Here is a 104,988-nt window from a genome sequence, read left to right as displayed (position 1 = left end):
TCCGCCCTGAGCTGGTTCGCCCACCCGGCTCCGGCGGATACGCCGCGGCCAAGGCTGCGGAGTGGAACATGACGAACGCGGTCCGTCTGGAACTCGCCCCGAAGGGTGTCACGGTGCAGGGGCTCCACCTCGGTGCCGCCGACACCGACATCATGGCCGGCTACGACGGCCCCATGGTCGACCCTGCGGACGTCGCACGGGCGAGCCTCGACGGCGTCGCGGCCGGCGCTTCCGAGGTCGTCGTCGACGACTGGAGCGCGATGGTCAAGGCGTCGCTCGCCCACGACCCTGACGCGTTCTACGCCCAGTTCGCCTGAGCATGGAGCCTGGGCGCTGTGCAGGAGACGTGCACGGTGCAGAATGGAGGAAGCCCCCGAGCAGTTACGGTCTGCTCGGGGGCTTCCTCGTGCCGGCGCGGGTTACCGCGCGGCCGCGACGAGGTCGGCGATGCGCTGTCCTCGGGCGTTCGCCTCGGCGACGAGCGTCGTGATCTGGTCCTGGGTCAGGCCGGTGACCTGGCCGTACGCCTTCGTGTTGGCGGCGATGGAGAACCCCTGCCCGCCGCTGGTGGACGTGTACATCGTGCCGAACGTCTCGGTGACGAGCGCGATGGTGCCGCCTGGCACGCTGATGATCTTGGGCATGTCTGACTCCTTGAGTGGTTGGACGGGGTCCTCGCCGTTCAGGCGAGCGTTGATGAACGGATACGGATCGGTGGTGACGCCGATGTCGGCGTTGTTCCAGGTGCCGTCCGCGGTGAAGGTGATGGTGAGGTGCAGATGGAGCCATCGCGCGTTGGGCTCCGGACCTCGAGCATCTCGTCGCGGAACTCGGCGTCACGGAGCGCTTGGCGCGGGCATTCGTCGCGCAGCACGCGGATCTGTCCCAGCACGCCGACCTCGCGTAGCGGCGCGCGCATACTGGGACCATGACCGACGAAGCCGCACCGGACCCGACGCCTGCGGCGGCCGTGGACGACGACGTCCTGGAGTCGACGATGCTCGACCTGCTGGGGCAGCGGGCCGCGACGTCGTCCATCTGTCCGTCCGACGTGGCCCGAGCCGTCGGCGGGGACGACTGGCGAGCGCTGATGGACGACACCCGCCGGGTCGCCTGGCGCTTGGTCGACGAGGGCCGGGTGCGGATCACGCAGGGCGACGAGGCGGTCGACCGCGCGACGGTCCGCGGACCCATCCGGATCCGATGGGCCAAGGACGCCGACGCCGAGTCGTGCGCTCCCCGTCGTCCTGAGACCGGAGGAGCTCGGTCCGACGCCGGTTAGGCTGGAGACATGACCATCGCCCTCATCCGTCACGGACAGACCGCTTGGAACTTCGAACGACGGCTGCAGGGCACGACGGACATCCCCCTGAACGACACCGGGCGGGAGCAGGCGGCCACGGTCGCCCCTCGGCTCACCGGCACCTGGGACGTCGTCGTCAGCTCCCCACTCGGGCGCGCACGCGAGACCGCGCAGATCATCGCGGATGCGCTGGGTCTCGAGCTCGGCCCCACCTACCCGGACGTGGTCGAGCGCCACTACGGCGACGCCGAGGGCGCGACGGCGCAGATGGTCCTCGAGAACTGGCCCGACCACCAGTACCCGAACCTCGAGACCGAGGAGTCGGTCATCGAGCGCGGACTCCGCGGCATCGACGCCATCGCACGCGACTTCCCCGGGCAGAACGTCCTCGTCGTGAGCCACGGCACGCTCATCCGACTCACCCTCAGCCACCTCTCCGGCACGACGGTCCCACCGCTGGAGAACTGCTCCGTGTCGGTCATCGAGGCGACGGACTCCGGCTGGTCACTCCTGGACGCCGGTACCGCTCGCACGACGCCCTCGCTCGAGACGGCGCTGTCCGGCTCCAGCGCGCAGTGAGCGGAAGCGACCCGACCGGCCGTCCGGTCCGCTCCCCGTCGGGCATCGCCTGGCTCATCGGCATCGGACTGACCGCCGGATTCCTCTCCGGGCTGTTCGGGGTCGGCGGCGGCATCCTCATCGTCCCCGCCGTCGTCTTCCTCCTCGGCTTCGGCCAGCGGCTCGCCGCGGGGACGTCGCTCGCGGCGATCGTCCCGACCTCGCTCGTCGGCGTCGTGTCGTACGCGGTGAACGGCACCGTCGACTGGGTGGCGGCGATCCTCCTGGCGATCGGCGCGATCGGCGGCGCACAACTCGGCAGCTACCTCCTCTCCAAGCTCCCCAAGAGGGCGCTCCAGTGGGGCTTCATCGGCTTCCTGCTCGTCGTGGTGGTCTCGCTGTTCCTGATCGTCCCGTCCCGCACGGCGGAGATCGATCTGCACGTCGGCTCGATCATCGGCCTCATCGTGCTCGGCTTCCTGACCGGCGTCCTGTCGGGGCTGCTCGGCATCGGCGGCGGGGTCGTCGTCGTGCCGATGCTCATCCTCCTGTTCGGCGCGAGCGACCTCATCGCCAAGGGCACCTCGCTGCTCATGATGGTGCCGACCGCGATCTCCGGCACCATCGGCAACGTCCGGCGAGGCAACGTCGACCTCACGGCCGCAGCCATCATCGGCATCGCCGCGTGCACGACCACCGCCCTCGGCGCCATCGTCGCGTCGGTCGTCCCGCCGTTCGTCGGCAACCTGCTCTTCGCGGCGTTCCTCGTGGTCATCGCCATCCGCATGGTGTTCCAGGCGCTCAAGCGTTCCTGACCGACCGCCTCCGTGCCCGGCTTCCCGGCCGGGGCAGCGGGTAGGCTGGAGGGCGTGTCAGTGAACCCAGAGCTCGCCGGTCGGGTCTTCCCGCCCGTCGCCCCGTACCTGGTCGGACGCGAGAAGATCCGCGAGTTCTCGCGGGCCGTCTTCGCGACGAACCCGATCAACCTCGACCCGGCGGCGGCCCGCGCCGCAGGATACGCCGACGTCGTGGCGCCGCCCACCTTCGCCGTCGTCGTCCAGGAGCACACGCTCCAGCAACTGCTCGCCGCACCCGACGCGGGTATCGACTTCAGCCGGGTGGTCCACGGCGACCAGCGCTTCGTGCACCACCGTCCGATCGTCGCCGGCGACGAGCTCACCGCGCAGCTGACCGTCACCGCGGTGAAGTCCCTGGGCGGCCACTCGATGGTGACGTGCGACTCGGTCATGACCGATGCCGCCGGTGAGCCGGTGGTCACCGCGACCTCGACGCTCGTGGTGCGAGGAGACGAAGGATGAGTGACGTGCAGCAGACCCCGACCATGCCGGCCGTCGGAGACGTCGTCGCGGAGCGGACCGTCCACCTGACGCGCGACGCCCTCGTGCGGTACGCCGGGGCCTCCGGAGACTTCAACCCCATCCACTACCGCGACGACGTCGCCGCGTCCGTCGGGCTGCCGGGTGTGCTCGCCCACGGCATGCTGACGATGGGGATCGCGGCTCAGCCGGTCGTCGACTGGATCGGCGACCCCGGACGGGTGCTCGAGTACCAGGTGCGGTTCACTCGACCGGTCGTCGTCGACCCCGAGACCGGCGCCGACCTCCAGATCCTCGCCAAGGCGGGCAAGGTCGACGAGGAAGCGCGTACCGCGCGCGTCGACCTCACCGTCACCTACGCCGAGCAGACGGTGCTCGGCAAGGCGCAGCTCGTCATCAGCTTCGCCTGACCCGGAGGACCATGAACGACGCCATCCGTCTGAGCGAGCTCACCACCCTCGGGGTCGGTGGGCCGGCCGCGGGCTTCGTGGAGTGCGCGAGCGAGGCCGAGCTGATCGAGGCCGTGCTCGACGTCTGGAACACCGATGAGCCGTGGCTGTTGCTCGGCGGCGGATCGAACCTGCTGATCGGCGACGAGCCCCTCGACGCGACCGTCATCCGGGCGGCGAACCGCGGCATCGAACGCCTCGACGCTCCGTCCGGTCGGGTCCGCCTGCGGGTGCAGGCCGGTGAGGACTGGGACGCGCTCGTCGCCTTCACCGTGGAGCACGGCTGGGCGGGCGTCGAGGCGCTCTCCGGCATCCCGGGATCCTGCGGCGCCGCGCCCGTGCAGAACATCGGCGCCTACGGGCAGGAGATCGTGTCGTCGCTCGTCGCCGTCGACCTGCTCGACGAGGAGTCGCAGGCCGTCGAGCGAGTTCCGGCCGCGGAGCTCGGGCTCGGCTACCGGACGTCGGTCCTGAAGCGCCACGGTGGCGGAGAGCCTGAGCGTTCCGGCGTGGTCGTGGCGATCATCATCGACCTCGACGACGTCGGTGTCGACGGCCTGGCCGCACCGATCGCCTACCAGCAGCTCGCCTTCGCGCTCGGCGTGGAGGTCGGCGAGCAGGTCCGTCTGGCCCAGGTGCGCACGACGGTCCTGGCGCTCCGCGCGTCGAAGGGCATGGTGCTCGATCCCGACGACCCCGACACCGCCAGCGCCGGATCGTTCTTCACGAACCCGATCGTGTCCGAGCACGTCGCCCGGTCGCTGCCGGGCGACGCCCCGTGGTGGCCGGTGGACCCACCGGCCGACGACGACACCGAGTACGTCTTCCCGCTCGGGGAGGTCGTCAACCCGCCGCGTCCGGCCCCCGTGGAACGCCTGGCGAAGCTCTCGGCTGCCTGGCTGATCGAGCGCGCGGGTGTCCGTCGCGGGTTCGCGCTCCCTGGATCGCACGCTGCGGTCTCCACGAAGCACACCCTCGCACTCACGAACCGCGGGGGAGCGACCGCCACCGAGATCGCCGAGCTCGCCCGCTTCGTGCAGGCACGCGTCCACGCCGAGTTCGGCGTCCTCCTGCAGCCCGAGCCCGTGGTGGTCGGCGTTACGATCTGACGCTGATGCGAGGCCCGCTCGCCCGGAGACGAGCGAGCGGGCCTCGGGTCAGGACGCGAAGAGGCGCTGGAGACGCTGGACGCCCTCGAGGAGCTGGTCGTCGCCGAGCGCGTAGCTGAAGCGCAGGTAGCCGGACGGCCCGAACGCCTCGCCGGGCACGGCCGCGACCTCGGCTTGTTCCAGCATGAGGTCGGCCAACTCGAGCGAGGTCGTCGGGGTGACCCCGCCGAAGGTCCGCCCGAGCAACGCCGAGACGTCGGGGTACACGTAGAACGCACCCTGCGGGGTCGGGGTCTGGAAGCCGTCGATCTTGTTCAGTTCGCCGACGATGAGCTTGCGGCGGCGGTCGAAGGCCTCGCGCATCGTCTCGGCGGCGTCCTGCGGGCCGGTCAGTGCCGCGATCGCCGCACGCTGCGCGATGTTGTTCACGTTGCCGGAGAGGTGCGACTGGAGGTTGCCGAGCGCCTTGATCGCGTCCGACGGTCCGACGGTCCACCCGACGCGCCAGCCCGTCATCGCGTAGGTCTTGGCGACGCCGTTGACGAGGAGCGTCTGCTCGGCGAGCTCGGGGACCGCCTCGACGATGGAGATCGCCTTCACCGCCTCGCCGCTGTCGCCGGCCGAGTAGGTGAGGTTCTGGTAGATCTCGTCGGAGATCACCCAGATGCCGTGCTCGAGCGCCCACTCACCGATCGCCTTCGTCTGCTCGGGGGAGTAGACGGAGCCGGTCGGGTTCGACGGCGAGACGAAGAGGAGGACCTTGGTGCGCGGGGTACGAGCCGCCTCGAGCTGCTCGACCGTGACCTGGTAGTTCTGCGAGGCGTCGGCGAAGACCTCGACCGCGACACCGTCGGCGAGCGCGATGGCCTCGGGGTAGGTGGTCCAGAACGGCGTCGGCACGATGACCTCGTCGCCCGGGTTCAGCAGGACCTGGAACGCCTCGTACACCGACTGCTTGCCGCCGTTGGTGACGATGACCCGGCTCGGGTCGACCTCGAGACCGGAGTCGCGGAGCGTCTTCTCCGCGATGGCGGCGCGGAGGTCCGGCAAGCCGGCCGCCGGGGTGTACCGGTGCGCCTTCGGGTCACGGGCTGCGACGAGCGCCGCCTCGACGATGTGCTCGGGTGTCGGGAAGTCCGGCTCGCCCGCCGCGTAGGAGATCACGGGCCGGCCTTGCGCCTGCAGCGCCTTCGCCTTGGCGTCCACCTTCAGCGTGGCGGACTCGGCGATCGCTGAGATCTTCGTGGACAGGCGGGGCGTGGGAGTCGATTCAGGCACGACTCCGAGCGTACCCAACCCGGTGTCGCCTGGACAGTATGTGTCGCGGGCGCGCGGGGATCACACGGATCGGATGCGGTCGACGGCCGCAGCGGCCCAGGCGACGCCGATGCCGATCGCGCCCGACATGATCAGGAGGAGATCTTCGCGGACGACACCCGACCACCCGGTGTAGCTCAGCCGTTCGGCCAGTCGTGGGAGGACCGCGAACACCAGGAGGAGGACGAGCGTCGGCCAGGAACGTCCGCGGACGATCAGCCATGCGGCCGCGCCGGCGAGTCCACCGAGGGTGACCGCGAACGACGCGTACATCAGGAACGGCGGCGTCGAGATGGTCGCCGTCGCGGATCCCACGACGTGGAACGCGAGACAGGCCACGACGACCGCGGCCGCGATCAGCCGACGGCCGATCGACACCGGGGCGAGTGACACCCCGCCGAGGAGGACGGCGCCGGCGACGACGAACTCGAGGACGACGTTCCCGATCACCTCCGTGTCGCTGGCCGGCTGCAGCCACATGACGTTCAGGGGTGCGCGCATGACGAGGTAGGCACCGAGGACGATCGCGACGAGCGAGGCGCCGTGACGACTCGCGGCGTTCCATCGCGGCATCGCATGCGTCTCCGGCGACGTGATTCCGGCCGACGATTCGCGGATAGGCGTCGCTTCCTGCACGTTCTGGGTCATACGACCGACTCTACGGCGTCCCGTGCGGGCCGGACAAGGGCGACGGAACCGCCGTGCGCCGGTCCACAACTCCTGCTCCAGCACCGATGGCCTCGACCGCCGCGCCTGGAGGGCGCGCGGGCCGGAGCTGACGGTCGATGGTGAGCAGGAGTTGTGGACGCCGCGCGCCTACGCGGGGTCGACGAGGTACCTCGTGTACGCCGGGACGGTGAGGAAGGTCGGGAACTCGTCGCGCAGTGCCACCTCGCGGAACAGCTCGGCGGCATCGTCGAAGCGGTCGTCCGCGGCGCGGGGGAGCGAGGCGAGGAGCTCGTCGAGGAGGCCTTCGACCCGCTCACGGGTGATCGGACGGCCGTCGTCGGTCGCGACGTCCTGGTGGATCCACTGCCAGACCTGCGATCGACTGATCTCCGCCGTCGCCGCGTCCTCCATCAGTCCGTCGATGGCCGCGGCGCCGATCCCGCGGAGCCAGGAGTCGAGGTAGCGGACGGCGATCGACACGTTGTCGCGGAGACCGACGTCCGTGACCGCGCGACCGATGCGGACGTCGAGGAGCTGCGACGGTGTCACCGACACGTCCTCACGCAGACGGTCGAGCTGATTCGGGCGATCGCCGAGGACCGCGTCGAACTCGGCCCTGGCGGTCTCGATGAGGTCCGGGTGCGCCACCCAGGTCCCGTCGAAGCCGTCGCCGGCCTCACGACGTTTGTCGGCCGAGACCTTCTCGATCGCGCGCGCCGTCGCCTCCGGATCGCGCCGGTTCGGGATGAACGCGGACATCCCGCCGATCGCGTGCGCACCGCGGCGGTGGCACGTCTGCACGAGGAGTTCCGTGTAGGCCCGCATGAACGGCACCGTCATCGTCACCTCGCTGCGGTCGGGCAGGACGAACCGGGCACCGCGCCCCCGGTAGTTCTTGATGATCGAGAAGATGTAGTCCCACCGACCGGCGTTGAGACCGGCGCAGTGGTCGCGGAGCGCGTACAGGATCTCGTCCATCTCGAACGCCGCCGGCAGCGTCTCGATGAGCACGGTGGCGCGGATCGTCCCATGGTCGAGACGCAGACGCTCCTCGGTGAACGTGAAGACGTCGTCCCAGAGCTGCGCCTCCTCGCTCGACTCCAACTTCGGGAGGTAGAAGTACGGCCCGCGGCCGGCGCCGATGAGCGCTCGGGCGTTGTGGAAGACGTAGAGGCCGTAGTCGACGAGGCTCCCGGAGGCCGCCATGGCCGCCCCGGAGCGGTCGATGAACCGCAGGTGCTTCTCCACGAGGTGCCAGCCGCGCGGGCGCATGACGATCGTCGGCGTCTCCGTCGCGGTGACGCGGTACACTTTCCCAGCCTCGTTCGTGAACGCCAGCTCGCCGCGGACGGCGTCGCGCAGCGAGAGCTGACCACCGATGACGTTGGCCCACGTCGGGCTCGTCGCGTCCTCCTGGTCGGCGAGCCAGACGTTCGCGCCGGAGTTGAGGGCGTTGATCGTCATCTTCGGATCGGTGGGGCCGGTGATCTCGACCCGGCGGTCCTCGAGACCGGGCCCGGCACCGGCGACGCGCCAGGAGCGGTCCTCCCGGATCGCCGCGGTGTCATCGCGGAACCGCGGGTCGCGGCCGTTCCCGATCTCGAAGCGTCGGCGCATGCGCTCGGCGAGGCGGTCGTGCCGCGCACCCGCGAACCGCTGGTGCAGGTCCGCGAGGAAGGCGAGGGCGTCGGGGGTGAGGATCTCCTCGTACCGGTCACCGAGACGACCGACGACCTCGACGGCGGGGCCCGTGCGCTGCGTGGGCACCGGCGCGGTGGTGGGTGTGGACGGGGAAGCGAGCATGGTGTTCATGGGGTGACTCCGTTTCGGATGGTCGTGCGTCGGATGGGCCCTTCGAGCGGTCCCTGGGCTTGTCGAAGGGCGGGGCTGGGATGGATCAGTGGAACTGCTGTTCCTCGGTCGAGCCGGCGAGGGCGAGGGTGGCGCTGCCGGGGTTGAGGGCGGTCGCGACCAGGTCGAAGTAGCCGGTACCGACTTCCCGCTGGTGCCTGGTGGCGGTGTAGCCGCTGGACTCTGCGGCGAACTCGGCCTCCTGGAGGTCGACGTACGCGCTCATCGCCCGCTCCCGGTAGTCGCTCGCCAGAGTGAACATCGAGTGGTTCAACGCGTGGAAGCCGGCGAGGGTGATGAACTGGAACGCGTACCCCATGGCGGCGAGCTCACGCTGGAAGGACGCGATCTGCGCATCGTCGAGGTGCGACTTCCAGTTGAACGACGGTGAACAGTTGTAGGCGAGCAGCTTGCCCGGGAACCGCTCGTGGACGGCCTCGGCGAACCGTCGGGCGAGGTCGAGGTCGGGTTCCGCCGACTCGACCCAGAGCAGGTCGGCGTACTCCGCGTAGGCGAGTCCTCGCGCGAGCACCGGACCGATGCCGTTCTCCACCTCGTAGAAGCCCTCCGGGGTCCGGTTCCCGTTCAGGAACGGGAGGTCGCGCTCGTCGATGTCGCTCGTGAGGAGCGTGGCGGCCAGTGCATCGGTGCGGGCGATGACGATGGTCGGGACACCGGCGACGTCCGCCGCCAGCCGGGCCGCATTGAGCGTCCGGATGTGCTGGCCCGTCGGCACCAGCACCTTGCCGCCCATGTGGCCGCACTTCTTCTCACTGGCGAGCTGGTCCTCCCAGTGGACGCCTGCGGCGCCCGCCTGGATCATGCCGGCCATGAGTTCGTAGGCGTTGAGCGGTCCACCGAAGCCGGCCTCGGCGTCGGCGACGATCGGCGCGAGCCAGTCGATCGCCTCGCGTCCCGGGTCCTCCCCGTCGGCCCGCTCGGCGAAGTCGATCTGCTCGGCCCGGAGCAGCGCGTTGTTGATCCGCCGGACGACCGCCGGAACCGAGTTCGCCGGGTAGAGGCTCTGATCCGGGTAGGTCTGTCCGGAGAGGTTCGCGTCGGCGGCGACCTGCCAGCCGGAGAGGTAGATCGCCTGCAGGCCGGCCCGGACCTGCTGCACGGCCTGGTTGCCGGTCAGCGCGCCGAGGGCAGGCACCCACTCCTCGGTGTGGAGGAGGTTCCACAGTCGCTCCGCCCCTCGGCGGGCGAGTGTCGGTTCCTCCCGGACACCGCCGCGCAGGCGGACGACGTCCTCGGCGGTGTAGTCGCGCCGGACCCCGTCCCAGCGCGGGTCGGTGTCCCACTCGCGCTGCAGTTCCTCGGCCGTCTGCGTCGGGTCGCCGGCGCGGAGGGGCGTGCGGTGGTCGGTCGGTCGGGTGGCTTCGTTGCTCACGATGACTCCTGTGGTGTCGAGGTCGGTGGGGCGGGTCGTGCTGTGGGAACGATCCTGCGCTCGCCGCAACCCCGACGGACGTCATCCGTGGACAGAAGAACGGCCGACCTTCTGTTTGCCGGAACAACCGGCGCGTGTGAGCATGATCACCATGACCAGCACCGCCGCTGCTCCACCCGCCTCCGCCACCCCTGGTGACGGACCTGCTCCGCACGCGGACGCCCTCGTCCTCGGTCGCCGGATCCGCGATGCCCGGTCTCGCGCAGGCCTCACGCTCGACGAGCTCGCGCAGGCGATCGACCGAGCACCGTCCCAGGCATCGGCGATCGAGAACGGGCATCGGGAGCCGAGCCTGTCGATGCTCCGCGTCATCGCCGCCGCCCTCGGCACCACCGTCGACGACCTGCTCCGTGACGAACCGCCGAGCGACCGGGCCGCGCTCGAGATCGCCGTCGAGCGTGCTCAGCGGGGCCCTGTCTTCTCCGCCCTCGGGATCGCGCCCATCCGGGTCTCGAAAGGCACCGCGGACGAGACGTTGCGCACTGTGCTGGCGCTGCACGACGAGGTCGCCCGCCTGCATCGGGAGCGCGCGGCGACACCCGAGGAGGCACGCCGGGCCAACGCGGTCCTCCGGGCGGACATGCGGGCGGCCGACAACCATTTCCCCGAGCTCGAGGCCGTCGCGAAAGGGCTGCTCGACGCCGTCGGCTACACCGGAGGGCCGGTTTCGCATCAGACGGTCGCGGAGATGGCGCAGCACCTCGGGTTCTCGCTCCACTACGTCGGCGACCTGCCGCACTCGACGCGCTCGGTCACCGACCGGCGCAACGGTCGGATCTACCTGCCGACCGAACCCTCGATGTCCCGTGACTCGCGATCACCCATCCTCCAGGCGTTCGCCAGTCACCTGTGCGGACACGAGGAGCCGGGAAACTACGCGGACTTTCTGCGGCAGCGCGTCGAGACCAATTACCTGACGGCGGCCATACTCCTGCCCGAGCGCGACGCCGTGCGCGTCCTCGGTGAGGCGAAACAGCTCCGGCGCATCTCGATGGAGGACCTGCGCGACGCGTTCGCGGTGTCGTACGAGACCGCCGCGCATCGCTTCACGAACCTCGCGACGAGGCATCTCGGACTCCCGGTGCACTTCATGAAGGTGCACGAGTCGGGGACGATCATCAAGGCGTACGAGAACGACGGGGTCACGTTCCCGTCCGACGTCCTCGGAGCGGTGGAGGGCTCGCTCGTCTGCCGCAATTGGACGGCCAGGACCGTCTTCGACGTCGAGGACCGTTTCAGTCCCTGGTATCAGTACACCGACATGGACACCGGCACCTTCTGGTGCACCTCGCGGATCGAGAAGGCCAAGGAGGGCGAGTACTCGGTCAGCGTCGGCGTCCCGTTCGCGCACGTGAAGTGGTTCCGTGGACGCGAGACGCCGCACCGGTCCACCTCGAGCTGCCCCGACGAGCGATGCTGTCGTCGGGCGTCACCGGCGCTCGCCGACCGGTGGGAGGGGAAAGCCTGGCCGGCGGCGCGGACGCCGACGAGTCTGCTGGCGGCGCTGCCGACCGGATCCTTCCCGGGGGTCGACTCCGTCGAGGTGTACGAGTTCCTCGAGTCGCACGCGCCACGGGCGGACTGAGGTGAGGCACCTCGTCGCCCGAGGTGGTGTCGAGCGACGAGGTGCCTCACCTGAGCGTGATCAGCTCGCGAGGCGCGGGTAGTCGGTGTAGCCCTCGGCGCCCGGGCCGTAGAAGGTGGCCGGGTTCGGCGTGTTCTCCTCGTGCTCGCCCGCCCAGCGCTCGACGAGGTCGGGGTTCGCGATGGCGAGACGCCCGACGGCGACGGCGTCGGCGTGCGCGTGCTCGACGAGGGCGATCGCCTCGTCGCGCGTCGTGACGGTGCCGAAGCCGCTGTTGACGACGAGCTTGCCGCCGAAGTGACCGCGCAGGTCCTGGACGAGCGCACCGGCCGGGTCCTCGTGGAGGATGCTGAGGTAGGCGAGGCCGAGCGGTGCCAGGGCGTCGAGCAGGGCCTCGTAGGTCGCGCGGACGTCGGCCTCGTCGGTCTCCGCCGTGTCACCGGCACCGTTCATCGGGGAGATGCGGATGCCGACGCGCGCTGCACCGACCGCCTCCGCGACCGCGCTGACGACCTCGGCGACGTACGACGCGCGGGCCGCCGGGCTGCCTCCGGCGCGGTCGTCGCGCACGTTGGAGACGGGGGAGAGGAACTGGTGCAGCAGGTAGCCGTTCGCGGCGTGGAGCTCCACGCCGTCGAGCCCTGCCTCGATCGCGTTGCGAGCCGCCTGGACGAACTCCTCGCGGACCGTGTCGAGCTCCTCGGTGGTCAGCGCGTGCGGGACGGGGTACGGCTGGGCGCCCGCGGGCGTCCGGACCTCGCCGGCGATGGCGATCGCGCTCGGCGCGACGATGCGGTCGGTGCCCGTGATGTCGGTGTGCGAGACGCGGCCACCGTTCATGAGCTGCATGACGATGAGCCCGCCTGCGCCGTGCACGGCCTCCGAGACGCCCCGCCAGCCCTCGATCTGCTCGGGGGTGACGATGCCGGGCTGGCCCGGGTAGGAGCGCGACTCGGCGCTCGGGTAGGTGCCCTCCGTGATGATGAGCCCGAGTCCCGCGCGCTGGCTGTAGTGCTCGGCGACGAGGTCGCCGGGGACGCCGTCGGCTCCGGACCGCATGCGGGTGAGCGGGGCCATGACGACGCGGTTGGCGAGTTCGAGGTCGCCGAGTCGGACGGGGGCGAAGAGATCCATACGGGTGATGCCTTTCGTGGGGGTGCGGCACGCGGACGACGCGGCCTCCGGACGCAACCCGCCGGTGACCGTCGATATTCCGATGATGCTTCTGGACCTTGTGCATCTGGAATACTTCTTGCTAGGCTCACCGTGTGGTCGTCGGGCTCTGTCCCCGCAGCTCGCGACGAGCACGACCCGGTGTCGACGAATCCGAGGGGGAGGCGTCGGCACCGGGATCCCTGCCAGGATACGAAGATGTCCGCCCCCAGATTCGGCCTCGTCTCCGATCTCCGTCGCCCGGAGTCCGGCGAACGCGCCGAGCGCGTCACCTTCGTCGAGTTGTTCTTCGACCTCGTCTTCGTCTTCGCGCTCACCCAGCTGAGCAAGCTCATCGCCGACGACCAGAGCGTCACCGCCGCGCTCGAGTCGATCGTCCTCATCCTGGCGCTCTGGTGGTCGTGGGTGTCCACGAGCTGGGTGACGAACTGGCTCGACCCGGAACGGCTCGCGGTGCGACTCGCGCTCATCGGCTTCGGCCTGTTGGCGTTCGTCGCGGCGGTGTCGGTGTCGGCGTCGTTCACCGATCGCGCGCTGGCGTTCGCCGTCGCCTACGTCGTGCTCCAGCTCGTCCGGACGCTGTTCATGGTCGTGGCGACCTGGCGGCACGACCGGGACGTGGCCCTGAGTTTCGCACGCGTCCTCGTCTGGACCGCGTTCGCCGCCGTCTTCTGGATCGCCGGCGCGCTGGTGCCGGCCGACTGGCAGCTGGCGTTCTGGATCTGCGCCGTCGCCGTCGAGTACGGCGGCGGGGCCCTCGGATTCCGACTGCCGGGGGTGCGGCGCTCGGAGGTCGAGAGCTGGGAGCTCTCCGGTGCGCACCTCTCCGAGCGGGCGTCGCTCTTCATCATCATCGCGATCGGTGAGTCCCTGCTCGTCACCGGGTTCGCGTTCGTCGAGCTCGAGACGTCGGTCGACGCCGTCGTCGGGATGCTGAGCGCCTTCGTCTCCGCGGTCGCGCTGTGGTGGCTGTACTTCCACCGCACGGAGGCGGCGGGACGCCGTGCGGTCGAGGCCGCCGAGGAGGAGGCCGGCCGCGCCGACGGTGACGAGGGTCGTTCCGGACGACGCGGGCCGGGACGCCTCGGACGCATCGCGCGCGATGGATACAGCTACGCCCACGTCGTGGTCGTCGCCGGGATCGTGCTCGTCTCGGTGGGGGACAAGGAGATCCTCGACCGACCCGCCGATGCCGTCGAACTCGCCGGGGGCGTCGTCATCCTCGGCGGCCCGGTCCTCTACCTGCTCGGGCTGTCGCTGTTCCGGTTCGTCGTCGACCGCGCCGTACCCCTCGCGCCGGTCATCGGCCTCGCGATGCTCGCGGGCTGCGCGGTCGCCGCGTTCCTCCTGCCGCAGCTCGGGGAACTCGTCCTCGGGTGTCTCTGCACCGGCGTGCTCGTCCTCGCCGCGATCGCCGACACGGTCCTCCCGGACCGGCGGGTCACTGCGGAGCGTCGCCAGGCGTGATCTGGGCGCCCTCGCGGTTCGGCCCCGTGTCGTAGCGGGCACCACCCCGGTCACTCGGCTGCGCCGCGAGCCAGATGAAGAAGAACCACCCGAAGATCGGGACCAGGTTGATGAGCTGCCACCAGCCGCTGTGGTCCGTGTCGTGCATCCGGCGTGCGTTCAGCGACAGCCCCGGGATGATCGTCGCGAGACCCCAGATCCCGGACAGGATGCTCTGGACGCCCCAGGCGGGGCCTTCGGTGATTTGACCCTCCCAGAAACCGGCCGTCACCCCGGTCGCGACGTCGGCACCGCGTCCGATCACGAGGAGCGCGGTGACGATGACGGCGTGGACGACCACCCACCACCAGAACTCGCTCCGGCTGGCCCGCCCGGTGAAGATCGGATACCGCTTCCAGAAGCGGAGGAACGCCTGGATCGGGCCGGCTCCCGGGAGCGGGCTGTCGTCCGCGAAGCGGGGCGGGATCCGGCGATCGTCCTCGCGGTTCGTCGCCGCCGCACTCGCGGTCACTGCGTGTTCGTCTGCGCTGCTCATCGGTCCCCCCGGGTCGAGTCGTCGTGCGTCCGAAGGAGCAACCCTACGCGAGCAAGCGCTCCGAGTGCAGGAGGAGGGATCCCTCGCCGGCGAGACCTGACGCTGGTTTTACAGCCGGGCGACCGTGCCGTACACTGGATGGAGGTAGTTGAAATCTGCCATGATTTTCTGCGCCTGTTTTCACCCGTGTGGTGAGGCAACGCTCAGGAGGTCAGGGTAGCTTCGACCCCTCCGGTGCGTCAGCACTGAAGGGCGGTGGCTCAATTGGTAGAGCAGCGGTCTCCAAAACCGCAGGTTGCAGGTTCAAGTCCTGTCCGCCCTGCGAGTCGGTGCGTATGCACCGGCACACGAAAGGTGTAACGAGTGGCCCCGAAGAGTACCGACACGCCCGGCGAGGACGTCGTCGTCAAGGCGAAGGCGGACCGTGCCGAACGGCGCGGCTTCTTCTCGGGCATCGTCCTGTTCCTGAAGCAGGTCTTCGCGGAACTCAAGAAGGTCGTCACGCCGACGCGGAAGGAACTCCTCAGCTACACGGCTGTGGTGCTCATCTTCGTCTGCATCATGATGGCGCTCGTCTACGGCATCGACTTCGTCTTCGCCTGGGTCGTCACGCTGGTGTTCGGTACCGCGAGCTAGTTCCGCTCAGGTTCCGGTGCTCCGGCCCGGTACCCGGGTTCCACAATCACAGACGGCGACGCAGTCGTCACGCGCCAGGATCCGGCGCCGCGGTCGGGGATCACCCACGATCCGCACAACAGAAACGGAATGGAAATCAGTGTCTGAGCGAAACTCGAACGACGTCGACTGGGCAACCGCTGCCGAGCAGTCCTCGGAGGACGACGAGGCCCAGGAGGGCAACGTGCTCTCGGCCGACGAGCACTCCGTCGACCCCGCTGAGCACAACGCCGTCCACGTCGAGGAGACCGGCGACACCGAGGTCGACCTCGACGCCGTGCTCGACGCGATGGCAGAGGCCGTCGACCCCGAGGCCGACGCCGTCGTCGACGACGCCCTCGAGCTCGACGAGGCCGCCGAGGTCGAAGCCGCAGCAGAGGCCATCGCCGAAGAAGAGGCAGACCCCACCGACGCCGAGCCCGCCGAGGAGTCCGAGGAGGACCCCTACGACGCGTTCCGCAAGGAACTCCGCTTCCTGCCCGGCAAGTGGTACGTCATCCACTCCTACGCCGGTTTCGAGCGCAAGGTGAAGGCCAACATCGAGCAGCGCAAGTCGACGCTCGAGGTCGCGGACTACATCTACCAGGTCGAGGTCCCCATGGAAGACGTGGTCGAGATCAAGAACGGCCAGCGCAAGATGGTCACCCGCGTCCGCATCCCCGGCTACGTGCTCGTCCGCATGGACCTCAACGAGGACAGCTGGTCGGTCGTCCGCCACACGCCTGGCGTGACCGGCTTCGTCGGCAACGCGCACAACCCCACGCCGCTCCGCTTCGAAGAGTCCTTCAACATGTTGAAGTCGCTCGTCGAGGTCAAGGAGACCGCACCCGTCAAGGGCTCCGGCACCAAGGGCAGCGCCACGCAGCAGCGTGTCATCCCCGCCGAGGTCGACTTCGAGATCGGCGAGACCATCACGATCAAGGAAGGCTCGTTCGCGGGTCTCCCCGGCTCCATCAGCGAGATCAAGCCCGAGAGTGGCAAGCTCACGGTGCTCGTCTCCCTCTTCGAGCGCGAGACGCCGGTCGAGCTCAGCTTCGACCAGGTCACCAAGCTCTAAGCCACACGGCTCCACAGTCCACCGCCGCCCGACGGGCGCGCGGGAGAGCGCACATCATCCGATGGCGCTCGAACCCCAGAAGAAGGAAGAAACATGGCACCGAAGAAGAAGGTCACGGGTCTCATCAAGCTGCAGATCCAGGCCGGCGCCGCAAACCCTGCTCCCCCCATCGGCCCCGCCCTTGGTCAGCACGGCGTCAACATCATGGAGTTCTGCAAGGCGTACAACGCGGCCACCGAGTCGCAGCGCGGCAACGTCATCCCCGTCGAGATCACCGTCTACGAGGACCGTTCGTTCACCTTCATCCTGAAGACCCCGCCCGCAGCGGAGCTCATCAAGAAGGCCGCCGGCGTCGCCAAGGGCTCCGGTACCCCGCACACCGTCAAGGTCGCGAAGCTCACCAAGGAGCAGGTCCGTCAGATCGCCGAGCAGAAGGCTCCCGACCTGAACTCGAACGACATCGACGCAGCCGCGAAGATCATCGCCGGCACCGCCCGCTCCATGGGCATCACGGTCGAGGGCTAACCCTCTCGACCCGCTTCGGGGACGCCACCAGGCGGAACCGCGCACGTCTCACTTTTTCACTCGTGGCAGCGCCGGCCAGGCGCAGATGACCACATTTCTCATAGGAGAACGCACATGGCACAGAAGTCGAAGGCCTACCGGGCCGCAGCCGAGAAGATCGAGGCTGACAAGTACTACACCCCGAACGAGGCCGTCGCCCTCGCCAAGGAGACCGGTTCCGCCAAGTTCAACAGCACCGTCGAGGTCGCCCTCAAGCTCGGTGTCGACCCGCGCAAGGCTGACCAGATGGTCCGCGGCACGGTTATCCTCCCGCACGGCACGGGCAAGACCGCCCGCGTCATCGTCTTCGCGACGGGCCCGGCAGCAGAAGCCGCGATCGCGGCCGGTGCTGACGAGGTCGGCGGCGACGAGCTCATCGCGAAGGTCGCCGAGGGCTACACCTCGTTCGACTCCGCGGTCTCCACGCCGGAGCTCATGGGCAAGGTCGGTCGTCTCGGTAAGGTCCTCGGTCCCCGTGGCCTCATGCCGAACCCCAAGACCGGCACCGTGACGCCGGACGTGGCCAAGGCCGTGTCCGACATCAAGGGCGGCAAGATCGAGTTCCGCGTCGACAAGCACTCCAACGTGCACTTCGTCGTCGGCAAGGCCTCGTTCGACGCTTCGCAGCTCGAGGAGAACATCAACGCCGCGCTCGAGGAGATCCTCCGCCTCAAGCCGTCCTCCTCGAAGGGCCGTTACATCCAGAAGGGCGCCGTGTCGACCACGTTCGGCCCCGGCATCCCGCTGGACGTCAACTCCATCTAGTCTCACCAGCATGAAGGCCCGGTCGCATCACGCGACCGGGCCTTCGTCGTCCGACGGGGTGGCGTCGTACGATGCAGGGATGGTCTCCACCCGCACCGCCACGGCCGATGACGCCGCCACCCTCGCCACGCTCGCCGCAGCGACCTTCGCCCTCGCCTGCCCGCCCGGCACCGCGCAGGAGCACATCGACGCGTTCATCGCCGAGCACTTCACCTTCGACCGGTTCACCGGCTACCTGGCCGATCCCGGACGCGCGCTCCGGCTCCTCGTCGACGACGATGACGGCACGGCCATCGGCTACACGATGCTCGTCTTCAGTGATCCGATGGACCCCGACGTGCTCGCTGCGGTCACGCACCGCCCGACGGCGGAACTCAGCAAGCTGTACGTGCTCCCCGCGAGCCACGGTGCCGGCGGAGCGCGCACGCTCATGGAGGCGACCCTCGACGACGCCCGGTCCCGAGGGGTGACGTCGGTGTGGCTCGGGGTGAACCAGCAGAACGCCAGGGCGATCCGGTTCTACGACAAGAGCGGGTTCACGGTCGTGGGGACGAAGACGTTCCTCGTCGGACCCGAACGGCACGACGACTTCGTCATGGAGCAGGTCTTCGGGGGCGCACTTCGACAGGCTCAGTGACCGGGGTGGGGCGGGGTCCTGTCGCTGGTCCCTGAGCGCCCCCAACCGGTCCCTGAGCTGGTCGAAGGGCGGCAACCTAGCCGTCGGCGACCTTGAGGACGATCTTGCCGCGTGAGTGTCCGCCCTCGAGGAGCACGTGGGCCTGCCGGACGGCGTCCAGGTCGAACACCTGGTCGACGAACACCCGGACGTCCCCGGACTCCAGCAGCCTGCTGATGGTGTCGAGCGTGGCACCGTCGGGTGCCACGGTGAACCGCGTCGCGCGGACGCCCGCGGCCCGGGCCTCCTCCTCGAGTGTCGGCCAGGAGCCGGTCGGCGCGTTGATGATGAGCCCGCCGGGGCGGAGGACCCGCAGGGAACGCGACCCCGTGTCCTCCACGGTGTTGCCCACGAGGTCGATCACGACGTCGACCTGGTCGACGACGTCCTCGAACCGGTGCAACTCGTGGTCGACCGCCTGATGAGCGCCGAGTTCGCGCAGCCAACCGACGTTCCGACCGGAGCCGGTGGCGATCACCCGCGCGCCGAAGTAGGTGGCGAACTGCACGGCGAAGTGCCCGACACCGCCGCTCCCGGCGTGGACGAGGATGCGTTGCCCCTCGTGCGCCTTCGCGACGTCGACGACCATGCCCCACGCGGTCAGTGCGGCGAGGGGGACCCCGGCTGCCTCGACGTGCGACAGGGTCGTCGGCTTCCGCGTCAGGCTCAGGGAGGACACCGTGACGTACTCGGCGTAGCTGCCGCCCGTCCGCGGGAAACTCGTCATGCCGTAGACCTCGTCGCCGGGCAGGAGGCCGGCCGCAGCGAAGGGCGATTCGACCACGATGCCGCTGAAGTCGTACCCGAGGACGGCCGGCATCGTCGTGATGGCGGAGGAGACGCCCCGGCCCGCGCGGGTCTTGGCGTCGACCGGGTTCACGCCGGCCGCGACGACCTTCACGAGGAACTCCGCCATGACCGGACGCGGTGTCGGTACGGTCTCCATCCGGAGGACCTCAGGGCTGCCGACGGCGTCGATCACCGCGGCTCGCATGGTCTCCGGTGCCGGCTTCACCGCGTCCGCGGTTGTCGCCAGAGACCAGGAGTGTCCGACTCCTTGACGCATCGAGTACTCCTTCGTCGTTCATCCCCCGAAAGCTCCACCCGGCGGAGGTCGGCTCGGCGACGAGTCTCGCTCCGGTGCGTGGTCCGGCTCTGTTCTCATCAAAGCCGTCGAATGAGTCGGCGCTGTTACGGGGGTGTCAATTGGCTGGAAACGATTCCCTCTCTTCGGGGGACACGGCTGCCCGGCTGTCACCCGATCCTCGGGCGCGTGCTTCCGATACAGTGGCGCAATGCGCGCACTGTTCGGAGTCATCAGGATCATCGCGGGTGGTGTGATCATCGCCGCCATCGTCGGCCAGTTCGTCTACACCCTGTCCTTCGGTGATGCGCCCGACGACTTCTTCGTCAACTTCTTCAGCTACTTCACGATCCTGTCGAACGCGCTGAGTGCGATCGTCCTGTTGGTCGGCGCCGGGTACTGCTTCCGGCTGCGACGCGATCCGGCCTGGTACAACCTCGTCCTCGGCTGCGTCGTGACCTACATGGCGACCACCGGCGTCGTCTACAATCTGCTGCTCCGCGGCATCGCCCTCGACCAGGGGCACACCCTCGGCTGGTCGAACGAGGTGCTGCACCTCATCGCACCGATCTACCTGGTGCTCGTCTGGATCGTCACGCCCGGCAAGTCCCGCCTGGAATGGCGTCAGGTGTGGGCGATCATCGCGTTCCCGCTCGTCTGGACCATCTACACGATGATCCGCGGATCGATCGTCGGCTGGTACCCGTACCCGTTCCTCAACCCGGCTCAGCCCGGCGGCTGGGGAGCCGTCGTCGTCTACATGATCGCCATCGCCGGGTTCATCGGTCTGATGGGCTGTGCCGTCATCGCGTTGAGCCGGACCAGGCTCATCCGCGGATGACGGGAGCCACATCGGACCAGCGGGTCCCTCGCCCCTCGGCGGTCCGCCGCCGCCGGTCCATCGCCCTCGCGTTCGCGATCATCGGTGGCGTGCTCGTCGTGGTCGCCACGGTCATGATCTGGGCCGCGCGTCTCAGTCTCGGGAAGAACAGCTACGTGAGCGGCCTCGGCGCCACCGGCGAGGTGACGGCTCCGGTCTTCAACGCGGCACTGCTCATGGTCGCGATCGGTGGTCTCAGCATCGCCGGTGCGCTGCAGCGAGTCCTCCCGGCCCGCGAGCCCGGTCAGCGCCGCACGAGGGTCGGACTGCTGCTCGTCCCCTGGCTGCTCGTCGGACTGTCGAGCCTGTGCTTCCTCGTGGCGTCCCGGGTGACCTGTACCTACGAGTGCCCGATCCCGTCGAACCCGCTGTTCACGCTCCAGGACGCGGTGCACATCTCCTTCGCGGTGCTGGGCTTCGCGCTCGCCTGCCTGGCGATGATCCGGTCCGCCCTCGGATCGCGGTTGCGCGCCGTCCGGCGGCTGTCCTGGTTCGCGGGGTCAGCCGTCGCGGTGATCGCGGGGCTCGGCGGCCTCCTCTCGCTCGCCGAGGTGGGGCAGCAGGTCGGGAGCTGGTTGGAGTTCGCGGCGATGACGATCGCCCTGTTCTGGCTCGTCGGATACGGCCTGGCGGAGGTGCTCGCCGTCGGGAGGGCGGACGACGTTGGACGTCCTGGTTCCGCCGCGGAGGACGTGCGTCAGGTCGATGCGGCGTCGAGCGCCCGAGGCTGAGTCATCGCGTCGATCGCGGGTGCGGACAGGGCGTCGCGCAGCACCATGATCGCCGCTCCCAAGACCCCGGCCTCCTCGCCGGCCGTCGAGGTGACGATGCCGAGGTGCCCGGTGGCGAGCGGCATCGATCGACGGTAGACCACTTCGCGGACGCCGGTGAGGAGATGTTCGCCGGCACGCGTCATCGTCCCACCGAGCACGATCACCGAGGGGTTCAGGAGGTTCACCACGACACTGAGCACCTCACCGATCTCCCGGCCGGCCTGCCGGGTGGTCTCGATGGCCGTCCGGTCGCCCGCGCGGATGAGCGCTGCGACGTCGCGACTGCTCATGGCGTCGATCCCGTGGGCGCGGAGCTCGGTGGCGATCGCCGGCCCGCTCGCGATGGCCTCGAGGTCGCGGTCGTCGTCGGCTGCGCGCGGGGAGTCCCGTCCGACGGGGACCTGCACATGCCCGATGTCGCCGGCCGCACCGAGTGCGCCGCGCTGCAGTTCGCCACCCGCGATGATGCCGGCACCGATCCCCGTGGACACCTTCACGTAGACGAGGTCGTCGGTGTCCGGCCAGGAGATCGCGTGCTCCCCGAGGGCGAGGACGTTGACGTCGTTGTCGACGAGGACCGGGACGTCGAGGGTTTGGCGGATGTAGGCGGGGACGTCGAAGCGGTCCCAGCCCGGCATGATCGGCGGGTTGGTCGGCCGTCCGGTGGAGTGCTCGACCGGTCCCGGCAGGCCGATCCCGATCCCGATGACCGGGGGAGCGACCGGCTGGGGTGTGGCCCACGTCTGCGGAGCGGCCAGCAGGGCCGACGCCGCTTCGACCACCCAGTCGAGGACGGGCTCGGGTCCTGCGGCGATCTGCAACTCCGCGCGGCTCGTCGCGAGGATCGCTCCGGCCAGGTCGGTGACGGCCACCGTCCCGTGCGTCGCCCCCAGGTCGACGGCGACGACGACGCGCGCGAGCGGGTTGAACGCGATCCGTGCGGGCGGGCGGCCGCCCGAGGACGCTGCTTCTCCCGCGGGGCGGAGGAGGTCCGCTGCAACGAGGGCGTCGATGCGGAGGGAGACGGTGGAGCGGGCCAGACCGGTCAGGGCGCACAACTCGGACTTCGTGCGCGCCTCACCGCCGCGGAAGAGTTGGAAGAGGTCGCCGGCGCCCGGTGCTCCGGGGGAGGGGCGCAGCGGCTCGGTCATGGCCACAGTCAACCACCTCGGTCGACTTCTGTCGACTTGTCGTCAGAAGTCGAGGCTCACCAGGGGTTCCCGGAGCGGCCGAGCGCCGGGCGCGGGCTCCGGGAGGACCGGGCGCCGGGCGGCCGGATTGGTGCGGTGGTACAGCTCGTCGATGAGCGCGTTCGCGAGGCCGACCAGCTTCGCGATCTCGGCGTCGTCGCGCTCGACCCACCGACAGAGCGGTTCGTCGTCGACGGGGACGAAGTCCTTGTGCTCCTCCCAGACCACGAGCGTCCGCTCCGCGCCGATCACGTACTGCTGCCACCACACCTGACGCAGGTAGTTGCGGGGGATCGAGCGCCAGGACTTCGTCGTGGTCTTGATCTCCGCGAGCACGACGGCCCCGCGCTCCGTCACGGCGATGCCGTCGGGGGTGGCGAGGTGACGGTGTTCGACCTCGGCCCGGAACAGCGCCGACGAGGGGTTGATCCCGTGCGTCGCGGCGACCCACCGGGCGATCTCGGGCTCGCGGGCGCGCCCGTGGTCGGTGAAGGCGTTGCCCGAGAAGCCCGTCCCGCCCAGCTTCGCGTCGGCCGCCCGCTGGATCGAGGCCGGGGTCGAGAGGGTGGCGACGTCGGTCGCGGTGATCCCGCGCGAACGAGCCCGCAGCCACGAGATGCGGTCGCTGGAGTCAGCGACGATCCGGGAGAGCAGAGCTGAGTTCACCTCTCCATTGTCCCCCACGCTTCCGACTCCTGCGGTATTCGTCACCGGGGGAGTGGCGACCGGCGGGAGACTTTTGTTTGACCACCGACAGAAGTGTGGTTAGCCTGGATCTCGCAGCAGCGGCTGCCTGACACCATCATCATTGAGGAGCATCGTGTCGACTTCCCAACTCTCTGTCCAGCTCTACTCGGTACGGGAGCCGCTCACCGCGGATCGTGCCGCAGCGCTGCAGCGCCTGACCGAGATCGGCTTCCGTCAGGCCGAGCCGTTCGGCTTCGGTCCCGGCGTCAGCCTGCAGGACATCCACGATGCCGGCCTCGCCACCCCGAGCGCGCACGGCAAGGTCATCGCCGAGGGCATCGACCTGTCGGCGGCCTTCGGCGCCGCTGCTGAGCAGGGTGTTCAGGTCCTCATCGATCCCGCCATCGCCGAAGAGCGTTTCGCCACGGCAGAGACGGTCGCGTCGATCGCCGACGAGCTGAACGCCGCGGCGGCGGTCGCCGCCGGTCACGGGGTCCAGGTGGGATACCACAACCACTGGTGGGAGCTCGAGGGCGACGTCGCGGGCACCAGCCCGCTCGAGCACCTCGCCGCACTCACCGACCCGGCCGTCGTGTTCGAGGTCGACACCTACTGGGTCGAGGTCGGTGGACGCCGCGCGGTCGACGTCCTCGGCGCGATCGGTGATCGCGTGCGCTTCATCCACGTCAAGGACGGCGACGCCTCCCGCGACACGCTGAAGCAGCTGCCCGCGGGTGCCGGGGCCGTCCCGGTGCTCGACATCCTCGCCGCGGCACCGCAGGCCCTGCGCGTCGTCGAGTTCGACGCGTTCGACGGCGACATCTTCCAGGGGCTCGAGCAGAGCTTCACCTACCTCACCACGAACGGAGTCCAGGCATGAGCAACAGCACCGGAACGGTCGGTGTCGGCCTCATCGGCGCCGGCGTCATCAGCGACCAGTACCTCGGCAACCTGGTGACCTTCCCCGACCTCGACGTCCGGTTCGTCGCGGACCTCGACCTCGAGCGGGCGAAGACGCAGGCCGAGAAGTACGGGGTGCCCGGCCACGGCTCGGTCGCCGAACTCCTGGCCGACCCCGAGATCGAGATCGTCGTCAACCTGACCATCCCGAAGGTCCACGTCGAGGTCGCCATGCAGATCCTCGACGCAGGCAAGCACGTGTGGAGCGAGAAGCCCTTCGCGCTCGACCGTGAGAGCGGGCAGGCCCTGCTGGCCGCCGCGAAGGAGAAGGGGCTCCGCGTCGCCACGGCACCGGACACCTTCCTCGGCGCCGGCATCCAGTCCGCCCGCCGACTCGTCGAGGCCGGTGGCATCGGCCAGCCCCTCACCGCGCTGACCCTCATGCAGAGCCCCGGCCCGGAGTCGTGGCACCCGAACCCCGACTTCCTGTTCCAGGACGGCGCCGGTCCGCTCTTCGACATCGGCCCGTACTACATCACGGCGCTCGTGCAGCTGTTCGGGCCGATCGCCCGCGTCACCGCTCTCGCCTCACAGGCCTTCCCGCAGCGGACGATCGGATCCGGCCCGCGCGCGGGTGAGTCGTTCGACGTGACGGTGCCGACGCACGTGAGCGCCCTCTTCGAGTTCGAGAGCGGCCAGCTCGCGCAGAGCGTCTTCAGCTTCGACTCCAAGCTCGGTCGCACGCAGTTCGAGGTCGCCGGCTCGACCGGCACGCTCGTCGTCCCCGACCCGAACACCTTCGAGGGTGACCTGCTCGTCTACGGCGGTGGCGAGGAACCCGAGTCGATCCCGTCGACCGGTCCGACGCAGGGCCGCGGAACCGGTGTGGTCGAGCTCGCGCAGGCGATCCGCGCCGGTCGTCCCGAGCGTGCCTCCGGTGAGCTCGCCTACCACGTGCTCGACGTCATGGTCTCGACGGCCGAGTCGGGCCTGAGCCGCACCTCGGTCGACGTCGTCAGCACCGTGGAGCTCGCTCCCGCGCTCCCCGAGTCGTGGACGCCGGCGGACGGCACCTTCGGAGCATGACCGTGGCCGGTCCCGGTATCGCGGTGGTGGGCGGTGGCTTCATGGCCACCGTCCACAGCCGGGCGGCCCGCGCGGCGGGTGCCCGGCTGGTCGGTGTCGTCGCCTCGACGCCCGAACGCTCGCGGGAGGTCGCCGTGAACCTCGGGTTCGAGCGCGGGTACGGCTCGCTCGACGAGCTGCTGGCCGACCCGTCGGTCGACGTGGTGCACGTGTGCACGCCGAACGCGCTCCACGCCGAGCAGGCACTCGCGGCCATCGCGGCCGGCAAGCACGTGGTCTGTGAGAAACCCCTCGCGACCGACGCCGCGACCGCCGAGCGTCTCGTCACCGCCGCAGCCGAGGCCGGTGTCGTCGGCACGGTGCCGTTCGTCTACCGCTTCCACCCGCTCGTCCGGGAGGCCCGCGCGCGTGTCGCCGCGGGCGACCTCGGGACCCTGCTCACGATCAGCGGGTCGTACCTCCAGGACTGGTTGCTCGCGCAGGCCGACGACAACTGGCGGGTCGACGCGGCGGCCGGGGGCCGTTCGCGCGCCTTCGCCGACATCGGTTCCCACCTCGTCGACCTCCTGGAGTTCATCACCGGCGCGCACATCACCGAGCTGAGTTCGACGGTCCGCACCTTCTTCGCCGAACGCGCGAACACCCCGGAGGTCACGACCGAGGACGCGGCCGCGGTCGTCATCCGGCTCGAGGGCGGCGCCATCGGCACGCTGCTCGTCTCGCAGGTCGCGCCCGGTCGGAAGAACCGACTGCACCTCGAGGTCGCCGGGACGGAACTCAGCATCGGTTTCGACCAGGAAGCGCCGGAGACGCTCTGGCTCGGCCGTCGGTCGGGGACGCAGGTGCTGCCTCGCGACGCCGACCAGTTGCACCCGGACGCCGCACGCCTGTCCATCGTCCCCTCGGGGCACCCGATGGGTTACCAGGACGCCTTCAACGCCTTCGTGGCCGACAGTTACGCGGCGATGGCCGGACAGTCGCCGGACGGTCTGCCCGTCTTCGCGGACGGACTCCGAACCGCGCGCATCACCGAGGCCGTCCTGGACGCGGCCGACACCGGTCGCTGGGAAGCGATCGCCACCTCCACCGACGACGAGCAGAGGATCACCGCATGACCGACACCACCGACAAGCAGTACGCGAGCCGCCTCCCGGTGACCCTGTTCACCGGACAGTGGGCGGATCTCCCCTTCGAGGAGGTCGCCCGCCTCGCCGCCTCCTGGGGCTATGACGGCCTCGAGATCGCGGCCTCGGGCGACCACCTCGACCTCAAGCGCGCGGATGAGGACGACGCCTACCTGCAGTCCCGCCTCGACATCCTCGACCGGCACGGCCTCGAGGTCTTCGCGATCTCGAACCACCTCACCGGCCAGGCCGTGTGCGACGACCCGATCGACTTCCGCCATCAGGCGATCGTCCGCGACTACACCTGGGGCGACGGCGACGCGGAGGGGGTGCGTCAGCGCGCGGCCGAGGACATGAAGCGCTCCGCGCGGGTCGCCCGCAAGCTGGGCGTCGACACGGTCGTCGGCTTCACCGGGTCGAAGATCTGGCAGTACTCCGCGATGTTCCCGCCGGTACCGGCCTCCGTCATCGACGCCGGGTACGAGGACTTCGCCACCCGCTGGAACCCGATCCTCGACGTCTTCGACGCCGAAGGGGTCCGCTTCGCCCACGAGGTGCACCCGTCCGAGATCGCCTACGACTACTGGACGAGTGTCCGCACCCTCGAGGCGATCGACCACCGCCCGGCGTTCGGTTTCAACTGGGACCCGTCGCACATGATGTGGCAGGGCGTCGACCCGGTGGGGTTCATCGTCGAGTTCGCGAACCGGATCTACCACGTCGACTGTAAGGACACCCGGATCCGGCCGGCCACCGGTCATGCCGGCATCGTCGGCTCGCACCTGCCATGGGGCGACCCGCGACGCGGCTGGGACTTCGTGTCGACCGGTCACGGCGACGTGCCGTGGGAGGACGCCTTCCGTGCCCTCTCGAGCATCGGCTACGCCGGGCCGATCTCCATCGAGTGGGAGGACGCCGGCATGGACCGCCTGCACGGAGCCGAGGAGGCCGTCGGGTACATCCGGAACCTGCTCTGGAAGTTGCCCGAGCAGTCCTTCGACGCGGCGTTCAGCACCCAGTAGCCCCGGTCCCTGAACCGCTTCTCCGGTCCCTGAGCCTGTCGAAGGGCTACAACGCCTTCGCCGCCGCCACGAGCACCTGGTTGAGCGTGGGTGCCCCGGTCGCGCGGAACACCTCGGTGCCGTCGTCGGCCGTGATGATGACCGTCGGGGTGGAACGGATGCCGTCGGCCTCCGCCTCCGCCGGACGGAAGGCGACGTCGCGCTCCTCGACGACGGCTCCGGCCACGAGTGCCGGGACCTCGGCCAGGACTGCGCGAGCCTGCATGCAGGGGGCGCAGAACGCTGAGGTGTACAGGGTGAGCTTCACATCTCGTCCAACGCGAGCCGACGGTCCGCCATTCCGCCGCGACCGCCGGTTCCTGGGTGAGTTGTCAATCGCCCACCCATTCCTCGTCGGATGGACCAGGATGGCGTCATGAGAATCGCAGTGACGGGAGGCTCGGGCAAGCTCGGGCGAACAGTGGTCGGCCATCTTCGGGAACACGGTCACCTGGTGATCAACCTCGACCAGGCGGGAGAGCGCGGTGACGGCTTCGTCCGCATCGACCTGCGTGACGCGGGCCAGGTGTTCGACGCCCTCACCGGTGTCGACGAGCAGGCGCCGGACGGGTTCGACGCGGTCGTCCACCTGAGCGCCATCCCTGCGCCGGGGCTCTCGACGAACACCGCGACCTTCCAGAACAACATCCTCAGCACCTACAACGTGTTCAACGCCGCCATCAAGGCCGGCATCACGAACATCGTCACGGCGTCGAGCGAGACCGTGCTGGGGCTGCCGTTCGACACCCCGCCCCCCTACATCCCCGTCGACGAGGCCTACGCCGCCCGACCCGAGTCGACCTACTCGCTGTCGAAGCACCTCGAGGAGCAGCTGGCGATCGAGCTCACGCGGTGGCACCCCGAGCTCAAGATCATCGCCCTCCGCTTCTCCAACGTGATGGACGAGGCCGACTACGCGGCGTTCCCGTCGTTCGACGCCGACGCCACCCTCCGCAAGTGGAACCTCTGGGGCTACATCGACGGCCGCGACGGCGCCCAGGCCGTGCGACTCGCGCTCGAGCACCAGGCCACGGGGTTCGACCGGTTCATCATCGCGGCTGCCGACACGGTCATGTCGCGCGACAACGTCGAGCTCGTCGCAGAGGTCTTCCCGGACGTCCCCGTCACCGGCGACATCGCCGGCAACGGCACCCTGCTCTCGATCGACCACGCCCGCCAGGTCCTCGGGTACGACCCGAAGCACACCTGGCGCTGACCCGTTCTCAGGAGTTCCTCGGCGCGTCGCTCGCTCGCGAGCCCGGCGCTCCGGCGGACTCCTGAGAAAGGGACTTCAGAGGGCGCCGTTGAGCTTCGCGAGGAGTTCGGCGAGCCGCCGCACCTCGGCCTCGTCCCAGGACGACAGCTGCTGGTAGAGCATCGCCTGGTCGTTGGCCCGTGTCGACTCCATCCGGCGCTCGCCCTCGGCGGTCGCGACGACGAGGCTCGCACGGCCGTCCTCGGGGTCCGGCGTCCTCGTGACGAGGCCGAGCGTCTCCAGTTGGTGGATGAGGCGACTCACCGCGCTCTTGTCGGTCGCGAGCATCTCGGCCAGGGCACCGGCGCGGATCGCTCCGGAGCGCGAGACCATGCTGAGCAACTTGTAGCCGGCCGGCTGGAGTCCGGGGGAGATCCGCTCGGCCCGGTCGCGGATACCGTTGCGGATGCGGTTGACGAGGAGCGCGAACTGCTCCTCCACGGCACCGATCGCGAGGTCGTGCGCGGTGCCGGCCGCTGCGTCGTCGGCAGCGGCCGGCCCGGCCTGGGCGTCGTGATCGATGGACATCGTTCGCATTGTACGGACTAGCGGCCGTGGCGGGGGCTGTGTGCCTCGGTCTCCGTGCCGCCGTCGGTGTCGGCGGTCTCGTCCCGTCCTCGCTCGAGTCGGGTGTCCGCCTCGCCACCGATCATGGCCTCGGCCACGTCGAGCGCACCGGTCGCGAACGACTGGGTCGACGTGGACCCGGTGGCCGTCGCGACGGACCCGGTGGCCGCGCCGACGAGGGCGGGCTCCCCGGAACGCTGCTCGGCCATGCGCTGCACGGCGTTCTTCGACCCGAGCTTCTTGTTCGGCAGGAAGATCACGGCGATGATCGTCAGGATCGCGAGTGGTGCGGCGACGAGGAAGATGTCGGCCACCGCGTCACCGTAGACCGATTCGATGATGGTCCGCACCGACTCGGGCAGCGTGCCCACCTTCGGGATCGTGCCGCTCGAGAGCGTCTCGGCGATCTTGGCGCCGGGTGCCCCGAGGGCGACGATGGCCGCCTGCAGGTCGGCCTGGCGGTCGGCCAGCATGTCGGTGACCTTCGTCGCGAGCACGGAGCCCATGACCGAGACGCCGATCGTGCCGCCGAGGCTGCGGAAGAACGCGACACCCGCGCTCGCCGTACCCAGCTGCTGCGGCAGGACGTCGTTCTGGACCACGAGCACGAGGTTCTGCATCACCATGCCGACGCCGGCGCCCAGGATGAACATGAACACCGAGACGAGCAGGTAGTTCGTGTCGTAGTGGATCGTGCTCATGAGGAACAGGCCGACGGTGAGGAGGATCGAGCCGACGATGAGGTACGGCTTCCAGTGGCCGAAGCGCGAGATGAACTGCCCGACCACGATGGAGGCGATCAGGAGGCCGCCGATCATCGGGAGCGTCAGCAGGCCCGACTCCGTCGGCGTCGCTCCACGCGCCAGCTGCATGTACTGGCTGAGGAACACCGAGGTGCCGAACATCGCCACACCCACCGAGATGCTCGCGACGACCGCGAGGGTGAAGGTGCGGTTCTTGAACAGCGACATCGGGATGATCGGCTCGTCGACCTTGATCTCGACGATGACCGCCGCGGCGAGCAGGAGGACGGAGATGCCCACCATGACGAGCGTCGTGAAGCTCGCCCACTCGAACTGCGTCCCGGCCAGGGTGACCCAGATGAGCAGCAGCGAGACGCCGCCGGCGATGAGGGCGGCGCCCAGGTAGTCGATCTTGACCTTGCCGACGTTCCGCTTCGGGAGGTGGAGCGTGCGCTGCAGGAGGAAGATCGCGGCGATCGCGAAGGGGACGCCGACGAAGAAGTTCCAGCGCCAGCCGAGCGAGTCGGTGAGGAGGCCGCCGAAGAGCGGGCCGCCGACCGTGCCGACCGCCATGACCGCACCGAAGAGGCCCATGTACCGGCCACGCTCACGCGGGCTGATGATGTCGGCCATGATGATCTGGCTGAGCGCCGTGAGACCACCGGCGCCGAGGCCCTGCAGGACGCGGAAGCCGATGAGCGTGCCGGTGTCCTGCGAGAAGCCCGCGAGCGCCGAGCCGAGGACGAAGATCCCGAGCGCCAGCTGGATGAGCAGCTTGCGGTTGAAGAGGTCGGCGAACTTGCCCCAGATGGGCGTCGAGACGGTGGTGGCGAGGAGGGTGGCCGTGACGACCCAGGTGAAGGCCGTCTGGTCGCCGTTCAGGTCGGCGATGATCCGGGGGAGGGAGGTCGAGACGACGGTGCCGGCGAGGATCGACACGAACATGCCGAGGAGGAGGCCGGAGAGGGCCTCGAGCACCTGGCGATGCGTCATGCCGTTGTCCGCGCGAGCGGGCGTGGCGGGTGTTGAGGTGGTGTGTGACATGGGCTCCGCGATCGTGATGACGTCAGCTAGTTGATATGCGTCAACTATATGAGAAGTAGTTGATCAGTGTCAACCAATCACGGTGACGGCGTATTCCCGTGGCAATTCGACAGGCTCAGGGACCGGGGCGGGGGTGGCTCAGGGACCGGGGTGGGCGGCTCGGGGAGCGGATGGGAGCCGCTCCCCGAGCCTGCCGAGGCGCCGGTCAGCGCCGAGTCGTGACGTCCTTGAGCTTCCCGTTCGCGATGTGCAGACGACGCTCGGCGCGCTTGGCGACCGCGGTGTCGTGCGTCACCACCACGACGGTGAGCCCGCGGTCCCGCCACAGGCCCTCGAGGAGGTCCATGATCTCGTCGCGGGTCTCCTCGTCGAGGTTGCCGGTCGGTTCGTCGGCGAGCAGCACCTCAGGCTCCTTGACGAGCGCACGGGCGATCGCGACCCGCTGCTGCTGCCCACCGGACAGCTCGGCGGGGAGGTGTGAACCCCGCTCGGCGAGTCCGACGGACGCGAGCGCCGCGCGAGCCCTGGTCTCGCGTTCGGCCCGCGGGGTGCCGATCGGGACCAGGGCCATCTCGACGTTCTCCTGTGCTGTGAGCGTCGGGATGAGGTTGAATCCTTGGAACACGAAGCCGATCTCCGTGGCGCGGATCCTGCCGAGCTTCGTCTCGCTGAGCGTCGAGAGGTCGTCGCCGGCGAGGGAGATGCTGCCGGCGGTCGGTCGGTCCAGTGCGCCGAGCATCTGGAGGAGCGTCGACTTGCCGCCGCCGGTCGGGCCCTGGATGGCGACGAGCTGTCCATCGGGGATCTCGAGGTCGACGCCGTCGAGCGCCGTGACGGAGCGCTTCGCCTGGCGGTACTGCTTGGTGAGGCCGGTGATCGTGTACATGGGGTCCTTCGTTCTGCTGGTCGGAGTGAGAAGTCGGACCGCCGGGTGGTCGCGGGGGAGACGGCCACCCGGCGGCGTCTGGTGCGTCGCCTAGGCGACGGAGCGGAGTGCCTCGGCCGGGCGCAGTCGTGAGGCGCGCCACCCGCCGATCGCACCGGCGAGCAGCCCGCCGAGGATGGCGATCCCGACGGCGATGACGATAATCCACGCGGTCACGGGAGCCTGGAGGACGATGTCGGTGGTGGTCGCGGCCGCAGCGCCCGGGGCACCGCCGAACCCACCGGCCGCTCCCGCCGCCGCATCCGACGGCATGCCCGCGGCACCGCCGGGGCCGCCGAGTCCGCCGCCGGCGGAGGTCGTCGCAGCTGCACTGAGGGTCGGAGCGACGAGGTTCACCACGAGGATGCCGATGAGGCCGACCGCGACACCGACGGCGCCGCCGATGAGCGACTGGACGACGGACTCACCCGCGACCTGGCCGACGATGCGCCGGTCGCTCCAGCCGATCGCCTTGAGCGTGCCGAACTCGCGGGTCCGGCGCGTGACGCCGGAGATCGTGAAGAGGATCGCGATGAGGAACGCGGCGGCGAGCACGATGAGCGACAGCCAGGTGCCGAGGTTCGACACCAGCGTCGACGCCGAGGCGAGCGAGCCGGACACGGTGGACGCGAGGTCCTCCTGGGTGCTCACGGTCGCGTCGGGCAGTGCCGCCTCGATGTCCGTCTGCACCTGCGTGATGTCGGTCGACGAGGCGGCCTGCACGTACACGTCGCTGACCTGGCCGTCGAGCCCGGCGAGGGACTGCGCGACGTCGAGGGGGATGTAGACGTTCGATGCGGTCGTCGAATCGGCCCCGGAGGCGGTCACCGTGCCGACCACGCTGAACGTGGTGCCCGCGATGTCGATCGTGTCGCCGGTGGCGATCCCCGCCTCGGTGGCGTAGGAGGCGTCGAGGACGGCGACGTCCGTGCCCGCGTCGTCGGCTGCGAGCGAGCGACCGTCGCTGAGGGTGACGGCCGAGAGCGGACCCACGGCGTCGCCCGAGGGGTCGAGACCGAGGACCGTGAAGGAGTCGACGCCGAAGGAACTCCCGCCTGCGCCGTCCGGACCACCCTGCGGCGGGGTCGCGCCGCTCGCGTCACCGCCCGGGACGCCTGCCGCCCCGTCGGATCCCTGTGCCTGCGAGAAGTCGGGCAGCTCGCCCGTGAAGGTCGTGTTCGTGAGCGACAGGGTGGCTGCGGCGGCCTCGACGTTGGCGACGTCGGTGACCGTGCCGAGGGACGTCGCGTCGAAGGTCGACGTGCCACGCGCGGCTTCCAACCGCGACTGGTTGACGGTCGTCGTCCCGTCACTCGTCGACCCGTCGCCCGAGCCGAAGTCGAAGTTCTGGCCGGGGCCGCCGCCGTCCGTCGGCGCCTCGGCCGCCTGACTCACCGTGATGTCCGTTCCGACCCCGTAGACGGATTCCAGCACCGACGCCTGCGCCGTCTTCACGCCGGCGGCGACCGAGTTGACGATGATCACGAGGGCGATGGCGAGCGCCATCCCGATGGCGATGATGATGGTCTGTTTGCGGCGACCGACGAGTTCCCGCCGGAGATAGGTTCCGAACATGTCTGCGTTTCCTTCTGCTCTGGTGCACGTGCCGGCGTCCCCGTTGCGCGACGCCGACGATCCGCACGTCGCGGATGACTTGGACCGGACGCTACGGAGGCTCACTTGGCCTGCGCCTCGGTGACGCTATGAATCGGCCCAGGCCGCTGCGGGCGCTCCGGCGGCTCGGGGAGGGCACAGCATCCGTCTGGCCGGTTCATAGACAGCTCATAGGGCGGAGGCGAATACTGAACGCGTGAACATCCCGACCCAGGCGCCCGGTGCCGCGCGAAGCGCACTCAAACGGGCCGACGGCACCGCCGTCCGTGTGCTCGTCGTCGACGACGAGGCGACGCTCACGGACCTCCTGCAGATGGCCCTGCGCTACGAGGGCTGGGAGATCCGGACCGCCGCCGACGGCCGTGAAGCCCTCACGATCGCCCGCGACTTCCGACCGGACGCCATCGTGCTCGACATCATGCTGCCCGACCTGGACGGACTGCAGGTGCTGAACCGCCTGCGGACCTCGGGGAGCGACGTCCCCGTCCTGTTCCTCACCGCCAAGGACTCGCTCGACGATCGCATCGCCGGCCTCACCGCCGGCGGCGACGACTACGTGACGAAGCCCTTCAGTCTCGAAGAGGTCGTCGCGCGGCTGCGCGGGCTCATCCGCCGGTCGACCCTGCTGGCCGCCGACGAGTCCGGCCCGGACATCGTGGTCGGCGACCTCGTGCTCAACGAGGACAGCCACGAGGTGACGCGCGACGGCGAACCCATCGAGCTCACCGCGACCGAGTTCGAGCTGCTGCGGTTCCTCATGCGGAACCCGCGCCGGGTGCTGAGCAAGGCCCAGATCCTCGACCGGGTGTGGAGCTACGACTTCGGCGGTCGTGCGAGCGTCGTCGAGATCTACATCTCCTATCTCCGCAAGAAGATCGACGCCGGGCGCGAGCCCATGATCCACACCGTGCGCGGTGCCGGCTACATGTTGAAGATCCCGACGGTCGGTTCGTGACCACGAGACCTCCCGTCACCGACCCGACAGCGACGACCGTCGACTCCACCCGCCGCAAACGCGCTCCGTGGACGCTCCGTCGACGCCTCATGGTCGTCGTCGTCGGCCTCCTCGCCCTCGGCAGCGCCATCGTCGGCGTCGCGAGCGCGGTCGCGGTGAGCGGCCTCCTCACCGAGGGCGTCGACAACCAGCTCACGAAGGCCGCCGAGCGGATCGTCGACTACGGCCGCAACGGCCAGCTCCCCGCACCGGAATCCCTGCCGGACTCCGGCATCCCGGACGGCTACGGCGGTGGTTCGGGCACGCGTGAGCCGCCCGCCTTCATCGGCGCTCCGGGCCTCGGGCCCGGCGCACTCGGGGCGATCGTCGTCGACGGCACCATCGTCAACGCCGGATACCTCAGCGCCGACGGCAGCACGGTCCCGTGCACCGAGAGCCAGGACGCCATGATCCTCACGGTGTCGGCCGGTGACCGACCGTCGACCATCAACCTCGGGGAGCACCTCGGCGACTACCGCGTCGTCGCCGTCACCGACGCGAGCGGCGCGACGAGGATCATCGGGCTTCCGCTCGCCGAGGTCGCGTCGACGGTCATGCAGCTCGTCACCCTCATCGCGATCATGAGCGTCGTGGTCCTGCTGCTCGCCGGACTGGCGGCGTTCGCGATCGTGCGGTACTCGCTCCGCCCGCTCGACCGCGTCGTCGCGACGGCCGCGGTCGTCGCCGAGCTTCCCCTCGACCGCGGTGAGGTGGCGCTCGCCGTCCGGGTACCGGAGTCGGACACCGACCCGCGCACCGAGGTCGGACGCGTCGGATCGGCGATCAACCGCATGCTCGGGCACGTCTCGTCCGCACTGAACGCCCGGCAGGCGAGCGAGAACAAGGTGCGCCGGTTCGTCTCGGACGCGAGCCACGAGCTCCGGACCCCGCTGGCTTCCATCGCCGGATACTCGGAACTCGCCGCGCGGAAGTCGGACGCGCTGCCGGAGGACGTCACCCACTCCCTCGGCCGGATCCGCTCCGAGGCCGGTCGCATGACCACGATCGTCGAGGACCTGCTGCTGCTGGCGCGGTTGGACGAGGGACGCGAACTCGCGAAGCGCCCCGTCGACCTCACCGAACTCGTCATCCACACCGTCGGCGACGCCCATGTCGCCGGGCCGGACCACGTGTTCGAACTGGACTTCCCCGAGGAGCCCGTCCTCGTCACGGGAGACGCGTCCCGGCTGCAACAGGTGATCGTCAACCTGCTGGCGAACGCGCGGACCCACACGCCCGCCGGGACGACCGTGCGGACGGGGCTGGCGGTCGCGAGCGGTCCTGCGGGCGAGATCGCCGTGCTGACCGTGTCGGACGACGGTCCCGGCATCGACCCTGCGCTGCAACCCAACCTCTTCGAGCGCTTCGTCCGCGGTGACGACTCCCGCTCACGCGCCACGGGGAGCACCGGCCTCGGGCTCGCGATCGTGCACGCCGTCGTGACCGCGCACCACGGCACCGTACGATGCGAGAGCGCACCAGGACGGACGGTGTTCCGCGTCGAGCTACCCGCCGTCGCCACCCCGGACGTCCTCGTCCCGTCGGCGGAGTGATCCGTGCGGCCGGGTAGCGTGGTCCCCATGTGGGTGAAGGTGTGCGGTCTGTCCGAGGCGTCCGACGTCGCTGCGGCGGTGGACGCCGGAGTCGACGCGATCGGCTTCGTGTTCGCGCCGGGGTCGCCCCGGACCGTCGAGCCCGAACGGGTCGCCTCGCTGCTCGCCGACGTCCCAGAGTCGGTGCTGACGGTCGGCGTCTTCCGGCGCCAGTCGGTCGAGGAGGTCTCACGGATCGCCGGTGCTGCGGGGGTGCAGGCCGTCCAGCTCCACGGCGACGAACCACCCGAGGCGTTCCACGAGCTGCAGGCCATGGGGTGGCGGACGCTCCGGGCGACCTCGGCGGTGCGCTACGCCTCCGAGAACGCCGCCGAGCGCGCCGCCTACGCCGAAGAGCTGCTGCTGCTCGACGCACCGGACCCGGGAGCCGGGAAGACCTTCGACACGATCGCCCTGGTGGCGAACCCACCCACCCGCACCTGGATCCTCGCCGGAGGGCTCACGCCGGAGAACGTCCAGGGCCTCGTCGCCGAGCTCCGCCCCTGGGGGGTCGACGTGTCCAGCGGGGTCGAGTCCTCGCGCGGGGTGAAATCACCGGAGCTCATCCGGTCGTTCGTGCACGCCGCCCGCACCGCCCGGGCGGTCTGAGCGTCAGCGGGACACCCGCTGGTCCGCGGTGTGACCCGCACGCTACATTCGTCGGATGAGGCGGTCGGCCGACCGCGACGACGACAAGGAGCGCCACCACCGTGTTCGACACCATCCTGCTCGCCGCGGACGACAACGGTCGGGCCGCCATCGAGTTCATGAACGCCCCCGCCAACGTCTTCGGCGGCATCATCGGCTACGCCCTGTTCGTCGCCTCCGTGTGGGGCATGTTCGAGAAGTCGGGCCGCTCCGGCTGGACCGCGATCATCCCGATCTACAACTGGTACGTCGTCGTCAAACTCGCCGGCTTCACGGGCGCGGCGACCATCCTCTACTTCATCCCGCTCGTGAACATCGTGTTCGGCTGGATCGTCGGTTGGCACATCGGCAAGCAGTTCGACAAGGGCACGGTGTTCCGGATCTTCGGGCTCATCCTGTTCCAGCTGATCGGCTTCTTCATCCTCAGCTACGGCTCGGACCGCTACCTGGGCAAGCAGGTCGACCGCGCCTAGCCGGCGGTCACCGGGGCCTGACGCTCACCGCGACGGCCAGGTCCACGGGGGCGTCGACAGCAGGCCCTGATCCTCGACGGTCGTCTCGCCGAGTCGCTTCACCAGCCGGTGCTCGTGCACCTCGCCGGCTTCGAGCATGGCCGCGATGAGTGGGCGGGCGTGGGACACGACCACGAGTTGCGTGTCGGCGCTCGCCGCGGTGATGAGCCGAGCGAGCTGCGGGAGGAGGTCGCCGTGCAGGCTCGTCTCCGGCTCGTTCAGCACCATGAGCTCGGGCGGGCGAGGGGTCAGGAGTGCCGCGACGAGCAACAGGTAGCGGAGCGTGCCGTCGGACAGCTCGCCGGCCGAGAGCGGACGGAGCATGCCGGGCTGTTCGAGCTCCAGCCGGAACACCCCGTCGTCGGCACGCACACGCAGCACGCTGCCGGGGAACGCGTCGTCGACGGCGGCGTCGAGGCGGTCCCGGGCGCCGGACTCGATGATCGTCTCTACCGCGGCGGCGAGGTCGGCACCGTCGTGTCCGAGCACGGGCGTCCGCGTGCCGACCTGCGGCGCACGTGCCGGGGCCTCGCGGTCGGTCCGGAACTGGTCGTAGAACCGCCAGCCGCGCACCTGGCCGCGCACGCGGAGGACCTCGGGCGTCGCGTCGGCGTCCGAGAACTCGGTGAGGATGCTCTCCGAGGTGCCGAGCGTTCGACCGATCGGACGCCACGACCCGTCGCGGACCCGGACCGCCGGACCGTGCCGGTCGACGAGCAGGCTGCTCGGTTTGGCCAGTGCGCCGGCGAAGATCTGCTCCCGCTTGATCTCGGGGTCGCGGCCGAACAGGGTCGTGGACGGCTGCGGGATCCCGAGGTCGATGAGATACCCCAGCGTGTCGGTCGCGAACCCGAGTCGCAGGCTGATCGGCCCCGAGCGGCGCGTGCCCTGGACCGGGACGGAGCCGTCGACCATGGCGTGACTCACGTGTTCGGGGCCGGCCCAGAGCGTCGAGGAGAGCCCGCCGTCGCGGGCGAGTGATCCGACGACATCGCCGTCGCCCGCACTCGCGAGGAGCCGGAGTGCCCGGTAGAGGTTGGACTTGCCGGTGCCGTTCGCGCCGGTCACGACGTCGAGGCCGTGCAGCGGCAGCACGGTGTCTCGGATGGACCGGTAGCCGGAGATGGCGAGCGTCTGGATCATGGCTCCATGGTGCCGGTCGCCTCGGACATCCGGGCGGGCGGTCGTGAGCGCCCGGAGCACGCCTGTCGGAGCGGGGTCGGGGGTGTGTTATGGTTGTGGAAACCAAAGACCGCCGGTCACTGTCGCGTGCAAACGAGACAGTCGAAGGTTCTCATGACGAGACGTCCAGCGCAGGTGTATGAAGATCTGATCGAGGCTCGCCTCTCCCCAGCTCCGTGCGCTTGCGCCGGAGCTTTTTTCATGCCCGAATCCTTCACCGGTCCGGCGGTTGGTGTGTGCGGCCTCCGCTGCATGCATTCAAGATTCGAAAAGGAGTGGCCATGGCGAACAAGGAAGCCTCGGTTGCCGAACTCACGGAGAAGTTCCAGAGCTCGACCGCCGTTCTGCTGACCGAGTACCGCGGCCTCACTGTTGCTCAGCTCAAGACCCTGCGCAAGAGCATCAGTGCGGACGCAACCTACGCCGTGGTGAAGAACACGCTGACCAAGATCGCGGCGAACAACGCCGGCATCTCGTCGTTCGACGACGAGCTCGCCGGTCCGTCCGCGATCGCATTCGTGCACGGTGACCCGGTCACCGTCGCGAAGGCTCTTCGTGACTTCGCCAAGGCAAACCCTCTCCTCGTGGTCAAGGGCGGTTACTTCGACGGTAACCCGCTGACCGCTGACGAGGTGCGCAAGCTCGCCGACCTCGAGTCCCGTGAAGTGCTGCTGGCGAAGCTCGCCGGCGCCGTCAAGGCCTCGCTGTTCGGAGCTGCCTACCTCTTCAACGCACCGCTCTCGAAGGCCGTTCGCACGGTCGAGGCGCTGCGCGAGAAGCAGGAGTCCGCGGCCGAGTAATTCGGTTCCGCGAACCATCAACCCCGTACCTGTGCGCCGCGTGATGCGGTTGCAGGGCATGAAACAAGGAGAACAATCATGGCAAAGCTGTCAAACGAAGAACTGATCAACGCGTTCAAGGAGCTCACGCTCATCGAGCTCAGCGAGTTCGTCAAGCTGTTCGAGGAGACCTTCGAGGTCACCGCTGCTGCTCCCGTCGCCGTTGCCGGCCCGGCTGCTGCCGGCGGCGCTGCTGCTGAAGAGGTCGAGGAGAAGTCCGACTTCGACGTCATCCTCGAGGCTGCTGGCGACAAGAAGATCCAGGTCATCAAGACGGTCCGCGAGCTCACCTCGCTCGGCCTCGGCGAGGCCAAGGCTCTCGTCGACGGCGCTCCGGCTGCCGTCCTCGAAGGCGCCAACAAGGAAGCCGCTGACAAGGCGAAGGAAGCCCTCGAGGCTGCCGGCGCCACCGTCACGCTCAAGTAGTCGGTCCCCTGCGGGGGACAACCACTGGGCTGGCGACCGACTCCGGTCGGTCGCCGCTGACGATCGCGGATCTTCCTGAGACGAGTGCTGTGTGCACTCGGCAGAGACATCCGTGATCGGAGGGCATCGCCCCCGATTCGTTCGGGAGCGGTGCCCTCCGTCGGTTAACCGGGGGGCCTGCGATTCGTCGCGCCCCTCCATGCACGCGGATGCTCTGCACCCCGTCGACGACGTTCGTCGACGGTTCACGCAGGCATCCGCGTCGTCGTTCCGCTCCCGGTGAGTGGGGGCTGTCGGTGCGGTGCCCGAATCGGGAGAACCCACCACCATGAACACCCATGCACGCTGGCGTGCAACCATCACCTGGATCCGAGCCCAGCTCGCATCCGCTTTCACCGAGTCGGAACGGGCGAGCGACGCCCACCCGCCCGATCCACGGGTCAGCCAGTCCTTCACCACCTGGATGCGCTGACCCGACCTGCCCCCCGGCCCCAACTCAGGAGTGTCTCGGCGTGCCGCGCCACCGAGGCCCGCCACGCCGACGAACTCCTGCGTTGGGGACGGGTCGGGTGGATGTGTATAGCCAAGCTATGTATACTGATCACATCATGACCGAGAACCGTACGCATTCACCCCTGCACACCATCCTCGGCGACCTCATCACGGCATCGCACCGGCTCACCCGCCTTGCCGCCCAGGCCACCGGATCCTCCGAATCGCCCGCCGTCTGGCGCACGCTCTCCGTGCTCACCACGGTCGGCCCCGTCCGGGTCGGCGAACTGGCCCGCCAGAGCCGGGTGTCCCAACCCACGATGACCAAGCTCGTGCAGAGCCTCGACGAGCGCGACTGGATCAAGCGGATCGCCGACGTCGACGACCACCGCGCGTGGCTCATCGCCATCGCCCCCAAGGGGACGGCCGCCCTCCTCGCCTGGCGCGACGAGCTCACCGACGCCCTGGAGCCGGCTTTCACCGACCTCGAGGACGACGACCTCGCCGCGATCGCCAGGACCGTCGAGATCATCCAGGCCCGCGTGGCCGTCGAGGTCGCCTCGGAGCTGACGGCATGAGCGCCGAAACCAGCGCACACACGTCCTCCGTGCCCACCCCCGCAGCGTCGAGCCACGGCCACGCCGCAGGCCACAGTGCCGGCCTCGGCGGCATCCTGCACCAGCCGAAGGCCGTCTGGGCGGTCGCTTTCGCGAGCGTCATCGCCTTCATGGGCATCGGCCTCGTCGACCCGATCCTGCCCGCGATCGCCGAAGACCTCCAGGCGACGCCGACCCAGGCCGAGATGCTCTTCACGAGCTACCTGCTCGTCACCGGCGTGGCGATGCTGTTCACGAGCTGGCTGTCGAGCCGGATCGGTGCCAAGCGCACGCTCCTCATCGGACTCGCGCTCGTCGTCCTGTTCGCGCTCCTCGCGGGCCTCTCCGACTCCGTCGGTGCCGTCATCGGCTTCCGGGCCGGCTGGGGCCTCGGCAACGCGCTCTTCATCTCGACGGCACTCGCCACCATCGTCGGAGCCGCAGCGGGCGGACGCGCCAACGCGATCATCCTGTACGAGGCCGCCCTCGGACTCGGCATCGCGATCGGTCCGCTGCTCGGGGGTCTCCTCGGCGGCATCGGCTGGAAGTGGCCGTTCTTCGGCACCGCGACGCTCATGGCCGTCGGGTTCATCGCGATCGTCACCCTGCTGAAGACCGAGGGCCCGAAGCCCGCGCCGCTCAAGCTGTCCGCACCGTTCAGGGCGCTGGCGATCCCGTCGCTGGGCATCCTCGCGGCAGCCGCACTGTTCTACAACATCGGCTTCTTCACGCTCCTCGCATACTCGCCGTTCCCGCTCGGCCTCGATGCGATGGGTCTCGGGTTCACCTTCTTCGGGTGGGGTGTCGCGCTGGCGATCACGAGCGTGTTCGTCGCACCGCTGCTCACGGCCCGGATGCGTCGCACCTCCGTGATCAAGCTCGTCCTGCCGTTGCTGGCACTCGACCTCGTCGCGGCCGGACTCCTCGTGCAGTCCACCGTCGGCCTCATCGTCTGCATCGTCGTCGGTGGGCTGCTGCTCGGCGTCATGAACACGGTGCTGACCGAGGCGGTCATGGAGGCGACGGACCTGCCGAGCAACGTCGCATCCTCGGCCTACTCGTCGGTCCGGTTCCTCGGTGGGGCCATCGCGCCACCGGCCGCCGCGGAGATCGCGAAGCTCATCTCGCCCGCCGCGCCCTACTATGTGGCCGCCGGCTCGCTCATCGTCGCGGTCCTCATCGTGGTCCTCGGACGCAAGCACCTCGCCCGGGTCGACGGCCCGGTGGAGAGTGAGCTCGACGAGGCCATCGCGATCACCGCAGCCGACGCGAGCTGATCCGACCGATCACCGCGCCCCACCGACGCGAGCGCGACCCTCCGGGGGCCCGCGCTCACGTCGGTGGGGCGCGCTCGTGCCAGCGCACCGCGCTGGGACCGCAGCCGGGTCGTCTAGTCCGCGGGCTCGGGGCGCGTCGTGGTCTGTCGGATCACCAGGCGGGTCGGCCAGCGCACCTCGGAGACCGTTGTGCCCGGGTCCGCGGAGTCCGGAGCCTGCGCGCGCTGCTCGTCCTCCAGGTCCTGGAGGAGGATCTCGACGGCATGCCGTCCCTGCGCGCGGGGCTCCTGCTCGAAGGTGGTGAGCGCGAACATCTCCGCGTAGGAGTGCCCGTCGATCCCGATGACCGACAGCTCCGCCGGAACGGTGATCCCGAGGCGACGTGCCGCGATGATGATGCCGATCGCCACCTCGTCCGTCGAGGCGAACACCGCCGTCGGCCGGATCCTCGCGTCCCGCAGCAACTGCGCCGCGGCCTCGTACCCGCCCGGTAACGAATGGACGGCGGGCAGGACGTGCACGGCTGAGGTGAGTCCGGCATCCTCCATCGCCGCGAGGTAGCCGGCCAGGCGCCTCCCGTGCACGGTGTCCGTCTGCAGTTCCGCGTCGTGCCCGGTGATGTGGGCGATGCGCGTGTGCCCGAGGGTGATGAGATGTTCCGTCGCCTCACGGCCGAGTGCCTGGTCGTCGATGTTGATGGAGTGACCGCCACGGATGTTGCCGCCGATCGACACCAGTGGACGGGGATTGGCGAGCAGTCGCGCGATCTCGTCCTGCGAGGCCTCGATCCCGATCGAGATCATGCCGTCGAAGCGCTTGTTTGTCAGGTAGGCGTCGAAGATGCGATCGCGCTCCGGGGAGTCGGGCGGCAGATGGTGGAGCGTCAGGTCGTAGCCCCGCGCACGGAGGGCGCCCTCGGCGCCTTCCAGGACCTCCCCGAAGTACCAGCGGTTGAGGAACGAGGTGAGGACGCCGATGGCCAGCGTGCGTCCGGTGGACAGACTCGCGGCGATGGGCGAGGCGACGTACCCGATCGTGGCCGCGGCCTGCACGACCCGTTCCCGGGTCTCGGCCGACACGTATCCGCGCCCGGTGAGCGCTCGCGAGGCCGTCGCTTTCGAGACGCCGGCGAGGGCCGCGACATCGCTGATGGCACCACTCATGCCGACTCCCTCCGTTGGGTAGCACCACCATAGCGAATCTGGAACAGACCTGGAACTGCCGACTGGAACTGATCCATAACAACTGGAGCACGAATGGTCCGCCCGGCCTCGTGATTTCGGTGGGAGCGCTCTCACTGTCTATTTCGTTATGTTCTCGTGCTTGCATCCTGTCGCCGGGTGAAGTACTTTGGCGCATGGAAACGGTTCCGCATCCGGACCGATTCCGCACCAGTGCATCATCGGAACGGCTCGACCCTGGAGACGTTCGAACCTGCAGCACTCAATGAGGAGGACACAGATGAGTTTCATTCGGACCCGCCGGACGGCCCTGCCGCTGGCCGTCCTGGCCGTCGCGGGCGTCGCGCTCACCGCTTGTTCAGGCGGATCGGGCAGCAGCGGCGGTGGCGACGACGACAAGACCGTCACCATCTACGGGACGATCGCCGACACCGAGGCGAAGCTGCTCGAGGAGAGCTGGGCCGACTTCGAGAAGGAGAGCGGCATCACGATCAAGTACGAGTCCTCCAAGGAGTTCGAGTCGCAGATCGGTATCCGCGCCCAGGGTGGTAACCCGCCCGACCTCGCGATCTTCCCGCAGCCCGGCCTCCTGGCCGACCTCGCCAAGCGCGACTACCTGAAGCCCGCGCCCGACAGCGTCAAGGCGAACATCGAGAAGTACTGGTCGAAGGACTGGGCCGCCTACGGCACCGTCAACGACACCGTCTACGGCGCTCCGCTCATGGCGAGCGTCAAGGGCCTCGTCTGGTACCAGCCGGCCAAGTTCAAGGAGTGGGGCGTCGAGGTCCCGAAGACCTGGGACGAGCTGCTCACGCTGACCAAGACCATCCAGGAGAAGACGGGTTCCGCACCGTGGTGCGCCGGCTTCGGCTCCGGCGACGCCTCGGGCTGGCCCGGCACCGACTGGATCGAAGACCTCGTCCTGCGCCAGCAGGGCCCGGACGTCTACGACGACTGGGTGGCCAACAAGGTCAAGTTCACCGACCCGAAGATCAAGGAAGCGTTCGACTCGGTCGGCGAGATCCTCAAGAACCCGGAGTACGTGAACGCGAGCTTCGGCGACGTGTCCTCGATCAACTCGACCGAGTTCGGTGACGTCGCTCCGGCGCTCGCCTCCGGCGCCTGCGCCCTCCACCACCAGGCATCGTTCTTCTCCGGCTTCCTCGAGGACGCCGGCGCGACCGTCGCCCCCGACGGTGACGTGTGGGCCTTCGTGACCCCCGGCATCAAGGAGGGCGAGACCGCTGTCACCGGTGGTGGCGAGATCGTCGGCGCGTTCAGCGACGATGAGAGCACCGTCAAGGTCCAGGAGTACCTCTCGAGCCCTGAGTGGGCGAACAAGCGGGTCAAGCTCGGCGGCGTCATCTCCGCCAACAACGGCCTCGACCCGGCGAACGCCTCGACCCCGATCCTCAGCCAGGCGATCGAGATCCTGCAGGACGAGAAGACCACGTTCCGCTTCGACGCCTCCGACCTGATGCCCGGTGCCGTCGGCGCCGGAACCTTCTGGAAGGGCCTCGTGAACTGGATCAACGGCGACGAGACCGACCAGGTCCTCAAGGACATCGAAGCCGGCTGGCCCTCCAGCGAGTAATCGATATCCGGAACTGCTGCTCGTGAGCGGGAGCGCCGGAGGGTGATCACCACCCTCCGGCGCTTCCGCCTCGGCAGTGGAACCCCCTAGGGTTCACTCAGGGTCCAACGCCGTACTCGAAAGGCCAGCTATGTCAGGTTTCCTCAACTGGTTGGGCGGACTGCCTCCGCTCGCCCAGATCCCGATCGTCGTCATCGCCTTCGGTGCGGTGGTGGCCCTCCTCCTCTTCTTCGTGGACATCGCGCCACGCAAGGGCACCCTGTACACGGTCATCCGTCTGGCGTTCTGCGTCCTGGTGCCCGTCGTCGTCGTCCTCTTCTTCGGCTCGTTCCTCTGGGCCGCGGCCGTCGCCGCCGTCCTTGGCGGCGTGCTCTTCCTCCTCGACTACCGCTCGAAGAAGGGCGTCGGGTACCTCGTCCAGCTCGTCGGCTTCCTCGCACCGGCGTTCCTGCTGCTGCTGATCGGCCTGATCCTGCCGTCGATCAACACGACGATCGCCGCATTCATGTCGGCGTCCGGCAAGAACTTCGTGGGCCTGAACAACTTCATCTGGCTGTTCACGCAGCCGAGCGCCATTCGTACCGTCATCAACACGATCATCTGGGTGCTGCTCGTCCCGGCGTTGTCGACGGCCTTCGGACTCGCTTACGCCGTGTTCATCGACAAGTCCCGCGGTGAGAAGTACTTCAAGATCCTCGTCTTCATGCCGATGGCGATCTCCTTCGTCGGTGCGTCGATCATCTGGCGCTTCATCTACGCCTACCGCGAGGCCGACGCGACCCAGATCGGTCTGCTCAACCAGATCGTCGTGTGGTTCGGCGGCACTCCGGTGCAGTGGCTGCAGAACGAGCCGTGGAACACGCTGTTCCTCATCGTCGTGCTCATCTGGGTCCAGACCGGTTTCGCGATGGTCGTCCTGTCCGCCGCGATCAAGGGTGTCCCCACCGAGCAGATCGAGGCCGCCGAGCTCGACGGCACCAACGCCTGGCAGCGCTTCATCAACGTCATCGTCCCCGGCATCCGCTCCTCGCTCGTCGTGGTCGTCACGACGATCTCGATCGCCTCGCTGAAGGTCTTCGACATCGTCCGCACGATGACCGCCGGCAACAACGGCACCTCGGTCATCGCGAACGAGATGTACACCCAGTTCAAGAACTTCGAGAACGGCCGGAGTGCGGCGTTCGCCGTGGTCCTGTTCGTCCTCGTGCTGCCGATCGTCATCTACAACGCACGGCAGATCAAGAAGCAGAGGGAGATCCGATGAGTGCTGTGCAGCCGATCGAACTACCGATCGACGAATCCACCAAGGAACAGCTCGCCCAGGGGGAACGCGGCATCGAGGCCGCGAGCCGCCGGACGAAGAAGCGGCTCACCAGCCGCGGGGCGACCATCGCGGCCGTCATCATCGCGGTGCTGTGGACGGTCCCGACCTTCGGTCTGTTCGTCTCCTCGTTCCGACCTGAGCAGCAGGTGAAGACCACCGGTTGGTGGACGATCTTCTCCGACTTCCAGGTCACCATCGACAACTACGTGCAGGTGCTGCAGGCCGGCAACTCGACGCTCAACCTCGCGGGCTCGTGGGTCAATTCGATCGCCATCGCGGTCCCGGCGACCCTGATCCCGCTGGTGGTGGCGAGCCTCGCGGCGTACGCGTTCGCGTGGATCGACTTCCGCGGCAAGAACTTCCTGTTCATCCTCGTATTCGCGCTGCAGGTGGTGCCGATCCAGATGGCGCTCGTGCCACTGCTGTCGACCTTCTCCCGCGGCCTGAACATCTTCGGCCTGCAGGTCGGCGAGGGACTGGACGCGAGCGGCACCTTCGCCCAGGTGTGGATCGCGCACACCATGTTCGCGCTGCCGCTGGCGATCTTCCTGCTGCACAACTTCGTCGCGGAGATCCCCGCCGAGGTCATCGAAGCGGCACGCGTGGACGGTGCCGGTCACGGTCAGATCTTCTTCCGGATCGTGCTGCCGCTGACCATGCCCGCCATCGCGTCGTTCGCGATCTTCCAGTTCCTGTGGGTGTGGAACGACCTTCTGGTCGCGCTCATCTTCGCGGACGGCGAGGTCGCGCCGATCACGAAGCTGCTGGCGGAGATCACGGGTACGCGAGGCAACGAGTGGCACCTGCTCACGGCCGGCGCGTTCATCTCGATCCTCGTCCCGCTCGTGGTGTTCTTCGCCCTGCAGCGCTACTTCGTCCGCGGGCTCCTGGCCGGTTCGACGAAGGGCTGACCCGACACGCGGTTCGATCCTCCGATCGACAGCGTCGTCGGTGCGCGAACGCCCCGGGAGCTCATGCTCCCGGGGCGTCCGTGCGTCTGCGGGTCGTTCGTTCTCCTGGTCCCGATGATCCTTTCTCAGGAGAGTTGCGGTGCGTCGTGCCGGAATCCGCCCGGCGCGCCGGGGGAGTCCTGCGAAAGGGACGAAGCTGAATTCTGGTCGACGAGTGACCGGGGTGGGCCTTTCTCAGGAGAGTTGCGGTGCGTCGTGCCGGGGTACGCCCGGCGCGCCGAAGGATTCCTGAGGAAGGGACGAGTTCAGGCTGGCAGGTGCGGGGGTGATCGGATCCGCTCAGCGGTGCCTTGGACGGCCCTGCGCGAGCGCTGCCCGGACCGCTCCGATGACTGCGTACCAGTCGTCCATCACCATGCGATACGTGAAACGGAGAGAGCGATAGCCGAGGATCGCCAACTGGGCGTCGCGCCAGCGATCCTGTTCATGGGCGTCCGGGGTGTCGTGGAACGCACGTCCATCCCACTCCACCACCAACCAATCGTCGATCAGCTCGTCGACGCGTCCGACACCGGGGATGTCGACCTGGTGTCGACCGACGATTCCAGCGCGTTCGAGCCGGATGCGACCGATGCTCTCGAGGAAACTCTCGCATCCCGACTCCAACCGAGGGAGTCTGCGCCTGCGCGCTTGCGGGAGTTCGTCCAGCCACGCGCGGAGCGCCCGCCCGCGGTGGGGTTCTCGGTGCAGGACGGAGTCCAAGATCGCGCCGGCGACGTCAGGGTGCTGGCAGGTGACGATCTGACGAACGGCCGACTCACGGCTCACCACGAGAAGCGGCGCGATCGAGCCGCCCCGAGGGACCACCGGTTGATCGTCGTCCCAGTGCAGGACCGTGTCGTCCCGATCCTGCGCGGGCGGATGACATCGGCGGTCGCTCACATCGCGGAGGCGTCCCGCGTTCGACGGGACGGCGACGTGTAGGCGCTGGTCTTCCGGTGTGGCCCAGCCGAACCAGGCGGCCGCCGAGATGCACGCGAGTCTCCCGCCGACCCGAACGGCTTGGACGATCTCCGGGGGTGCACCGGGGTCCGCGTACCAGCCTCGTTTCACCCTGATCAGCTCGGCCATCTCGACCGCGAGTCGGAGCGACCGTTTGGAATGACCGCGAGCCCGAAGCTGGTGCACCGTGGCGATACCGTACGCCGGGCGGAAGGCGTCGGTTCCTCCTGTCATTGGTCGATCGTCCACCCGGTCTCGCCGGACCGCCGAGTCACGCTGCTCATCTGGGGATGATCCGCCCCGCAGTGGACCTGGGGAGCGGTGACCCTATCTCAGGACAGTTGCGGCGGGTCGGGGAGCGGGCGAGGCGCCGCGCCGGCGGACTCCTGAGAAAGGACACTGAGCGGGAAGCCGACGCGGGACGGGGACAGGGGCGGGGAGGACGGTGGGCGGGGATAGGGTGGCGGGATGAGCATGCACGGCGGACGGGGCGGGCCACGCGGCGGTGCACCCGGGGGCGGCGGACCCCGCGCGGGCAGTCGCGTCAGCGGTGGCGACACGGCGGCGCAGAAGGCGCTCAACGCCGAGGCGCCGAAGATCCCGAACCTCGGCAAGCGCATCGTCGCGCTGTTCGTGCCCTTCCGCGCCAAGATCATCCTCACGATGGTGCTCGTCGTCATCGGTGCCGCCCTCGCGGTGCTCCCACCGCTGCTCGTCAAGCAGGCGTTCGACGTCGGCCTGTTCCCGACCGACGGTGGCAGCCCGAACCTCGTCGCCCTCGCGGAGATCGTCGGCGCGATGGTGGCGCTGTTCATCATCGCGGCGCTGCTCGGCGTCTGGCAGACCTACCTCACGGCGACCGTCGGCAACAGCGTCATGGGCGCCCTGCGCATCAAGCTGTTCTCGCAATTGCAGGCGATGGAGCTGAGCTTCTTCACCCGCACCAAGACGGGCATCATCCAGTCGCGCCTCCAGAACGACGTCGGTGGCGTCGCGAACGTCCTCACCAACACCGTCTCGAGCGTGCTCGGCAACACCGTGACGGTCATCTCCGCGCTCGTCGCCATGCTCATCCTCAACTGGCAGCTGACGATCGTCGCCCTCATCCTCATGCCGATCCTCGTGATCGCGCAGCGCCGCGTCGGTCAGGTCCGGGCGCGGATCGCCACGAAGACGCAGGAGTCGTTGTCGGAGATGACCGCGATCACGCAGGAGGCCCTGAGCGTCTCCGGCGTGCTCCTCGCGAAGAGCTTCAACCGCCAGGACACCGAGGTCGAGCGCTACAGCGCCGAGAACCGCACCCAGATCCGCCTCCAGGTCAGCCAGGCGATGAGCGGACAGTGGTTCTTCGCGATGGTGAACATCTTCCTGTCGTCGATCCCCGCGATCGTCTACCTCGTGGCCGGCTGGCTCATCACCGGTGGGGCCGCGGACGTCACCGCCGGCTCGATCGTCGCCTTCACCACCATCCAGGCCCGCCTGCTGTTCCCGCTCATGGGCGTCATGCGGGTCGCCCTCGACCTGCAGACCTCCGGAGCCCTCTTCGCGCGGATCTTCGAGTACTTGGACCTCAAGCCCGCGATCGCCGACCGCCCCGGGGCCGCACCGCTCCCGAGCGTCGCACCGCAGATCCGCTTCGACGACGTCACCTTCCGCTACGCCGACGCCCAGGACGACTCGACCCCCACCCTCGACGGGGTCTCCTTCACGATCGAACCCGGACAGTTCGCCGCGTTCGTCGGACCCTCGGGAGCGGGCAAGACGACCATCTCCTACCTCATCCCGCGCTTCCAAGAGGTGTCGGACGGCCGGGTCATGGTGGCGGGCGCCGACGTCCGCGACGTCACCCAGGAGTCCCTCGTCTCCCGCATCGGCATCGTCAGCCAGGAGACCTACCTCTTCCACGCGACGATCGCCGAGAACCTCCGCTACGCGAAGCCCGACGCGACCCTCGACGAGCTCGAGGCCGCCTGCCGCGCCGCGAACATCCACGAGACGATCGCTCGGTTCGAGGACGGCTACGACACGCTCGTCGGGGAACGCGGCTACCGCTTGTCCGGCGGTGAGAAGCAGCGCATCGCCATCGCGCGCGTGCTGCTGAAGGACCCGGAGGTGCTCATCCTCGACGAGGCGACGAGCGCCCTCGACACGATCTCCGAACGGGTCGTCCAGGTCGCCCTCGACGACGCGACCCGCGGACGCACGACGGTATCGATCGCGCACCGCCTGTCGACCGTCGTGCACGCCGACGTCATCTTCGTGCTCGATCGCGGGCGCATCGTGGAGCGTGGCACCCACCAGGAGCTGCTCGCCGCCGGCGGCGTGTACGCGACGCTCTACGCGCAGCAGGCCGTCACCGCCTGAGTCGAGACGGCAGGCGCTGCGACGTCTCGTCTGGACACGTCGCAGCGCGCACGGCAGTCCGGCCCGGCAATGTCCGGCCAGCGAAGAACCGCCGTCCGGCCATTGTGGGCGCGTGACACGTGTGGCTAGAGTGAGCGCCATCGTGACCCCCGAAGGAGGGGGACGCCCGCGCACCGCCGGATCGAGTAGGGGACTCGTCGATGACCGCAGCTGTGAACGCACCATCCGGACCCCCGTCAGGTGACGGCACTCCGCCCGTGGACGCCTCCACGACGGGTCCTCCGATCCCTCCAGCGCCGTCCTCGGTCGCGCGGTCCCGGAGGCTCGGGCGTCGTCGCTTCGGCCGCCCCGGCTTCAGCATCCAGTCGAAACTCCTGGTGATGCTGCTGCTGGTCAGCGTGGGGGCGTCGGTGGTGACCGGCATCGTCGGATACCTCTCCGGCAGTGAATCCCTCCGACAGGCGTCGTTCGAGCGACTGACCGAGTTGCGCGAGTCGCGTGCCCGCGAGATCACCAACTACTACCGCCAGACGGCGGACTCGCTCGTCGTCTACACCCGTGGCACGACCGTCGTCGATGCGATGAACCGGTACCACGACGCGTTCCAGGAGCTCGAGGAGCAGCCGGTCGAGCCGGCGCGAGCTGCGGAGGTCGACCGTTTCTACACGGACACCTTCGTCCCCGCGCTCAACGAACGGACCGGCGACACGGCGGATCCAGAGGCGTTCATCCCGACGAACCCGGCCCAGACCTACCTGCAGTCGGTCTACACGCCCACCGATCTCGACTACGACCAGGCGATCACGGTCGACGACGCCGGTGACGGGAGCACGTGGTCGGCCGTCAACGCGACCTACAACGACTACTTCCGCGAGATCATCAACCGGTTCGGCTACGAGGACGCCCTTCTCATCGACGACGAGGGTGACGTCGTCTACAGCGCGTTCAAGGGACCGGACCTCGGGACCAACGTGCTGACGGGCCCGTACCAGGGCGGCGTCCTCGGCGACGGGTTCACGAAGGCCCTGCGGTCCAACGCGGTCGACTACACGGGCATCACCGACTTCGAGCGGTATCAGCCCTCGCTCAACGTCCCCACGCAGTGGATCTTCTCGCCGGTCGGGCAGGATGGCCGCATCGACGGCGTCCTGGCGCTGCAGGTGCCGATCGAGCAGATCAACTCGATCATGACGAGCGGCGGGGAATGGAAGCAGGACGGCCTGGGCGAGACCGGCGAGACCTACCTCGCCGGACCCGATCAGCTGATGCGTTCGACGTCCCGACTGCTCATCGAGGACCCGAAGGCGTATCTCAAGCAGTCCGTCGCGGCCGGCACGCCACCGCAGGACGCGCAGCGCGCGGTCGACGTCAAGGGCACGATCGAGATCCAGCCGACCCGCACCCAGTCCGTGGAGCGGGCGCTCGCCGGGGAGACCGGCACCCTCATCGGTCGTGGTTACCTCGGTGGGGAGAACCTGACGGCGTACACACCACTCGACATCGACGGGCTCCAGTGGGTGCTCGTCGCGCGGATCGAGGCGTCGGAGGCCTTCGCTCCGGTCACCGACTTCACGCGCAACCTCATCATCTCCGTGCTGGCGATCGTGGTCGTCGTGTCGTTGCTCTCGCTGTTACTGGCGCAGGTGTTCGCACGCCCGGTGCGGTCCCTCGTCGGCGCGGTGCGGCGCGTGGCCGCCGGTGACTACAGCGTCGAGGTACCGGGCAACAGGCGTGACGAGTTCGGCGACCTGGGCGCGGCCTTCAACGACATGAGTCGCAGCCTCCGGGTGAAGCAGGAACTCATCGACGAGCAGCGCGCCGAGAACGAGAAGCTCCTGCTGACGCTCATGCCGGCCACGGTGGCGAAACGCTACAAGGAGGGCGAGGAGACCATCTCCGAGGTCCACCAGGACGTGTCGGTCATCTTCGCGGACCTCGTCGGGTTCGACGACCTCACCCGAGGCCTCGACCCGGAGCGCGAGCTTTCGATGCTCAACGCCCTCGTCCGCAGCTTCGACGAGGCCGCGGAGCGACTCGGGATCGAGCAGGTACGGACGCTGCGGGAGGGCTACCTCGCGAGCTGTGGCCTCATCGTGCCCCGCGTCGACAACGTCCGCAGGACCCTCGACTTCGCGCTGGAGATGCGCACGATCGTCGAACGCTTCAACGCCCAGCACCAGGCCGAACTGACGCTCCGGATCGGCGTGGACACGGGTGTCGTGACGAGTGGCCTCGTCGGTCGCACGAGTCTCGCCTACGACATGTGGGGTGACGCGGTCAGCCTCGCCAACCAGGTCCAGTCGGTCTCCGGTCGGGCCGGGATCTTCGTCAGCCAGCGGGTGCGCGACCGCATGCAGGACACCGTCACCTTCGAGGCCGCCGGCACCGTGGAGACGCGCGGGGGTCCGCAGGCCGTCTGGCAGGTCGTGGCAGGGACGACGTCATGACGCAGGTGTGGCAGGAGGCGTGGTTCCCGTGGGCCATCGCGCTCGCGGTCGGTGTCCCGGTCCTCCTCATCGTCCTCACCGAGGTGCTGGGCGCACTGACCCGGCGCGGGAACGCCGCGGCCAAGCCGGTACGCCTCATGCGGAACTACGTCGTGCCGGTCGGCGCGGTGTTCGCGCTCCTGGTGTTCGCTTCGCTGCGGGCGGACGACCTCATCTGGGTCCGGATCGTCGGAACGGTCCTCGGTTTCCTCGTGATCCTGCTCATCCTGTCGGCGTTCAACGTGGCGCTGTTCGCCAACGCGGAGGAGGGCTCGTGGCGTGACCGCATCCCGTCGATCTTCGTGGACCTCGCTCGGCTCGCGCTGATCCTCATCGGACTCGCCATCCTGTTCTCGTGGGTGTGGGGCGCCGACATCGGCGGCCTGGTCACCGCGCTCGGCGTCACCTCGATCGTGATCGGCCTCGCCCTCCAGAACGCGGTCGGCGGGGTCATCTCCGGACTGCTGCTGCTGTTCGAACAGCCCTTCAAACTGGGGGACTGGTTGGACACCGGGAATGTCCGTGGTCGCGTGGTCGAGGTCAATTGGCGTGCGGTGCACCTCGACACCGGCAACGGTATCCAGATCGTGCCGAACTCGTCGCTCGCCGGGTCGTCGTTCACGAACCTGAGTCAGCCCGTCGGTGCCTACACCGCGAGCGTCGAAGTGACCTTCTCCACCGACGACCCGCCGGACGACGTGCTCCGGCTGCTCCGCGAGGTCGGCTCTGGCCTTCCGATGCTCGAGCCGGGGGACGTGGTGTCCGCGTCCTACCTCGGTGCCGCGCGGTTCGCCGTCACCCTCCCCGTGTCCGGGCCCTCCACCGCCGACGCCGCCGTCGCCCTGTTCCGCGCCTGGCTCTGGTACGCCGCGCGGCGCCGCGGTCTCGCGCTCGACGGGGACAGCACCGACCCCATTGCGACGCCGGAGCGCTTGCGGAGTGCCATCGCCGCACTGGCCCCCACGCTCCACGCGCGTGAGGAGGACTACGACGACCTCGCCCGGACGTGCACGCTCGAACGGTACGGGCCGGGGGAGACCATCCAGCAGGCGGGAACCATCCCCGGAGCGATGCGGTTCCTCGTCGAGGGCGGCGTCCATCTCGCCGTGCCGACGACGGACGGGCTCATCACCTTCCAACGACTCGGCGTCGGCGACTTCATCGGCCAGACGGCGCTGACGAGGGAGGTCGCCATGGCCGCCGCGATCGCCGACGGCACGACCCTGGTCCTGCGGATGCCGCTGTCCACCATCGACCAGCTCGTGCGGAGCAAGCCCCGCCTGGCCCAGGAGATCGGCGCCTCCATCGACAACAAGCATCGGCAGGCGCAGGCGGCGCTCGCCGAGGCGGGGATCGTCCGCGGTACGATCGGCCGGTAGCCAGCAGCCGTCCCCAGCCGAGCGAGGAACCGATGCCGAACCCCGATGGACCGTCCGGGTCGCGGCCGTCTCCCGCCGGCGAGTCCGTGACGGAGCGGATCCGCACGGCGATCTACGACGGGACGCTCGCCTCGGGCGAGCTGCTCATCGAGGCGGAACTCCGGGAGTGGCTCGACGCTCCGAGCGAGGAGATCGCCGCAGCACTCCGGGAACTCGAACGCGTCGGACTGGTCGAGACGGCACCGCAGCGGCACACCCGTGTCGCGCAGCCACGCGCTGAGGACCGGACAGCCGTGCTGCAGACCCTCGGAGCGCTCGTCAGCGGCGTCGTCCGGGTCACCGTCCCGACCTTGACCCCGGGGCAACGGGCCGAGCTCCTGGCGTTCGTCGAGCACACCATGACGACCGTGGCGGCGGAGGACGCGGATGCGCACGGCCGCTGCGTCTGGGGGCTCGTGGACCGGTTCCTGAAGCACTGCGAGAACCCGGTCCTCGTCTCCGCGACGAAAGACGTGATCGGCGCCCTGATCTACCGCGTCGTGGCGACGCGGTCGGCTGAGACGGTCGACTGGTCGGATCTGCGCGTCGGGTACCCGCACCTCCGATCCGCGATCGCCTCGGGCGACGCCGTCGGCGCGGAGCTCGCGATCGAGCACGTCTTCCGGCTCCAGGTCCCGCTCCAGGACCTGGAGGTGCACTGACGGACGGCGACATGCGGACCGCGGGCTGTCGCCGGCGGGACGCCTGGCAATAGTCTGCTGGTGACGCGGTGGCCGCGAGCCGACCGCGTCCACGTCGTCACCTCGAACGAGAAGAGTCCAGATGTCCTCCCCGGAAGTCCCACCCTCCGTCGAACCGACGACCGCGTCGCAGCTGCTCGCCGAGGTCGCGGGCACCTTCCTGCTCGTCTTCGGTCTCGTCGGGACGGCGACCTTCTCCGCGTTCTTCGGCGAAGAGACGTCGAACCCCCTGGGCGTCGGCTTCCTCGGGGTGGCGATCGCCCTCGGCCTCTCGGTGACCATCGCCGCCTACGCGTTCGGCCCCGTCTCCGGCGGGCACTTCAACCCAGCGGTGACGCTCGGGCTGGCCGCCGCCGGTCGGTTCTCCTGGCGTGCGACGTGGACGTTCATCCTCGCGCAGCTCGTCGGAGCGTTCCTCGGCGCACTGGCGGTCTTCGGCCTCGCGGCCGGCGGCCCGGCAGGATTCCTCGACAAGGCCGTTGCGAGCGGCTTCGTCTCGAACGGCTTCGGTGAGCTCTCGCCCGGCGGATTCGGACTCGTCTCGGCGATCGTCATCGAGGTCGTCATCACCGCCCTCTTCCTGTACGTCATCCTGGGCGTCACGCACACCCGGGCCGCCGCAGGCTTCGCGCCGATCGCCATCGGCGGCACCCTCACCCTGTTCCTGTTGATCGCGATCCCGATCGACAACGGCTCGATCAACCCGGCGCGCTCCATCGCGACCGCCATCTTCGGCGGGGGCGACTGGCTCGCGCAGGTCTGGGTGTTCATCGTGTTCCCGATCATCGGCGCGCTGATCGCCGGATTCAGCTACCGGATCCTGTTCGAGGGGACCCGCCCGGCGGGTTCCCGACCGGTCGCGAACCGCAGCTGAGTCGTCTCCGGATCGCCCGCACCCCGTCCGCCCTGGCTGGACGGGGTGCGTCGTTTCGGGCCGGCACCCCGCGAACGCGGGCAACCCGCATTGGGGGACGCGCTTTCCACGGGCACCGAGCATGCTTGAGGTTCGAGCGCCGGAACCTTGGAGGGGCGATGACGATGACCGAACGCGACGCCCCCACGACCGCGTGGGTGGGTCCGCTGCAGGATGGCGGCAGCATGCCCGATGCGCCACTCCCACCGGACGTCGCCTGGGAGCTCCTCCGGGAAGCGCTGGTCGAGGATTTCATCGACGACCTCCCGCGTCCGGTCCGGACGGCGGAACTCGCGGCGCGGCTCCATGTGAGCCGAGCGTCCCTCATGACCAACATCCGTCGTGGCAATGTCGTCGCGAACCGTCGCGCCGGCCGATGGGAGATCGACACCGTCGCCAGCCGCACCTATCTGCGGTCGGCCATCCTCAGCCTCGGTGAACGTCGTCGCGCGCTGAGCGGTGTCGATGAGGACCGCTCCGCGACCGTGCAATTGACGCTCAGCGGGCGCGCGTCAGAAGTGCTCTCGGACCTCATGCAGGACACGCACCTGTCCGCCCCGGAACTCGTGGCCATCGCGCTCGACCGGTTCCGGAGCAACCCCGTCGACGGCGGCGTCGAGGGCCGCTGACCGGCACGGAGTGACGATCGACCGCTGACCGCCGCAGACGCGAACGGCCGGGCTCCCGTCGGGACCCGGCCGTCACGCGTCTCGAGCCGGGGACTACTCGTTCCCGACGGCCTTGTCCGCGGCGTCGCGAGCGCTGTCGATCTGCCCGTCGAACTTGCCGCCGGTGACCTTCTTGGCCGCGTCGGCCACGGTGCCGAGGAGCTTGTCGCTGATGTCCTCGGCCTGCTCGCTCTTCAGGGCGTCCTTGACCTTGTTGTCGTTCAGGAATTCCTGAGCCTTCTTGGTGATGTCGTCCAGTGCCATCCGTCGCTCCTGTTCATCGGGCCCGTTCGGGCGTCGGGATCATTCTTCGCCGTCAGTCGGTGTTCTGGCTAGCCCCTTGTCGGAGCCCGCAGGTCGTCCGGGCGGTCGACGGGACGTCAGCCGGCGAGGTCGACCGGTCCGCCCCGGTCGTCGAGCATGCCGGTCATGAGCTCGATCTCCGCCTGCTGGCTCGCGATCACCGCGCGCGTGAAGGCCAGCGCGGTCGCGTTCGTGGTCCGCGGCTGCAACGCCTCGGCCATCTCGACCGCGCCGCGGTGATGGGCGATCATCAGGGTCAGGAACACCCGCTCGGCCTGGACCCCGGACGCCGCCGTCAGCTGGTCGATCTGGGCGGGTGTGGCGAGGCCCGGCATCGGATCGCCCGGGGTGTGGGTGGACCCGGGGGTCGCCGAGTCGCCGCCGTGCGCATGGCCGCTCGCACCCGAGAGCGTGGGGAGCGTCATCCACGTCATGTCCGGCTGCCGTGAGCCCTGCGGCAGGTTCCACTGGACGAGCCAGTCGTACAACTGACCGGACTGCTGCGCCTGGGTGGTCGCGATGTCGTACGCGAGGGTGCGCACGTCGACCGCGTCCGTCCGGTCGCGGATGAGCATGGCGAGCTCGACACCCTGGTTGTGGTGCACCTGCATGTCGCGCGAGAAGCCCGCCTCGGCGCTCGTCGTGGTGGGTGTCGGGTCGGCGAGCGTACTGAGCCGACCGACCGAGAAACCGATCGCCGCAGCGACCATGATCGCGACGACGGCCATCGCGGCGATGACGACGCGGGTCCGGCTGGAGCCGTCGGGGGAGCCCTGCGCCTCCCAGGCGGCGAGTTCCTCGTCGGTCACACCGCCGTCGGCCGGTTCACCGGTCGCCGGGGCGTCGGGGGTGCTCGCCGGGGTCAACGGATCAGACCTTGCCGGGACCGTCGATCGCGCCCGTGCAGGCCGCGCCGGGCTCCGGGACGTTGTTGCTCTTCCAGAACTCCTCGAAGAAGTCGGCGATGCGCGCGTCGCTCGCGTTGTTGACCTGCAGCTGGGAGTTCCAGCCGCTCAGCACGATCGGGGAGGGGAGGTCGGACTTCGGCGACAGGATGACGTACGTGGTGGGGAGCAGCTCCTTGAGCTTCGTGAGCTCCGCGTCGCTGAGGGACGGGTCGTAGGTGACCCAGATCGCACCGTGCTCGAGGGAGTGGACCGCGTTCTCGTTGGTCTGCTCCTCGGTGTAGACGCCGCAGTTCAGCCAGTACTGGTCGTGCGGACCACCTGCCGGCGGGTTCTGCGGGTAGTCGACCGTGCCCTCGACGTGCTCCGAGGTGTTCTGGAACAGTTGCACGCCCGCGATGTCCTGGCCGGTGCCGGTGCCGCCGCCGGGGTAGCTGGCGTTCTTGGGCAGGGTGAGGACGACACTCGTGATGAGGACGGCGATGACGGCCACGCCGCCGACGACAGCGGCCCAGATCCCGATGCGGCGGTTGCGGTTCTTCCGCTTCTGCGCCTGCTTGAACGCCGCGACCTTGGCCTGACGCTGGGCTTCGCGCTCCTGCTTCGCGCTCTGCTGCTTGACGGCGGGCGGGACGGGGGTGTTCTTGGGGCGATCTGCTGCAGGGGTCACGGGGGCCTCTCGAAAAGTTGTATGCGTAACTATCGAACCAGATGTGCTTCCGGGGGCCGTTCCGGCGCCTGGCGATGCGCAGTCGATTCTCAGCCTCATCCAAGCAGACGGCGGGTGAAACCAAGAGTTAGCCTCATCTAACAAATGTAGCTCGGTGTTGCTAACATGGCCGACGTGACCACCGACCTCGCTGCTCCGGCGACCCGCGCGCCCCGCGGACCGCGACTCCTGTTCCTGCTCGGACCCGCCTTCGTGGCGGCGATCGCCTACGTCGATCCCGGGAACGTCGCGGCGAACCTCACGGCGGGAGCCCAGTACGGCTACCTGCTGGTGTGGGTGCTCGTCGCCGCGAACGCGATGGCCGTGCTCGTCCAGTACCTCTCCGCCAAGCTCGGCCTCGTCACCGGGCAGAGCCTGCCCGAGTTGCTCGGCTCGCGACTGCGAACCGGGCCGCGTCGGCTCTACTGGGTGCAGGCTGAGCTCGTCGCCGCCGCGACCGACCTCGCCGAGGTGATCGGCGGCGCCGTGGCGCTCCACCTGCTGTTCGGGATCCCGCTCGTGCTCGGCGGCGTCATCGTGGGGGTCTTCTCGATCGTGCTCCTCGCCGTGCAGAACTGGTACGGCCAGCGGCACTTCGAGTTCGCGATCCTGACGCTCCTCGCCGTCATCGCCGTCGGCTTCCTCGCCGGCCTGTTCGTCAGTCCCGTCGACTGGGGTGCCGCGGCCGGAGGCCTCGTGCCACGGTTCGAGGGCACGGCGACGGTCCTGCTCGCCGCGAGCATGCTCGGCGCGACGGTCATGCCGCACGCGATCTACCTCCACTCCTCGCTCAGTCGGGACCGGCACGGCGTCCAGACGAGTGACGGTGCCATCCGTCGGCTCATCGTGGCGACCCGCTGGGACGTCGCGGCGGCACTCGTCCTCGCCGGAGCGGTGAACATCGCGATGCTGCTGCTCGCGGCCGCATCGCTCGGCGGTGTCGACGGGACGGACTCGATCGAGGGCGCGCACGCGGCGATCACCGCCGCGCTCGGGCCCGTCATCGGCGTGATCTTCGCCATCGGGCTGCTCGCCTCCGGGCTCGCCTCGACCTCGGTGGGCGCCTACGCGGGAGCGGCGATCATGGGCGGGCTCCTCAAGGTGCGCATCCCGTTGCTCGCCCGACGGGTGATCACCCTCATCCCGGCGCTCGCCATCCTGGCGGCGGGCATCGACCCGACCACCGCGCTCGTGCTGAGCCAGGTGTTCCTCAGCCTCGGCATCCCCTTCGCGCTCATCCCGCTCGTGCGCTACACGGGCGACCGGCGGATCATGGGTGTCCATGTCGACCAGCTCGCCACCCGGGTGTTCGCCTGGGTCGTGGTCGCACTCATCGTCTCGCTGAACGTCGCGCTCATCGTGCTGACCTTCTTCGGGTGATCCGCCCGGCGGTTCATCCGCCCGAAGACGGGCGAGTGGAGCTGCCGGCGATCAGGCGACGACCGTCACCCAGACGGCATCGGCGGCGAGGCGGCCGAGCGTGAGGCGCGTGCCGGTCGCGGTGAGCCGGAGTTCGAGTTCGCCCGCGAACGCACGGTGGTCGTCGACGCTCAGTTCGGTGTCGAGGACGATGCCGAGGCTGCTCAGGTGTCGGAGGGTCTCCGGGTCGGCGTCCGAGATGCGGCACACCGTCAACGGGCTGTCGGACGGAGCCTCGTTCAACCGGACCGCGTCCGGGCGGTGCGGGGTGCCGTCGGCGGAGGGGATCGGGTCGCCGTGCGGATCGCGGATCGGGTGGCCGAGCGCGGCGTCGATGCGTTCGATCATCGTGTCGCTCGCCGCGTGTTCGAGGATCTCCGCCTCGTCGTGGACCTCGTCCCAGCCGTAGCCGAGCATCTCGACGAGGAAGGTCTCGATGAGTCGGTGCCGCCGCACCATCGCGACCGCGTGCGCCTGCCCGGCGGGGGTGAGCTCGATGCTGCCGTAGGGCTCGTGCACGACGAGTCCCTGGGCGGCGAGTCGCTTCACCGCGTCGGAGGCGGTCGCGGGACGGACACCCATGCGATCCGCGAGCAGCTTGACGGTGGCCGACTCGTCGGCCCACTCGGAGGTCGTCCAGATCGTCTTGAGGTAGTCCTGGGAGACGGCGGAGAGGCCGGAGACGGTCATGCCTCCAGTCTAGGGAGCGCGGTGCGCGTCCATCATGCGTCCTTCGGCAGGCCACCGGGTGTTCACGCCCGCCTGGCAGAATGGGCACCGGCACCCCCGAACGGGGCACCCGACTGCTACGGTCGAGTCCTCGCACCCGCGAACACCGATCCATCCGACGAGAAGGGCCACGTGATGTCCCAGGCGCTGCGCACCTCGACCGCACGGCTCGGATCCGGCGCGCGTGCCACGCTCGAACTCGTCGCCGCCGCCATGGCGGGCGAAGGCCACCTGGAGGCACCCGGGGCGGACGGGACACCCCGTCGTCGCCCGGTCGAGCTCGTGTTGCGCCGGCTTCCGGCGCTCCTCGCGGTGCTGCTGCTCGCCGCGGTCGTGCTCACGGTCATCGGTGTCCTCATGGTGCTGACCCTCGCCGTCCGGCTGGTGTCCTCTGCTGTCTCGGCACTCGGTCCGCGGCCGCGACTCGTCGCGATCCACTGACGCCGGATCGGCCCCGTCATCCGGCTGCGTTCCCTGCACTCGCCGGGTAGGGTGGTCTGCATGCGTCTCCGCCTGTCGTGTTCCTGCTGTCCCCGCTGAACCGTCCCTGCCGGGATGCCGCCTCAGCCGCCCCAGCCATCCGGTGACGCACGCGAGAGTCGTGCGGTGACGCACCACAGGAACAGATTGCAGACATGAACTACGCAGACTCCGTGCTCGATCTCATCGGGAACACGCCTCTCGTCAAGCTCAACCGGGTCACCGAGGGCATCGCGGCCACCGTGCTCGTCAAGGTGGAGTACCTCAACCCGGGCGGCTCCTCGAAGGACCGCATCGCCACGCGTATCATCGACGCCGCCGAGGCGTCGGGCGACCTCAAGCCGGGCGGCACGATCGTCGAGCCGACCTCCGGCAACACCGGAGTCGGCCTCGCCCTCGTCGCCCAGCAGCGCGGGTACCGCTGCGTGTTCGTCCTGCCCGACAAGGTCGGCGAGGACAAGCGGAACGTGCTCACCGCCTACGGTGCGGAGATCGTCGTGACGCCGACCTCGGTCGCTCCCGACAGCCCCGACTCCTACTACAGCGTGTCCGACCGCCTCACCGCCGAGATCCCGGGGGCGTTCAAGCCCAACCAGTACGCGAACCCGAACGGGCCGCGCAGCCACTACGAGTCGACCGGTCCCGAGATCTGGCGCGACACCGAGGGCGAGATCACCCACTTCGTCGCGGGCGTCGGCACCGGAGGCACCATCTCCGGGACGGGCAAGTACCTCAAGGAGGTCTCCGAGGGCGGCGTGCGCATCATCGGTGCAGACCCGGAGGGCTCGGTCTACTCCGGCGGCACCGGTCGCCCGTACCTCGTCGAGGGCGTCGGCGAGGACTTCTGGCCGACCGCCTACGACCCCTCCATCCCCGACGAGATCATCGCCGTCACCGACGCCGAGTCGTTCGCGATGACGCGTCGCCTCGCTCGCGAGGAGGGACTGCTCGTGGGCGGCTCCAGCGGCATGGCGGTCCAGGCCGCCCTGGTCGCGGCACGCGACCTCCCGGCGTCGGCCGTGGTCGTCGTCCTCCTGCCCGACGGCGGGCGTGGCTACCTCGGCAAGATCTTCAACGACTCCTGGCTGCAGTCCTACGGCTTCAGCGAGGTCGCCGACGACCGCACCGTGGGCGACATCCTCCGCGGCAAGGGCTCGGAGATGCCGGACCTCGTGCACGTGCACCCGAGCGACACCGTCCGCGACGTCGTCGACATCATGACCGAGTACGGCGTCTCCCAGCTCCCGGTGCTGAGCGCCGAGCCGCCCGTGGTGATGGGCGAGGTCGTCGGCGCGATCGACGAGGCGAGCCTCATGGACGCCGTCTTCAGCGGCGCGGCCAAGATGAACGACGCCGCGAGCGCGTTCGTCGGCGACCCGCTGCCGCTCATCGGCCTCGGTGAGTCCATCCCGGCGGCGCGCGCGGCGCTCGGTTCCGCCCCGGCGTTCCTCGTCACCGACGGCGGCAAGCCGATCGGCGTCATCACGCGGCACGACCTCCTCACCTACCTGGCGGGTTGAGCGTGGGCGGCATGCAGGTCGTGTGGGCGGAGTCGGGGCGATGTCCCGACCGCGCCCGACCCCGGTGACCGGGCCAGTCCGACCGGTCGCCCACCCGACACCTCCCCGAATCCTGAACCGAAAGAGTCACCCATGAGCAAGCACGACCACGGCTTCGCCACCCGCAGCATCCACGCCGGACAGGAGTTCGACCCCACCACCGGGGCGATCATCCCGCCGATCTACCAGACGTCGACCTTCGTCCAGGACGGCGTGGGTGGGCTCCGCGGCGGCTACGAGTACAGCCGCTCCGCCAACCCGACCCGCACGGCGCTCGAGACGCAGCTCGCCGCCCTCGAAGGCGCGAAGCACGGCTTCTCCTTCGCCTCCGGCCTCGCCGCCGAGGACGCGCTCATCCGCACGGCGCTCCGCCCCGGCGACCACATCGTCATCGGCAACGACGTCTACGGCGGCACCTACCGGCTGATCAACCGGGTGCACGGCGCCTGGGGGATCGAGCACACGGTCGTGGACCTCGGCGACCTCGCCGCCGTCGAAGCGGCGATCATCCCGGGCCGCACGAAGCTGCTGTGGGTGGAGACGCCGAGCAACCCGCTCATGAAGATCAGCGACATCGCGGCCCTCGCGGCCCTCGCGCACCGCCACGAGGTGCTCTCCGTGGTGGACAACACCTTCGCCTCGCCGGCGTTGCAGCAGCCACTCTCGCTCGGGGCCGACATCGTCGTGCACTCGACGACCAAGTACCTCGGCGGACACTCCGACGTCCTCGGTGGCGCCATCATCATGAACGACGACGAGCTCGCCGAGCAGCTCGGCTTCGTCCAGTTCGCCGCCGGCGCGGTCTCGGCCCCGCTCGACGCGTGGCTCACGACGCGTGGCATCAAGACCCTCGCGGTGCGCATGCGTCAGCACAGCGCGAACGCGCAGGCGATCGCGGAGTTCCTCGACGGCCACGCCGCCGTCGAGCGCGTCTACTACCCGGGCCTCGAGAGCCACCCCGGTCACGAGCTCGCCGCCCGCCAGATGTCCGGCTTCGGCGGCATGCTGTCGCTCGCGCTCGTCGGTGGCCCGGCTGCAGCCACGCGCCTCGTCGAGAAGACGAAGCTGTTCGCACTCGCCGAGTCGCTCGGCGGCGTCGAGTCGCTCATCGGCCTGCCGGCGCAGATGACGCACGCCTCGGTCAAGGGCACGGAGCTGGCAGTCCCCGAGAACGTCGTGCGGCTGTCGGTCGGCATCGAGGACGTCGCCGACCTGATCGCCGACCTCGACCGCGCGCTCGCGAAGGTCCTGAAGGCGAGCGCCAAGCACTAGCGGGCCGTTCCGGCCCGTTCGCAATTCAGGAGGCCTGCGGCGCGCCCTGCGCCGAACCCGTCGACCGGCGACGGCGCGCCGGGCGCGTCCTGAATGGTGAACGGGCAGGGGTTCGTCAGCGCTTGACCTCAAGTCGCATTGAGGTTCTAGGCTCGGAATCGTGACCACAGCGACGACCCCCGAGCCCGCGACCGGAGCCGACCCGACACCCCGCGACCGAGGGATCTTCAGCCGCCGGTTCGTCCTCGTCACCATCGGTGCGTGCGCGCTCGTGTTCCTCGGCGCCTTCGAGTCCCTCGCCGTCACGACGATCATGCCGCTCGTGAGTGGCGAGCTCGGCGGCGAGCAGCTCTACGCGCTCGCCTTCGCCGGCCCGCTCGCCGTCAGTGTCATCGGCATGGTCGCCGCGGGCTCGGTGGCCGACCGCCTCGGTCCGGTCCAGCCGCTGCTCGCCTCCGTCGTCCTGTTCCTCGTCGGACTCCTCCTGGCCGGAACCGCGACCACCATGTGGGCCGTCGTCGCCGGACGCCTCGTCCAGAGCCTCGGTTCGGGAGCGATGACCGTCGCCCTGTACGTCCTCGTCGCCCGCATCTACCCACCGGCCCTGCACCCGCGGATCTTCGCAGGGTTCGCGGCCGCCTGGGTCGTCCCCTCCCTGATCGGGCCGTTCCTCGCCGGCGTGGTCGCCGAGCGGTTCAGCTGGCACTGGGTCTTCCTCGGCGTGGTCGGGCTCGTGGTCGTGGCGACGCTCCTCCTCCTGCCGGCGCTCCGGATGCTGCGCGCCGCAGCAACCGAACGCGCCGAGCGGCAGGGCGCCGAGATGGAGTCGGCGGAGGACGGTGGCGAGGCGGCCGCCGTCGCGCGGACGGGCGCGGAGCTGCGTCGGCTCGGGTGGGCGGTGCTCGTCGCGGCCGCGGTCCTCGCGGTCAACCTCTCGACGGAGTTCTCGGGATGGACCGCGTGGGCGCTGCCGATCGTCGGCGCGGTCGTCGCGATCCTCGCCCTCCGACCACTCATCCCGCTCGGCACGCTCACCGCACGCCGAGGGCTCCCGACGGTCATCCTCGTGCGCGGACTGACCTCCGCCGCATTCTTCGGCGCCGAGGTGTACGTGCCCTACCTGCTGACCCGCGAGCACGGGCTCACGCCGGCGCTCGCCGGACTCGCGCTCACCGGTGGGGCGATCGCGTGGTCGCTGTCGTCCTGGTTGCAGGGGCGCCTCGGGGATCGGCTGTCGAATGCGAACGCCGTGCAGATCGGGTCGTCACTCGTCACGGTCGCCGTCGCGATCGCCCTGTCCGCCGCCCTCGTCGGCCTGCCGCCGGTGGTACCGATCGTCGCCTGGGTGGTGAGTGGTGGCGGGATGGGCCTCATGTTCCCGCGACTCAGCGTGATGACGCTCGCCTACTCCGACGAGCGCTCGCAGGGGTTCAACAGTGCGGCGATGTCGATCGGCGACGCGATCGGCGGTGCCCTCGCGCTCGCGGCGACCGGACTGGCGTTCACGGCGCTCGACGGCTCTCGTGTGTTCGCCGGGCTGAGCTGGATCGCTCCCGGCGGGGTCGCGTTCGCCGGATGCTTCGCGATCGCGCTGGTCGCCGGTGTCGCGGCGGTCGTCGTCGCGCGTCGGGTGAGCCGACCAGCGGAGCCAGGCGCGACCGGGTGAGCCGAGACACCGTCGCCTGGGTAGTGCTGCGGTGCGTGGGGGGTAGCGTCGCCCACGCATCGCTGCAGTGTCCAGGCGGCGTCGCGAGACGCGGGGACAGGCGTGCTGGGTATCGTTGATGACGATATGCCGGTATGCCGCGCGTCGGTGGCAGGTGCGCCGAGGGGCCTCGTGCAGATGAGGAGGATCGTGCAGGACCCGATGACCGCCTCTGCGGAACGGCCCGTTCGCCGGCCGCCGGTCTGGCCGCATCTCGTCGCACTCGTCATCGTCGCGGCGACGCTGGCCATCGGCCTGGTGGTGTATCCGTCTGCTCCTGATCCCATGCCGGTGCACGTCGACGTCGCGCTCCAGCCGGACGCCTGGGCGGACAAGCGTCTCGGCGGGTTCCTGCTCCCGGTCATCATCGGGGCCGCGGTCGTGGCGATCTTCTGGATCGTCGCCGCCTCCCTGCCGCTCGCCGGAACGACCCGATCGGACGACGGCCCGCACCCACCGGCCACCACATCCTCGTGGTCGACGCAACTGTCGCCTCGTCCGGAGGTGACGGCTGCCACGCTGGACGCCACCGTGCGACTGTTGGGGAATCTGACGGTCGCGACCGCCGCGCTCATCGCCGTCGTCGCACTCACCACCTGGCTCGGCGTGCCCGCGTGGATGGCGCCCTGGCTGCTCCCGGTGCTGATGGCGGCGTTCCTCGGCTCGCTCGCCGTCTCGAGCCTCCGGGTGTTCCGGGCGCAGCGCGGTCTCGTTTGACGGCTCCCGCGTGCGCGAGGGGTGCCGAAGCCGCGTACCCTTGATGCGTACGTCTCGGCTCGTCCCCCCAGTGACCCGCTCCTCGTGTCTCGGAGCCGGACTGCAGAAGGACTCTCTTGAGCGACGAATGCAAACACGGTTTCGACAACGGCCTCTGCGCGACCTGCTTCCCGCCGCCGCCCCGCGAGGTGCCGGTCGCTGAACCACCCGCTCCCAAGGTCCGTCGGTCGACGGTCGCTCCCTCGCTCCGCGAGCCGGCGCCGACCCGCGTGCGGACCGCGGCCACCGCGAAGACGGTGACGAAGGCGGCGGCCGCCCTGCCCGTCGTGCGCGTCGGCGAGCAGCGGCTGTACCACGTCACCCACATCCGCAACCTCGAGCGCATCCTCGAGACCGGCAGCATCCTGCCGGTGGCGTCACCGGCGCTCCCCGACGGGCCGGTCGTCGACATCGCCGCCGCGAGCCACCGCGAAGCGAGACGCACGATGGTCCTCGCCGGCACCGACGACCTCACGCCGGCCGACTTCGTCCCGTTCTTCCTGACCCCGGACGCCGACCTCTGGGCGGGCATCCGCGCGGGCGAGCACGATGTCCGTCTGTCCGCCGAGGCGCTCGCGTCATCGGTCAACGACTACGTGGTCCTCGTCACCACCATCGACGGTGCTGCCGTGCACCCGGGCGAGTTCGACGCCGACACCGGTCGACCCTCCCGGGCACGCGTCGTGGTCGCCGACGGTGACGCGTCCCACGTGCTCACGAGCATCGGCGCCAACGCGATGACCGCCGACCGCATGGTGCAGCGCTTCGCGACCGACGAGGACCCCGCGGCCCTCCGACGCGCCGAGGTGCTCGTCGCCGACGCCGTCCCGTTCGACCGCATCACCGTGATCGGCGTCGCGACGGTCAACGTCCGCGAGCACGTCAAGCGACTCGTCGCCGGCGCCGGCCACCGCACCAAGGTCGCCGCCTACACCCCCTGGTTCCAGGAGCACGTCGCCGACTAGGCGAAGCCTCACCGCGTTCACAACTCCTGCTGGACGGCGCCGGAAGCCGGCTGCCGGCGCCGTGTCGGGCGGTCCAGCCGCCCTCAGCAGGAGTTGTGCGCGGAAACGAGTGCGCACCTCGGCCGCGCGGAGGTGAACGCGTCCCCTGCCGAGGACACCAGGCTCAGGGCGTGCTGCTGTCCGCAACTCCTGCTGCATGGCCCCAGGGCCACTGAGTCGGACGCTGCACGCCCCGATCGGGGCGAGCTGCAGGAGTTGTGCCCCGGTGAACGCCCCGGGGGAGGAGACGGACTGGCGAGTCAGGCGCGCGCGGGCGTGCTCTCGCGGAGGAGGACCGTCGCGCCGACGGGCTCCGTCGTCGAGCTGTCCGTCGCCGGGTCCAGCGCCAGCCGCACCGCGTGCTCACCGACCGCCTCGAGCGGCACGGCGACCGTGGTGAGCGCGGGGGTGACGTCGCGGGAGGTGGCGATGTCGTCGTACCCGGCGACCGCGAGGTCCTCGGGAAGTCGGAGTCCGGCCGCGCGGAACGCCGACATCGCGCCGATCGCCATCACGTCGTTGACGGCGAAGATCAGGTCGACGTCGTCGAGTCCCAGCTGCAGGAGCTCGGCGGCCCCCTGGCGCCCGCCGTCGCGGGTGAACTCGGCCCGGACGATCCTCGACGGGTGGATCGCGATGCCGTGTTCGGCCAAGCCCTCGGCGAACCCGCTCACGCGCTCCCGGGAGGTGAGCAGGCGGTCGTCGCCGGCGATGACGGCGAAGCGGCGGTACCCGGCACCGACGAGCTCCCGGGCGAGCTCGCGGGCACCGGTCGCGTTGCCGAGCTGCACCGTTGCGAACGGGAGCGTCCGCTGCGAGACGAGGACGACGCGTCCGCCCGTGGACTCGTAGGCCGCGAGCTCATCCGACAGTCGGTGCTCCGAAGCGACCACGTCCCAGCGACTACCCGTCAGGATGATGGCGCGTGGCCGTTGTCCGCGGAGCACCCGCACGAGTTCGAGTTCGCGCTCGTGGTCGCGGTGCGTGACGGCCATGGTCGTGGCGATGCGTTGCTCGTCGGCCGCGCGGATGGCCCCGGCCGCGATGGACGAGAAATACGGGTCGGCGATGTCGCTGACGAGCAGCGAGATCGTCGACGACAGGCCCTTCGCGACGGCCTGGGCCGACAGGTTCGGCGTGTAGTTCAGCCGGAGTGCGGCGTCGAGGACCCGCCGACGGAACGTCTCGTTGACCGTCCGCGTGCTCCCGTTGAGCGCGCGCGACGCGGTGGCGAGGGAGACCCCCGCCTCACGGGCGACGTCGTGCAGCGTCGGTGGGACCGGCGTCGACCGGTGCTCGTCGACCGACATGGCGCTCCTTCGTACTGGCGGCTGCTGAGACACACTCTGCCACAGGGCGGCCGCGGCGATCAGGCGTGGTGGATCGCGTCGTCGTCGTGGTCGAGGTGCGGGACGACCGTCGCCCGGAACGCGTCGACGGTGCGATCGACCACCTGCTGGAACGGGCTGTCCCAGATGTCCTGGTTGAAGAGCTCGACCTCGATGTCACCCGTGTAGCCCGCCGCCTCGACGGCACGGGTGAGCGAGCCGAAGTCGACGACGCCGTCACCCGGATAGTGCCGGGAGAGGAGGACGTCCGCGGCGAGCGGTGTCGCCCAGTCGCACGCCTGGTAGCTGGAGATCCGACCGGTCGCACCAGCGCGGGCGATCTGCTCGAGCACCTGCGGGTCCCACCAGATGTGGAAGGTGTCGACGACCACCCCGACGGCCTCCGGAGCGAACTGCTCGGCGATGTCGAGGGCCTGACCGAGGGTCGAGACGACCGCGCGGTCCGAGGCGTACATCGGATGCAACGGCTCGACGGCGAGCTGCACGCCGGACTCGAGGGCGTGGTCGGTGAGCTCGCCGATCGCGTCGCGGACGAGTTCGCGGGCGCCGAGGAGGTCGCGGGACCCGGCCGGGAGGCCGCCGACCACGAGGACGAGGGCCGGAGCGCCGAGGGCGGCGGCCTCGTCGATCGCGATCCGGTTGTCGTCGATCGACGTCCGGCGAGCCGACCCCTCGGGCATGGTGAAGAAGCCACCACGGCACAGGCTGGAGACACGCAGGCCGCTGTCCGTCAGGAGGCTCGCCGAGGCGGCGACGCCGTACTCCTGCACCGGCTCGCGCCAGGCGCCGAAGCTCGTGACGCCGGCCGCGGTGACGGCCGCGACCGCCTCCGGGAGGGTGGCGTACTTGATCGTGGCCTGGTTGACCGAGAGCCGCGGGTGCGGGGTGGTGCTGCCGCCCGCCGGTCCCTGACCCTGTCCCGCCGGTCCCTGACCCTGTCCCGCCGGTCCCTGAGCTTGTCGAAGGGCGGTGGTGCTCATCGGGTTCCTCCCGCAGCGGTCAGCGTGCCGACGACACCGGCCGTGCGCAGCAGGCCCGTCCAGCGCTCGGCGGCGAGTTCCGGGTGTTCGAGCGCGCCGGCCGCGTCGGCGAGGCGCACGATCTCCGACAGGTGCGGCAGGCTCCGGGCTGCGTGCAGGCCGCCGACCATCGAGAACGCCGGCTGGTGACCGTTCAACCAACTGAGGAAGGCGATACCCGTCTTGTAGTAGTAGGTCGGCGCGGCGAAGATCTGGCGCGACAGGGCCTCGGTCGGTCGGAGGATCCGCTCGTAGGCGGCCGGGTCGCCGGCGTCGAGCGCCTGGATCGCGGCGGAGGCGGCCGGGGCGATCGCGGTGAACGCCCCGAGCAGGGCGTCGGAGTGTCCGACGGCGTCACCGGCGATGAGGTCGACGTAGTTGAAGTCGTCCCCGGTGAACATCGTCGTGCCGGCCGGGAGGCGACGCCGGACGGCGATCTCCGCGTCGGCGTCGAGGAGGCTCATCTTGACCCCGGCGACGTGGTCGACGTGGTCGGTCATGATGCGCAGCAGGGTGCCCGAGGCCTCGGCGACGTCGCTTGCGCCGAAGTAGCCCTCGAGGCTCGGGTCGAACGCCGTGCCGAGCCAGTGCAGGACCACGGGCGCCTGCGCCGCCGACAGGACCCGGTCGTAGACGCGACGGTAGTCGTCGGCGGACTGCGCGGCCCTCGCAAGGTGTCGGCTGGCCATGAGCACGGTCCCGGCGCCCGCGTCCTCGGCGAACGCGAGTTGTCCGAGGTAGGCGTCGGCGACCGCGTCGAGTGAGACGGTCTCGTCGCTGAGGTGGTCGGTGTTGACACCGACGACGAGCGCACCGCCGACGGAGGCGGCCTCCGCGGCGCTCCGGGTGATCAGCTCGCGCGTGGCGGTGGTGTCGAGTCCCATGTTCCGCTGGGCGGTGTCCATCGCGTCCGCCACGCCGAGGCCGTACGACCACACATGGTGGCGGTAGGCGAGCGTCGCGTCCCAGTCGAGCTCCGCCGGCGCACCCGGCACGTTCTCCGCCCAAGGCTTCGGGACCACGTGCGCGGCGGCGTAGGCGGTGCGGCTCGTCAGGGGAGTGGTCGGGCGCTCGGCCACGACGGGCTCGCGGAGCTCCAGCGCGGTGACCGTGCCGTCGGTCGAGAGCAGCGGGACGGACGTCATCGTGCGACCGAGGCCTCGAGCGACGCCAGCTCCTCGTCCGCGCCGGCGGTGTCGCTCGTGCCTCCAAGCGTCACCTCGGGCAGGTCGAGGCGGCGGCCGGTGCGCGAGCTCTCGAGGCCGAGCTCGGCGAGCAGGACGCCGCGCGCACCGGCGAGCAGGTCGTACTCGTAGGGGCCGTCCTCGACGACGTGGCGGAGGAACTCCTCCCACTGCGTCTTGAACCCGTTCTCGAACACGTCGTTCGTCGGCACGTCCTGCCAGTCGCCCGCGTAGTCGTGGTCGTCGGCGAGGTCGGGGTTCCACACCGGCTTCGGGGTGACGTTCCGCGGCTGCACCTTGCAGCCGAAGAGGCCCGCCACCGCGGAGCCATGGGTGCCGTCGACCTGGAACTGCACGAGCTCGTCGCGGTCGACGCGGACCGTCCAGCTGGAGTTGAGCTGGGCGATCACGCCGCCCTCGAGCTCGAAGACCCCGTAGGCGGCGTCGTCCGCGGTGGCCGCGTAGGCCTCGCCCCGCTCGTCGAAGCGCTCGGGGATGTGCGTCGTGGCCTTCGCGTACACGGACTCGACCCGACCGAAGAGGTTCTCGAGCACGTAGCTCCAGTGCGGGAACATGTCGACGACGATGCCGCCGCCGTCCTCGGCCCGGTAGTTCCAGCTCGGGCGCTGCGCCGGCTGCCAGTCGCCCTCGAACACCCAGTAGCCGAACTCGCCACGGACGGAGAGGATCCGACCGAAGAAGCCCGAGTCGATGAGGCGCTTGAGCTTGCGCAGCCCCGGCAGGTAGAGCTTGTCGTGCACGACGCCGTTCTTCACGCCCGCCTCGGCGGCGAGGCGCGCGAGTTCCAGCGCCTCCTCGAAGGACTCCGCCGTCGGCTTCTCCGTGTAGATGGTCTTGCCGGCCGCGATCGCCTTGCGCAGCGCTGTCGCGCGGGCCTTCGTGACGAGGAAGTCGGCGTAGACGTCCCAGCGGGGGTCGGCGAGGACCGCGTCGAGGTCGGTCGAGGTGTGCTCGATGCCGTGCCGTGTGGCGAGCTCGTCCAGGGTCGCCTGGTTGCGGCCGACGAGGATCAACTCGATCTGGCGGCGCGTGCCGTCGGACAGCTGCACGCCGCCCTGCTCCTGGATGGCCAGCAGCGACCGCACGAGGTGCTGCCGGTAGCCCATGCGCCCGGTGGCGCCGTTGACGATGATCCCGATGGTCTGCTCTGACACGGTGGCTCTTCCTCTGGTTCGTGTTCCGGTCCCGGCGGCCGCGGCTCGTCCGGAAAGCGTTTACCGGGTCACTGTAGAACGGCGTGCGGGGCCAAGGCAAGGGTTCGAACCGATTCGGTCACAGGTGATCACGGATCGAACACGGATGCGGATTGAATCGTTGCATCGTCCGATGAGGCCGTGATAGAACTTGATGCAGCTCAGCCGGGAAACGCTTTCCGGGAAGTCATCAACGACGATCGACAAGGAGGTCCGACGTGGTCCGTGCAACTCCAGGAGCGCCCAGGACGACACTCGCGAGGGGTGTTCGGTGAGCGCGCTCGGCGAGCTCCGCAAGCTCAGCGCCGGCAAACGCCCGCAGACGGCGGCCGAGAAGGCCTTCATCAAGAAGGACAACCGCCGCGACAACAAGGCCGCCTACCTGTTCCTCCTCCCGTGGCTCATCGGACTCGCCGTCATCACCGTCGGCCCGATGGTCGCCTCGCTCGCGCTGTCCTTCACGAAGTACAACCTGCTGCAGGCGCCGAAGTTCATCGGCGTCGACAACTTCATCCGCATGATGGGCGACGAGCGGCTCCACAACTCGCTCGGCGTCACCTTCGTGTACGTCTTCGTATCGGTGCCGCTCCAGCTCGCCGCGGCACTGGCACTGGCCGCCCTGCTCGACCGCGGTCTCCGTGGCCTCGCGATCTACCGGTCCGTGTACTACCTGCCGTCGCTCCTCGGCTCCTCCGTCGCCATCGCGGTGCTGTGGAAGCAGGTGTTCGGCGGCGAAGGCCTCGTGAACCAGTTCATCGCGATCTTCGGGATCGAGGGGCGCAGCTGGATCGCCGACCCCTCGACCGCCCTCTCGACCCTCATCACGCTCAACGTGTGGACCTTCGGCGCACCGATGGTGATCTTCCTCGCCGGTCTCCGCCAGATCCCCGTGATGTACCACGAGGCGGCGCAGATGGACGGCGCGACGAAGTGGCAGCGCTTCACCAAGATCACCCTGCCGCTGCTCACCCCGATCATCTTCTTCAACCTCGTGCTGCAGATCATCCACGCGTTCCAGGCCTTCACGCAGGCCTTCATCGTGTCGGGCGGAACGGGCGGCCCGGCCGACTCGACGCTGTTCTACACGCTGTACCTCTACAACCGCGGCTTCTCGAACTTCGACATGGGCTACGCCTCGGCCATGGCCTGGTTCCTACTCCTCATCATCGGAGTCTTCACCGCGATCAACTTCTGGGCCTCGAAATACTGGGTGAACTACGATGACTGACACGCTGACCACACGGTCCATCACGACGGACAGCAAGAACCGCAGTCGCGAGGCCAAGGAGGCCGAACGCCAGTACCGCCGCGCTCGGGGCTGGTCGCCCTGGAAGTCGGTCCTGAAGCACATCGGCCTGATCCTCGTCGGCTTCATCATGCTCTACCCGGTGATCTGGCTCGTCGTCTCCTCGCTCCGCCCGACGGAGGAGATCTTCCGGAACCCCGGCATCGTCCTCGACAGCTTCGAGGTGAGCAACTACAGCGAGGGCTGGAACACCCTCTCGGAGCCGTTCCACGTCTTCCTGCTGAACTCCGTGCTCATCGTCCTCGGCTGCATCGTCGGCAACCTCGTGTCCTGCTCGATGGCCGCCTACGCCTTCGCCCGGCTGAAGTTCAGCGGTAAGCGCTGGTGGTTCGCGGCGATGCTCATGACGCTCATGCTGCCGATCCACGTCATCATCGTGCCGCAGTACATCATGTTCTCCCAGCTCGGCTTCGTGAACACGTACCTGCCGCTGATCCTGCCGAAGATCCTCGCGACCGACGCGTTCTTCGTCTTCCTCATGGTGCAGTTCATCCGCGGCATCCCGAAGGAACTCGACGAGGCGGCCCGCATCGACGGCTGCGGCCACCCCCGCATCTTCGGGGTCATCATCCTGCCGCTCATGGTGCCGGCGCTCGCGACGACCGCCATCTTCACCTTCATCTGGACCTGGAACGACTTCTTCAGTCAGCTCCTGTACCTGACGAAACCGGAGATGTACACGGTGCCGCTCGCACTCCGGGCGTTCATGGACGCACAATCGTCCACCTCGTGGGGGCCGATGTTCGCCATGAGTGTCGTCTCGCTCCTGCCGATCTTCCTCGTCTTCCTGTTCGGTCAGCGGTTCCTCTTGAAGGGCATCGCGACGACCGGCGGCAAGTGAGGCACGACCCACCGACCAGCACCACCGCAGCACCCGCACCAGACCACCTGCACCAGACCCAGCACCACCGGATCCAGCAGCATCGGATCCGGATCGATCGATTCGAAAGGGAACAGCATGAGCATCAGCAAGCACGGCAGAGCCGCCGGCTTCATCGCGACGGGAGCCGTCGCCGCCCTCCTCCTCGCCGGCTGCAGCGCCGGAGGCGACGCCGCCACCGAACTGTCCGACGAGCCCGTCACCCTCCGCTTCACCTGGTGGGGCAACGACGCCCGCACGGCGGCCACGCAGGAGGTCATCGCGGCCTTCGAGAAGGAACACCCGAACATCACCATCGAGCCGCAGTTCACGGACTGGGCCGGGTACTGGGACAAGCTCGCCACCGAGACGGCGGCGAACGACACCCCCGACATCATCCAGATGGACGAGAAGTACATCGCCACCTACGGCGACCGCGGCGCGCTCCTCGACCTCAACACCGTGACCGACCACCTCGACCTCGGCGACTTCCCCAAGGAGACGCTGACGTCCGGCACGGTCAACGATTCGCTCTACGGCATCCCCTCGGGGATCACGAGCTACTCCATCGTCGTGAACCCGAACCTGCTCGCCGCGGCCGGCATCGAGATGCCCGACGACGAGACCTGGACCTGGGACGACTTCACCGCGCTGAGCGAGCAGGTCTCGGCAGCCGGTGGCGGATCGGTCTACGGCTTCCAGCCCTTCGGCTTCGAGGACGGTGGCCTCAACAACTGGGCCCGTCAGCACGGCGACGAGCTGTACAACGACAAGGGCGAGGTGTCCATCAAGCCGGAGACGCTCGCCTCCTGGTGGACGTACCTGCTCGAGCTCGTGAACGACGGTGCGACGCCGCCGGCGTCCGCGATCGTCGAGAAGCAGGCCGGTGGGCTCGCCGAATCCTTCACCGCGACCAACGCCGCGGCGTTCGCCCCCTGGTGGAACAGCCAGCTGACGGCCCTGACCGAGGCGAGCGGTTCGCCGCTCGAACTCCTCCGGATCCCGACCGTCGACGGTGGGGCCGACGAGTCGGCGTACTACAAGCCGTCGATGTACTGGTCGGCGTCCGCCCGGACCGAGCACCCCGCCGAGGCGGCGCTGTTCATCGACTTCCTCGCCAACAGCGAGACCGCGGCCGACTCGCTCCTCACCGAGCGCGGCGTCCCGGCCAACACGAAGATCCGCGAGTACATCACGCCGAAGCTGGCGGAGACCGACCAGGCGGTCGTCGAGTTCCTCGACGGGCTCGCCGACGACATCGGTGAGCCGCCGACCGTCACGCCCGCCGGTGGCAGCGCGATCGAGGCGCTCGTGAAGCAGTACACCGAGCAGGTCCTCTTCGGGAAGAACACGCCCGACCAGGCCGCCGAGGGGTTCATCAAGGACCTCAAGGCCGCGGTCGCCGCCGGCTGACCCGGCCACAGCCCTCGACCGGCAGCTCCACCACCGCTTCATCCGAGGGGGATCCCGTGACGACCGACCACCGCACCCGTCCGACCGGTCTCGCGCTGACGCACGAGGTCGGTACGGCCGTCGCCGTGCACCTCGCCGGGATCGACATCCTGCGGTACACCTACCGACCGGACACGGTCCAGCGCGAATCGCCGAAGCCGTACCTCCACCCGGTGCGCACGGCAGGTGGCGCGCTCGTGACGCTGGCCAGACCGCACGACCACGTCTGGCACACCGGGATCGCGTGGGCACTCCCGCACGTCGGCGACGACAACTTCTGGGGCGGCCCGACCTTCACCGGGACCGCCTACGAACAACTCGCGAACAACGGCCGCTCCGAGCACGTCGCGGTCACGGACGTCCGTGCCGACCCGGGCGAGGTGCGGTTCGCGCACACGCTCGCCTGGATCACGGAGGACGGTCGGCACATCGTCGACGAGGAGCGCGCGCTCACGGTGCGACCGGCCGCCGGGGACTGGACGCTGACCTTCGAGACCCGGATGCGCAACGTCTCCGGCCGGGACCTGTCGATCGGGTCGCCCACGACGAAGGGTCGGGAGAACGCCGGCTACGGCGGGCTCTTCTGGCGCGGCCCACGATCCTTCACCGGCGGCACCCTCCACACCCCCGACGGGAGCGGCGGCGAGGAGCTGCGCGGCACCCGCCACGCATGGATGGGGTTCACCGGCCTCCACGACGGAACGGCCGTGGCGTCGAGCATCGTCATCGTCGACGACGTCCGGAACCCCGCGCACCCGCCGCAGTGGTTCGCGCGCACCGAGGAGTTCGCCGGACTCTGCCCGGCCCCCTTCTTCAGCGAGGAGCTGCCGTTCGGAGCCGACGAGACCCTCGAGTTCCGCTACGCCGTCGTCGTCGCCGACGGTGCAGCCGGTGACGGCCGGGCTGTGGCGCTCGCCGCATCCGGTCGGGACGCACTCGAACGCTCGCGTTCGGGCCGCGCCGATCACCACGACAGCGCGCCCATCGCAACGCCCGCCGCGCCGACCCGGAAGGACCCACGCGCATGACCACGACCCGCGAACGCTACGCCCTCATCGGCACCGGACACCGCTCGCAGATGTACCTCGACGCCATCGTCGGCCCGCACGCCGACGTCGCCGAGCTCGTCGCCTGGAGCGACAGCAACCCCGGTCGGCTCGACCATTACGAGGGGGTCCTCGCCGAGCAGGGTGTCCCGCTGCCGGCTCGATACGGCCCGGGCGACGTCGAGCGGATGATCGCCGAGCAGCGCGTCGACCGGGTGATCGTGACGACCCCCGACTTCACGCATGCCGAGATCGTCTCGCGCGCGCTCCTCGCCGGTGCCGACGTCGTCGTCGAGAAGCCGCTCACGATCGACCGCGAGGGCGTCGAGCGCATCGCGGCGGCCGTCGCCGAGAGCGGCCGGAACGTCGTCACGACCTTCAACTACCGCTACAGTCCGCGGAACTCGGAGCTGCGTCGCATCGTGCAGGACGGTGGGATCGGACGGGTGACGGGCGTGCACTTCGAGTGGGTGCTCGACACCGTGCACGGCGCCGACTACTTCCGCCGCTGGCACCGTGAGAAGGAGCATTCCGGAGGGCTCCTCATCCACAAGGCGTCGCACCACTTCGACCTCGTCAACTGGTGGATCGGGGCTCGGCCGGCCTCCGTCTACGCCACCGGCGGCCTCCGCTTCTACGGCGATGCCAACGCGGCCGAACGCGGGCTCGCTGCGCGTCCGGGACGTGGATCGGTACCGGACGACGCCGAGGCGGCGGCTCGCGATCGCCCGAACGACCCGTTCGCCCTCGACCTGCGTGACGACCCGCGGCTCGAGTCGCTCTACCTGCGGGCCGAGCAGCACGACGGATACCTGCGCGACCGCGACGTCTTCTCGCCCGGGATCGACATCGAGGACAACCTGTCCGTCCTCGTCGAGTACGACGGGGGCGCCTCGCTCAGCTACTCCCTGAACGCCCACGCGCCGTGGGAGGGGTACCGCGTCTCCATCAACGGGACGGAGGGCAGGGTCGAGCTCGAGGTCGTGGAGCGCGCCGCCGTGCTCGTGGGGGCCGATGGGCGCGTCGTCCTCGACCCGAGCCTGAGCGGCGATGACGAGACCGCGGACGGCGCCGCGTCCGTCGCTCCGGTGCGTTCGCGCGGAGAACGCCTCGTGCTGCAACGCCACTGGGAGGAGGCCCGCGAGATCGAGATTCCCGAGGGCGTCGGCGGACACGGCGGCGGCGACGCGTTCCTGCTACGGCACCTGTTCGACCGCGTCACCGAGGACGAACTGGGACGCCCCGCCGGCTACGACGACGGCGTGCGGGCGATCTCGGTCGGCATCGCCGGGAACGAGTCACTGCTGACCGGGCGTCCGGTCGCGACGATCGCGCCGTGAGCTCCGGCCCGGATGCCGGCTCCGGCGCCGACTCGGACGTCGGGTCGATCCCGGCCGCTGAGCCGGTGACCGAGCCCGCCCTGATCACCGAGTCTGCGTCGGCCGCTGAGTCTGTTCCGGTCACCGAGCCTGTTCCGGTCGCCGGACCCCTCCCGGTCACTGAGCCCGTCCCGGTCGCCGGACCCGTCCCGGTCACTGAGCCTGTCGAAGTGCGCCCGACGACCGCCCCATCTTCGCCCGACGAGGGTGTCGACGTGCGCGCCAGGTCGTTCGCACCTCCACCCGGCCGCGACCCCGGTCTGCGGGCGCTCGCCGCCCGGTTCAGAGAGTCGATCCGGGGCATCAGTACCGCAGACGGATCACTCGACACCACGCGCACGCGCCTCGCCGAGGTCCTCGGTGTGCTCCCACGACCGGTGCAGCCCGAGCCGCCCCAGGAGCTCGGCCGCTGGACCCGCGACGGCGTCGACGGGATCGAACTCCGCTGGTCGACCGGGTTCGGTGTGCCGACGTCGGCGTGGCTCCTGCGTCCGGCCGGCGAGACGAGCCCGCTCCCGGGCGCGCTGGCGCTGCACGACCACGGCGGTTTCACGCGCGTCGGACGGGAGAAGCTCGCGGACGGACCCGACGGTGTCCCTGCCACGACGTCCGTGTCACGGGAGGAGTTGCAGGCGTTCCGCGACCGCTACTACGGAGGCCGCGCCGTCGCGTCCGACCTCGCGCGCGACGGGTTCGCCGTGCTCGTGCACGACGCGTTCGGGTGGGGATCACGGCGGAACCCGGACGAGGCCGTCGCCGAACGCTTCCATCGGACCGTCGACCTGCAGCTCGCCGGTCGTCGGTTCGCGTCGGTGCAGCGCGGGGAGCAGCCCGCGGCGGTGTCGCCCGGGCAGCGGTCCGAGCTTCTCGCGGGGGCCAACGAGCCGCAGCTCGCGAAGGAGCTGGGCGTCCTGGGCACGTCGCTCGCCGGTCTCGTGCTCCGCGACGACCTCATCGCGCTCGATCAGCTGGCGGCCGCGCCCGGGGTCCGTTCCGGAGCCGTCTCGTGCTTCGGTCTCTCCGGCGGCGGTGCCCGGGCCGTTCTGCTCGCAGCCATGGACGACCGGATCCGCGCTGCCGGCGTGGTCGCGATGATGTCGACGTTCGACGGGGTGCTCGACGGGCATGCCGATCAGCACTCGTGGACGTTCCTGTCACCAGGCCTGTCACGGGTCGGCGACTGGCCGGAGCTCGCATCCCTGCGCCCCCGTTTGCCGCTCCTCGTCCAGTACGCCGAGCGCGACGAGCTCTTCGAGCCGGCCGGCATGCGTGATGCCCACGCGATGCTCACTGAGCGGTACCGGTCCGGTGGCGAGCGCTCGGCCTACACGGGCACGTTCCATGACGAACCGCACAGCTGGTCGACACCGATGCAGGCCGAGCTGCGCGCCTGGCTCGCCGCCGCCCTCGCCTGACCGGCCCTGGTCCCGTCTCCAACTCAGGACATGTCCGGTGTGTCGTGCCGGGCTGGGGCGGCGCGCCGGGGGAGTCCTGAGTTGGGGACGGTGGTCGCGGTGTTCGCGATTCAGGACGGTTGCGGCGTGTTGGGGTGTGGGGCGGGTGCTGGGGTGGGTGGCGCGCCGGGTGTGTCCTGAGTTGTGAACGTGGGTGGGTGTGGGTGGTGGGGTGTCCTCAACTCAGGAGACGTCCGGAGTGTCGTGCCCGGGCTCGGGCGGCGCGCCGGGTGCGTCCTGAGTTGGGGACGGTGGTCACGGTGTTCGCAATTCAGGACCGGTGCGGTGTGTCGGGCCCGGGGCGGGGCTGGGGTGGGTGGCGCGCCGGGTGCGTCCTGAATTGTGAACGTGGGTGGGTGTGGGTGGTGGCCCCGTCCCCAACTCAGGAGATGTCCGGTGTGTCGGGGCTGGGCTGGGGCGGCGCGCCGGGGGAGTCCTGAGTCGGGGACGGGCAGGACGGCGGTCAGGCGCGGGCTGCGGCGGGGAGCTCCGGGACGCCGTCGACGCGGCGGGGGAGACGGAGCGGGTTCGCCTCGTGCAGGGCTTCGGGGAGCACGCGCTCGGGGGCGTCCTGGTAGACGATCGGACGCTGGAAGCGGCGCACCGCCGACGCGCCCACCGAGGTGTGGAGCGAGGTCGTCGCCGGCCACGGTCCGCCGTGGTGCTGCGCCCAGCCGACCGCGACACCCGTCGGCCAGCCCCCGAAGAGCACTCGCCCGGCGATCGGCTCGAGCCGCGACACGAGACCGGCGATGTCCTCACCGGGCGCCGCGTGCACGGTCGCCGTGAGCGCGCCACCGACCTCGGCCAGGACCGCGTGCAGCTCGGCGTCGTCCACGACCTCGATGACGAGCGTCGCCGGCCCGAAGATCTCCTCGAGCAGGACGTCGGGCGCGTCGAGGACCGTCACGGCGGTGGTCGCGAGGACGGTCGGAACGCCGGAATCCGCAGCCGCCGTCCCGTCGCCGAGGAGCGTCCGCACCCCGGGATGACCGGCGGCGCGAGCGGTGCCCGCGGCGTACGCCTCGGCGATGCCCGGCGTCAGCATGCGCCCGGCGACGGTGTCCGCCGCGGCTTGCGCGACGAGCTCGGCGAACCCGCTGCCGCTCGGCACGAGCACGAGACCGGGGTTCGTGCAGAACTGCCCCACACCGAGGGTGAACGACGCCGCCAGTCCGCGCGCGAGTTCACCTGCCGCCTCGCCCTGCAGTGCGGCCTCGGTGATGACGACCGGGTTCGTGCTGCCGAGCTCGCCGTAGAACGGGATCGGGGCCGGCCGCTGCGACGCGAGGTCGAACAGTGCGCGCCCGCCGGCGAGTGAGCCGGTGAACCCGACCGCGGTGATCGCCGGGTGCTGCACGAGGGCGGTGCCCTGCTCACGACCCTCGACGAGCGCGAACGTGCCGTCCGGGGCGCCGGCCGAGCGCAACGCCTCGGTGACGATCGCCGCGGTCAGTCGCGAAAGCCGCGGGTGGGCGGAGTGCGCCTTCACGATGACCGGACATCCGGCAGCCAGGGCTGATGCCGTGTCGCCACCGGCGACCGAGAACGCGAACGGGAAGTTGGACGCGCTGAAGACCGCGACCGGACCCGTCGGCCGGAGCATGCGTCGCAGCTCCGGCTTGGGCGGGGTGGTGGAGGTATCGGCGTGGTCGATGACGACCTCGAGGAATGCGCCGTCGCGGAGGACGGCGGCGAACAGCCGCAGCTGGCCCGTCGTCCGCGCGACCTCGCCCGTGAGGCGCGTGGTCCCGAGGTGGGACTCCTCGTCGGCGAGTGCGACGAGTTCGTCGACCCGTCCGTCGAGGGCGTCGGCGACGGCCTCGAGCCAGGCGGCGCGGGTCGAGGGCACAGTGGATGCGAGCTCGGAGGAGGCCGCGCCTGCTGCCGCGGCGACCTCGTCGAGGGTCGGAACGGCGGCACGTCCCGCATCGGACGCGGCGTCGCCGGTGTGACCTGCGGGCGTGACGGTGTCGCCGCCGTGGCCCACGCTGCTGCTGTTGCCGCTGCCGTCGGCGTCGTCGATACGTCCGCGGACGCTGTCCGAATCGTCGGTGCGCGACCTGGCGGGGGTGGTGCGGTCGATCGTGCCGGTGCTGTGGTCGGTGTCGTGCATGGTGATGACTCCTCGGGGATGCGGATGCGGCTGGTGGAGATCGGGCGAGTGGCGGATCGGGCGGCGGACGGGGTCAGTGCGCGACGGGAGCGCTCTCGGCGATCCGGTCGCGGATCACGAATCCGAGGCCGGGTCGCTGCTCGACCTGCACCAGTCCGTCCGCGACGGTGACCGGTCCGGGCGGATCGATGGCGCCGATCGCCACGAAGCCCGCGTCCTCGACGTCCTCGACCTCGGTGCGCTGCGGGAGGGCGAGGGCGAGCTGCCCGGAGAGGTCGGGGAGCAGATGCGGCGCGAGCGTCAGCCCGGCGTCGTCGACGAGCGCGGCGATCGCGAGGAAGGGGGTGATGCCGCCGACGCGCACCACGTTCGGTTGCAGGACGTCGGCGACGCCACGGTCGACGAGGTCGCGGAACCGGTGGATCGTGTGCACGTTCTCGCCCAGCGCGATCGGGATGTCGGTCGCCTGGCGCAGCCGTTCGTACCCCGCAGTGTCGTCGGAGCGCAGCGGCTCCTCGATCCACGCCGGGTCGACGACGCCGAGCCGTTCCAGGGACGAGACCGCGCGGTCGACGTCCCAGCGCTGGTTCGCGTCGATCATGAGCCGGCGGTCCGGTCCGAGCAGTTCGCGCACCATCGTCACACGGTCGACGTCCTCGGCGAGGTCTGGCTTACCGACCTTGATCTTGACGGCGTCGTAGCCCGCCGCGATCCACCGCTCGACCTGCGCGGCGAGCGAGGCGGCGTCGAGGTGGAGGTTCACGCCACTGCCGTACGCCCGGACCGTGTCGCGTCGACGGCCGAGGAGGTCGGAGAGCCCGAGACCGGCCCGTCGCCCACGGAGGTCCCAGAGCGCGGTGTCGAGCCCGGCGAGCGCGATCGTGGTGATCCCGCCACCACCGGCCTCGTGCAGATGCGCCCACAGTCGGGGCCAGAGCGCTTCGGGGTCGGTCGTCGCTCCGAGGGCGGCGGCCGTGATGTCGTCGTCGAGCAGCGCGCGGACGGCCGTCGCTCCGATCGTCGGTGTCCACGTGAAGCCCGAGCCGGTCGCCCCCTCGTCGTCGACGACGTCCACGCGGATGAGACGCAGCCACGGCGCCTCGGGCACCCAGGGGCGCGGCATGGTGAACCGGCCGAGCGAGGTGGTGATGGAGGCGATCCCCGGCATCGTCAGCGCCCTGTGGCGAGGGTCGCGTGCTCGGCGACGAGGTCGGCGCCGGTCGCGAGCAGCGCCTCCAGGCGGTCGGTCTGCTCGGGGGTCGGATCGACGAAGGGCGATCGCACGGAACCGACCGGGAGGCCACCGAGCCGGACGCCGGTCTTGATGAGCGACACGGCGAAGCCGGGGGTCTCGTCGCGGAGGGCGACCAGTGGGCGGTAGAACTCGCGCAGCAGGCGTTCTCGGAGCGGCTCGTCGTGCTCGGTGTACGCGCGGTAGAACAGCGTCGCGAGCTCCGGCAGCATGGCGAAGACGGCCGAGGAGTAGAGCGGGATGCCGATGCCGCGGTAGGCGGCCTGCGTGAGCTCGGCGGTGAGGAGGCCGTTGAAGAAGGCGAAGTCGTCTCGGCCCTCCTCGTGCACCGCCAGCACGATGTCCTGGGCGGCCGCGACGTCGCCGACGCCGTCCTTGAAGCCGACGACCTGCGGGTTGCGCGCGAGGTGGCGCATCGTCGCCGTCGTGTACCGGGCGTTGTTCCGGTGGTAGACGATCGCCGGGAGGCTCGTCGCCGAGAGGACGTCCTCGACGTACGCCTGCAGTCCGGCCGCCGGCCCGGAGACGAGGTACGGCGGCATGAGCAGGATCGCGTCGGCTCCCGCCTCCTCGGCCGCCGCGGCGAGTTCCTTCGCGGTCGCCACGCCTCCTCCGGCGCCACCGATGACCGGGACGGCGCCGTCGACGACCTCGACGGTCCGCCGGACGACGCGGGCGGCCTCCGACGGCGACATCGCGTGCAGCTCGCCGGTGCCGCAGGCGGGGAACACCCCTCCGGGGCGGTGTTCGAGTCGCGACTCGAGGTGGGTGCCGAGGAGCCCCAGGTCGACCTCGCCCGCGGCGTCGAAGGGGGTGATCGGGAAGTACAGGACGCCGTCGAAGGCGAGCGGTGCTGGCATGGTGGAGGTCCTCGTCATCGTGGGGCTGGGGCTGGAACAGGAATGGTGGCCGGCCGGCCGGTGTCGGCGGCGAGCAGATCGGTGAGCCTGGCCGCCTCGGCGGGGCTGAGCACGGATCGCCAGTCGTGCTCCGGCCGCCACCCGAGGTGGGCGGTCGCCTTCGCGCTGCTGAAGGCGGCGGCTCGGTCGACGAGTCCGTCGGCGAATCCGGCGGTGCTCGGGACGTGAGCGGGCAGCAGGGTGGACAGGGGCGTGAGGGCAAGTGCGTCGTCGGCACCGACGAAGTAGATCTCACCGGAGTGCCGGGCTTCCGCGCGATCGATCCAGGCGGCGACGAAGCGACCTGCGTCGCGCGCGTCCACGTAGTTGTACAGGGACACGGCTGCGAGGGCGGGATCGGCGAGCCGGTCGACGATGGTGTGCCCCTGCTGCGTCGGTGCGCCCTCCCACTCCTCCGGGGAGACGACGAAGCACGGCCGGAAGGCGCCGGTCACGACGGCGTCGCCGTGGGCTCGGGCGAGCATCGCGACCGTCGACTCGATCGCGACCTTCGACAGCGCGTAGGCGTTCCACGGGGCGACCCGGTGCTCCTCGGTGATGGGGAGCGCCTCGGGCGTCCACCCGTGCGGGGCGCCGTAGCCGATGACGGTCGGGCTGCTCGCGGCCAGCAGCCGGGTGGCTCCGGCGGCGATCCCCGCGGTGAGGGCGGTGAAGGCGAGCGTCTGGTTGGTCGACAGGATGACGTGCTCCGGCGCGCTGAAGGGCACGGCGATCGCCGCCAGGTGCACGACCGCGTCGGGCCGCAGGGCGGCGAAGAGCTCATGGGTGGCGTCGTGGTCGAGGAGGTCCGCGGTCCGGCCCTCGACGCCGGGGATCCCGGGGTCGGTCCGATCGACGGAGACGACCTCGTGGCCTGCTTCGGTGAGGGCGCTCACGACGCTCCGCCCGAGTCGTCCTGCGCCGCCGGTGACGATGATGCGCATCGGTGTCCTCTCTGACCACGTCCGGGTCGACCAGGCCGACCGCGCCGACCAAGAAACCGGTTTCTCGGGGTGAGCCTATAGGATGATTGACGACGGCACCACCCATGACGAGTTGGACGAGGACGAATGAGCAACCGGTTCCCCACTGCTGGCCCGACGCCGACGATCTCGGACGTCGCCGTGCAGGCGGGCGTCTCGAAGGCCACCGTGTCGCGCGTGCTCAACGGCAAGGCCACCGTCGACGCGGCGATCGCCGACCGCGTCCTCGCCGCAGTCGACGCCCTCGGTTATCGGCCGAGCATGCTGGCCCGAAGCCTGTCGCTCGGCCGCACGAACACCATCGGGGTCGTCGTGCCCGACCTCGAGAACCCGATGTTCCAGGAGATCCTGCGCGGGGTCACCCGGGCCGCGGCGGCCGACGGCTACCGCGTCCTCGTGACCGACACCGAGGAGGACCCGGCCGACGAGGCGGCGGCGGCCCGCGAAGCCCGTCGTCGCTGCGACGCGATCGTCCTCTGCTCACCCCGCCTGGCCGAGCCGGAGCTTCGAGCGCTGCTCGCGGAGCTGCACCCGGTCGTGCTCGTCAACCGCGAGCTCGCCGACTCGCCCGTTCCGTCGGTGTCCATCGACTACGCGAGCGGCATGGAGCAGGTGCTCGCCGAGCTGCACGCACTCGGGCACCGGCACATCCTGTACCTCGCGGGGCCCGCCGCGAGCCAGGGCGATCGCCTCCGGCGGGTCGGTATCACCCGTGCCCGCTCGGACCTCGGCGATCTTTCCGTCGACATCGTGACGGCCGGCTCTGCGCTGGTGGACGGCGCGGCGGTCGTCGAGACGGTGGTGCAGCACGACGCGACCGCCGTCGTCGCCTTCAACGACCTCGTCGCCCTCGGGCTCGTCTCGGCGCTCCGCGGTGCCGGTGTGTCCGTCCCCTCGGCGCTCAGTGTGGTCGGCTTCGACGACATCCCGTTCGCGGCGTTCGCGGTGCCGGCGCTCAGCACGGTGTCCGTCCCGCGGCGCGAGCTCGGTGCCGAGGCGTGGAGCAGACTGCGCGACACCATCGGCGGCGCGGACGGTGGACACCCGCTCGTCTTCCGACCGCGGTTCGTCGCCCGGGAGAGCACCGCAGCGCGCCCGGCCGCGAGTCCACCGGTCTGGCACGGAACCGAGCAGCACCCCACGTCACCGGAGCTGACCGCCCGGCTCGGCGACCGCGAGGTCCTCGCCCTCCACGACGGCAGCGGCCTCGGACCGACCGACGCCCCGCGACCGTTCGCGCATCCCGTCACCTCGCTCGGCGGGACCGTCGTCACGGAGTCCGCTCCCGACGACCACCCCCACCATGTCGGTCTCTCGATGGCCGTCGCCGACGTCGACGGTGTCTCGTACTGGGGCGGTCGCACCTACGTCGCCGGGCAGGGGTCGACGATGCTCGACAACCACGGTGCCCAGCGCGTCACCGAGACCGAGGTGGACGCCGGTGTGCTGCGTCAGACCCTCGACTGGGTCGGGCGCGACGGGACGACGCAGCTGCGGGAGTCGCGCAGCACGGTCGTCGAGGCGTTCGCCCTGCCCGGATCCGATGTCGGGAGCGGGAGGTCGGCGCTCCGCGTCGCCGTCTCCAGCGTCCTCCACACGGCGGGATCGACGGTGACGATCGGATCGCCGGCCACGAACGGTCGTGAGGGCGCCGGGTATGGCGGATGGTTCTGGCGGCTGCCCGCGGACGCCGGACGGTCCGTCCTCAGCGCGGAGGGGCCAGGGGAGTCGACCGCGCACGGCTCCCGTGCGGCGTGGGTCGCCTTCGTCCTCGACGCCGACGGGGGCGCCGACCCGGAGACGGGTGACGCGGCCGAGTCCGCCCCGACACCGGCTCGACGCCCCACGACCGTCCTGTTCCGGCAGCCCGCAGCGAACGCCTTCCCCTGGTTCCTCCGTGCGGCCGAGTACCCGGGAGTCGGGGTCTCGCTCGCCGCCACCAGCCGCACCGCCATCACCGCCGACACCCCGCTCGTCACCGGTCTGGAGGCGGTCGTCGTCGACGGCGCCCTGGACGCGGAGCAGGCGGACGCCATCCACCGCGCGCTCCTCACCGCCGAGGAACGCCGCACCGAACCGCGCAGTACCGAACTGCGCAGCACAGGGAGTGACGCATGACCAGCACCGACCACACCACCGCCCCGACCGTCGTGGTCGTCGGGATCCACGGCCATGGCGCCAGCCACGTGGCGGCAGCCAGGGCGCTCGCCGCGACCGGCGCGATCCACCTCGTCGGCCTCGTCGACCGGACCTTCACCGAGGAGGACCGCGCCACCGGGGACGCGCCGCTCCGCGGTTCACTCGAGGAGTGCTTCGCCGCCGGGCGGGTGGACGTGGTCATCCTCTCGACCCCGATCCACACGCACCTGGATCTCGCCGTCACCGCGCTCGAGCACGGCGCCGACGTCCTGCTCGAGAAGCCGCCGGTGACCTCGAACGACGAACTCGACCGGTTGGAGGCCACCGCCGCCCGGACCGGCGGGCTCGTGCAGGTCGGGTTCCAGAGTCTCGGATCACATGCGATCGGCGAGATCGCGGTCATCGTCGGCAGCGGGGAGATCGGGGCCGTGACAGCGCTCGAGGCGAGGGGCACCTGGGTCCGCACCGTCGGGTACTGGACGCGTGCCGCATGGTCGGGCAGGCGCTCGCTCGACGGTGTGCCCGTCGTGGACGGTGTCGTCACCAACCCCCTCGCTCACGCGGTCCAGACCATGCTGCGGCTCGGCGGTGCGACCGACCGCGCGGCGATCGCCACCATCGACCTCGACCAGTACCGGGCCAACGACATCGAGGCCGACGACACCTCGGTCGTCCGCATCACCCCACAGCGCGGTCCGGTCATGACGGCGGCGCTCACCCTGTGCGCGCAGGCGACGACCGACCCGGTGGTCACGGTGCACGGGGAGCTCGGCTCGATCCGGTTCCACTACACGCGCGACGAGGTCGAGGTGGTCGTCGACGGCGTCACCCGGCGACGCTGGACCACAGGCCGGACCGAGCTGCTCCCCGACCTCCTCCGCGCGCGCGAGGCGGTCCGGGCGGGTCAGGACGCCGCACTCGTCAGCTCCCTGGCCGACGCGTCCGCCTTCACCGCCGTCCTCGACGCGGTCCGATCGGCCCCAGCGCCGCACCCCATCCCCGCTGATCTCGTCGAGTGGTTCGGGACGGGCGACGAGCGCCGCCCGGTGATCCCGAGGATCGAGGAGCTCGTCGCCGAAGCGGCCGCCACCGGCAGCACCTTCGCCGAACTCGAGGCCGATTGGGCCCGGCGATGAACGACGAGCGACCCGGGCCGGACGAGGACGACCGCCGGCGCAAGCACGCCCGGCTCGTGTCGCTCCTGGAGGCCCGCGGAGCAGGCACGATCGTGCTGCGGTCCGCCGCCGCGGTCAGCTGGTACCTCGACGGCTCGCGCGTCCATGTGAGTCTCGCGGCCGACCCGATCGTCGCGGTCGTGGTCTCGCCGGGCGACGCGTGGCTCGTCGCGACCTCCAACGAGGTGGACCGGCTGCAGGCCGAGGAGCTGCCCGACATCCGCGTTCGGACGGTGCCGTGGCACACGCCGATCGACACGGTGCTGCCGAGCGGGGACGGGGTGCTGCAGGAGTCCGACGTCGCCGCCGAGCTTCGGGCGGCGCGTGCGTCGCTCCTCCCTGCCGAACTCTCGCGGTTCCGTTCGCTCGGGCGGGCGACGACGTCGGCGCTCGAGACGCTCGTCGACGAGGTCGCTCCTGCCTGGACGGAACGCGAGGTCGCGGCTGACCTCGCCGGGCGCCTCGTCGCGGCCGGGATCGACCCACTCGTCCTCCTCGTCGCCGGGGAGCACAGACTCGCCCATCGGCACCCGCTACCGACCGAGGGGCGACTCGGTTCCCGGGCCATGGTCGTCGCCTGCGGCCGCCGCGACGGGCTCATCGTGAACCTCACGCGGTGGTTCGACGAGGGCGGCACCCCGGCCGAGCCGTTCGCCACCGGCATGCAGCGCATCCGGGCCGTCGAACGTGCCTATCTCGACGCCACTGTTCCGGGTGCCTCGCTCGCCGACATCCTCCGGACGGGGAGTGCCGCTTACGCCGAGCAGGGCTTCGACGTCGAGGAGTGGACGAAACACCATCAGGGCGGTGCGGCCGGCTACGCGGGACGCGATCCGCGCGCCACGCCTGAGGCGAGCGATGTAGTCCAGCCCTGGCAGGCCTTCGCCTGGAACCCGACCGCACCCGGCGTGAAGGTCGAGGACACCGTCGTGGTCACGCCGGACGGTGTCGAGGTGCTGACGACGAGCTCGGCCTCGACCCACCAGATCCCGTCCACCGTGGGAGGCTGAAGACATGACCCAGCACATCGTCATCGCACCGGACTCGTTCAAGGGCACGGCGACCGCCGCGGAGGTCGCCGAGGCGATCGCCGACGGGTGGCGGACCGTCCGGCCGGATGACCTCCTGCAGTCGCTTCCCATGGCCGACGGCGGTGAGGGCACGCTCGACGCATTCGCGGCCGCCGTGCCGGGTGCGCGTCGGCACCCGATCACGGTCACCGGCCCGGTCGGCGACGCGGTGGACGCTGAATGGCTCGAGTTGCCCGACGGCTCCGCGGTCGTGGAACTGGCGCAGACGAGCGGGCTGACCCTCCTCGACCCCCTACAGCCGTTCGCGGCGCACACCGTCGGCTTCGGCGAGGCCATCGCAGCCGCGCTCGATCACGGTGCGCGACGACTGCTGCTCGCGATCGGCGGAAGCTCCAGCACGGACGGTGGAGCCGGACTCCTGTCCGCGCTGGGCGCCCGGTTGATCGACGCCGACGGCGGTTCGACGGCGCACGGCAATGCGGGGCTGGCGACCCTGGACCGGATCGACACCACCGGCCTCCGTGCGCTGCCGGCCGACGGTGCGGTCATCCTCAGCGACGTGACCAACCCACTGCTCGGCGACCGCGGTGCCGCAGCGGTGTTCGGACCGCAGAAGGGGGCAGACGCCACGGACGTCACCGTCCTCGACGCGAACCTCGCGCGGTTCGCGCGTCGAGCCCAGGACGCCTTCGGCCAGGACCTCGCTGACGCGGCAGCGGTCGAACCCGGCGCCGGTGCCGCGGGCGGTGCGGGCTTCGGCCTCCTCGTGTGGGGCGCCACCGCCACCTCGGGCGCGGGTGGTGTCGGTGAGGCGATCGCCCTCACGGAAGCGGCCGCCGCGGCGTCGATCGTGATCACGGGCGAGGGCCGCTTCGACGACCAGACGGCCGACGGCAAGGTCGCATCCTGGGTCGCGGGGCTCGCGGCGGACCGGACCATGCTCGTCGCCGGAGCGATCCAGGCGCCCACCGAGGGGATCTTCCTCGCGGCGGCCTCGCTCACGGAGCTCGCCGGCGGCGTCGAGGCGGCGATGGCCGAACCGCTCGTCCACCTGCGTGCGGCAGGGGCGGCACTGGCCACCCAGTACCGCCCCTGATCACGTCACCCGGCGGTGACGTACGTCAAGCGGTGACGTCGATGAGGACCTTCCCGACCGTGTCGTCCTCGACGGCGGCGTGGGCCGCAGCCGTCTCGGCGAGCGGGAACACCGTGAGCGCCAGACCGTGGTCTTCGCCGACGTGGAGCGCGCCGTCCTCGATCGCGGCGGTGATGTCCTCGGCGGCCGCGTCGAGCGCGGCATCGCCGACCGTGTAGAGCAGCATGAACTGGAGCCGCGTGTTGAGCCCCATGTGCGGACGGATGTCGAGCGTGATCGAGTCACCGCCGTTGTTGGCGTAGCTGACGACCGTGCCACGCGGGGCGAGGACCGCCTGGTCGAGGGGGAGGTTCTGCGCGATCGCGACCTCCACGACGAGATCGACGCCGTCGGGTGCCACGTCGTGGATCGCCGCGGCGGTGTCGCCCTCGCGGTAGTTGACGACGTGGTGCGCTCCCGCGGCGGTCGCGAGGCGGGCCTTCTCGTCGCTGCTGATGGTGCTGATGACCGTCGCGCCCGCCCAGCGCGCGAGCTGGATCGCGGCGTTGCCGACGGCGCCGGCGCCACCCTGGACGAGGACCGTCCGACCGTCGAGGGCACCGGGGGTGAGGCGGGTCGGACCATCCTGCGCGACGGTGAGTGCACGGTGCGCGGTCATCGCGGGGACACCGAGGCTGGCGCCGAGTTCGAAGGACGCGGCGTCGGGCAGGGGGACCACACGGGAGGCGGACTGGACCGTGAACTCCTGGGCCGTGCCCAGCGGGCTCTCGTGTGCAGCGAGGTACACCCAGACGCGGTCGCCGACGGCGAAGGTGGTCGTGGTCGCCGCGTCGCCGGCAGCGGGGCCGACCGCGTCGATGACGCCGGCGCCGTCGAGGTTCGGGACGACCTCGGGGAAGGGCATGCCACCCGAGGGGCCGCCGCCGCGCCTGGTCTTCCAGTCGGTCGGGTTGACGCCGGAGAACGCGAGCTTGACGCGGACCTCGCCGGGGCCGGGCTCGGGGAGCTCGCGCTCGACGAGGTGGAGGACGGACGGGTCACCGTTGGTGGAGTAGACGATCGATCGCATACCGTCGCCAACGTCTCCGCCCCGCGGAAGATTCCGTGGTGGCACTTCGACAGGCTCAGTGACCGGTGGGGGTCGGCTCGGTGACCGGCGGAGGTCGGCCCCGGGACCGGTGGAGGTCGCCTCGGGAACCGCCTCAGGCTCGGGCGGCGTACTGCTCCCGGGCGATCCCGGACGCGTCGGCGGCGACCGCCTGAACCGCACCGTCGCCGGCCCCCACCGCAGTCCACACCGGACGGGTCCCGCTGAGCGCCCAGGCCGCCTGCACCGCTGCGCCGTCGGCGACGTACTCCCCGGGTGCCGGCACGACGACCGGCACGTCGAAGACCTCGCGCGCGATCGCCTGCACCGCCGGGTTCTGCGCCGCTCCGCCGATGAGGAGGACCCGTTCCGCCGTGACACCCTGCGCGAGCACCGCGTCGAGACCGTCGGCGAGTCCGCAGAGCAGCCCCTCGATCGCCGCCCGGGCGAGCCCCTCCCGCGTCGTCGACTCCAGGGTCATGCCGAAGAGGGTCGCCGTGGCGTCCGGCCGGTTCGGGGTGCGCTCACCCTCGAAGTACGGCTGGAGCACGAGACCGCGCGCCCCGGCCGGGGCCTCGAGCGCGAGTCGACCGAGTTCCGCGTGGTCGACGCCGAGTAGCGCGGCCACCGCGTCGAGGATCCGGGCGGCGTTGAGCGTCGCGATGAGCGGCAGGAACGCGCCGTCGGCCGAGGCGAACCCGGCGACGGTGCCCGAGCTGTCGCGGACCACGGCCGGCGTCACGGCGAACACCGTCCCGCTCGTCCCGATCGACACGACGACGTCGCCGGCCGTCGCCCCGAGCCCGAGGGCGGCTCCGGCGTTGTCACCGGCGCCCGCCCCGATGACGGTGCCCGGCCCGATGAGGCCACCGTCGACACCGGTCCCGGCCGACTCCTCCGGCGCGAGCACGCGCGGGAGGATCGCATCGTGGCCGAGCGCTGCCATGAGCAGCTCGCGGTCGTACTCGCCGTCGGCGGGGGACCAGTACCCGGTGCCGGAGGCGTCGGATCGGTCGGTCGTCAGTTCGGCGAGGTCCGCGCCGAGTGGGCTCTCGTCGGTTGGGCCGAAGCCGCGCAGACGCCAGCTCAGCCAGTCGTGGGGGAGCGCGACGGCGGCGACCTCGGCGGCGTTCGCGGGTTCGGCGTCGCGCAGCCAGCGCAGCTTCGTGATCGTGAAGGAGGCGACGGGGACGCACCCGGTCCGCTGGGCGAGTTCCGCAGCGCCGAACTCCGTGATGAGGTCCGTCGCGGCCTGCGCGCTCCGGGTGTCGTTCCAGAGGAGTGCCGGACGGATGACGCGTCCGTCGACGTCGAGCGCGACCATGCCGTGCTGCTGGGCCGCGACCGACACCGCGGCGACATCTGCCAATCCGCCTGCGGCGGAGGCCGCCTCCTGCAGCGCCTGCCACCACGCGGCCGGGTCGACCTCGGTGCCTGCGGGGTGCGCCGCGCGTCCTTCGCGGACGAGTGCTCCCGTCTCGGCGTCGCGGATGACGACCTTGCAGCTCTGGGTGGACGAATCGATGCCGGCGACGAGCGTCATCGCTCTCCCTGTTCTCGGTGGTGGGCGGTCGGGTGACCGCCGGGTCTGCTGTGGGGGTGGAACGCGGAACGGCGTTCCGCCCCCGATCCTCTCGGATCAGGAGACGGAACGCCAGGTTCGCGGGTGTCGGTCAGCGCGCGCCCATGAGGTGGTCGACGGCCAGCTGCTGCAGGCGGACGAACCCGAAGCCCTTGCCGCCGAAGTAGGCGTCGGCGTCGAAGTCCTCGTACGACGAGCGGTCGGCGAGCAGCTGCTCGACGGTCTCGCCGGGGTTGAGCGTCGGCTCGCGCAGCTCGGGCACGCGGGCGGCGGCCAGCGCCTCCTGCACCTCGGGGTCGGCGCGGAACGCCTCGGCGCGTTCCTTGAGCAGCAGGTACATGCGCATGTTGGCGGCTGCGGAGTCCCACACGCCGGTGATGTCCTCGGTGCGGCTCGGCTTGTAGTCGAAGTGACGCGGGCCGTCGTACGCGGGGCCGCCGTTCACGCCACCGTGCTCGAGGAGGTCGACGAGCGAGAACGCGTTCTGCAGGTCGCCGTGACCGAAGACGAGGTCCTGGTCGTACTTGATGCCCCGCTGGCCGTTGAGGTCGATGTGGTAGAGCTTGCCCTGATAGAGCGCCTGGGCGATACCGGCCGTGAAGTTCAGGCCCGCCATCTGCTCGTGGCCGACCTCGGGGTTGATGCCGACGAGCTCCGGGCGCTCGAGGGTCTCGATGAACGCCATCGCGTGGCCGAGTGTCGGGAGCAGGATGTCGCCGCGGGGCTCGTTGGGCTTCGGCTCGATCGCGAAGCGGATGTCGTAGCCCTTGTCGGTCACGTAGTCGCCGAGGAAGTTGACGGCCTCGCGGTAGCGCTCGAGGGCCGCCTGCACGTCCTTCGCGGAGTCGTACTCGGCGCCCTCGCGGCCGCCCCACATGACGAAGGTCTTGGCACCGAGCTCGGCGGCGAGGTCGAGGTTGCGGAGCACCTTGCGGAGGGCGAAGCGACGGACGGCGCGGTCGTTGGAGGTGAAGCCGCCGTCCTTGAACACGGGCGCGCTGAACAGGTTGGTGGTCACCATCGGCACGATGACGCCGGTGTCGGCGAGGGCCTGCTTGAGGCGGTCGATCTGCTTCTGGCGTTCGGCGTCGGTCGAGCCGAAGGCGAAGAGGTCGTCGTCGTGGAAGGTGAGGCCGTAGGCGCCGAGGTCGTTCAGGCGGGTGACGGCCTCGACCACGTCGAGGTCGGGGCGGGTGGGGCCGCCGAACGGGTCGGTCCCGTTGTAGCCGATCGTCCAGAGGCCGAAGGAGAACCGATCGGCTTTGGTGGGGGTGAGGCTCATGCGTGCAGTCCTTCAACGTCGTTGGTGAGTGGATGATTTGTTGTTAACCACAACTTATAACCGAGAGTAGCAGATCGTCGGCCTCGCGTCACCGGTCGAAGGTCGCGAAATATTTCGTTAGCATGGGCAGAACTTCTCGCTGGAGAGACGGCCGCCCGGCCAGACGGAGCGGGATCGGAGGACTCGGATGAGCGACGACCTCGCGGTGCAGACCGCTGGACCCGGTGCCGGTGGCGGGCGCGCGACCCTGTCGCGCATCGCCAGGGAGGCCTCCGTGTCGGTGTCGACCGCCTCGAAGGTGCTCAACGGGCGGCCGGGGGTGTCGCCGGACACCCGGGAGATCGTCGAACGGCTGCTGGACCGCCACGGGTACAGTCGCCGCGGTGCCGAGCTCGCGCAGGGCTCGCTCATCGAGCTCGTCTTCGAGTACATCGACAGCTCGTGGTCGCTCGAGATCATCCGCGGTGTCGAGAAGGTCGCGCGCCAGCACGGCATGAGCGTCACCCTCACCGAGACGGGCGCTCGGCGTTCGACCGGCGAGGGTTGGGTCGAGAGCATCATCTCGCGGAAGCCCGTCGGGGTCATCCTCGTGTTCTCGGACATCGACCCGGCGTACCGGCGCCAGCTCCACACGCGCAACATCCCGGTCGTCGTGGTCGACCCGGCGGGGGACCCGGGCCCGGAGGTCGCCGCCATCGGCTCCACGAACTGGTCCGGTGGGATGGCCGCGACGCGCCACCTCATCGAGCTCGGTCACCGCAGGATCGGCTTGATCTCGGGCCCGCAGGACCTCATGTGCTCGCGGGCGCGGGTCTCCGGCTACCGGTCCGCGCTCGAGGAGGCCGGGATCCCGCTCGACGAGACGATCCTGCGCCGCGGGGAGTTCATCCCGGAGGCGGGGCGCGTCCTTGCGCTCGAACTGCTGCAGCTCGAGGACCGACCGACCGCGATCTTCGCCGGCAACGACATGCAGGCGTTCGGTGTCTACGAGGCGGCGCGCTCACTCGGGATCTCGATCCCGGAGCAGCTGTCGGTCGTGGGGTACGACGACGTCCCGCCGGCCAAGTGGGTCGGCCCGGCTCTCACGACCATCCGGCAGCCGCTCATCGAGATGGCCGAGGAGGCGACCCGCCTGGTGCTGAAGCTCCGCTCCGAGACGGTCGACAACATCCGCCTCGACCTCGCCACCTCCCTCGTCGTCCGGGGTTCGACCGCTGCCCCGCCCGCCCCCTAGCCCGCGAACTGTCACTCGCCGCTCGTCCCGGCGGTCGGGACTGTGCCGGAGCGACAGTTCGCGGGTATGGGTGGGAAGGGCTGGTGGGCGATGGGTGCGAAAAGTTTCCAATAGGTGATGGGGAAGTTGCGGGGAATCGTGCGGCGGGGCTAGCTTCAGGGCACCGCAGCGAAGCGATCCGGAACCCCGGGGCCGCAGCTGCGCGAGCAGCTCGGGAGCGTTGCACATGGAGGGAAGCGGACGGCCGGAACTCCGGGTCGCGATGATCGGATACGGCTTCATGGGAGCCGCACACTCGCAGGCCTGGCGCACCGCACCGCGCTTCTTCGACCTCGACGCGGAACCGGTCATGGCCACGATCGTCGGCCGCAACGCCGAAGCACTCGAAGCGGCCCGCGTGAAGTTCGGCTGGGAGTCGGCCTCGACCGACTGGCGGAGCGTCATCGCCGACCCGTCCATCGACATCGTCGACGTCTGCACGCCCGGCTCGTCGCACGTCGAGATCGCGATCGCCGCCCTCGAAGCCGGCAAGCACGTCCTCTGCGAGAAGCCGCTCGCCAACAGCGTCGAGGAGGCGGAGCTGATGGTCGCCGCGGCCGAGGCGGCGAGGGCCCGCGGCGTCCGCTCCATGGTCGGCTTCAGCTACCGTCGTGTGCCCGCCATCGGCTACGCCCGCCAGCTCATCGCGGAGGGCGCGCTCGGCGACGTCCGCCAGATCCGCGCGCTCTACCTCCAGGACTGGCTGAGCGACGCGGAGGGCCCGATGACGTGGCGCCTCGACAAGGATCAGGCCGGCTCCGGCTCGCTCGGTGACATCGGCGCGCACGCCATCGACCTCGTGCAGCACCTGACCGGCGCCCGACTCGACACCGTCAGCGGGACGCTCGCCACCTTCGTCACCGAGCGACCGCTCCTCGGTGAGACCGTCGGCCTGAGCGGGACCGCCTCGGAGGAACGCGGCGCGGTCACCGTCGACGACGCCGCCTGGTTCACCGCGAAGCTCACGGGCGGACTCGCGGACGGCGCGATCGGTGCCTTCGAGGCCACCCGCTACGCGACCGGCCGGAAGAACGCGCTCCGCATCGAGCTGAGCGGCTCCCGCGGAGCCATCGCCTTCGACCTCGAGCGGATGAACGAGCTGGAGGTGTACGACGCCACCGCTCCTGCCGGCAAGCAGGGCTTCACGCGCATCGTCGTCACCGAGCCGGAGCACCCGTACATGGCCGCCTGGTGGCCGACCGGCCACGGCATCGGCTACGAGCACCCGTTCTCGCACCAGGTGCGCGACCTCGTCCAGGCCATCACCGCCGGCACCGATCCCGAGCCGTCCTTCGCCGACGGGCTGCAGGTCCAGCGGGTCCTGCGAGCCGTCGAGTCGAGCGCCGCGAACGGCAGCGCCTGGACACCCACCGACTGATCCGTCCCCATCGCACCATCAGCAGCAGCACCCACCAAGGAGAGAACGCAATGACGCTTCGTACTTCATCCCGCCGTCGGACCCGACTGGCCGCAGTCGCCCTCGGCGTCTCGGCCCTCATGCTCGGCGCGACCGCCTGCTCCAGCGGCGGCGGTGCCCCGAGTGGCAGTGCCACCCTCTGGGGCCTCACCGGCACCGACGAGGACACCGTCCTCGGCCCGTCGCTCAAGGAGTGGAACGCCGCCAACGCCGATGGCCAGATCGCCGCGACCTACTTCCAGAACGACGCCTACAAGACCAAGATCCGCACGGCCGTCGGCGCGGGCAGCGCTCCGACCATCATCTACAGCTGGGCGGGCGGCACCCTGAACTCCTATGTGGACGCCGGCAAGGTCGCCGACATCACCTCGGAGACCGCGGACGCGAAGGGCAAGTTCCTCGAGTCCGTCTGGAACCAGGGCGTCATCGACGACAAGGTCTACGCGGTGCCGATGAACGCCACCACGCCGATCATGTTCTACTACAACAAGGACGTCCTGAAGGCCGCCGGGGTCGAGGTCCCGACGAACTTCGACGAGATCGTCGACGCCATCCCCAAGCTCAAGGCCGCAGGCGTGGCCCCGTTCTCGCTCGCCGGTGCCTCCAAGTGGCCGTCGCTCATGTGGGAGGAGTACCTCGTCGACCGCGTCGCCGGACCCGAGGCCTTCAACAAGATCATGGCTGGCGAGGCCGACGCGTGGAGCGACCCCGGCATCATCGAGGCGAACGAGAAGATCCAGGAGCTCGTGAAGGCCGGCGCGTTCGTCGACGGCTACGCCTCGGTCACCGCCGACAGCAACGCCGACGTGGCCCTGCTCTACACGGGCAAGGCCGCGATGATGCTCCAGGGCGCCTGGGTCATGACGACCTTCAAGCAGCAGGCGGCCGAGTTCGCCGAGAAGGGGCTCGGTTACACGACCTTCCCCGCTGTCACCGGTGGCAAGGGCGACCCGTCGAACATCGTCGGCAACCCGTCCGGGTACTTCTCCATCTCCGCCTCGGCGACGAAGGAGCAGAAGGCCAGCGCGCTGAAGTACCTCACCGAGGGTGTGTTCGACAAGGGTTACATCGACCGCATGGTGAAGGCCGGCCAGGTGCCGCCCATCACCGACATCGACTCGGAGATCGCGGACGCCGGCGGCGACTTCGGCACGACCGTCTACGACCTGACGAAGAACGCCAAGAACTTCCAGATGTCGTGGGACCAGGCGCTCCCGCCGGCACAGGCGACCGCGCTGCTGACGAACCTCGACCAGCTGTTCAACCTGCAGATCACCCCGCAGGAGTTCTCCGACAACATGAACAAGACGATCGGACAGTGATCTCCCGATGACCGTCACCCGTCCATTGAACGGGGCCCGAGGGGCCGGTGCGGCAGCGATGCGCCGCCGCACCGGCCCCAGTGGCTGGATGGTCGCGCCGGCGCTGGGCTTCTTCCTCGTCTTCGCGATCATCCCGCTCATCGTCGCCCTGTACCTGAGCTTCACCCGCTGGGACGCGATCACCGACCCCGCGTGGGTCGGCCTCGACAACTGGGCCTCGGTCCTCGTCGACCCGGTCGCGATCGACGCGCTCGTCCTCACCCTCAAGGTCATCGTGATCTCCTGGATCGTCCAGACACCGATCAGCCTGCTGCTCGGGACCTGGACCGCCGGCAAGCAGCGCAACCGGGCCGTCCTCGGCGCGATCTTCTTCCTGCCACTCCTGCTGTCGTCGGCGGCGACGGCCATCGCGTTCAAGGCGATCCTCGACCCGAACTTCGGCCTGTCGGCGTCGCTCGGCATCCCGTTCCTCAAGCAGGACTGGCTCGGCAACCAGCAGCTCGTGCTCTTCGTCGTGATCTTCATCATCGCGTGGCAGTTCGTGCCCTTCCACACGCTCCTGTTCCAGGGTGGCGTGCGGCAGATCCCGGCGTCCCTCTACGAGGCCGCCGAGATCGACGGTGCGGGGACGGTCAAGCAGTTCTTCCACATCACGCTCCCGCAGCTGCGGTACACGCTCGTGACGTCGTCCACGCTCATGATCATCGGTTCGCTCACCTACTTCGACGTGATCTTCGTGCTCACCGGCGGCGTTCCGAGCGCGGGCACCCGCATCCTCCCGATCCTCATGTACGTGACGGGCTTCTCCGCGAGCCAGTTCGGGCAGGCGAGCGTCATGGCGATCATCCTGGCCGTCATCGGTCTCGCCATCGCCCTGCTGCTCACCAAACTGAGCGGCTTCGCCAAGATGGACAGTCAGCAGGAGGGCCTCTGATGTCAGCGACCAACCCACTCACGAAGCCCGGTGCGCTCCCGACCGGGAGCCTCGACACGGTCAGCGTCTCGACCGCCGGGTCCAAGCGCGGACGCCCGGCCGAGCACGAGACGCGAGGCAGGCGCCCCCGCGGTGCCCGCCGAAAGCCGAACATCATCGGCGGGATCGGCGCATGGATCTGGCTGCTCATCATCGTGCTGCCGATCTACTACATCGTCATCACGAGCGTGCGCCCGCAGGCCGGGTTCTTCTCGAGCAACCAGCTCATCCCGCCCACCGACCCGACCCTCGACGGCTACGCCCTCGTCCTGCAGAGCGACTTCTTCCTCTATCTCGGCAACAGCGTCGTCATCACCGTCGCGAGCGTCGCCGTCACCGTGTTCGTCTGCCTCATGGCCGCGTACGCGATCGTGCGCACCAACTCCCGGTTCACGCGGGGAGCGTTCTCGTTCTTCCTGCTCGGCCTCGCGATCCCGCTGCAGGCGACGATCATCCCGCTGTTCTACATGCTCAGCAAGGCGGGACTCTACGACACCCTCCTGGCGCTGATCCTGCCGTCGATCGGCTTCGCGGTGCCCGTGACCGTGCTCATCCTGTCGAACTTCATCCGCGACATCCCCAAAGAGCTGTTCGAGTCGATGACGGTCGACGGCGCGTCGAGCTGGCGGACCCTCGTCTCGCTCGTCCTCCCGCTCGCCCGGCCGGCGATCGTCACGGTCGCGCTCTACAACGCGCTCAACGTGTGGAACGGCTTCCTGTTCCCGCTCGTGCTCACGCAGTCGCCGAGCAACCGGGTGCTGCCGTTGTCGCTGTGGACGTTCCAGGGCTCGTTCAGCGTGAACGTGCCGGCCGTGCTCGCCGCCGTGGTGCTGTCGACCCTGCCGATCTTCATCCTGTACCTGTTCGGCCGACGCCAGTTGATCAGTGGCATGACCGCCGGCTTCAGCAAGTAGTGCCGGTCGCGAGTCGACCGGAGACCGAACCACCCCCTGAGAGGAACACATGACTGACAAGCAGGCGCTCGTGGTGCGAGGCGGCTGGGACGGGCACATGCCCGTCGAGACGACCGCGGCCTTCATCCCCTTCCTGGAGGCGAGCGGGTTCACCGTCCGCGTCGAGGACGGGACCACCGTCTACACGGACACCGACTACCTCGACACGGTCGACCTCATCGTGCAGATCAACACGATGAACACCATCGAGCCGGAGGAGTTCGCCGGCCTGCAACGCGCCGTCCTGAACGGGACGGGTATGGCCGGTTGGCACGGCGGGATCGCGGACTCGTACCGCAACAACGCCGACTACCTCCACATGATCGGTGGCCAGTTCGCGCACCACGCCGGCAAGGACCCGGCCGAGCGGACGGGGGAGCAGTCCGACAACTACATCCCCTACACCGTCCACATCACCGAGTACGGCCGGACGCACCCCATCACCGAGGGGATCGAGGACTTCGACCTCGTCACCGAGCAGTACTGGGTGCTGAGCGACGAGTACAACGACGTCCTCGCGACGACGACGCAGGAGGTGCGGCCCTGGGACGCGTGGAACCGTCCCGTCACGGCGCCCGCCATCTGGACCCGCCAGTGGGGGAAGGGCAGGATCTTCGTGTCCGCGCCCGGCCACCGCATCGAGATCGTCGAAGACCCGAACGTCCGCACCATCATCGAAAGGGGCCTGCTGTGGGCAGCGCGCTGAACGGGCCATTGGAGAGCACCGGAGGGTCCGTCCTCCGGGTCGGCGTCATCGGCGTCGGCAACATCTCGAAGCAGTACTTCGCCGAGTTCCCGAAGCTGCCGAACCTCGAGCTCGTCGTCGTCGCGGACCTCGACCTCGCCCGCGCCGCGGAGGTCGCCGCCGAACAGGGCGTGCGGTCGTCGAGCGTCGACGAACTGCTCGCCGACCCCGAGGTCGACGTCGTCCTGAACCTCACCATCCCGGCCGCGCACGCCGAGGTGGCGCTCCGGGCCCTCGAGGCCGGCAAGCACGTCTACGGGGAGAAGCCCCTCGCGCTGTCGACCGCCGAGGCGCGACCGGTGCTCGAGCTCGCGGCGGCGAAGGGCCTCCGCGTCGGCAGCGCGCCGGACACCGTCCTCGGGTCCGGGGTCCAGACGGCGCTCGCCGTGCTCGACAGCGGCGCCATCGGTCGGCCGATCGCCGCAGCCGTCGCCTGGAGCGCCCCGGGACATGAGCTGTGGCACCCGGCCCCCGCGTTCTACTACCAGCCGGGTGGCGGACCGCTCCTCGACATGGGGCCGTACTACCTGACGAGCCTCGTGTCGTTCTTCGGTCCCGTCGTGCGGGTGTCGGGCGCGGTCGCGCGGTCGGATCGTGAGCGGTCGGTCGCGACCGGAGCGCTGGCCGGGACGCCGATCCCGGTGCACGAGGAGGTCGACACGCACGTCACCGCGATCCTCGAGCACGCGAACGGGGTGGTCTCGACCGTGACGGTCTCGTTCGAGGTGTGGGCGAGCCGCGCGCCGCTCTTCGAGGTCTACGGGACGGGCGGGACGGTCGCCGTGCCCGACCCGAACCGGTTCTCGGACCCGGTGGAGATCGCGACGGCCGACGACCGCACCTGGCGTGCCGTCCCCGACAGCGCCGGCTTCGTCGACGCCGGGCGCGGGGTGGGCCTGTCGGACCTGGCCGAGGCGATCGAACAGGACCGACCGCATCGGGCATCGGGTGACCTCGCGTTCCACGTGTTGGAGATCATGGAGGCGATCATCGTCGCCGGTCGTGAGCACCGCGTCGTGGAACTGACGAGCACCGTCCCCCGCCCGGCGCCGGTGCTGCAGCCCGCCTCCGTCGCCTGAGTTCCTCCCCTTCCCCCTGCCCGCGAACTGTCACTCGGCGCTGGTCCGGACGGCTGGAACTGTGTCGGAGTGACAGTTCGCGGGCACGGGAGGGGACCGGATGGTGTGCGAGGATGGGCTGATCCGAGCACACATTTGGGGGAATGATGTCGTTCACACGAGCACACCGACGTCCGGTCGGCACCGTCCTGGCGATCGCAGCAGCACTCGCATTGGCCGGATGCTCGGGCGGCGCGGGAGCATCGACGCCCGCACCGACCGAGACCGTCACCACGACGGCCACGCCGACACCGACGCCGACGCCGACGCCGACATCCACCGGTCCCGACCTCGCCGATCCCGCGTCCTGGATCGTGTCGTTCACCGGGCTCGGCCCGATCGAGGTCGGTGCGCCGATGGAAGGCACGGCGTCGTTCATGACCGCCTTCACCGTCGCGATGCAGGAGGCGTGCCCGTGGGTGACCGCCTACGCCGCCGACGGGCTGCCCTCCGTCTGGCTCCCCGATCCGCAGAGCACCGGCGTCGTGGGCCAGATCGTCCTGCAGGCGTGGGGCGGGCCTGCGGCTGCGGCGGTCGCCGCCTCACCGAAGACCGCTGAGGGCGTCGGCGTCGGATCCACCCTCGAGGAACTCCGGGCCGCCTACCCGGCGCTCACCGAGCAGCAGGGCAAGTACGCCGTCTTCTACGCCGTCACCGACGACGCCGGACACTGGATCAACTTCTCCGTGACCGACGACCTCGTCGACGGCATCGTGGTCCGCGACGAAGCGAAGATCGACAGCGAGTACTGCGGCTGATCCGCCTCAGCGGGAGACCGGGACGACCCGGACGTCCCTGAGCGCGCCGTCTTCGACCCGAGCGGTCATCATCGTGCACTCCGGTTGACGACGGCGGTCCGTCGGCGACCCGGGGTTGAGCAGACGCAGGCCGGTGGGCGAGACCGAGTCCCACGGGATGTGGCTGTGTCCGAAGACCAGGACGTCGGTGTCGGGGAAGGCCTCGTCGGCCCGTCGCTCGCGACCGGTCGCCGCCCCCGTCTCATGGACGACGGCGAACCGCAGTCCGTCGAGTTCGAAGCGCGCGACCTCGGGAAGGCGCGCGCGGAGACCTGGGCCGTCGTTGTTGCCGAAGACACCGACGAGGCGGGCAGCTCGGGTCTCGAGGGCGTCGAGGGTCGCCTCGTCGACCCAGTCACCCGCGTGGACGACGACGTCTGCTGCGTCGACGGCGGCCCAGACCGCGTCCGGCAGGACCTTCGCCCGCTTCGGCAGGTGGGTGTCGGCGAGGAGGAGCAGCGAGGTCGGCATGTTCCCACGGAAGCGGATCGCGCCGACCTCGTCAACCGGGTGGTGCTCCCGCGCCTGTCCACCGGCACGGGGGCCGGGCCGTGGACCCCCGTTCACGGACACTCCCGCAGGAGGGGCGACTAGGGTGATCCCATGCCCGCAACCGACCTTCGTTTCTCCGGGAGGATCGCCGGCTACGGCACCACGGGTGGCGTCCGCATCGTCCTCGGGCTCTGGTCCACCTCGCCGTTCGGCTCGTTCGCCGACGCGATGATCGAGGACTCCCGCGGCAAACGCCTGCTGCTCGCGCCGACCCAGGAGATCGCCGACTTCATCTCCTCCACGTACACCTTCGACGACGTCGAGATCGGCACCGTCGGCTGGACCCGCCTACCGACGGGGCTCCGCTTCGTGGGCGGTCCGCTCGACACGACCCTCCGCATCGGCGGGAGCTCTCCGCTCGGTCGTGCGCTCCGGGTCGTCCCCAAACCGGTGGCCGTGAACCCCGTCTGGCTGCAGACGATCGACCCCCTCGCCCGCGTGCTCCAACCCGGCGCCCGGACGGCGGGCTCCGCGGGCAACGGTCGACGCGAGTACTACGGCGTGACCGGCGCCCGCCGCATCACCGCCGCCACCGCGAGCTGGTCCGGTGCCGACCTCGGCACCCTCGCCCGACTCGACCCGCCCGTGCGCTTCGGCTTCGGCTCCGCGCCGGCCGACCCGCACCTCGTCGACATCGTCACCACGGTCCGCCAGCCCGCCTGAGCTGCTCGGGCGTCGCGCTGCTCACCCGCTAGCCGGTGCCGGTGCCGGTGCCGGCGTCGCAGGAGGAGATCCGCGTGGTGGCAGGACGTCACTCAGCCGAACGTCCTGCCACCGTGCCGATCTCCTGCTCCCGCGCCGCGGACCATCCAGACGTCGACCTCGTCCTCGCGTTCGAGCGTGAAGCCGTGGCGCTCGTAGAGGCGGCGGGCCGGGCTGCCCTGCAAGACGTTCAGGCGGAACGGGCGCGGGTCGCCGTCGTCGGCCAGGAGCCGTGCGAGCACTGCGGTACCGAGGCCCGCGCCCTGGTGTTCGGGCGCCAGATAGAAGTGCTCCAGCCACCGCTCGTCGGGTTCCGGGCGGAGGGCGACCAGCCCGGCCGTGATGCCCTCGACCTCGATCACCGAGGTGTGTTCCGGTCGATATCCGCCGAGGAAGCGCTGACGCACACGGGTCTCGTCGTAGCGGCCGAGGCGCTCGAGGTCGGGTCGCATGACGACGGCACGCAATTCGGCCATCCAGGTCGAGTCGTCGATGGTGGCGGGGCGGAGTGTCCAGGCGGCGGGCATCCGTCCAGTCAACCATCCGCGGCCGGAGGCGGGCGAACCGGCGTGTGCTCGGATAGGGGACACTGGAGGGATCGAGCAGAGGGTGTGCGTGTGAGCGAGTCGACAGCGGCCGGGGCGGGTCCAGCGTGCGGATCCGGCATGGGGAGCGGACTCGACTCGGTGCGCCGTCGCAACCTCGGCCGGATCGTCGAGCTCGTGCATCAGGGCGGCGTGCAGTCGCGGTCGGCGCTCACGAGGACGACCGGGCTCAACCGGTCCACGGTCGCCG

The 104,988-nt window shown here is 70.0% G+C and carries 101 protein-coding genes and 1 tRNA gene (1 of these 102 cut by a window edge); 67 read left to right on the top strand and 35 right to left on the bottom strand.

All coding sequences use genetic code 11. From position 1 onward, the window contains the following. Positions 1-317 (top strand): SDR family NAD(P)-dependent oxidoreductase (locus RWN05_RS08870; RefSeq protein ID WP_314139301.1); only part of this gene is annotated, 317 nt, incomplete at its 5' end. 102 nt (positions 318-419) lie between these two features. Here the strand turns inward: RWN05_RS08870 and RWN05_RS08865 are convergent. Continuing rightward, positions 420-644, bottom strand: a complete 225-nt coding sequence (locus tag RWN05_RS08865) for a hypothetical protein (protein ID WP_314139300.1) — start codon at positions 642-644, stop codon at positions 420-422. Positions 645-928: 284 nt separating this feature from the next. On the opposite strand from RWN05_RS08865, the gene RWN05_RS08860 reads away from it, so the two are divergent. Genes RWN05_RS08860 through RWN05_RS08835 form a run of 6 tightly spaced genes read left to right on the top strand, consistent with a single transcriptional unit; the run spans position 929 to position 4,756 of the window. Then, entirely contained in the window at positions 929-1,282 is a 354-nt protein-coding gene (locus RWN05_RS08860) for a DUF3253 domain-containing protein (protein WP_314139299.1), read from the top strand. 9 nt (positions 1,283-1,291) lie between these two features. Further along, complete coding sequence (locus tag RWN05_RS08855) at positions 1,292-1,882, top strand: histidine phosphatase family protein (protein WP_079003262.1); 591 nt, start codon at positions 1,292-1,294, stop codon at positions 1,880-1,882. Further along, positions 1,879-2,676 carry a sulfite exporter TauE/SafE family protein gene (locus RWN05_RS08850; RefSeq protein WP_314139297.1) on the top strand — a complete coding sequence of 266 codons (798 nt, stop codon included), beginning with the start codon at positions 1,879-1,881 and terminating at the stop codon, positions 2,674-2,676. The genes RWN05_RS08855 and RWN05_RS08850 overlap by 4 nt, the downstream gene beginning before the upstream one ends. Before the next feature lie 54 nt (positions 2,677-2,730). After that, a complete protein-coding gene (locus RWN05_RS08845; RefSeq protein WP_314139296.1) occupies positions 2,731-3,180 on the top strand; it encodes a MaoC family dehydratase N-terminal domain-containing protein in 450 nt (149 codons plus the stop codon). Next, the gene (locus tag RWN05_RS08840) at positions 3,177-3,608 is read left to right on the top strand and encodes a MaoC family dehydratase (protein ID WP_254773542.1); all 432 of its coding nucleotides are present in this window, start codon (positions 3,177-3,179) and stop codon (positions 3,606-3,608) included. Before RWN05_RS08845 ends, RWN05_RS08840 begins: the two co-directional genes overlap by 4 nt. Positions 3,609-3,619: 11 nt before the next feature. After that, positions 3,620-4,756, top strand: a complete 1,137-nt coding sequence (locus RWN05_RS08835; protein ID WP_314139295.1) for a UDP-N-acetylmuramate dehydrogenase — start codon at positions 3,620-3,622, stop codon at positions 4,754-4,756. A gap of 48 nt (positions 4,757-4,804) precedes the next feature. On the opposite strand, the gene RWN05_RS08830 is transcribed toward RWN05_RS08835, so the two are convergent. The 4 genes from RWN05_RS08830 to aceA form a co-directional block, all read right to left on the bottom strand. Further along, on the bottom strand, positions 4,805-6,034 hold the full coding sequence (locus RWN05_RS08830; protein ID WP_285039021.1) for a pyridoxal phosphate-dependent aminotransferase: 1,230 nt from the start codon (positions 6,032-6,034) through the stop codon (positions 4,805-4,807). 60 nt (positions 6,035-6,094) lie between these two features. Continuing rightward, complete coding sequence (locus tag RWN05_RS08825) at positions 6,095-6,721, bottom strand: hypothetical protein (protein ID WP_314139293.1); 627 nt, start codon at positions 6,719-6,721, stop codon at positions 6,095-6,097. Between the two features lie 168 nt (positions 6,722-6,889). After that, on the bottom strand, positions 6,890-8,545 hold the full coding sequence (gene aceB / locus RWN05_RS08820; protein WP_314139302.1) for a malate synthase A: 1,656 nt from the start codon (positions 8,543-8,545) through the stop codon (positions 6,890-6,892). 94 nt (positions 8,546-8,639) lie between these two features. Next, positions 8,640-9,986, bottom strand: a complete 1,347-nt coding sequence (aceA, locus tag RWN05_RS08815; RefSeq protein ID WP_314139292.1) for an isocitrate lyase — start codon at positions 9,984-9,986, stop codon at positions 8,640-8,642. A 151-nt stretch (positions 9,987-10,137) separates the two neighbouring features. Between aceA and RWN05_RS08810 the strand changes: the two genes are divergently transcribed. Continuing rightward, positions 10,138-11,631, top strand: a complete 1,494-nt coding sequence (locus RWN05_RS08810; RefSeq protein WP_314139291.1) for a helix-turn-helix domain-containing protein — start codon at positions 10,138-10,140, stop codon at positions 11,629-11,631. A gap of 60 nt (positions 11,632-11,691) precedes the next feature. On the opposite strand, the gene RWN05_RS08805 is transcribed toward RWN05_RS08810, so the two are convergent. After that, positions 11,692-12,765, bottom strand: a complete 1,074-nt coding sequence (locus tag RWN05_RS08805) for an alkene reductase (protein WP_314139290.1) — start codon at positions 12,763-12,765, stop codon at positions 11,692-11,694. A gap of 237 nt (positions 12,766-13,002) precedes the next feature. On the opposite strand from RWN05_RS08805, the gene RWN05_RS08800 reads away from it, so the two are divergent. Beyond that, positions 13,003-14,271, top strand: a complete 1,269-nt coding sequence (locus RWN05_RS08800; protein ID WP_314139289.1) for a low temperature requirement protein A — start codon at positions 13,003-13,005, stop codon at positions 14,269-14,271. Here RWN05_RS08800 and RWN05_RS08795 read toward each other — a convergent pair. Continuing rightward, positions 14,246-14,806, bottom strand: a complete 561-nt coding sequence (locus tag RWN05_RS08795) for a DUF805 domain-containing protein (RefSeq protein WP_314139288.1) — start codon at positions 14,804-14,806, stop codon at positions 14,246-14,248. The genes RWN05_RS08800 and RWN05_RS08795 overlap by 26 nt on opposite strands. A gap of 249 nt (positions 14,807-15,055) precedes the next feature. On the opposite strand from RWN05_RS08795, the gene RWN05_RS08790 reads away from it, so the two are divergent. The 6 genes from RWN05_RS08790 (at position 15,056) to RWN05_RS08765 (ending at position 18,504) form a co-directional block, all read left to right on the top strand. Further along, positions 15,056-15,128 (top strand) — tRNA-Trp (locus RWN05_RS08790). A 41-nt stretch (positions 15,129-15,169) separates the two neighbouring features. Then, positions 15,170-15,442 carry a preprotein translocase subunit SecE gene (secE, locus tag RWN05_RS08785; RefSeq protein WP_056014068.1) on the top strand — a complete coding sequence of 91 codons (273 nt, stop codon included), beginning with the start codon at positions 15,170-15,172 and terminating at the stop codon, positions 15,440-15,442. A 139-nt stretch (positions 15,443-15,581) separates the two neighbouring features. Continuing rightward, positions 15,582-16,538 (top strand): transcription termination/antitermination protein NusG, encoded by a 957-nt coding sequence (gene nusG / locus RWN05_RS08780; RefSeq protein ID WP_064294553.1) that lies wholly within the window; start codon positions 15,582-15,584, stop codon positions 16,536-16,538. A 93-nt stretch (positions 16,539-16,631) separates the two neighbouring features. Continuing rightward, positions 16,632-17,063 carry a 50S ribosomal protein L11 gene (rplK, locus tag RWN05_RS08775; RefSeq protein WP_056014074.1) on the top strand — a complete coding sequence of 144 codons (432 nt, stop codon included), beginning with the start codon at positions 16,632-16,634 and terminating at the stop codon, positions 17,061-17,063. A gap of 114 nt (positions 17,064-17,177) precedes the next feature. Continuing rightward, positions 17,178-17,867 carry a 50S ribosomal protein L1 gene (gene rplA, locus RWN05_RS08770; protein ID WP_064294552.1) on the top strand — a complete coding sequence of 230 codons (690 nt, stop codon included), beginning with the start codon at positions 17,178-17,180 and terminating at the stop codon, positions 17,865-17,867. 79 nt (positions 17,868-17,946) lie between these two features. After that, positions 17,947-18,504, top strand: coding sequence for a GNAT family N-acetyltransferase (locus RWN05_RS08765; protein WP_314139286.1), 558 nt, complete (start codon positions 17,947-17,949; stop codon positions 18,502-18,504). 76 nt (positions 18,505-18,580) lie between these two features. Here the strand turns inward: RWN05_RS08765 and RWN05_RS08760 are convergent, their stop codons facing one another. Beyond that, positions 18,581-19,537, bottom strand: a complete 957-nt coding sequence (locus RWN05_RS08760; protein WP_139205323.1) for an NADP-dependent oxidoreductase — start codon at positions 19,535-19,537, stop codon at positions 18,581-18,583. Between the two features lie 301 nt (positions 19,538-19,838). Between RWN05_RS08760 and RWN05_RS08755 the strand changes: the two genes are divergently transcribed. Both RWN05_RS08755 and RWN05_RS08750 read left to right on the top strand, forming a co-directional pair. Further along, positions 19,839-20,468, top strand: a complete 630-nt coding sequence (locus tag RWN05_RS08755; protein WP_314139285.1) for a Pr6Pr family membrane protein — start codon at positions 19,839-19,841, stop codon at positions 20,466-20,468. Then, the gene (locus RWN05_RS08750; protein ID WP_314139284.1) at positions 20,465-21,238 is read left to right on the top strand and encodes a DUF998 domain-containing protein; all 774 of its coding nucleotides are present in this window, start codon (positions 20,465-20,467) and stop codon (positions 21,236-21,238) included. Before RWN05_RS08755 ends, RWN05_RS08750 begins: the two co-directional genes overlap by 4 nt. On the opposite strand, the gene RWN05_RS08745 is transcribed toward RWN05_RS08750, so the two are convergent. Together RWN05_RS08745 and RWN05_RS08740 are read right to left on the bottom strand one after the other, a co-directional pair. Beyond that, the gene (locus RWN05_RS08745; protein ID WP_314139283.1) at positions 21,205-22,431 is read right to left on the bottom strand and encodes an ROK family transcriptional regulator; all 1,227 of its coding nucleotides are present in this window, start codon (positions 22,429-22,431) and stop codon (positions 21,205-21,207) included. The two genes, RWN05_RS08750 and RWN05_RS08745, sit on opposite strands and share 34 nt — an antisense overlap. A 42-nt stretch (positions 22,432-22,473) precedes the next feature. Beyond that, positions 22,474-23,136, bottom strand: a complete 663-nt coding sequence (locus RWN05_RS08740) for a YqaJ viral recombinase family protein (protein WP_314139282.1) — start codon at positions 23,134-23,136, stop codon at positions 22,474-22,476. Positions 23,137-23,290: 154 nt separating this feature from the next. On the opposite strand from RWN05_RS08740, the gene RWN05_RS08735 reads away from it, so the two are divergent. Genes RWN05_RS08735 through RWN05_RS08720 form a run of 4 tightly spaced genes read left to right on the top strand, consistent with a single transcriptional unit; the run spans position 23,291 to position 27,289 of the window. After that, positions 23,291-24,037, top strand: a complete 747-nt coding sequence (locus RWN05_RS08735) for a sugar phosphate isomerase/epimerase (protein WP_071258757.1) — start codon at positions 23,291-23,293, stop codon at positions 24,035-24,037. After that, positions 24,034-25,143, top strand: coding sequence for a Gfo/Idh/MocA family protein (locus tag RWN05_RS08730; RefSeq protein ID WP_071258759.1), 1,110 nt, complete (start codon positions 24,034-24,036; stop codon positions 25,141-25,143). The genes RWN05_RS08735 and RWN05_RS08730 overlap by 4 nt, the downstream gene beginning before the upstream one ends. Continuing rightward, positions 25,140-26,258 carry a Gfo/Idh/MocA family protein gene (locus RWN05_RS08725; RefSeq protein WP_071259291.1) on the top strand — a complete coding sequence of 373 codons (1,119 nt, stop codon included), beginning with the start codon at positions 25,140-25,142 and terminating at the stop codon, positions 26,256-26,258. The genes RWN05_RS08730 and RWN05_RS08725 overlap by 4 nt, the downstream gene beginning before the upstream one ends. Continuing rightward, positions 26,255-27,289 (top strand): sugar phosphate isomerase/epimerase, encoded by a 1,035-nt coding sequence (locus RWN05_RS08720; protein ID WP_064294543.1) that lies wholly within the window; start codon positions 26,255-26,257, stop codon positions 27,287-27,289. The genes RWN05_RS08725 and RWN05_RS08720 overlap by 4 nt, the downstream gene beginning before the upstream one ends. Positions 27,290-27,335: 46 nt before the next feature. On the opposite strand, the gene RWN05_RS08715 is transcribed toward RWN05_RS08720, so the two are convergent. Next, complete coding sequence (locus RWN05_RS08715; RefSeq protein ID WP_254773543.1) at positions 27,336-27,554, bottom strand: thioredoxin; 219 nt, start codon at positions 27,552-27,554, stop codon at positions 27,336-27,338. A gap of 150 nt (positions 27,555-27,704) precedes the next feature. On the opposite strand from RWN05_RS08715, the gene RWN05_RS08710 reads away from it, so the two are divergent. Beyond that, positions 27,705-28,544 carry an NAD(P)-dependent oxidoreductase gene (locus RWN05_RS08710; RefSeq protein ID WP_071258765.1) on the top strand — a complete coding sequence of 280 codons (840 nt, stop codon included), beginning with the start codon at positions 27,705-27,707 and terminating at the stop codon, positions 28,542-28,544. 75 nt (positions 28,545-28,619) lie between these two features. Here RWN05_RS08710 and RWN05_RS08705 read toward each other — a convergent pair whose 3' ends face one another. The 4 genes from RWN05_RS08705 to RWN05_RS08690 all read right to left on the bottom strand — a co-directional run bounded on the left by RWN05_RS08705 (position 28,620) and on the right by RWN05_RS08690 (position 33,437). Further along, a complete protein-coding gene (locus tag RWN05_RS08705; RefSeq protein WP_158596512.1) occupies positions 28,620-29,111 on the bottom strand; it encodes a MarR family winged helix-turn-helix transcriptional regulator in 492 nt (163 codons plus the stop codon). 17 nt (positions 29,112-29,128) lie between these two features. Then, the gene (locus RWN05_RS08700) at positions 29,129-30,886 is read right to left on the bottom strand and encodes an MDR family MFS transporter (protein ID WP_083397116.1); all 1,758 of its coding nucleotides are present in this window, start codon (positions 30,884-30,886) and stop codon (positions 29,129-29,131) included. Between the two features lie 256 nt (positions 30,887-31,142). Then, entirely contained in the window at positions 31,143-31,823 is a 681-nt protein-coding gene (locus RWN05_RS08695) for an ABC transporter ATP-binding protein (protein WP_064294539.1), read from the bottom strand. A 90-nt stretch (positions 31,824-31,913) separates the two neighbouring features. Continuing rightward, positions 31,914-33,437 carry an ABC transporter permease gene (locus RWN05_RS08690; protein WP_071258766.1) on the bottom strand — a complete coding sequence of 508 codons (1,524 nt, stop codon included), beginning with the start codon at positions 33,435-33,437 and terminating at the stop codon, positions 31,914-31,916. Positions 33,438-33,672: 235 nt separating this feature from the next. On the opposite strand from RWN05_RS08690, the gene RWN05_RS08685 reads away from it, so the two are divergent. The 4 genes from RWN05_RS08685 (at position 33,673) to RWN05_RS08670 (ending at position 37,183) form a co-directional block, all read left to right on the top strand. Further along, on the top strand, positions 33,673-34,431 hold the full coding sequence (locus RWN05_RS08685; protein ID WP_079003251.1) for a response regulator transcription factor: 759 nt from the start codon (positions 33,673-33,675) through the stop codon (positions 34,429-34,431). Beyond that, on the top strand, positions 34,428-36,023 hold the full coding sequence (locus RWN05_RS08680) for a cell wall metabolism sensor histidine kinase WalK (RefSeq protein WP_240555545.1): 1,596 nt from the start codon (positions 34,428-34,430) through the stop codon (positions 36,021-36,023). Before RWN05_RS08685 ends, RWN05_RS08680 begins: the two co-directional genes overlap by 4 nt. A 27-nt stretch (positions 36,024-36,050) precedes the next feature. Beyond that, the gene (locus RWN05_RS08675; RefSeq protein WP_079003250.1) at positions 36,051-36,671 is read left to right on the top strand and encodes a phosphoribosylanthranilate isomerase; all 621 of its coding nucleotides are present in this window, start codon (positions 36,051-36,053) and stop codon (positions 36,669-36,671) included. A gap of 101 nt (positions 36,672-36,772) precedes the next feature. Further along, positions 36,773-37,183, top strand: coding sequence for a DUF5684 domain-containing protein (locus tag RWN05_RS08670; RefSeq protein ID WP_079003249.1), 411 nt, complete (start codon positions 36,773-36,775; stop codon positions 37,181-37,183). A gap of 24 nt (positions 37,184-37,207) precedes the next feature. On the opposite strand, the gene RWN05_RS08665 is transcribed toward RWN05_RS08670, so the two are convergent. After that, positions 37,208-38,365, bottom strand: a complete 1,158-nt coding sequence (locus RWN05_RS08665; RefSeq protein ID WP_079003248.1) for an AAA family ATPase — start codon at positions 38,363-38,365, stop codon at positions 37,208-37,210. 320 nt (positions 38,366-38,685) lie between these two features. Between RWN05_RS08665 and rplJ the strand changes: the two genes are divergently transcribed. The 5 genes from rplJ to RWN05_RS08640 all read left to right on the top strand — a co-directional run bounded on the left by rplJ (position 38,686) and on the right by RWN05_RS08640 (position 42,034). After that, positions 38,686-39,204, top strand: coding sequence for a 50S ribosomal protein L10 (rplJ, locus tag RWN05_RS08660; RefSeq protein WP_064294534.1), 519 nt, complete (start codon positions 38,686-38,688; stop codon positions 39,202-39,204). Between the two features lie 78 nt (positions 39,205-39,282). Then, positions 39,283-39,669: a 50S ribosomal protein L7/L12 gene (gene rplL / locus RWN05_RS08655; RefSeq protein WP_064294533.1), complete on the top strand. Its 387-nt coding sequence runs from the start codon at positions 39,283-39,285 to the stop codon at positions 39,667-39,669. Positions 39,670-39,997: 328 nt separating this feature from the next. Further along, a complete protein-coding gene (locus tag RWN05_RS08650) occupies positions 39,998-40,141 on the top strand; it encodes a hypothetical protein (RefSeq protein ID WP_153303516.1) in 144 nt (47 codons plus the stop codon). A gap of 136 nt (positions 40,142-40,277) precedes the next feature. Beyond that, positions 40,278-40,739 carry a MarR family winged helix-turn-helix transcriptional regulator gene (locus RWN05_RS08645; RefSeq protein ID WP_064294532.1) on the top strand — a complete coding sequence of 154 codons (462 nt, stop codon included), beginning with the start codon at positions 40,278-40,280 and terminating at the stop codon, positions 40,737-40,739. Then, a complete protein-coding gene (locus tag RWN05_RS08640) occupies positions 40,736-42,034 on the top strand; it encodes an MFS transporter (protein ID WP_079003247.1) in 1,299 nt (432 codons plus the stop codon). Before RWN05_RS08645 ends, RWN05_RS08640 begins: the two co-directional genes overlap by 4 nt. Before the next feature lie 113 nt (positions 42,035-42,147). Here RWN05_RS08640 and RWN05_RS08635 read toward each other — a convergent pair whose 3' ends face one another. Continuing rightward, on the bottom strand, positions 42,148-43,197 hold the full coding sequence (locus RWN05_RS08635; RefSeq protein WP_071258778.1) for a LacI family DNA-binding transcriptional regulator: 1,050 nt from the start codon (positions 43,195-43,197) through the stop codon (positions 42,148-42,150). 298 nt (positions 43,198-43,495) lie between these two features. On the opposite strand from RWN05_RS08635, the gene RWN05_RS08630 reads away from it, so the two are divergent. From RWN05_RS08630 to RWN05_RS08620, 3 genes are all read left to right on the top strand, one after another. Then, the gene (locus RWN05_RS08630; RefSeq protein WP_064294530.1) at positions 43,496-44,809 is read left to right on the top strand and encodes an ABC transporter substrate-binding protein; all 1,314 of its coding nucleotides are present in this window, start codon (positions 43,496-43,498) and stop codon (positions 44,807-44,809) included. Between the two features lie 130 nt (positions 44,810-44,939). Continuing rightward, positions 44,940-46,073: a carbohydrate ABC transporter permease gene (locus RWN05_RS08625; protein WP_064294529.1), complete on the top strand. Its 1,134-nt coding sequence runs from the start codon at positions 44,940-44,942 to the stop codon at positions 46,071-46,073. Further along, positions 46,070-47,044 carry a carbohydrate ABC transporter permease gene (locus RWN05_RS08620; protein WP_064294528.1) on the top strand — a complete coding sequence of 325 codons (975 nt, stop codon included), beginning with the start codon at positions 46,070-46,072 and terminating at the stop codon, positions 47,042-47,044. Before RWN05_RS08625 ends, RWN05_RS08620 begins: the two co-directional genes overlap by 4 nt. Positions 47,045-47,383: 339 nt before the next feature. Here the strand turns inward: RWN05_RS08620 and RWN05_RS08615 are convergent, their stop codons facing one another. Further along, a complete protein-coding gene (locus tag RWN05_RS08615; protein WP_064294527.1) occupies positions 47,384-48,280 on the bottom strand; it encodes a DUF559 domain-containing protein in 897 nt (298 codons plus the stop codon). 240 nt (positions 48,281-48,520) lie between these two features. Here RWN05_RS08615 and RWN05_RS08610 point away from each other — a divergent pair, with 240 nt between their 5' ends. From RWN05_RS08610 to RWN05_RS08585, 6 genes are all read left to right on the top strand, one after another. Next, entirely contained in the window at positions 48,521-50,410 is a 1,890-nt protein-coding gene (locus RWN05_RS08610; RefSeq protein WP_071259300.1) for an ABC transporter ATP-binding protein, read from the top strand. Between the two features lie 380 nt (positions 50,411-50,790). Then, positions 50,791-52,857, top strand: coding sequence for an adenylate/guanylate cyclase domain-containing protein (locus tag RWN05_RS08605; RefSeq protein WP_314139280.1), 2,067 nt, complete (start codon positions 50,791-50,793; stop codon positions 52,855-52,857). After that, positions 52,854-54,275 (top strand): mechanosensitive ion channel domain-containing protein, encoded by a 1,422-nt coding sequence (locus tag RWN05_RS08600; RefSeq protein ID WP_314139279.1) that lies wholly within the window; start codon positions 52,854-52,856, stop codon positions 54,273-54,275. Before RWN05_RS08605 ends, RWN05_RS08600 begins: the two co-directional genes overlap by 4 nt. Before the next feature lie 32 nt (positions 54,276-54,307). Further along, on the top strand, positions 54,308-54,976 hold the full coding sequence (locus RWN05_RS08595) for a GntR family transcriptional regulator (protein ID WP_314139278.1): 669 nt from the start codon (positions 54,308-54,310) through the stop codon (positions 54,974-54,976). Between the two features lie 121 nt (positions 54,977-55,097). Continuing rightward, a complete protein-coding gene (locus RWN05_RS08590) occupies positions 55,098-55,889 on the top strand; it encodes an aquaporin (protein WP_314139277.1) in 792 nt (263 codons plus the stop codon). Between the two features lie 158 nt (positions 55,890-56,047). Further along, positions 56,048-56,557, top strand: a complete 510-nt coding sequence (locus RWN05_RS08585; RefSeq protein ID WP_314139275.1) for a hypothetical protein — start codon at positions 56,048-56,050, stop codon at positions 56,555-56,557. 93 nt (positions 56,558-56,650) lie between these two features. On the opposite strand, the gene RWN05_RS08580 is transcribed toward RWN05_RS08585, so the two are convergent. From RWN05_RS08580 to RWN05_RS08570, 3 genes are all read right to left on the bottom strand, one after another. Next, on the bottom strand, positions 56,651-56,860 hold the full coding sequence (locus RWN05_RS08580; protein ID WP_064295701.1) for an antitoxin: 210 nt from the start codon (positions 56,858-56,860) through the stop codon (positions 56,651-56,653). A 116-nt stretch (positions 56,861-56,976) separates the two neighbouring features. Beyond that, positions 56,977-57,765 (bottom strand): DUF305 domain-containing protein, encoded by a 789-nt coding sequence (locus RWN05_RS08575; RefSeq protein WP_314139274.1) that lies wholly within the window; start codon positions 57,763-57,765, stop codon positions 56,977-56,979. Positions 57,766-57,769: 4 nt separating this feature from the next. Continuing rightward, entirely contained in the window at positions 57,770-58,474 is a 705-nt protein-coding gene (locus RWN05_RS08570) for a DUF3105 domain-containing protein (RefSeq protein WP_314139273.1), read from the bottom strand. Between the two features lie 165 nt (positions 58,475-58,639). Here RWN05_RS08570 and RWN05_RS08565 point away from each other — a divergent pair, with 165 nt between their 5' ends. After that, on the top strand, positions 58,640-59,893 hold the full coding sequence (locus tag RWN05_RS08565) for an Nramp family divalent metal transporter (RefSeq protein ID WP_175117364.1): 1,254 nt from the start codon (positions 58,640-58,642) through the stop codon (positions 59,891-59,893). Positions 59,894-59,944: 51 nt separating this feature from the next. Here RWN05_RS08565 and RWN05_RS08560 read toward each other — a convergent pair whose 3' ends face one another. Beyond that, on the bottom strand, positions 59,945-60,622 hold the full coding sequence (locus tag RWN05_RS08560; RefSeq protein ID WP_064295704.1) for a metal-dependent transcriptional regulator: 678 nt from the start codon (positions 60,620-60,622) through the stop codon (positions 59,945-59,947). 171 nt (positions 60,623-60,793) lie between these two features. Here RWN05_RS08560 and RWN05_RS08555 point away from each other — a divergent pair, with 171 nt between their 5' ends. The 6 genes from RWN05_RS08555 (at position 60,794) to RWN05_RS08530 (ending at position 67,398) form a co-directional block, all read left to right on the top strand. Beyond that, positions 60,794-61,102: a hypothetical protein gene (locus RWN05_RS08555; protein WP_314139272.1), complete on the top strand. Its 309-nt coding sequence runs from the start codon at positions 60,794-60,796 to the stop codon at positions 61,100-61,102. 194 nt (positions 61,103-61,296) lie between these two features. After that, the gene (locus RWN05_RS08550; RefSeq protein WP_064295706.1) at positions 61,297-62,661 is read left to right on the top strand and encodes a cystathionine beta-synthase; all 1,365 of its coding nucleotides are present in this window, start codon (positions 61,297-61,299) and stop codon (positions 62,659-62,661) included. Positions 62,662-62,793: 132 nt separating this feature from the next. Further along, complete coding sequence (locus tag RWN05_RS08545) at positions 62,794-63,972, top strand: cystathionine gamma-synthase (RefSeq protein ID WP_071258797.1); 1,179 nt, start codon at positions 62,794-62,796, stop codon at positions 63,970-63,972. 160 nt (positions 63,973-64,132) lie between these two features. Then, positions 64,133-65,638, top strand: a complete 1,506-nt coding sequence (locus RWN05_RS08540) for an MFS transporter (protein ID WP_314139271.1) — start codon at positions 64,133-64,135, stop codon at positions 65,636-65,638. A gap of 201 nt (positions 65,639-65,839) precedes the next feature. Next, the gene (locus RWN05_RS08535) at positions 65,840-66,394 is read left to right on the top strand and encodes a DUF1648 domain-containing protein (protein WP_314139270.1); all 555 of its coding nucleotides are present in this window, start codon (positions 65,840-65,842) and stop codon (positions 66,392-66,394) included. 116 nt (positions 66,395-66,510) lie between these two features. Then, positions 66,511-67,398, top strand: a complete 888-nt coding sequence (locus RWN05_RS08530; protein ID WP_064295710.1) for a DarT ssDNA thymidine ADP-ribosyltransferase family protein — start codon at positions 66,511-66,513, stop codon at positions 67,396-67,398. A gap of 299 nt (positions 67,399-67,697) precedes the next feature. Here RWN05_RS08530 and RWN05_RS08525 read toward each other — a convergent pair whose 3' ends face one another. From RWN05_RS08525 to RWN05_RS08510, 4 genes are read right to left on the bottom strand one after another with little or no spacing between them, the layout of a single operon-like run. Then, positions 67,698-68,747: a LacI family DNA-binding transcriptional regulator gene (locus RWN05_RS08525; RefSeq protein ID WP_079003235.1), complete on the bottom strand. Its 1,050-nt coding sequence runs from the start codon at positions 68,745-68,747 to the stop codon at positions 67,698-67,700. Positions 68,748-68,806: 59 nt separating this feature from the next. Then, the gene (locus tag RWN05_RS08520) at positions 68,807-69,766 is read right to left on the bottom strand and encodes a sugar phosphate isomerase/epimerase family protein (protein WP_314139268.1); all 960 of its coding nucleotides are present in this window, start codon (positions 69,764-69,766) and stop codon (positions 68,807-68,809) included. Continuing rightward, on the bottom strand, positions 69,763-70,950 hold the full coding sequence (locus RWN05_RS08515) for a dihydrodipicolinate synthase family protein (protein ID WP_314139267.1): 1,188 nt from the start codon (positions 70,948-70,950) through the stop codon (positions 69,763-69,765). The genes RWN05_RS08520 and RWN05_RS08515 overlap by 4 nt, the downstream gene beginning before the upstream one ends. After that, the gene (locus RWN05_RS08510) at positions 70,947-72,116 is read right to left on the bottom strand and encodes a Gfo/Idh/MocA family protein (protein ID WP_121289142.1); all 1,170 of its coding nucleotides are present in this window, start codon (positions 72,114-72,116) and stop codon (positions 70,947-70,949) included. The genes RWN05_RS08515 and RWN05_RS08510 overlap by 4 nt, the downstream gene beginning before the upstream one ends. A 358-nt stretch (positions 72,117-72,474) precedes the next feature. Between RWN05_RS08510 and RWN05_RS08505 the strand changes: the two genes are divergently transcribed. From RWN05_RS08505 to RWN05_RS08480, 6 genes are all read left to right on the top strand, one after another. After that, positions 72,475-73,431, top strand: coding sequence for a carbohydrate ABC transporter permease (locus tag RWN05_RS08505; RefSeq protein ID WP_064295713.1), 957 nt, complete (start codon positions 72,475-72,477; stop codon positions 73,429-73,431). After that, positions 73,424-74,350, top strand: a complete 927-nt coding sequence (locus RWN05_RS08500) for a carbohydrate ABC transporter permease (RefSeq protein WP_079003233.1) — start codon at positions 73,424-73,426, stop codon at positions 74,348-74,350. The genes RWN05_RS08505 and RWN05_RS08500 overlap by 8 nt, the downstream gene beginning before the upstream one ends. Before the next feature lie 117 nt (positions 74,351-74,467). Continuing rightward, positions 74,468-75,781 carry an ABC transporter substrate-binding protein gene (locus RWN05_RS08495; RefSeq protein ID WP_083397120.1) on the top strand — a complete coding sequence of 438 codons (1,314 nt, stop codon included), beginning with the start codon at positions 74,468-74,470 and terminating at the stop codon, positions 75,779-75,781. Between the two features lie 56 nt (positions 75,782-75,837). Next, on the top strand, positions 75,838-76,848 hold the full coding sequence (locus RWN05_RS08490; RefSeq protein WP_314139266.1) for a PmoA family protein: 1,011 nt from the start codon (positions 75,838-75,840) through the stop codon (positions 76,846-76,848). Next, positions 76,845-78,206, top strand: coding sequence for a Gfo/Idh/MocA family oxidoreductase (locus tag RWN05_RS08485; protein ID WP_314139265.1), 1,362 nt, complete (start codon positions 76,845-76,847; stop codon positions 78,204-78,206). Before RWN05_RS08490 ends, RWN05_RS08485 begins: the two co-directional genes overlap by 4 nt. A 254-nt stretch (positions 78,207-78,460) precedes the next feature. Further along, positions 78,461-79,660, top strand: coding sequence for an acetylesterase (locus RWN05_RS08480; RefSeq protein ID WP_314139263.1), 1,200 nt, complete (start codon positions 78,461-78,463; stop codon positions 79,658-79,660). 502 nt (positions 79,661-80,162) lie between these two features. On the opposite strand, the gene RWN05_RS08475 is transcribed toward RWN05_RS08480, so the two are convergent. The 4 genes from RWN05_RS08475 to RWN05_RS08460 form a co-directional block, all read right to left on the bottom strand. Next, on the bottom strand, positions 80,163-81,815 hold the full coding sequence (locus RWN05_RS08475; RefSeq protein ID WP_079003228.1) for an aldehyde dehydrogenase (NADP(+)): 1,653 nt from the start codon (positions 81,813-81,815) through the stop codon (positions 80,163-80,165). A 73-nt stretch (positions 81,816-81,888) separates the two neighbouring features. Continuing rightward, on the bottom strand, positions 81,889-82,983 hold the full coding sequence (locus tag RWN05_RS08470; protein ID WP_314139262.1) for a mandelate racemase/muconate lactonizing enzyme family protein: 1,095 nt from the start codon (positions 82,981-82,983) through the stop codon (positions 81,889-81,891). 2 nt (positions 82,984-82,985) lie between these two features. Further along, entirely contained in the window at positions 82,986-83,927 is a 942-nt protein-coding gene (locus tag RWN05_RS08465; RefSeq protein ID WP_314139261.1) for a 5-dehydro-4-deoxyglucarate dehydratase, read from the bottom strand. A gap of 14 nt (positions 83,928-83,941) precedes the next feature. After that, positions 83,942-84,910 (bottom strand): NAD(P)-dependent oxidoreductase, encoded by a 969-nt coding sequence (locus tag RWN05_RS08460; protein ID WP_314139260.1) that lies wholly within the window; start codon positions 84,908-84,910, stop codon positions 83,942-83,944. A gap of 126 nt (positions 84,911-85,036) precedes the next feature. Here RWN05_RS08460 and RWN05_RS08455 point away from each other — a divergent pair, with 126 nt between their 5' ends. The 4 genes from RWN05_RS08455 to RWN05_RS08440 are packed head-to-tail and all read left to right on the top strand — an operon-like array spanning position 85,037 to position 90,390. Next, positions 85,037-87,067: a DUF6807 family protein gene (locus RWN05_RS08455; RefSeq protein ID WP_314139259.1), complete on the top strand. Its 2,031-nt coding sequence runs from the start codon at positions 85,037-85,039 to the stop codon at positions 87,065-87,067. Next, positions 87,064-88,224, top strand: a complete 1,161-nt coding sequence (locus RWN05_RS08450) for a Gfo/Idh/MocA family oxidoreductase (protein WP_314139258.1) — start codon at positions 87,064-87,066, stop codon at positions 88,222-88,224. The genes RWN05_RS08455 and RWN05_RS08450 overlap by 4 nt, the downstream gene beginning before the upstream one ends. Then, on the top strand, positions 88,221-89,273 hold the full coding sequence (locus tag RWN05_RS08445; RefSeq protein WP_314139257.1) for a M24 family metallopeptidase: 1,053 nt from the start codon (positions 88,221-88,223) through the stop codon (positions 89,271-89,273). The genes RWN05_RS08450 and RWN05_RS08445 overlap by 4 nt, the downstream gene beginning before the upstream one ends. 4 nt (positions 89,274-89,277) lie before the next feature. After that, the gene (locus RWN05_RS08440) at positions 89,278-90,390 is read left to right on the top strand and encodes a glycerate kinase (protein WP_314139256.1); all 1,113 of its coding nucleotides are present in this window, start codon (positions 89,278-89,280) and stop codon (positions 90,388-90,390) included. Positions 90,391-90,415: 25 nt separating this feature from the next. Here RWN05_RS08440 and RWN05_RS08435 read toward each other — a convergent pair whose 3' ends face one another. The 3 genes from RWN05_RS08435 to xylA form a co-directional block, all read right to left on the bottom strand. Further along, a complete protein-coding gene (locus RWN05_RS08435) occupies positions 90,416-91,459 on the bottom strand; it encodes an NADPH:quinone reductase (protein ID WP_314139255.1) in 1,044 nt (347 codons plus the stop codon). Positions 91,460-91,592: 133 nt separating this feature from the next. Then, a complete protein-coding gene (gene xylB, locus RWN05_RS08430) occupies positions 91,593-93,020 on the bottom strand; it encodes a xylulokinase (RefSeq protein ID WP_079003220.1) in 1,428 nt (475 codons plus the stop codon). 130 nt (positions 93,021-93,150) lie between these two features. Further along, complete coding sequence (xylA, locus tag RWN05_RS08425) at positions 93,151-94,341, bottom strand: xylose isomerase (protein ID WP_064295008.1); 1,191 nt, start codon at positions 94,339-94,341, stop codon at positions 93,151-93,153. A gap of 187 nt (positions 94,342-94,528) precedes the next feature. On the opposite strand from xylA, the gene RWN05_RS08420 reads away from it, so the two are divergent. The 8 genes from RWN05_RS08420 (at position 94,529) to RWN05_RS08385 (ending at position 102,900) form a co-directional block, all read left to right on the top strand. Then, positions 94,529-95,575 carry a LacI family DNA-binding transcriptional regulator gene (locus RWN05_RS08420; protein WP_314139253.1) on the top strand — a complete coding sequence of 349 codons (1,047 nt, stop codon included), beginning with the start codon at positions 94,529-94,531 and terminating at the stop codon, positions 95,573-95,575. A 226-nt stretch (positions 95,576-95,801) separates the two neighbouring features. Beyond that, positions 95,802-96,992: a Gfo/Idh/MocA family oxidoreductase gene (locus tag RWN05_RS08415; protein ID WP_314139252.1), complete on the top strand. Its 1,191-nt coding sequence runs from the start codon at positions 95,802-95,804 to the stop codon at positions 96,990-96,992. Positions 96,993-97,042: 50 nt separating this feature from the next. Next, positions 97,043-98,353, top strand: coding sequence for an extracellular solute-binding protein (locus RWN05_RS08410; protein ID WP_314139251.1), 1,311 nt, complete (start codon positions 97,043-97,045; stop codon positions 98,351-98,353). Between the two features lie 7 nt (positions 98,354-98,360). Further along, the gene (locus RWN05_RS08405; protein WP_071258845.1) at positions 98,361-99,287 is read left to right on the top strand and encodes a carbohydrate ABC transporter permease; all 927 of its coding nucleotides are present in this window, start codon (positions 98,361-98,363) and stop codon (positions 99,285-99,287) included. Continuing rightward, positions 99,287-100,240, top strand: coding sequence for a carbohydrate ABC transporter permease (locus RWN05_RS08400; protein WP_314139250.1), 954 nt, complete (start codon positions 99,287-99,289; stop codon positions 100,238-100,240). Before RWN05_RS08405 ends, RWN05_RS08400 begins: the two co-directional genes overlap by 1 nt. A gap of 49 nt (positions 100,241-100,289) precedes the next feature. After that, positions 100,290-100,985 carry a ThuA domain-containing protein gene (locus RWN05_RS08395; RefSeq protein ID WP_079003216.1) on the top strand — a complete coding sequence of 232 codons (696 nt, stop codon included), beginning with the start codon at positions 100,290-100,292 and terminating at the stop codon, positions 100,983-100,985. After that, positions 100,970-102,103, top strand: coding sequence for a Gfo/Idh/MocA family protein (locus tag RWN05_RS08390; protein ID WP_240555542.1), 1,134 nt, complete (start codon positions 100,970-100,972; stop codon positions 102,101-102,103). Before RWN05_RS08395 ends, RWN05_RS08390 begins: the two co-directional genes overlap by 16 nt. 146 nt (positions 102,104-102,249) lie before the next feature. Then, positions 102,250-102,900: a hypothetical protein gene (locus RWN05_RS08385; protein WP_314139249.1), complete on the top strand. Its 651-nt coding sequence runs from the start codon at positions 102,250-102,252 to the stop codon at positions 102,898-102,900. Between the two features lie 6 nt (positions 102,901-102,906). Here RWN05_RS08385 and RWN05_RS08380 read toward each other — a convergent pair whose 3' ends face one another. Further along, complete coding sequence (locus RWN05_RS08380; RefSeq protein WP_314139248.1) at positions 102,907-103,410, bottom strand: metallophosphoesterase; 504 nt, start codon at positions 103,408-103,410, stop codon at positions 102,907-102,909. A 132-nt stretch (positions 103,411-103,542) separates the two neighbouring features. Here RWN05_RS08380 and RWN05_RS08375 point away from each other — a divergent pair, with 132 nt between their 5' ends. After that, entirely contained in the window at positions 103,543-104,154 is a 612-nt protein-coding gene (locus tag RWN05_RS08375) for a hypothetical protein (protein WP_064295001.1), read from the top strand. A gap of 92 nt (positions 104,155-104,246) precedes the next feature. Here RWN05_RS08375 and RWN05_RS08370 read toward each other — a convergent pair whose 3' ends face one another. Continuing rightward, positions 104,247-104,720 (bottom strand): GNAT family N-acetyltransferase, encoded by a 474-nt coding sequence (locus RWN05_RS08370; protein ID WP_314139247.1) that lies wholly within the window; start codon positions 104,718-104,720, stop codon positions 104,247-104,249. Between the two features lie 138 nt (positions 104,721-104,858). Here RWN05_RS08370 and RWN05_RS08365 point away from each other — a divergent pair, with 138 nt between their 5' ends. Beyond that, positions 104,859-104,988 carry the beginning of an ROK family protein gene (locus RWN05_RS08365; protein ID WP_314139246.1) on the top strand. Its footprint extends 1,019 nt past the window's final position, so 130 of the gene's 1,149 nt are visible here — the first part of the coding sequence; the start codon lies at positions 104,859-104,861; its stop codon lies beyond the right edge, outside the window.

Source organism: uncultured Plantibacter sp. (assembly GCF_963518075.1).
Lineage (GTDB): Bacteria > Actinomycetota > Actinomycetes > Actinomycetales > Microbacteriaceae > Plantibacter > Plantibacter flavus_A.
The sequence above is the reverse complement of the archived record's forward strand: the minus strand, read 5'-3'. Positions and strand labels throughout refer to the sequence as shown.

What these genes read in the sequence shown, in the direction of transcription:
- RWN05_RS08470 (WP_314139262.1), bottom strand. Translation starts at nt 82,983, where the DNA reads ATGCCGGGGATCGCCTCCATCACCACCTCGCTCGGCCGGTTCACCATG.
- RWN05_RS08855 (WP_079003262.1), top strand. Translation starts at nt 1,292, where the DNA reads ATGACCATCGCCCTCATCCGTCACGGACAGACCGCTTGGAACTTCGAA.
- RWN05_RS08795 (WP_314139288.1), bottom strand. Translation starts at nt 14,806, where the DNA reads ATGAGCAGCGCAGACGAACACGCAGTGACCGCGAGTGCGGCGGCGACG.
- RWN05_RS08860 (WP_314139299.1), top strand. Translation starts at nt 929, where the DNA reads ATGACCGACGAAGCCGCACCGGACCCGACGCCTGCGGCGGCCGTGGAC.
- rplK (WP_056014074.1), top strand. Translation starts at nt 16,632, where the DNA reads ATGGCACCGAAGAAGAAGGTCACGGGTCTCATCAAGCTGCAGATCCAG.
- RWN05_RS08475 (WP_079003228.1), bottom strand. Translation starts at nt 81,815, where the DNA reads ATGCACGACACCGACCACAGCACCGGCACGATCGACCGCACCACCCCC.
- aceB (WP_314139302.1), bottom strand. Translation starts at nt 8,545, where the DNA reads ATGCTCGCTTCCCCGTCCACACCCACCACCGCGCCGGTGCCCACGCAG.
- RWN05_RS08370 (WP_314139247.1), bottom strand. Translation starts at nt 104,720, where the DNA reads ATGCCCGCCGCCTGGACACTCCGCCCCGCCACCATCGACGACTCGACC.
- RWN05_RS08600 (WP_314139279.1), top strand. Translation starts at nt 52,854, where the DNA reads ATGACGCAGGTGTGGCAGGAGGCGTGGTTCCCGTGGGCCATCGCGCTC.
- RWN05_RS08625 (WP_064294529.1), top strand. Translation starts at nt 44,940, where the DNA reads ATGTCAGGTTTCCTCAACTGGTTGGGCGGACTGCCTCCGCTCGCCCAG.
- RWN05_RS08825 (WP_314139293.1), bottom strand. Translation starts at nt 6,721, where the DNA reads ATGACCCAGAACGTGCAGGAAGCGACGCCTATCCGCGAATCGTCGGCC.
- RWN05_RS08805 (WP_314139290.1), bottom strand. Translation starts at nt 12,765, where the DNA reads ATGGATCTCTTCGCCCCCGTCCGACTCGGCGACCTCGAACTCGCCAAC.
- RWN05_RS08620 (WP_064294528.1), top strand. Translation starts at nt 46,070, where the DNA reads ATGAGTGCTGTGCAGCCGATCGAACTACCGATCGACGAATCCACCAAG.
- RWN05_RS08395 (WP_079003216.1), top strand. Translation starts at nt 100,290, where the DNA reads ATGACTGACAAGCAGGCGCTCGTGGTGCGAGGCGGCTGGGACGGGCAC.
- RWN05_RS08585 (WP_314139275.1), top strand. Translation starts at nt 56,048, where the DNA reads ATGACGATGACCGAACGCGACGCCCCCACGACCGCGTGGGTGGGTCCG.
- xylB (WP_079003220.1), bottom strand. Translation starts at nt 93,020, where the DNA reads ATGACGCTCGTCGCCGGCATCGATTCGTCCACCCAGAGCTGCAAGGTC.
- RWN05_RS08730 (WP_071258759.1), top strand. Translation starts at nt 24,034, where the DNA reads ATGAGCAACAGCACCGGAACGGTCGGTGTCGGCCTCATCGGCGCCGGC.
- RWN05_RS08515 (WP_314139267.1), bottom strand. Translation starts at nt 70,950, where the DNA reads ATGACGTCCGTCCCGCTGCTCTCGACCGACGGCACGGTCACCGCGCTG.
- RWN05_RS08635 (WP_071258778.1), bottom strand. Translation starts at nt 43,197, where the DNA reads ATGAGTGGTGCCATCAGCGATGTCGCGGCCCTCGCCGGCGTCTCGAAA.
- RWN05_RS08760 (WP_139205323.1), bottom strand. Translation starts at nt 19,537, where the DNA reads ATGCGAGCCGCGGTGATCGACGCCGTCGGCAGCCCTGAGGTCCTCCGG.
- RWN05_RS08450 (WP_314139258.1), top strand. Translation starts at nt 87,064, where the DNA reads ATGACCAGCACCGACCACACCACCGCCCCGACCGTCGTGGTCGTCGGG.
- RWN05_RS08440 (WP_314139256.1), top strand. Translation starts at nt 89,278, where the DNA reads ATGACCCAGCACATCGTCATCGCACCGGACTCGTTCAAGGGCACGGCG.
- RWN05_RS08725 (WP_071259291.1), top strand. Translation starts at nt 25,140, where the DNA reads ATGACCGTGGCCGGTCCCGGTATCGCGGTGGTGGGCGGTGGCTTCATG.
- RWN05_RS08590 (WP_314139277.1), top strand. Translation starts at nt 55,098, where the DNA reads ATGTCCTCCCCGGAAGTCCCACCCTCCGTCGAACCGACGACCGCGTCG.
- RWN05_RS08705 (WP_158596512.1), bottom strand. Translation starts at nt 29,111, where the DNA reads ATGTCCATCGATCACGACGCCCAGGCCGGGCCGGCCGCTGCCGACGAC.
- RWN05_RS08485 (WP_314139265.1), top strand. Translation starts at nt 76,845, where the DNA reads ATGACCACGACCCGCGAACGCTACGCCCTCATCGGCACCGGACACCGC.
- RWN05_RS08720 (WP_064294543.1), top strand. Translation starts at nt 26,255, where the DNA reads ATGACCGACACCACCGACAAGCAGTACGCGAGCCGCCTCCCGGTGACC.
- RWN05_RS08445 (WP_314139257.1), top strand. Translation starts at nt 88,221, where the DNA reads ATGAACGACGAGCGACCCGGGCCGGACGAGGACGACCGCCGGCGCAAG.
- RWN05_RS08420 (WP_314139253.1), top strand. Translation starts at nt 94,529, where the DNA reads ATGAGCGACGACCTCGCGGTGCAGACCGCTGGACCCGGTGCCGGTGGC.
- rplA (WP_064294552.1), top strand. Translation starts at nt 17,178, where the DNA reads ATGGCACAGAAGTCGAAGGCCTACCGGGCCGCAGCCGAGAAGATCGAG.
- RWN05_RS08755 (WP_314139285.1), top strand. Translation starts at nt 19,839, where the DNA reads ATGCGCGCACTGTTCGGAGTCATCAGGATCATCGCGGGTGGTGTGATC.
- RWN05_RS08460 (WP_314139260.1), bottom strand. Translation starts at nt 84,910, where the DNA reads ATGCGCATCATCGTCACCGGCGGCGCAGGACGACTCGGGCGGAGCGTC.
- RWN05_RS08380 (WP_314139248.1), bottom strand. Translation starts at nt 103,410, where the DNA reads ATGCCGACCTCGCTGCTCCTCCTCGCCGACACCCACCTGCCGAAGCGG.
- rplL (WP_064294533.1), top strand. Translation starts at nt 39,283, where the DNA reads ATGGCAAAGCTGTCAAACGAAGAACTGATCAACGCGTTCAAGGAGCTC.
- xylA (WP_064295008.1), bottom strand. Translation starts at nt 94,341, where the DNA reads ATGAGCCTCACCCCCACCAAAGCCGATCGGTTCTCCTTCGGCCTCTGG.
- RWN05_RS08465 (WP_314139261.1), bottom strand. Translation starts at nt 83,927, where the DNA reads ATGCCAGCACCGCTCGCCTTCGACGGCGTCCTGTACTTCCCGATCACC.
- RWN05_RS08700 (WP_083397116.1), bottom strand. Translation starts at nt 30,886, where the DNA reads ATGACGCATCGCCAGGTGCTCGAGGCCCTCTCCGGCCTCCTCCTCGGC.
- RWN05_RS08695 (WP_064294539.1), bottom strand. Translation starts at nt 31,823, where the DNA reads ATGTACACGATCACCGGCCTCACCAAGCAGTACCGCCAGGCGAAGCGC.
- RWN05_RS08615 (WP_064294527.1), bottom strand. Translation starts at nt 48,280, where the DNA reads ATGACAGGAGGAACCGACGCCTTCCGCCCGGCGTACGGTATCGCCACG.
- RWN05_RS08665 (WP_079003248.1), bottom strand. Translation starts at nt 38,365, where the DNA reads ATGATCCAGACGCTCGCCATCTCCGGCTACCGGTCCATCCGAGACACC.
- RWN05_RS08835 (WP_314139295.1), top strand. Translation starts at nt 3,620, where the DNA reads ATGAACGACGCCATCCGTCTGAGCGAGCTCACCACCCTCGGGGTCGGT.
- RWN05_RS08675 (WP_079003250.1), top strand. Translation starts at nt 36,051, where the DNA reads ATGTGGGTGAAGGTGTGCGGTCTGTCCGAGGCGTCCGACGTCGCTGCG.
- RWN05_RS08500 (WP_079003233.1), top strand. Translation starts at nt 73,424, where the DNA reads ATGACTGACACGCTGACCACACGGTCCATCACGACGGACAGCAAGAAC.
- RWN05_RS08865 (WP_314139300.1), bottom strand. Translation starts at nt 644, where the DNA reads ATGCCCAAGATCATCAGCGTGCCAGGCGGCACCATCGCGCTCGTCACC.
- RWN05_RS08455 (WP_314139259.1), top strand. Translation starts at nt 85,037, where the DNA reads ATGAGCAACCGGTTCCCCACTGCTGGCCCGACGCCGACGATCTCGGAC.
- RWN05_RS08510 (WP_121289142.1), bottom strand. Translation starts at nt 72,116, where the DNA reads ATGGGCTACCGGCAGCACCTCGTGCGGTCGCTGCTGGCCATCCAGGAG.
- RWN05_RS08400 (WP_314139250.1), top strand. Translation starts at nt 99,287, where the DNA reads ATGTCAGCGACCAACCCACTCACGAAGCCCGGTGCGCTCCCGACCGGG.
- RWN05_RS08405 (WP_071258845.1), top strand. Translation starts at nt 98,361, where the DNA reads ATGACCGTCACCCGTCCATTGAACGGGGCCCGAGGGGCCGGTGCGGCA.
- RWN05_RS08525 (WP_079003235.1), bottom strand. Translation starts at nt 68,747, where the DNA reads ATGTCGGTCGACGAGCACCGGTCGACGCCGGTCCCACCGACGCTGCAC.
- RWN05_RS08550 (WP_064295706.1), top strand. Translation starts at nt 61,297, where the DNA reads ATGAACTACGCAGACTCCGTGCTCGATCTCATCGGGAACACGCCTCTC.
- RWN05_RS08810 (WP_314139291.1), top strand. Translation starts at nt 10,138, where the DNA reads ATGACCAGCACCGCCGCTGCTCCACCCGCCTCCGCCACCCCTGGTGAC.
- RWN05_RS08520 (WP_314139268.1), bottom strand. Translation starts at nt 69,766, where the DNA reads ATGAGCACCACCGCCCTTCGACAAGCTCAGGGACCGGCGGGACAGGGT.
- RWN05_RS08435 (WP_314139255.1), bottom strand. Translation starts at nt 91,459, where the DNA reads ATGCGATCGATCGTCTACTCCACCAACGGTGACCCGTCCGTCCTCCAC.
- RWN05_RS08645 (WP_064294532.1), top strand. Translation starts at nt 40,278, where the DNA reads ATGACCGAGAACCGTACGCATTCACCCCTGCACACCATCCTCGGCGAC.
- RWN05_RS08565 (WP_175117364.1), top strand. Translation starts at nt 58,640, where the DNA reads ATGGCCGACGTGACCACCGACCTCGCTGCTCCGGCGACCCGCGCGCCC.
- RWN05_RS08630 (WP_064294530.1), top strand. Translation starts at nt 43,496, where the DNA reads ATGAGTTTCATTCGGACCCGCCGGACGGCCCTGCCGCTGGCCGTCCTG.
- RWN05_RS08560 (WP_064295704.1), bottom strand. Translation starts at nt 60,622, where the DNA reads ATGACCGTCTCCGGCCTCTCCGCCGTCTCCCAGGACTACCTCAAGACG.
- RWN05_RS08375 (WP_064295001.1), top strand. Translation starts at nt 103,543, where the DNA reads ATGCCCGCAACCGACCTTCGTTTCTCCGGGAGGATCGCCGGCTACGGC.
- RWN05_RS08745 (WP_314139283.1), bottom strand. Translation starts at nt 22,431, where the DNA reads ATGACCGAGCCGCTGCGCCCCTCCCCCGGAGCACCGGGCGCCGGCGAC.
- RWN05_RS08710 (WP_071258765.1), top strand. Translation starts at nt 27,705, where the DNA reads ATGAGAATCGCAGTGACGGGAGGCTCGGGCAAGCTCGGGCGAACAGTG.
- RWN05_RS08605 (WP_314139280.1), top strand. Translation starts at nt 50,791, where the DNA reads ATGCTGCTGCTGGTCAGCGTGGGGGCGTCGGTGGTGACCGGCATCGTC.
- RWN05_RS08640 (WP_079003247.1), top strand. Translation starts at nt 40,736, where the DNA reads ATGAGCGCCGAAACCAGCGCACACACGTCCTCCGTGCCCACCCCCGCA.
- RWN05_RS08545 (WP_071258797.1), top strand. Translation starts at nt 62,794, where the DNA reads ATGAGCAAGCACGACCACGGCTTCGCCACCCGCAGCATCCACGCCGGA.
- RWN05_RS08385 (WP_314139249.1), top strand. Translation starts at nt 102,250, where the DNA reads ATGTCGTTCACACGAGCACACCGACGTCCGGTCGGCACCGTCCTGGCG.
- RWN05_RS08750 (WP_314139284.1), top strand. Translation starts at nt 20,465, where the DNA reads ATGACGGGAGCCACATCGGACCAGCGGGTCCCTCGCCCCTCGGCGGTC.
- RWN05_RS08610 (WP_071259300.1), top strand. Translation starts at nt 48,521, where the DNA reads ATGCACGGCGGACGGGGCGGGCCACGCGGCGGTGCACCCGGGGGCGGC.
- RWN05_RS08840 (WP_254773542.1), top strand. Translation starts at nt 3,177, where the DNA reads ATGAGTGACGTGCAGCAGACCCCGACCATGCCGGCCGTCGGAGACGTC.
- RWN05_RS08580 (WP_064295701.1), bottom strand. Translation starts at nt 56,860, where the DNA reads ATGGCACTGGACGACATCACCAAGAAGGCTCAGGAATTCCTGAACGAC.
- RWN05_RS08800 (WP_314139289.1), top strand. Translation starts at nt 13,003, where the DNA reads ATGTCCGCCCCCAGATTCGGCCTCGTCTCCGATCTCCGTCGCCCGGAG.
- RWN05_RS08535 (WP_314139270.1), top strand. Translation starts at nt 65,840, where the DNA reads ATGACCGCCTCTGCGGAACGGCCCGTTCGCCGGCCGCCGGTCTGGCCG.
- RWN05_RS08415 (WP_314139252.1), top strand. Translation starts at nt 95,802, where the DNA reads ATGGAGGGAAGCGGACGGCCGGAACTCCGGGTCGCGATGATCGGATAC.
- RWN05_RS08715 (WP_254773543.1), bottom strand. Translation starts at nt 27,554, where the DNA reads ATGCAGGCTCGCGCAGTCCTGGCCGAGGTCCCGGCACTCGTGGCCGGA.
- RWN05_RS08410 (WP_314139251.1), top strand. Translation starts at nt 97,043, where the DNA reads ATGACGCTTCGTACTTCATCCCGCCGTCGGACCCGACTGGCCGCAGTC.
- RWN05_RS08650 (WP_153303516.1), top strand. Translation starts at nt 39,998, where the DNA reads ATGAACACCCATGCACGCTGGCGTGCAACCATCACCTGGATCCGAGCC.
- RWN05_RS08595 (WP_314139278.1), top strand. Translation starts at nt 54,308, where the DNA reads ATGCCGAACCCCGATGGACCGTCCGGGTCGCGGCCGTCTCCCGCCGGC.
- RWN05_RS08765 (WP_314139286.1), top strand. Translation starts at nt 17,947, where the DNA reads ATGGTCTCCACCCGCACCGCCACGGCCGATGACGCCGCCACCCTCGCC.
- RWN05_RS08690 (WP_071258766.1), bottom strand. Translation starts at nt 33,437, where the DNA reads ATGTTCGGAACCTATCTCCGGCGGGAACTCGTCGGTCGCCGCAAACAG.
- rplJ (WP_064294534.1), top strand. Translation starts at nt 38,686, where the DNA reads ATGGCGAACAAGGAAGCCTCGGTTGCCGAACTCACGGAGAAGTTCCAG.
- RWN05_RS08495 (WP_083397120.1), top strand. Translation starts at nt 74,468, where the DNA reads ATGAGCATCAGCAAGCACGGCAGAGCCGCCGGCTTCATCGCGACGGGA.